At 64.6% G+C, this 115343-nt stretch carries 99 protein-coding genes (2 of these 99 cut by a window edge); 51 read left to right on the forward strand and 48 right to left on the reverse strand.

The window, feature by feature from the left end; translation table 11 throughout:
- From cysG to CAG33_RS07800, 6 genes are all read right to left on the reverse strand, one after another.
- Positions 1-516, reverse strand: partial view of a siroheme synthase CysG gene (gene cysG / locus CAG33_RS07775; RefSeq protein ID WP_085579844.1) — the 5' end (the start) only. The gene continues 879 nt to the left of window position 1, outside the view; the window shows 516 of its 1395 coding nt (coding positions 1-516); its start codon is at positions 514-516; its stop codon lies beyond the left edge, outside the window.
- Position 517: 1 nt separating this feature from the next.
- Positions 518-1798 carry a serine--tRNA ligase gene (serS, locus tag CAG33_RS07780; RefSeq protein ID WP_085579842.1) on the reverse strand — a complete coding sequence of 427 codons (1281 nt, stop codon included), beginning with the start codon at positions 1796-1798 and terminating at the stop codon, positions 518-520.
- A gap of 15 nt (positions 1799-1813) precedes the next feature.
- Positions 1814-2188 (reverse strand): fluoride efflux transporter CrcB, encoded by a 375-nt coding sequence (gene crcB / locus CAG33_RS07785; RefSeq protein WP_085637648.1) that lies wholly within the window; start codon positions 2186-2188, stop codon positions 1814-1816.
- Positions 2185-3510: a replication-associated recombination protein A gene (locus CAG33_RS07790; protein ID WP_085579837.1), complete on the reverse strand. Its 1326-nt coding sequence runs from the start codon at positions 3508-3510 to the stop codon at positions 2185-2187. Before CAG33_RS07790 ends, crcB begins: the two co-directional genes overlap by 4 nt.
- Before the next feature lie 61 nt (positions 3511-3571).
- Positions 3572-4192 (reverse strand): outer membrane lipoprotein chaperone LolA, encoded by a 621-nt coding sequence (gene lolA / locus CAG33_RS07795; RefSeq protein WP_085630532.1) that lies wholly within the window; start codon positions 4190-4192, stop codon positions 3572-3574.
- 79 nt (positions 4193-4271) lie between these two features.
- Positions 4272-6683, reverse strand: coding sequence for a DNA translocase FtsK (locus tag CAG33_RS07800; RefSeq protein WP_085579833.1), 2412 nt, complete (start codon positions 6681-6683; stop codon positions 4272-4274).
- Between the two features lie 496 nt (positions 6684-7179).
- On the opposite strand from CAG33_RS07800, the gene aat reads away from it, so the two are divergent.
- From aat to infA, 3 genes are all read left to right on the forward strand, one after another.
- Entirely contained in the window at positions 7180-7860 is a 681-nt protein-coding gene (gene aat / locus CAG33_RS07805) for a leucyl/phenylalanyl-tRNA--protein transferase (protein ID WP_085579831.1), read from the forward strand.
- 57 nt (positions 7861-7917) lie between these two features.
- The gene (locus CAG33_RS07810; RefSeq protein ID WP_085579829.1) at positions 7918-8625 is read left to right on the forward strand and encodes an arginyltransferase; all 708 of its coding nucleotides are present in this window, start codon (positions 7918-7920) and stop codon (positions 8623-8625) included.
- Positions 8626-8738: 113 nt separating this feature from the next.
- Complete coding sequence (gene infA, locus CAG33_RS07815; RefSeq protein WP_002553999.1) at positions 8739-8957, forward strand: translation initiation factor IF-1; 219 nt, start codon at positions 8739-8741, stop codon at positions 8955-8957.
- Positions 8958-9218: 261 nt separating this feature from the next.
- Here the strand turns inward: infA and clpA are convergent, their stop codons facing one another.
- Entirely contained in the window at positions 9219-11489 is a 2271-nt protein-coding gene (gene clpA / locus CAG33_RS07820; RefSeq protein WP_085579827.1) for an ATP-dependent Clp protease ATP-binding subunit ClpA, read from the reverse strand.
- Between the two features lie 30 nt (positions 11490-11519).
- On the reverse strand, positions 11520-11882 hold the full coding sequence (clpS, locus tag CAG33_RS07825; protein ID WP_015094394.1) for an ATP-dependent Clp protease adapter ClpS: 363 nt from the start codon (positions 11880-11882) through the stop codon (positions 11520-11522).
- 224 nt (positions 11883-12106) lie between these two features.
- Between clpS and CAG33_RS07830 the strand changes: the two genes are divergently transcribed.
- A complete protein-coding gene (locus CAG33_RS07830; RefSeq protein ID WP_085579826.1) occupies positions 12107-12388 on the forward strand; it encodes a cold shock domain-containing protein in 282 nt (93 codons plus the stop codon).
- Between the two features lie 80 nt (positions 12389-12468).
- Here the strand turns inward: CAG33_RS07830 and icd are convergent, their stop codons facing one another.
- Positions 12469-13725, reverse strand: a complete 1257-nt coding sequence (gene icd, locus CAG33_RS07835) for an NADP-dependent isocitrate dehydrogenase (RefSeq protein WP_085579824.1) — start codon at positions 13723-13725, stop codon at positions 12469-12471.
- A 483-nt stretch (positions 13726-14208) separates the two neighbouring features.
- On the opposite strand from icd, the gene CAG33_RS07845 reads away from it, so the two are divergent.
- The 24 genes from CAG33_RS07845 to CAG33_RS07960 all read left to right on the forward strand — a co-directional run bounded on the left by CAG33_RS07845 (position 14209) and on the right by CAG33_RS07960 (position 42454).
- Positions 14209-16434 carry an NADP-dependent isocitrate dehydrogenase gene (locus CAG33_RS07845; protein ID WP_085579822.1) on the forward strand — a complete coding sequence of 742 codons (2226 nt, stop codon included), beginning with the start codon at positions 14209-14211 and terminating at the stop codon, positions 16432-16434.
- A gap of 199 nt (positions 16435-16633) precedes the next feature.
- Positions 16634-17080, forward strand: coding sequence for an NUDIX hydrolase (locus CAG33_RS07850; protein WP_085630536.1), 447 nt, complete (start codon positions 16634-16636; stop codon positions 17078-17080).
- 59 nt (positions 17081-17139) lie between these two features.
- Entirely contained in the window at positions 17140-18264 is a 1125-nt protein-coding gene (gene mnmA / locus CAG33_RS07855; protein ID WP_085630538.1) for a tRNA 2-thiouridine(34) synthase MnmA, read from the forward strand.
- The gene (gene hflD, locus CAG33_RS07860; protein WP_085579815.1) at positions 18261-18884 is read left to right on the forward strand and encodes a high frequency lysogenization protein HflD; all 624 of its coding nucleotides are present in this window, start codon (positions 18261-18263) and stop codon (positions 18882-18884) included. The genes mnmA and hflD overlap by 4 nt, the downstream gene beginning before the upstream one ends.
- A gap of 127 nt (positions 18885-19011) precedes the next feature.
- On the forward strand, positions 19012-20382 hold the full coding sequence (gene purB / locus CAG33_RS07865) for an adenylosuccinate lyase (protein ID WP_085579813.1): 1371 nt from the start codon (positions 19012-19014) through the stop codon (positions 20380-20382).
- Between the two features lie 86 nt (positions 20383-20468).
- A complete protein-coding gene (locus CAG33_RS07870) occupies positions 20469-21641 on the forward strand; it encodes a cupin domain-containing protein (RefSeq protein ID WP_085579811.1) in 1173 nt (390 codons plus the stop codon).
- Positions 21634-22059: a GNAT family N-acetyltransferase gene (locus CAG33_RS07875; RefSeq protein WP_085579809.1), complete on the forward strand. Its 426-nt coding sequence runs from the start codon at positions 21634-21636 to the stop codon at positions 22057-22059. Before CAG33_RS07870 ends, CAG33_RS07875 begins: the two co-directional genes overlap by 8 nt.
- Positions 22060-22255: 196 nt before the next feature.
- Positions 22256-23017: a secretin N-terminal domain-containing protein gene (locus CAG33_RS07880; protein WP_085637651.1), complete on the forward strand. Its 762-nt coding sequence runs from the start codon at positions 22256-22258 to the stop codon at positions 23015-23017.
- A 475-nt stretch (positions 23018-23492) separates the two neighbouring features.
- Positions 23493-24818 (forward strand): isocitrate lyase, encoded by a 1326-nt coding sequence (gene aceA, locus CAG33_RS07885; RefSeq protein ID WP_085637654.1) that lies wholly within the window; start codon positions 23493-23495, stop codon positions 24816-24818.
- Between the two features lie 611 nt (positions 24819-25429).
- Entirely contained in the window at positions 25430-25843 is a 414-nt protein-coding gene (locus tag CAG33_RS07890; RefSeq protein ID WP_003223812.1) for an NADH-quinone oxidoreductase subunit A, read from the forward strand.
- A gap of 10 nt (positions 25844-25853) precedes the next feature.
- A complete protein-coding gene (locus CAG33_RS07895; protein WP_085579803.1) occupies positions 25854-26528 on the forward strand; it encodes an NADH-quinone oxidoreductase subunit B family protein in 675 nt (224 codons plus the stop codon).
- 73 nt (positions 26529-26601) lie between these two features.
- Entirely contained in the window at positions 26602-28386 is a 1785-nt protein-coding gene (gene nuoC / locus CAG33_RS07900) for an NADH-quinone oxidoreductase subunit C/D (RefSeq protein ID WP_085579801.1), read from the forward strand.
- A 2-nt stretch (positions 28387-28388) separates the two neighbouring features.
- Entirely contained in the window at positions 28389-28886 is a 498-nt protein-coding gene (nuoE, locus tag CAG33_RS07905; RefSeq protein WP_085579799.1) for an NADH-quinone oxidoreductase subunit NuoE, read from the forward strand.
- Complete coding sequence (nuoF, locus tag CAG33_RS07910) at positions 28883-30238, forward strand: NADH-quinone oxidoreductase subunit NuoF (protein WP_085579797.1); 1356 nt, start codon at positions 28883-28885, stop codon at positions 30236-30238. Before nuoE ends, nuoF begins: the two co-directional genes overlap by 4 nt.
- 138 nt (positions 30239-30376) lie before the next feature.
- Positions 30377-33091, forward strand: coding sequence for an NADH-quinone oxidoreductase subunit NuoG (gene nuoG, locus CAG33_RS07915; protein ID WP_085579795.1), 2715 nt, complete (start codon positions 30377-30379; stop codon positions 33089-33091).
- Positions 33088-34095, forward strand: a complete 1008-nt coding sequence (gene nuoH, locus CAG33_RS07920; protein WP_085579793.1) for an NADH-quinone oxidoreductase subunit NuoH — start codon at positions 33088-33090, stop codon at positions 34093-34095. The genes nuoG and nuoH overlap by 4 nt, the downstream gene beginning before the upstream one ends.
- An 11-nt stretch (positions 34096-34106) precedes the next feature.
- Entirely contained in the window at positions 34107-34655 is a 549-nt protein-coding gene (gene nuoI, locus CAG33_RS07925) for an NADH-quinone oxidoreductase subunit NuoI (RefSeq protein WP_085579791.1), read from the forward strand.
- A gap of 9 nt (positions 34656-34664) precedes the next feature.
- The gene (gene nuoJ, locus CAG33_RS07930) at positions 34665-35165 is read left to right on the forward strand and encodes an NADH-quinone oxidoreductase subunit J (protein ID WP_085579789.1); all 501 of its coding nucleotides are present in this window, start codon (positions 34665-34667) and stop codon (positions 35163-35165) included.
- A 3-nt stretch (positions 35166-35168) separates the two neighbouring features.
- Entirely contained in the window at positions 35169-35477 is a 309-nt protein-coding gene (nuoK, locus tag CAG33_RS07935) for an NADH-quinone oxidoreductase subunit NuoK (RefSeq protein ID WP_003180046.1), read from the forward strand.
- A complete protein-coding gene (nuoL, locus tag CAG33_RS07940) occupies positions 35474-37327 on the forward strand; it encodes an NADH-quinone oxidoreductase subunit L (RefSeq protein ID WP_085579787.1) in 1854 nt (617 codons plus the stop codon). Before nuoK ends, nuoL begins: the two co-directional genes overlap by 4 nt.
- A 39-nt stretch (positions 37328-37366) precedes the next feature.
- Positions 37367-38899: an NADH-quinone oxidoreductase subunit M gene (gene nuoM / locus CAG33_RS07945; RefSeq protein WP_085579785.1), complete on the forward strand. Its 1533-nt coding sequence runs from the start codon at positions 37367-37369 to the stop codon at positions 38897-38899.
- Positions 38900-38906: 7 nt separating this feature from the next.
- Complete coding sequence (gene nuoN / locus CAG33_RS07950; protein WP_085579783.1) at positions 38907-40370, forward strand: NADH-quinone oxidoreductase subunit NuoN; 1464 nt, start codon at positions 38907-38909, stop codon at positions 40368-40370.
- 269 nt (positions 40371-40639) lie between these two features.
- Positions 40640-40954 carry a DNA-binding transcriptional regulator gene (locus tag CAG33_RS07955; RefSeq protein ID WP_085579781.1) on the forward strand — a complete coding sequence of 105 codons (315 nt, stop codon included), beginning with the start codon at positions 40640-40642 and terminating at the stop codon, positions 40952-40954.
- A 174-nt stretch (positions 40955-41128) separates the two neighbouring features.
- Positions 41129-42454, forward strand: a complete 1326-nt coding sequence (locus CAG33_RS07960; protein WP_085637658.1) for an OprD family porin — start codon at positions 41129-41131, stop codon at positions 42452-42454.
- Between the two features lie 125 nt (positions 42455-42579).
- On the opposite strand, the gene CAG33_RS07965 is transcribed toward CAG33_RS07960, so the two are convergent.
- The 7 genes from CAG33_RS07965 to CAG33_RS07995 all read right to left on the reverse strand — a co-directional run bounded on the left by CAG33_RS07965 (position 42580) and on the right by CAG33_RS07995 (position 50298).
- Positions 42580-43065: an RES family NAD+ phosphorylase gene (locus CAG33_RS07965; RefSeq protein ID WP_085579777.1), complete on the reverse strand. Its 486-nt coding sequence runs from the start codon at positions 43063-43065 to the stop codon at positions 42580-42582.
- Positions 43062-43535 (reverse strand): antitoxin Xre/MbcA/ParS toxin-binding domain-containing protein, encoded by a 474-nt coding sequence (locus tag CAG33_RS07970; RefSeq protein WP_139831330.1) that lies wholly within the window; start codon positions 43533-43535, stop codon positions 43062-43064. Before CAG33_RS07970 ends, CAG33_RS07965 begins: the two co-directional genes overlap by 4 nt.
- Before the next feature lie 213 nt (positions 43536-43748).
- Positions 43749-44081, reverse strand: coding sequence for a DUF2790 domain-containing protein (locus CAG33_RS07975; RefSeq protein WP_085579773.1), 333 nt, complete (start codon positions 44079-44081; stop codon positions 43749-43751).
- Positions 44082-44161: 80 nt separating this feature from the next.
- A complete protein-coding gene (locus CAG33_RS07980; protein ID WP_085579771.1) occupies positions 44162-44362 on the reverse strand; it encodes a co-regulatory protein PtrA N-terminal domain-containing protein in 201 nt (66 codons plus the stop codon).
- A 223-nt stretch (positions 44363-44585) separates the two neighbouring features.
- Positions 44586-47735 carry a CusA/CzcA family heavy metal efflux RND transporter gene (locus tag CAG33_RS07985; RefSeq protein WP_085579769.1) on the reverse strand — a complete coding sequence of 1050 codons (3150 nt, stop codon included), beginning with the start codon at positions 47733-47735 and terminating at the stop codon, positions 44586-44588.
- Between the two features lie 24 nt (positions 47736-47759).
- Complete coding sequence (locus CAG33_RS07990) at positions 47760-48959, reverse strand: efflux RND transporter periplasmic adaptor subunit (protein WP_085637662.1); 1200 nt, start codon at positions 48957-48959, stop codon at positions 47760-47762.
- Positions 48960-49017: 58 nt separating this feature from the next.
- Entirely contained in the window at positions 49018-50298 is a 1281-nt protein-coding gene (locus CAG33_RS07995) for a TolC family protein (protein ID WP_085637665.1), read from the reverse strand.
- A gap of 467 nt (positions 50299-50765) precedes the next feature.
- Here CAG33_RS07995 and CAG33_RS08000 point away from each other — a divergent pair, with 467 nt between their 5' ends.
- The 4 genes from CAG33_RS08000 (at position 50766) to CAG33_RS08015 (ending at position 53820) form a co-directional block, all read left to right on the forward strand.
- The gene (locus CAG33_RS08000) at positions 50766-51440 is read left to right on the forward strand and encodes a heavy metal response regulator transcription factor (protein ID WP_085580099.1); all 675 of its coding nucleotides are present in this window, start codon (positions 50766-50768) and stop codon (positions 51438-51440) included.
- Positions 51437-52837, forward strand: a complete 1401-nt coding sequence (locus CAG33_RS08005) for a heavy metal sensor histidine kinase (protein WP_085579763.1) — start codon at positions 51437-51439, stop codon at positions 52835-52837. Before CAG33_RS08000 ends, CAG33_RS08005 begins: the two co-directional genes overlap by 4 nt.
- Before the next feature lie 177 nt (positions 52838-53014).
- On the forward strand, positions 53015-53446 hold the full coding sequence (locus tag CAG33_RS28730; protein ID WP_256575478.1) for a type II toxin-antitoxin system Phd/YefM family antitoxin: 432 nt from the start codon (positions 53015-53017) through the stop codon (positions 53444-53446).
- On the forward strand, positions 53443-53820 hold the full coding sequence (locus tag CAG33_RS08015; protein ID WP_085630556.1) for a type II toxin-antitoxin system VapC family toxin: 378 nt from the start codon (positions 53443-53445) through the stop codon (positions 53818-53820). Before CAG33_RS28730 ends, CAG33_RS08015 begins: the two co-directional genes overlap by 4 nt.
- 59 nt (positions 53821-53879) lie before the next feature.
- Here the strand turns inward: CAG33_RS08015 and CAG33_RS08020 are convergent, their stop codons facing one another.
- The 6 genes from CAG33_RS08020 to CAG33_RS08045 are packed head-to-tail and all read right to left on the reverse strand — an operon-like array spanning position 53880 to position 59835.
- Positions 53880-55622: an ABC transporter substrate-binding protein gene (locus CAG33_RS08020; protein ID WP_085579759.1), complete on the reverse strand. Its 1743-nt coding sequence runs from the start codon at positions 55620-55622 to the stop codon at positions 53880-53882.
- A 47-nt stretch (positions 55623-55669) separates the two neighbouring features.
- Positions 55670-55942: a DUF2160 domain-containing protein gene (locus CAG33_RS08025; protein ID WP_085580095.1), complete on the reverse strand. Its 273-nt coding sequence runs from the start codon at positions 55940-55942 to the stop codon at positions 55670-55672.
- A gap of 10 nt (positions 55943-55952) precedes the next feature.
- Positions 55953-56753: a carbohydrate ABC transporter permease gene (locus CAG33_RS08030; protein WP_085579757.1), complete on the reverse strand. Its 801-nt coding sequence runs from the start codon at positions 56751-56753 to the stop codon at positions 55953-55955.
- Positions 56754-56762: 9 nt separating this feature from the next.
- Entirely contained in the window at positions 56763-57629 is an 867-nt protein-coding gene (locus CAG33_RS08035) for a carbohydrate ABC transporter permease (protein WP_085579755.1), read from the reverse strand.
- A complete protein-coding gene (locus CAG33_RS08040) occupies positions 57626-58741 on the reverse strand; it encodes an ABC transporter ATP-binding protein (protein ID WP_085579753.1) in 1116 nt (371 codons plus the stop codon). Before CAG33_RS08040 ends, CAG33_RS08035 begins: the two co-directional genes overlap by 4 nt.
- Positions 58741-59835, reverse strand: coding sequence for an ABC transporter ATP-binding protein (locus CAG33_RS08045; RefSeq protein WP_085630558.1), 1095 nt, complete (start codon positions 59833-59835; stop codon positions 58741-58743). Before CAG33_RS08045 ends, CAG33_RS08040 begins: the two co-directional genes overlap by 1 nt.
- Before the next feature lie 250 nt (positions 59836-60085).
- Here CAG33_RS08045 and CAG33_RS08050 point away from each other — a divergent pair, with 250 nt between their 5' ends.
- Positions 60086-61918, forward strand: coding sequence for a sigma-54-dependent Fis family transcriptional regulator (locus CAG33_RS08050; protein ID WP_085637668.1), 1833 nt, complete (start codon positions 60086-60088; stop codon positions 61916-61918).
- A gap of 201 nt (positions 61919-62119) precedes the next feature.
- Here CAG33_RS08050 and cysS read toward each other — a convergent pair whose 3' ends face one another.
- On the reverse strand, positions 62120-63502 hold the full coding sequence (gene cysS, locus CAG33_RS08055; RefSeq protein WP_085579747.1) for a cysteine--tRNA ligase: 1383 nt from the start codon (positions 63500-63502) through the stop codon (positions 62120-62122).
- A gap of 18 nt (positions 63503-63520) precedes the next feature.
- Entirely contained in the window at positions 63521-65218 is a 1698-nt protein-coding gene (locus tag CAG33_RS08060; protein WP_085637670.1) for a glutamine--tRNA ligase/YqeY domain fusion protein, read from the reverse strand.
- A 253-nt stretch (positions 65219-65471) separates the two neighbouring features.
- Here CAG33_RS08060 and CAG33_RS08065 point away from each other — a divergent pair, with 253 nt between their 5' ends.
- Entirely contained in the window at positions 65472-65978 is a 507-nt protein-coding gene (locus CAG33_RS08065; protein ID WP_085579743.1) for a peptidylprolyl isomerase, read from the forward strand.
- Positions 65975-66727, forward strand: coding sequence for a UDP-2,3-diacylglucosamine diphosphatase (gene lpxH, locus CAG33_RS08070; protein WP_085637673.1), 753 nt, complete (start codon positions 65975-65977; stop codon positions 66725-66727). The genes CAG33_RS08065 and lpxH overlap by 4 nt, the downstream gene beginning before the upstream one ends.
- Before the next feature lie 52 nt (positions 66728-66779).
- Here lpxH and CAG33_RS08075 read toward each other — a convergent pair whose 3' ends face one another.
- The 7 genes from CAG33_RS08075 to CAG33_RS08105 form a co-directional block, all read right to left on the reverse strand.
- Positions 66780-68309, reverse strand: coding sequence for a DHA2 family efflux MFS transporter permease subunit (locus CAG33_RS08075; protein ID WP_085579739.1), 1530 nt, complete (start codon positions 68307-68309; stop codon positions 66780-66782).
- Between the two features lie 120 nt (positions 68310-68429).
- Positions 68430-69632, reverse strand: coding sequence for an HlyD family efflux transporter periplasmic adaptor subunit (locus CAG33_RS08080; RefSeq protein ID WP_085630565.1), 1203 nt, complete (start codon positions 69630-69632; stop codon positions 68430-68432).
- A 15-nt stretch (positions 69633-69647) separates the two neighbouring features.
- On the reverse strand, positions 69648-71117 hold the full coding sequence (locus CAG33_RS08085; protein ID WP_085630567.1) for an efflux transporter outer membrane subunit: 1470 nt from the start codon (positions 71115-71117) through the stop codon (positions 69648-69650).
- Positions 71107-71589 carry a MarR family winged helix-turn-helix transcriptional regulator gene (locus CAG33_RS08090; protein ID WP_085579733.1) on the reverse strand — a complete coding sequence of 161 codons (483 nt, stop codon included), beginning with the start codon at positions 71587-71589 and terminating at the stop codon, positions 71107-71109. Before CAG33_RS08090 ends, CAG33_RS08085 begins: the two co-directional genes overlap by 11 nt.
- A 261-nt stretch (positions 71590-71850) precedes the next feature.
- The gene (locus tag CAG33_RS08095) at positions 71851-75525 is read right to left on the reverse strand and encodes a translocation/assembly module TamB domain-containing protein (RefSeq protein ID WP_085637675.1); all 3675 of its coding nucleotides are present in this window, start codon (positions 75523-75525) and stop codon (positions 71851-71853) included.
- A complete protein-coding gene (locus CAG33_RS08100) occupies positions 75522-77249 on the reverse strand; it encodes an autotransporter assembly complex family protein (RefSeq protein WP_085579729.1) in 1728 nt (575 codons plus the stop codon). Before CAG33_RS08100 ends, CAG33_RS08095 begins: the two co-directional genes overlap by 4 nt.
- Before the next feature lie 66 nt (positions 77250-77315).
- Complete coding sequence (locus tag CAG33_RS08105; RefSeq protein WP_085630571.1) at positions 77316-77966, reverse strand: N-acetyltransferase; 651 nt, start codon at positions 77964-77966, stop codon at positions 77316-77318.
- Positions 77967-78164: 198 nt separating this feature from the next.
- Here CAG33_RS08105 and xthA point away from each other — a divergent pair, with 198 nt between their 5' ends.
- Positions 78165-78977 carry an exodeoxyribonuclease III gene (xthA, locus tag CAG33_RS08110; RefSeq protein ID WP_085579725.1) on the forward strand — a complete coding sequence of 271 codons (813 nt, stop codon included), beginning with the start codon at positions 78165-78167 and terminating at the stop codon, positions 78975-78977.
- A 205-nt stretch (positions 78978-79182) separates the two neighbouring features.
- Entirely contained in the window at positions 79183-80523 is a 1341-nt protein-coding gene (locus CAG33_RS08115) for a substrate-binding domain-containing protein (protein WP_085637678.1), read from the forward strand.
- Positions 80524-80569: 46 nt separating this feature from the next.
- Here the strand turns inward: CAG33_RS08115 and CAG33_RS08120 are convergent, their stop codons facing one another.
- Positions 80570-81799 (reverse strand): acyl-CoA dehydrogenase, encoded by a 1230-nt coding sequence (locus CAG33_RS08120; RefSeq protein ID WP_085630575.1) that lies wholly within the window; start codon positions 81797-81799, stop codon positions 80570-80572.
- A 159-nt stretch (positions 81800-81958) separates the two neighbouring features.
- Between CAG33_RS08120 and CAG33_RS08125 the strand changes: the two genes are divergently transcribed.
- The 3 genes from CAG33_RS08125 (at position 81959) to CAG33_RS08135 (ending at position 84520) form a co-directional block, all read left to right on the forward strand.
- A complete protein-coding gene (locus CAG33_RS08125; RefSeq protein ID WP_085579719.1) occupies positions 81959-82888 on the forward strand; it encodes a LysR family transcriptional regulator in 930 nt (309 codons plus the stop codon).
- A 186-nt stretch (positions 82889-83074) separates the two neighbouring features.
- Entirely contained in the window at positions 83075-83476 is a 402-nt protein-coding gene (locus tag CAG33_RS08130; RefSeq protein ID WP_085579717.1) for a MerR family DNA-binding transcriptional regulator, read from the forward strand.
- A 144-nt stretch (positions 83477-83620) separates the two neighbouring features.
- Positions 83621-84520: a hydroxymethylglutaryl-CoA lyase gene (locus CAG33_RS08135; RefSeq protein WP_085637681.1), complete on the forward strand. Its 900-nt coding sequence runs from the start codon at positions 83621-83623 to the stop codon at positions 84518-84520.
- Positions 84521-85159: 639 nt separating this feature from the next.
- Here the strand turns inward: CAG33_RS08135 and CAG33_RS08140 are convergent.
- Positions 85160-86857 carry an AMP-binding protein gene (locus CAG33_RS08140; protein WP_085637684.1) on the reverse strand — a complete coding sequence of 566 codons (1698 nt, stop codon included), beginning with the start codon at positions 86855-86857 and terminating at the stop codon, positions 85160-85162.
- A 315-nt stretch (positions 86858-87172) separates the two neighbouring features.
- Here CAG33_RS08140 and CAG33_RS08145 point away from each other — a divergent pair, with 315 nt between their 5' ends.
- From CAG33_RS08145 to CAG33_RS08160, 4 genes are read left to right on the forward strand one after another with little or no spacing between them, the layout of a single operon-like run.
- Positions 87173-88336: an isovaleryl-CoA dehydrogenase gene (locus CAG33_RS08145; protein ID WP_085579710.1), complete on the forward strand. Its 1164-nt coding sequence runs from the start codon at positions 87173-87175 to the stop codon at positions 88334-88336.
- Positions 88337-88348: 12 nt separating this feature from the next.
- Positions 88349-89956 carry a carboxyl transferase domain-containing protein gene (locus CAG33_RS08150; protein ID WP_085579708.1) on the forward strand — a complete coding sequence of 536 codons (1608 nt, stop codon included), beginning with the start codon at positions 88349-88351 and terminating at the stop codon, positions 89954-89956.
- Positions 89957-89969: 13 nt separating this feature from the next.
- Entirely contained in the window at positions 89970-90785 is an 816-nt protein-coding gene (locus CAG33_RS08155) for a gamma-carboxygeranoyl-CoA hydratase (protein ID WP_085579707.1), read from the forward strand.
- Positions 90785-92734 carry an acetyl/propionyl/methylcrotonyl-CoA carboxylase subunit alpha gene (locus CAG33_RS08160; RefSeq protein ID WP_085637687.1) on the forward strand — a complete coding sequence of 650 codons (1950 nt, stop codon included), beginning with the start codon at positions 90785-90787 and terminating at the stop codon, positions 92732-92734. The genes CAG33_RS08155 and CAG33_RS08160 overlap by 1 nt, the downstream gene beginning before the upstream one ends.
- Positions 92735-92772: 38 nt before the next feature.
- Here the strand turns inward: CAG33_RS08160 and CAG33_RS08165 are convergent, their stop codons facing one another.
- Positions 92773-93429 carry a LexA family transcriptional regulator gene (locus CAG33_RS08165; RefSeq protein ID WP_085580093.1) on the reverse strand — a complete coding sequence of 219 codons (657 nt, stop codon included), beginning with the start codon at positions 93427-93429 and terminating at the stop codon, positions 92773-92775.
- Between the two features lie 130 nt (positions 93430-93559).
- On the opposite strand from CAG33_RS08165, the gene CAG33_RS08170 reads away from it, so the two are divergent.
- Entirely contained in the window at positions 93560-93898 is a 339-nt protein-coding gene (locus CAG33_RS08170) for a DUF6124 family protein (protein ID WP_085579703.1), read from the forward strand.
- 475 nt (positions 93899-94373) lie between these two features.
- Entirely contained in the window at positions 94374-95525 is a 1152-nt protein-coding gene (locus CAG33_RS08175) for a M14-type cytosolic carboxypeptidase (protein ID WP_085579701.1), read from the forward strand.
- Between the two features lie 81 nt (positions 95526-95606).
- On the opposite strand, the gene CAG33_RS08180 is transcribed toward CAG33_RS08175, so the two are convergent.
- The 5 genes from CAG33_RS08180 to CAG33_RS08200 all read right to left on the reverse strand — a co-directional run bounded on the left by CAG33_RS08180 (position 95607) and on the right by CAG33_RS08200 (position 101124).
- Complete coding sequence (locus CAG33_RS08180; protein ID WP_085579699.1) at positions 95607-96152, reverse strand: cytochrome b; 546 nt, start codon at positions 96150-96152, stop codon at positions 95607-95609.
- On the reverse strand, positions 96149-97267 hold the full coding sequence (locus tag CAG33_RS08185; RefSeq protein WP_085637690.1) for a catalase family peroxidase: 1119 nt from the start codon (positions 97265-97267) through the stop codon (positions 96149-96151). The genes CAG33_RS08180 and CAG33_RS08185 overlap by 4 nt, the downstream gene beginning before the upstream one ends.
- Positions 97268-97387: 120 nt before the next feature.
- Positions 97388-98152, reverse strand: a complete 765-nt coding sequence (locus tag CAG33_RS08190) for an enoyl-CoA hydratase-related protein (protein ID WP_085580091.1) — start codon at positions 98150-98152, stop codon at positions 97388-97390.
- Between the two features lie 54 nt (positions 98153-98206).
- Positions 98207-99532 (reverse strand): hypothetical protein, encoded by a 1326-nt coding sequence (locus CAG33_RS08195; RefSeq protein WP_085637693.1) that lies wholly within the window; start codon positions 99530-99532, stop codon positions 98207-98209.
- Positions 99529-101124, reverse strand: a complete 1596-nt coding sequence (locus tag CAG33_RS08200; protein WP_085637822.1) for an amino acid adenylation domain-containing protein — start codon at positions 101122-101124, stop codon at positions 99529-99531. Before CAG33_RS08200 ends, CAG33_RS08195 begins: the two co-directional genes overlap by 4 nt.
- A 232-nt stretch (positions 101125-101356) precedes the next feature.
- On the opposite strand from CAG33_RS08200, the gene CAG33_RS08205 reads away from it, so the two are divergent.
- Together CAG33_RS08205 and CAG33_RS08210 are read left to right on the forward strand one after the other, a co-directional pair.
- The gene (locus tag CAG33_RS08205) at positions 101357-101863 is read left to right on the forward strand and encodes an RNA polymerase sigma factor (RefSeq protein ID WP_085579693.1); all 507 of its coding nucleotides are present in this window, start codon (positions 101357-101359) and stop codon (positions 101861-101863) included.
- Entirely contained in the window at positions 101860-102612 is a 753-nt protein-coding gene (locus CAG33_RS08210; protein ID WP_085637696.1) for an anti-sigma factor, read from the forward strand. The genes CAG33_RS08205 and CAG33_RS08210 overlap by 4 nt, the downstream gene beginning before the upstream one ends.
- 109 nt (positions 102613-102721) lie before the next feature.
- On the opposite strand, the gene CAG33_RS08215 is transcribed toward CAG33_RS08210, so the two are convergent.
- The 7 genes from CAG33_RS08215 to CAG33_RS08245 form a co-directional block, all read right to left on the reverse strand.
- Complete coding sequence (locus CAG33_RS08215; protein WP_085637700.1) at positions 102722-103693, reverse strand: spore coat U domain-containing protein; 972 nt, start codon at positions 103691-103693, stop codon at positions 102722-102724.
- On the reverse strand, positions 103690-106047 hold the full coding sequence (locus tag CAG33_RS08220; protein ID WP_085579687.1) for a fimbria/pilus outer membrane usher protein: 2358 nt from the start codon (positions 106045-106047) through the stop codon (positions 103690-103692). The genes CAG33_RS08215 and CAG33_RS08220 overlap by 4 nt, the downstream gene beginning before the upstream one ends.
- Positions 106048-106129: 82 nt before the next feature.
- The gene (locus tag CAG33_RS08225) at positions 106130-106912 is read right to left on the reverse strand and encodes a molecular chaperone (protein WP_085579685.1); all 783 of its coding nucleotides are present in this window, start codon (positions 106910-106912) and stop codon (positions 106130-106132) included.
- A gap of 34 nt (positions 106913-106946) precedes the next feature.
- The gene (locus tag CAG33_RS08230) at positions 106947-107447 is read right to left on the reverse strand and encodes a spore coat U domain-containing protein (RefSeq protein ID WP_085579683.1); all 501 of its coding nucleotides are present in this window, start codon (positions 107445-107447) and stop codon (positions 106947-106949) included.
- Between the two features lie 3 nt (positions 107448-107450).
- The gene (locus CAG33_RS08235; RefSeq protein WP_085579681.1) at positions 107451-107987 is read right to left on the reverse strand and encodes a spore coat protein U domain-containing protein; all 537 of its coding nucleotides are present in this window, start codon (positions 107985-107987) and stop codon (positions 107451-107453) included.
- Between the two features lie 19 nt (positions 107988-108006).
- The gene (locus CAG33_RS08240; protein WP_085630598.1) at positions 108007-108540 is read right to left on the reverse strand and encodes a spore coat U domain-containing protein; all 534 of its coding nucleotides are present in this window, start codon (positions 108538-108540) and stop codon (positions 108007-108009) included.
- A 116-nt stretch (positions 108541-108656) separates the two neighbouring features.
- Positions 108657-109190 carry a spore coat U domain-containing protein gene (locus CAG33_RS08245; protein WP_371857679.1) on the reverse strand — a complete coding sequence of 178 codons (534 nt, stop codon included), beginning with the start codon at positions 109188-109190 and terminating at the stop codon, positions 108657-108659.
- A gap of 279 nt (positions 109191-109469) precedes the next feature.
- Here CAG33_RS08245 and zapE point away from each other — a divergent pair, with 279 nt between their 5' ends.
- Together zapE and CAG33_RS08255 are read left to right on the forward strand one after the other, a co-directional pair.
- Positions 109470-110600 (forward strand): cell division protein ZapE, encoded by a 1131-nt coding sequence (gene zapE / locus CAG33_RS08250; RefSeq protein WP_085579677.1) that lies wholly within the window; start codon positions 109470-109472, stop codon positions 110598-110600.
- A gap of 209 nt (positions 110601-110809) precedes the next feature.
- A complete protein-coding gene (locus CAG33_RS08255) occupies positions 110810-112123 on the forward strand; it encodes a leucine-rich repeat-containing protein kinase family protein (RefSeq protein ID WP_085637703.1) in 1314 nt (437 codons plus the stop codon).
- A 111-nt stretch (positions 112124-112234) separates the two neighbouring features.
- On the opposite strand, the gene CAG33_RS08260 is transcribed toward CAG33_RS08255, so the two are convergent.
- On the reverse strand, positions 112235-112939 hold the full coding sequence (locus CAG33_RS08260) for a YebC/PmpR family DNA-binding transcriptional regulator (RefSeq protein WP_085630602.1): 705 nt from the start codon (positions 112937-112939) through the stop codon (positions 112235-112237).
- A 221-nt stretch (positions 112940-113160) separates the two neighbouring features.
- Here CAG33_RS08260 and CAG33_RS08265 point away from each other — a divergent pair, with 221 nt between their 5' ends.
- Positions 113161-114564, forward strand: coding sequence for a type VI secretion system Vgr family protein (locus tag CAG33_RS08265; protein ID WP_085637706.1), 1404 nt, complete (start codon positions 113161-113163; stop codon positions 114562-114564).
- A gap of 19 nt (positions 114565-114583) precedes the next feature.
- On the opposite strand, the gene CAG33_RS08270 is transcribed toward CAG33_RS08265, so the two are convergent.
- On the reverse strand, positions 114584-115343 hold the 3' portion of the coding sequence (locus CAG33_RS08270; protein WP_085579669.1) for a LysR substrate-binding domain-containing protein. It continues 101 nt past the right edge of the window; 760 of the gene's 861 nt are visible here — the last part of the coding sequence; its start codon lies beyond the right edge, outside the window — the gene reads right to left on this strand; the stop codon is at positions 114584-114586.

Raw genomic sequence — 115343 nt, forward strand, 5'->3', positions numbered from 1 at the left:
CACGTCGGGAAACAGGTTTTTGACCTGATGCCGGAAACGCGCGGCGAGACCGGCCAGATGGCCGTAGGTGGCAGGGATCCAGGTCTCGATCTTGGCGCGGATCAGCCGGGCCAGCACCGGCGCGTCGCCGCCGCTGGACACCGCGATGATCAGCGGCGAACGGTCGACGATGGCCGGGAAGATCACGCTGCACAGGGCCGGCGCGTCCACCACGTTGACCGGCACGCAACGCCGATGGGCATCGGCGGAGACCTGCGCGTTCAGCGCTTCATCGTCGGTGGCGGCGATGATCAGCCCGCAGCCGTCCAGATCCGTGTCGAGATAACCGCGCAACAGGCACTCACCGCCGCTGGCGGTCACCAGATCACGCAGTTGGGCTTCGATTTCAGGTGCGACCACCCGCAGCAGCGCACCGGCGTCGGCCAGCAGGCGGGACTTGCGCAAGGCAATCTCCCCCCCGCCGACGACCAACACACGACTGCCGCGCAGGTTGTGAAACAGCGGCAGATAGTCCATGTCAGCCGATGACCTCAAGGCCACCCATGTACGGCTTCAGCACGTCCGGCACGCGGATCGAACCGTCGGCCTGCTGGTAGTTCTCCAGCACCGCCACCAGGGTGCGGCCGACCGCCAGGCCGGAACCGTTGAGGGTGTGCACCAGCTCAGGCTTGCCGGTTTCCGGGTTGCGGAAGCGCGCCTGCATGCGGCGGGCCTGGAAGTCGCCGCAGTTGGAGCACGACGAGATCTCGCGGTACTTGTCCTGGCTCGGGATCCACACTTCCAGGTCGTAGGTCTTGACCGCGCTGAAGCCCATGTCACCGGTGCACAGCGCCAGGGTGCGGTACGGCAGCTGCAGCAGCTGCAGCACCTTCTCGGCGTTGGCGGTCAGGCTCTCCAGGGCTTCCATGGATTTGGACGGCTCGACGATCTGCACCATCTCGACCTTGTCGAACTGATGCTGGCGGATCATGCCGCGGGTGTCGCGGCCCGACGCGCCGGCTTCGCTGCGGAAGCACGGGGTGTGGGCGACGAACTTGATCGGCAGCTGCTTGGCGTCGACGATTTCGCCGGCCACGATGTTGGTCAGCGACACTTCGGCGGTCGGGATCAGGTACAGGTCGGCCTCACCGTCGCGGCCGATCTTGAACAGGTCTTCCTCGAACTTCGGTAACTGGCCGGTGCCTTGCAGCGCCGGCGCCTGCACCAGGTACGGGGTGTAGGCCTCTTCGTAGCCGTGCTCGGTGACGTGCAGGTTGATCATGAACTGCGCCAGGGCGCGGTGCAGACGGGCGATCGGGCCGCGCAGCAGGGCAAAACGCGCGCCGGACAGCTTGGCGGCGGTCTCGAAATCCAGCCAGCCGAACTTCTCGCCCAGAGCGACGTGGTCCTGCACCGGGAAGTCGAAGGCGGTCGGCGTGCCCCAGCGGCGCACTTCCACGTTGCCGTCTTCGTCTTCGCCGACCGGCACCGATTCGTGCGGCAGGTTGGGGATGCCCAACAGGATCGCGTCCAGCTCGGTCTGAATCTTGTCCAGCGCAGCCTTGCCTTCGTTCAGTTGGCTGCCCATGTTCTCGACATTGGCCATCAGCGGGGCGATGTCTTCGCCGCGTTGCTTGGCCTGACCGATGCTCTTGGAGATCGCGTTGCGTTCAGCCTGAAGCTTTTCGGTTTCGGTCTGGACTTCCTTGCGCTGCTCTTCCAGCGCTTCGATGCGCGCGACGTCCAGGGCAAAGCCACGGGAAGCCAGGCGGTCCGCTACGTCCTGAAGGTTGCTACGTAACAGTTTGGAATCGAGCATGTCGGTCTCTCGTTGTCAAAGTTTGGTCAGGGACAGGCCGGCCCAGGTGGCGAGCAGCCCGCCGAATACGCTGAGCGCCGCATAGCCCAAGGCCAGCGGCACCTGCCCGCTTTCCAGCAGGCGCACCGTATCCAGTGAAAAGGATGAAAAGGTCGTCAGCCCTCCGAGGAAGCCGACGATCAACCCGGCACGCACCTCGAAAGGCACCTCCGGGCGTATCAAAAACAGGCCGTACAGCACGCCGATCAAAAGACAGCCCACGATATTAACGGCCAGCGTCGCGGTATAGAAGTGCCGCGGCCAGTTGGCGTTGACCCAATTGCCGGCGGCGAAGCGCAGCAGCGTGCCGGCGACGCCACCGATGGAGACTGCAATGATCGCTGGAATCACGGTTTTCTCCGCTGGCGGGGGCTCAGCCGGTCGAGTTGGGCAAGGTGCTTGAGCTTTTCGCCGATCTTCAGCTCCAGGCCACGGGGCACCGGCTGGTACAACGGAATCGGCTCGAGCGCTTCCGGGAAATAGTCTTCGCCGGCGGCATAGGCGTCCGGCTCGTCGTGGGCGTAGCGGTATTCGTCGCCGTAGCCCAACTGCTTCATCAGCTTGGTCGGGGCGTTGCGCAGGTGCAGCGGCACTTCCAGCGAACCGTGCTCGGCGGCGGCGCGCATCGCAGCCTTGAAGCCCATGTACACCGCGTTGCTTTTCGGCGCGCAGGCCAGGTAGGTGATGGCCTGGGCCACCGCCAGTTCGCCTTCGGGGCTGCCGAGGCGCTCCTGCACGTCCCACGCCGCCAGGCACAGGCTGAGGGCCCGGGGGTCGGCATTGCCGATGTCCTCGCTGGCCATGCGCACCACACGCCGGGCCAGGTACAGCGGATCGCAACCGCCGTCGATCATCCGCGCGAACCAGTACAGCGCACCGTCCGGGTTGGAGCCGCGCACCGACTTGTGCAGCGCGGATATCTGGTCGTAGAACGCTTCGCCGCCCTTGTCGAAACGCCGGCGGGTGTCGCCGAGCAGGCTCTGCAGCAGGTCGGTGCCGATCTCACTGTCGTCGTCGGCCAGGTCCGAGGCGTTCTCCAGCAGGTTGAGCAGGCGCCGGCCGTCGCCGTCGGCGGCCGACAGCAGCATCTGGAAGCCTTCGTCGCTGAGGGTGAGGTGGCGTTTGCCCAGGCCCCGCTCTTCGGTCAGCGCCCGGTGCACCAGCTTGCGCAGCGCAGCTTCGTCCAGGCTCTTGAGCACATACACACGGGCCCGCGACAGCAGCGCGTTGTTCAGTTCAAATGACGGGTTTTCGGTGGTGGCGCCGATGAAGATCAGCGTGCCGTCCTCGACGTACGGCAGGAACGCGTCCTGCTGGGACTTGTTGAAGCGGTGCACCTCGTCGACGAACAGGATCGTGCGCCGGCCGTACTGCGCGGCCTGCTGCTTGGCGATCTCCACCGCCTGACGGATCTCCTTGACCCCGGCCAGCACCGCCGACACCGTTTCGAAGTGCGCATCCGACACTTCCGCCAGCAGCCGCGCCAGGGTGGTCTTGCCCACGCCCGGCGGGCCCCAGAAGATCATCGAATGCAGCGCGCCCTGCTCCAGCGCCTCGCGCAGCGGCTTGCCGCGGGCGAGCACGTGCTCCTGGCCGACGTATTCGTCCAGGTTGGTGGCGCGCAACCGGGCCGCCAAAGGCTGGGCCAGGGGCTCTCTGCGAAACAGATCCATCACGTACCGTTGAAACCTCTAGGCGTTGATCCTGCGGGCTCTCGCCCACAGGGTTCAGGGGTTATTCCTGGATCACGTCGGCACCCTTGGGGATGTCGAACTTGAACTTGGACGCCGGAATCGCTTCGTTGGCCTTCACCCCGGTGAACAGGATGTTGGTGCGCTGGCCGACGCTGTCGATCAGTTGCATGTCATTGACCAGGCCGTTGCGGAACGACAGGCGCAGGCTGTCGAACAGGGTGTCCTTGGTCTTCGGCTTGAGGGTGAAGTCGATCACGCCGCCGGCTTCCTTGGCGGTGATGTCGAAGCTCTGGCTGATCTTCGACACATCGCCCGACAGCAACAGGGCCGGGGTCTGGGTCAGGCGCTCGTCCAGCTTCTTGATCGTCGCCTGCTCAAGGTCCGGGTCCCACAGGGTGACCTTCTTGCCGTCGGAGACCATGGTCTGCTCGGCCGGCGCGTCGGTGTGCCAGTAGAACAGGCCCGGGCGCTGCAGCGACATCTCGCCGGCGGTTTCCTGCAATTGGGTGCCGCTGCCATCGAGGGTCAGCTGGGAAAAGCGTGCGGTGAGGGTCTTGGATGTTTCCAGCAGTTGGGTCAGGCGCGCCACGTCCTTTTCGTCGGCGTGGGCCGAAAGCGTGGTCAGGGCCAGTACCGGCAGCAGCATGCGGATCAGACGCATGGGAGTCCTCTTGAATACTCGTGGGAGAGCGGACGGCGCCTCATTGCGCCGTCCCGGCTGTTGAATCCAGGGGTTTGACTCAGTCGCGCACCGGCCCCGGGGCCAGCACCTCACGCGAACCGTTGGTGTTCATCGCCGTGACGACCCCGGCCATTTCCATGGCTTCGATCATCCGGGCGGCGCGGTTGTAGCCGATCTTCAGCTTGCGCTGCACCGCAGAGATGGAAGCCCGGCGGCTTTCGAGCACGAACTGCACGGCTTCGTCGTACAGCGCGTCGGCTTCCGGATCGTCGCCTTCGCCACCGCCGCTGCTGCCTTCGAAACCGCTGCCCGCCTCTTCGACACCGTTGAGGATGTCGTCGTTGTATTCCGGCGCGCCGCGCAGTTTCCACGCCTCCACCACCCGGTGCACTTCGTCGTCGGAGACGAACGCGCCGTGCACCCGGATCGGCAGGCTGGTGCCCGGCGGCATGTAGAGCATGTCACCGTGGCCGAGCAATTGTTCGGCGCCGCCCTGGTCGATGATGGTGCGCGAGTCGATCTTGCTCGACACCTGGAACGCCATCCGCGTCGGGATGTTGGCCTTGATCAGGCCGGTGATCACGTCCACCGACGGCCGCTGGGTCGCGAGGATCAGGTGGATGCCGGCGGCCCGCGCCTTCTGGGCGATGCGGGCGATCAGCTCTTCCACCTTCTTGCCGACGATCATCATCATGTCGGCGAATTCGTCCACGACCACGACGATGGTCGGCAACTTCTGCAGCAACGGCGCCTCGTCGTGGATGCTTTCGCGCTTGTACAAAGGATCGCTCAACGGCTCGCCGGCGTCCTGGGCCTCCTTGACCTTGGCGTTGAAGCCGGCCAGGTTGCGCACGCCCATCTTCGCCATCAGCTTGTAGCGCCGCTCCATCTCGGCGACGCTCCAGCGCAGGGCGTTGGCCGCGTCCTTCATGTCGGTGACCACCGGGCACAGCAGGTGCGGAATGCCTTCGTAGATCGACAGTTCGAGCATCTTCGGGTCGATCATGATCAGCTTGGCGTCTTCGGGGCCCGACTTGAACAGGATCGACAGGATCATCGCGTTCACGCCCACCGACTTACCGGAACCGGTCGTACCGGCCACCAGCAGGTGCGGCATCTTGGCGAGGTCGGTGATGACCGGCTTGCCGCCGATGTCGTGGCCGAGGGCCAGGGTGACCGGCGACTTGAAGTTGTCGTACTCAGGCGTCGACAGCACCTCGGAGAACCGCACGATCTGCCGGTCTTCGTTGGGGATCTCGATGCCGACGGTGGTCTTGCCCGGAATCACCTCGACCACCCGCACGCTGGTCACGGCCAGGGAACGCGCCAGGTCTTTGGCCAGGTTGGCGATGCGGCTGACCTTCACGCCGGCGGCCGGCTGGATTTCGTAGCGGGTGATGACCGGGCCCGGATGGATCGAGTCCACCGTGACCTCGACGCCGAATTCCTTGAGCTTGATCTCCAGCAGGTGACCGATCGCCGCCAGGGACTCGGGGGAATGGTTGAGCTGTTTCTTTTCCGCCACATCGAGGATCGAGATCGGCGGCAAGGTGCCTTCCACGGCGCTGTCGACGAACAGCGGCACCTGCTTTTCCTTCTGCACGCGCTTGCTCGGCTCCGGCGCCTTGACCGGGGCCGGCATGATGACCGGCGGCACCTGTTTCTCCCGCTCGGACATATGCTTGCTCAGGGCCTGTTCGCGTTCGATCAGGCGTTCCTTGACCTTGGCCTGCTCGCGCTTGTCCGGCACCGCCGGGGCGACGACCTCGTCCACACGGTCATCGACTTCGCGCAGCTGGGCAACCAGTTGCCGGCGCTCGGTGCGCGCCGCCCACCAGCGGTTGAGCGCGCCCTGGAACAGTTCGAACAGGTCGAGGGTAATCTTGCCGGTGACGTCCATCACCTTGAACCACGACAGGTCGGTGAATACCGTCAGGCCGAACAGGAACAAGGCGATGAACAGCAAGGTGCTGCCCTGGATGTTCAGAGCGTTCCTGGCCAGGTCGCCGAGGCTTTCGCCCAGCGCCCCGCCGGCGCCGGCCGGCAGGCTGGAGGCCGCGGCATGAAAATGGATGTGGGCCAGCGCGGCGCCCGACAGCACCAGGAACACCAGGCCGATCAGGCGCCAGGAGAACAGCCAGCCGCTCCACTGCCAGGGCTCGTGGCGCTGACGGAAGATCTGGTAGGCCTTGATCGCCAGCAGCAGCGGGAAGATGTACGCGAAGTAACCCAGCACCATGAACAGGATGTCGGCGCTGTAGGAGCCGGCCGGACCGCCGAAGTTCTGCACGTCGTCGATCTTGCTGTTGTGGCTCCAGCCCGGATCGTCCTTGCCGTAGGTCAGCAAGGCCATCATCAGGAACAGGCACAAGGCACCGATGGCGATCAGCGCACCTTCCTTGAGCCGGTAGTGCAACTGCTGACGCCAGAGCGGAACGACTGCTTTTGGTGCTTCCGTGGATTTCTTCAAAACGCTTCTTTTCCTGCGCCTGAGGCGCGTCCATCTATTGAATTGACGATAAAGAACTGCCCGATCCCAGGCAGGCAAAAAATTGACGGGCACAACCGAAACCCGTTTTAACACTGCATCGGTGCCTTAATAAACTCGGCACACGGAGAATATTCTGCAACAGCCCGGCATTGTACGGGTTTGCACGCGTGTTGCCATGCCCGCGCCCGTGCAACAAGCATAGCCAAGCGCACGGATCCTGCGGCTCAATTTGAGCATGCATTACCTTTTGTGACAAAGGCTTATGAGGTGTATTTGATGAACGTCACGAAGCGCCCGGCGCCGATCGCCGCACAATGCCCGACGCCTGCCGCGCCACCCGTCTGCGCGACGCCCGATTACGACCGCGCCTGCCCGGCCAAGTTGCAGCCGCGCAGGATCGGGAGGACATTCCCGTCATTTAGCGGCACACTCTAGCGCAGCCACCGCCCTCCCCTCTTCCGCAAGCCCGAATGCCATGCTGACCTGGTTACAACGCAACACCCTGACATTTCCGCCCCTGGAAAAGGCCATGCGCGATCCCAACGGATTGCTGGCGGCCGGCGGCGACCTGTCCGCCGACCGGCTCATCCAGGCCTACCGCCACGGCTGCTTTCCGTGGTTCTCCGAAGGCCAGCCGATCCTCTGGTGGTCGCCTGATCCGCGCACGGTGCTGTTTCCCGACGAACTGCACGTCTCCCGCAGCCTGGCCAAGCTGATGCGCAAACAGCGCTACCGGGTGACGTTCGACCAGGATTTCGCGGCGGTGATCAGCGCCTGCGCCGCGCCGAGGGACTATGCCGACGGCACCTGGATCACTCAAGCGATGCAGGACGCTTACCTCGAACTGCACCGGCGCGGCTTTGCCCATTCGGTGGAAGTCTGGGACGGGGGCGAACTGGTCGGCGGCCTGTACGGCCTGGCCATGGGCCAACTGTTTTTCGGCGAATCGATGTTCAGCCGCGCCGACAATGCCTCCAAGTACGGTTTTGCCACGCTGGTGCAGCACCTGAAGGACGCGGGGTTCGTCCTGATCGACTGCCAGATGCCCACCGACCATCTGCACAGCCTCGGCGCCCGGGCAATCTCGCGCCGCACCTTCGCCGACTACCTGGCGCGGCACCTGGATCGGCCGAACCAGGCCACCTGGGTTTGCTGAGCGACTTTTGCGCACCTGGCTTACACTTAATTCACAAGCTTACCCCGAGGGTTGATCATGACCGAGTTGGCGCGTTTGAAGTTCTATGCCACTCAGCCTCATTCCTGCAGCTACCTGCCGCAGGAGCAGGCCACGACCCTGTTTCTCGACCCCAGTCAGCCCATGGATGTGCATGTCTACGCAGACCTGTCGGAAATGGGTTTTCGTCGCAGCGGCGACCATCTGTACCGTCCGCACTGCCAGAACTGCAATGCCTGCGTGCCGGCGCGCATCCCGGCGCTGCAGTTCAGCCCCAACCGCCAGCAGAAGCGCATTTTCAAGCGCAATGCCGACCTGCAGGTGCGACCGGTGAAGCCGGGCTTCAGCGAAGAGTATTTCGACCTGTACCAGCGCTACATCGAGCAACGGCACGCCGACGGCGACATGTACCCGCCCAGCCGTGACCAGTTCGCCACGTTCCTGGTGCGCGACCTGCCCTTCTCGCGCTTCTACGAGTTCCGGCTCGACGGACGGTTGCTGGCCGTGGCCGTCACCGACCTGCTGCCCAACGGGCTGTCGGCGGTCTACACCTTCTATGAGCCGGAGGAAGAACGCCGCAGCCTGGGGCGCTACGCCATCCTTTGGCAGATCGCCGAAACCCGGCGCCTCGGGCTGGACGCGGTCTATCTGGGCTACTGGATCAAAAACTGCAAAAAGATGAACTACAAGACCCAGTACCGCCCCATCGAACTGTTGATCAATCAGCGCTGGGTCATCCTCAACTGAACGCAAACCCTTAAACCCCTTGGCGTAAACACCACTTTTCGGGCACAATGCACGCCGCTTTTGCCTGGCGCAGTTGCACCGGGCCATTCACTGGACACCGAGGGCTTTACTGCATGTCGAAAGAAGACAGCTTCGAAATGGAAGGCACTGTCGTCGACACCCTGCCAAACACCATGTTTCGCGTGGAATTGGAAAATGGGCACGTCGTTACCGCGCATATCTCCGGCAAGATGCGCAAGAACTACATTCGTATTCTTACCGGTGACAAAGTGCGCGTCGAGCTGACGCCCTATGACTTGAGCAAAGGGCGCATCACTTACCGCGCTCGCTAAGCAAGTCAATACAAGACGCCCGGCCCTGCCGGGCGTTTTTGTTTGCGCGGGATTTGACCTGCGGCGCCCGGACTGACGCCATCGCCAGCAGGCTGGCTCCCACAGGTTAATGCACCACGCAGGTCCAATGTGGGAGCGAACCTGCTCACGATAGCGTCCGCGCGGTCGGCCATGATGTCGACCGGCACAGGGACGACCAAGAATACCCGGACAGCAAAAAGGCGCCATAAGGCGCCTTTTTGCTGTGTCGCGGTTTTGGCCTCAGGCCATTTCCGCCGTGGTTTCGAACTCGAAGGTCAGCTCGCCATCCTTGATGTCGATGTGCACCACACCGCCATGCTCGGCCAGTTCGCCAAACAGGATTTCCTCCGCCAGCGGACGCTTGATCTTGTCCTGGATCAGGCGCGCCATCGGACGGGCACCCATCGCCGAGTCGTAGCCGCCGGCCGCGAGCCAGCTGCGGGCCGCGTCGGTGACTTCCAGCAGCACCCGCTTGTCTTCCAGCTGCGCCTGGAGCTCGGTGAGGAACTTGTCCACCACGCTCTTGATGACTTCGTGGCTGAGGCGACCGAACTGGATGATGGTGTCCAGGCGGTTGCGGAACTCCGGCGTGAAGCTCTTCTTGATCACTTCCATCGCATCGGACGAGTGGTCCTGATGGGTGAAACCGATCGAAGCGCGCGCCGCGGTCTCGGCACCGGCGTTGGTGGTCATGATGATGATCACATTGCGGAAATCCGCCTTGCGCCCGTTGTTGTCGGTCAGCGTCCCGTGGTCCATCACCTGCAGCAGCAGGTTGAAGACTTCCGGATGCGCCTTCTCGATTTCGTCGAGCAGCAGCACGCAATGCGGTTGCTTGGTGATCGCCTCGGTCAGCAGGCCGCCCTGGTCGAAGCCGACATAACCCGGAGGCGCACCGATCAGACGCGAAACGGTGTGGCGTTCCATGTACTCGGACATGTCGAAGCGAACCAGCTCGATGCCCAGCGCCTTGGCCAACTGCCGAGCGGCTTCGGTCTTGCCGACGCCGGTGGGACCTGCGAACAGGAACGAACCCACCGGTTTGTCAGGCGACTTCAGCCCGGCACGGGACAGCTTGATCGCAGTCGACAGGGAGTCGATCGCCGCGTCCTGGCCGAACACCGTCAGTTTCAGGTCGCGTTCGAGGTTGCGCAGCAGTTCCTTGTCGGAGCTGGTGACGTGTTTCGGCGGAATCCGCGCGATCTTCGCCACGATGTCCTCGACCTGAGCCACGTCGATGCGCTTCACGCGCTTGTCCGCCGGCTGCAGGCGCTGGTAGGCGCCCGCCTCGTCGATGACGTCGATAGCCTTGTCCGGCATATGCCGGTCATTGATGTAGCGCGAGGCCAGTTCGGCGGCGGCGCGCAGGGACTCGTCGCTGTACTCGATGTTGTGGTGCAGCTCGAAGCGCCCTTTCAGGCCCCGCAGGATGCCGATGGTGTCCTCCACCGACGGTTCGACGACATCGACCTTCTGAAAACGCCGCGCCAGGGCCCGGTCCTTCTCGAAGATGCCGCGAAATTCCTGGAACGTGGTCGAGCCGATGCAACGGATGTCACCGGACGACAGCAGCGGCTTGAGCAGGTTGGAGGCGTCCATGACGCCGCCGGACGCCGCGCCGGCACCGATGATGGTGTGGATCTCGTCGATGAACAGGATCGCCTGCGGACGTTTCTTCAGCTCGTTGAGCAGCGCCTTGAAGCGCTTCTCGAAATCGCCGCGGTACTTGGTGCCGGCCAGCAAGGCACCGAGGTCGAGGGAATAGACGACGCTGTTGATCAAGAGATCCGGCACCAAGCCGTCGACGATGCGCTTGGCCAGGCCTTCGGCGATCGCGGTCTTGCCCACGCCCGCCTCGCCCACCAGCAGCGGGTTGTTCTTGCGCCGGCGCGCGAGGATCTGCGCGACGCGCTCGACTTCCGTCTCGCGGCCGACCAGCGGGTCGATCCGGCCCTGACGCGCCAGTTCGTTGAGGTTGCTGGCATACGCGTCCAAAGGATTGCCTGAAGAAGAAGACTCACCGCCCTCGTCGTCCTGCATATCTTGCTCACCCTCAGAATGTTCGCCATGCCCCGGCACCTTGGAAATGCCATGGGCGATATAGTTGACGACATCGATGCGTGCGACGCTCTGCTGCTTCAGCAGGAAAACCGCCTGACTCTCTTGCTCACTGAAGATCGCGACCAGCACGTTGGCGCCGGTCACTTCGCGTTTGCCCGAGCTCTGAACATGAAAGACAGCACGTTGCAGCACACGCTGGAAGCCCAGGGTCGGCTGGGTTTCGCGGTCCTCGTCATGGACGGGGATCAGCGGCGTGGTGGAGTCGATGAACTCCTGCAGGTCGTGCTTGAGTTTGTCGAGGTTTGCGCCGCAGGCACGCAAAACGGTGGCGGCAGCCTCGTTATCCAATAAGGCCAGCAGCAGGTGTTCGACGGTCATGAACTCATGACGCTTCGAACGGGCCTCCTTGAAGGCAAGATTGAGGGTGACTTCGAGCTCGCGGTTTAACATAGCTTCACCTCATACCCAAGTGGTCGGCGATTAACCGTCCTTCTCGATTTCACAGAGTAGCGGATGCTGGCTTTCCCTGGCGTACTGGTTGACCTGCATGGCCTTTGTCTCGGCGATGTCGCGGGTAAACACTCCACATACTGCCCGCCCTTCTGTATGGACGGCCAGCATGACCTTGGTCGCCAGCTCGCGATTCAGGTTAAAAAACACCTCGAGCACTTCGACGACGAAATCCATCGGTGTGTAGTCATCATTGAACAAAACCACCTTGTACATCGGCGGCGCCTGCAATGCAGGCTTTGCTTCCTGAACAGCAATGCCCGCTGAATCGTCGTCGTGTAAATCAGGGCGATCCTGATTGAATGTTAGTCGAATCTGGCTGATTGCATGCATGGAAAGAAAGGTTCGTCAGTTGTGCAAATACAGTGGTGGGGGCGGCTGCACGCGTTTTCAACTCCGATTGCCCGGTCACCTTGACTATCGGGAAAACGGTGTTACAACCAATAGAACCCACGGTGGGTAAAAAAGATCCGCGGAGTCCTGTTCGCAAACGAATTCGACTGCGGATGAATCGGATGATACTCCAGCGTTGGAGTCTGTTGCAGAGGGATTTGAGCATGGCTGTCGGCAAGGTGAAATGGTTCAACAATGCCAAGGGATTCGGCTTCATCAACACCGACGCCCGCGAAGGCCGGGACGAGGACGGCAAGGAAATCGACTTTTTTGCCCACTACTCCGCCATCGAGATGGATGGCTACAAGACCCTCAAGGCCGGGCAGCTCGTCAACTTCGAGATCGTACAAGGGCCAAAAGGCCTGCATGCCGTCAAGATCACGACTACCGACGCCACCAAAGAACGCACAGCGGCCGCCGGCCAGGCGCAGACGGTCGCCCACTGATCCGAGCGCACCTGCCGCCCTAAACGAAACCGCCCGGTTCGAATCATCGAACCGGGCGGTTTGCATTGCGGCGGATTCGCTTACATGTGCGAGATCAGCGCCTCGCCGAAGCCCGAAGACGACACCAGCTTCGCGCCTTCCATCAGGCGTTCGAAGTCGTAGGTCACGGTCTTGGCCTTGATCGCGCCGTTGGTGCCCTTGATGATCAGGTCGGCTGCCTCGGTCCAGCCCAGGTGGCGCAGCATCATCTCGGCCGAGAGGATCACCGAGCCCGGGTTGACCTGATCCTTGCCGGCGTACTTGGGCGCCGTGCCGTGGGTGGCCTCGAACATGGCCACGGTGTCGGACAGGTTGGCGCCCGGCGCAATGCCGATGCCGCCCACTTCCGCCGCCAGGGCATCGGAGAGGTAGTCACCGTTGAGGTTCAGCGTGGCGATCACGTCGTACTCGGCCGGACGCAGCAGGATCTGCTGGAGCATGGCGTCGGCGATGGCGTCCTTGACGATGACTTCGCGGCCGGTCTTCGGGTTCTTGAACTTCATCCACGGGCCGCCGTCCAGCAGCTCGGCGCCGAACTCTTCCTTCGCCACCTCATAGCCCCAGTCCTTGAAGGCACCTTCGGTGAATTTCATGATGTTGCCCTTGTGCACGATGGTCAGCGACTTGCGGTCGTTGTCCACCACGTACTGCAGGGCCTTGCGCACCAGGCGCTTGGTGCCTTCCTTGGAGACGGGCTTGATGCCGATGCCGCAATCCTGGTCGAAGCGGATCTTGGTGACGCCCATTTCCTCTTTCAGGAACTTGATGACCTTGGTGGCCTCCGGGGAACCGGCCTTCCACTCGATGCCGGCGTAGATGTCCTCGGAGTTCTCGCGGAAGATGACCATGTCGACGTCGCCTGGCTTTTTCACCGGGCTCGGCACGCCGTCGAACCACACCACCGGCCGCAGGCAGACATACAGGTCGAGCTGCTGGCGCAGGGCGACGTTGAGGGAGCGGATACCGCCGCCGACCGGGGTGGTCAGCGGGCCCTTGATGGAGACGACGTAATCCTTCACGGCGTCCAGGGTTTCCTGAGGCAGCCAGGTGTCCTGGTCATAGACCTGGGTCGCTTTTTCGCCGGCGTAGACCTCCATCCAGGAAATCTTGCGCTTGCCTCCGTAGGCCTTGGCCACGGCAGCATCCACCACTTTGATCATCACCGGACTGACGTCGACGCCAATGCCGTCGCCTTCGATGAAGGGAATGATCGGGTTATCAGGGACATTGAGAGAATGGTCTGCATTGACGGTGATTTTGTCGCCGACGGCCGGAACCTGAATCTTCTTGTAACCCATGCTGAACTCCACTCATTGGATTGAACATCTGGCTTCGTCCGAGCGTAACCCACTTGAATCAACACGCAAACCCTCTGTTCCGGGCACGGGCCCATCCCGCTTCCTACAAGCCTGAAAGCAAAGGGAAAAGCGCCAATCTCAAGCATTGCCGGCAACTTGCCGCCCGCCGCTGCCCTGCGACCTTTAGACCAATGGACGAGAATCGTTGCATATGAACCATCGGCAGATTGCCAGCTACCTATGTATAATGCCGCCCGCTGACCACAGGGTCACGACGGCTGGCCTCTCTACGACGAGACTTTCCGCCTGATTTGGCCGGGCTGATACCGCAGCCTGACCGCATGACGCTCTACTGATGCACCCAACATCACCGCGAAGAAACCTCGACACTCGGTTCATGGATGACTTTGAACGAACGCGCTTACCCGGCGCCCCTCGAGTTTCTGCGCACGCTTTAGCAAAGAAGAGAGAGTTAATCCGAATATGCCCACCCGCTCGAAGATCATCTATACCTTCACCGACGAAGCTCCAGCCCTCGCCACCTACTCCCTGCTGCCGATCATCGAGGCCTACACCGCTTCGGCCGATATCGCCGTGGAAACCCGCGATATCTCTCTTGCAGCACGCATCCTGGCCAGCTTCCCCGAGCAACTGGGCGACAAAGCCGTAGCCGACCACCTTGCCGAACTGGGCGAACTGGCGGTCACGCCTGAAGCCAACATCATCAAGCTGCCGAACATCAGCGCTTCGGTACCGCAACTGCAGGCCGCCATCAAAGAGCTGCAGGCCCAGGGCTACAACCTGCCGGACTACTCGGAAACCCCGGCCACCGACGCCGAAAAAGACGCCAAGGCCCGTTACGACAAGGTCAAGGGCAGCGCCGTGAACCCGGTTCTGCGTGAAGGCAACTCCGACCGCCGCGCTCCGCTGTCGGTCAAGAACTACGCGCGCAAGCACCCGCACAAGATGGGCGCCTGGGCCAAGGACTCCAAGTCCCACGTCGCCCACATGAGCGCCGGTGACTTCTACGGCAGCGAGAAGGCTGCCCTGATCGAAGCCGCCGACGCGGTGAAGATCGAACTGATCGCCAAGGACGGCACCGCCACCGTCCTGAAAGAAAAAACCAGCGTTCAGGCCGGCGAGATCCTCGATTGCGCCGTGATGAGCAAAAACGCTCTGCGCGCCTTCATCGCCGCCGAAATCGAAAGCGCCAAGGCCCAAGGCGTACTGCTGTCGGTTCACCTGAAAGCCACCATGATGAAGGTCTCCGACCCGATCATGTTCGGCCAGATCGTTGCCGAGTTCTACAAAGATGCCCTGGCCAAGCACGCCGACGTGCTGGCGCAGATCGGCTTCAACCTGAACAACGGCATCGGCGACCTGTACGCCCGCATCAAGACCCTGCCGGCCGAGCAGCAAGCCGCCATCGAAGCCGACATCCAGGCGGTCTACGCCGTTCGTCCAGCGTTGGCGATGGTCAACTCCGACAAGGGCATCACCAACCTGCACGTGCCGAGCGACGTGATCGTCGACGCCTCGATGCCGGCCATGATCCGTGACTCCGGCAAGATGTGGGGCACCGACGGCCAACTGCACGACACCAAGGCCGTGATCCCGGACCGCTGCTACGCGACCATCTACCAGGCCGTGATCGAAGACTGCAAAGCCAACGGCGCCTTCGATCCAACCACCATGGGCAGCGTGCCGAACGTCGGCCTGATGGCCAAGAAGGCCGAAGAGTACGGCTCCCACGACAAGACCTTCCAGATCAAGGCCGACGGCGTCGTCCGCGTGACCGACAGCAAGGGCACCCTGCTGATGGAACAGGCTGTCGAAGCCGGCGACATCTTCCGCATGTGCCAGACCAAGGACGCGCCGATCCAGGATTGGGTCAAGCTGGCCGTCAACCGTGCCCGCGCAAGCAGCACCCCGGCCATTTTCTGGCTGGACCCGATGCGCGCCCACGACGGCGTGGTGATCGAGAAGGTCCAGGCCTACCTGAAAGACCACGACACCGCCGGCCTGGACATCCAGATCATGGCCCCGGTCGAGGCGATGAAGGCCACCCTGCAGCGCACCCGCGAAGGCAAGGACACCATTTCGGTGACCGGCAACGTACTGCGTGACTACCTGACCGACCTGTTCCCGATCATGGAACTGGGCACCAGCGCCAAGATGCTGTCGATCGTGCCGCTGATGAACGGCGGTGGCCTGTTCGAGACCGGCGCCGGCGGTTCGGCTCCGAAGCACGTGCAGCAACTGGTCGAAGAGAACTTCCTGCGCTGGGACTCGCTGGGTGAATTCCTGGCCCTGGCCGCGTCCCTGGAACACCTGGGCGTGAACTACGGCAACCCGAAAGCGCTGGTGCTGGCCAAGACCCTGGACCAGGCCACCGGCCAGTTCCTGGACAACAACAAGTCGCCATCGCGCAAGGTCGGCAACATCGACAACCGCGGCAGCCACTTCTACCTGGCGCTGTACTGGGCCCAGGCCCTGGCCGCCCAGACCGAAGACGCCGCGCTGCAAGCGCAGTTCGCGCCGCTGGCCAAGACCCTGACCGAGAACGAAGCGACCATCGTCGCCGAGCTCAACGCCGTTCAGGGCAAGCCAGTGGACATCGGCGGCTACTACCACGCCGACGCCGAGCTGATCAGCAAGGCCATGCGCCCGAGCGCCACGCTCAACGCGGCCATCGCTGCGCTGGTGTAAGGCAGTAAAGGCAACATCACAAACCCCGGCCAAGTGCCGGGGTTTGCGTTTCTGAAGACGACACAAACCCTTGTGGGAGCTGGCTTGCCAGCGATGACGGCCGATCAGCCAACAATCATGGTGACTGGCCCACCGCTATCGCTGGCAAGCCAGCTCCCACAGGGATAGTGTTTCAAGTTTTGGGAATTGAGGAAGGTTCATGGACTGGCAACCCCACATCACCGTCGCCACCATCGTCGAGGACAACGGCCGCTTCCTGATGGTCGAAGAGCACAAGGCCGGCCGCAACGTGCTCAACCAGCCCGCCGGCCATCTGGATCCGGACGAGACCCTGATCGAGGCCGCCGTGCGCGAAACCCTTGAGGAAACCGGCTGGGACGTCGAGCCCACCGGCGTCATCGGCATTTATCTGTACACCGCCCCCAGCAACGGCGTGACCTACCAGCGGGTGTGCTTCAGCGCCAAGGCCGTCAAACACCACCCGGACTATCAACTGGACGACGGCATCGTCGGCGCCAAGTGGCTGACCCGCGACGAATTATTGGAGCAGCGCGATCACTGGCGCAGCGAACTGATCATCCGCTGCATCGACGATTACCTGGCCGGCAATCGCTTCGGCCTCGAACTGATCCGCCCTTCCCTTTAGCCTTGAGGCCGTGAGCCTGTTAGAATCGCGTCCTTTTTCAAGACACTCATTGAATCCCTATGCGTGATCCAGCCCCTTCTGACACATCCAAGAAGCGCGTCATTGTCGGCATGTCCGGCGGCGTGGACTCTTCCGTTTCCGCTCTCCTGCTGATCGAGCAGGGCTTTGAGGTGGAAGGCCTGTTCATGAAGAACTGGGAAGAAGACGACGGAACCGAGTACTGCACCGCCATGGACGACCTGGCGGACGCCCAGGCCGTGTGCGACAAGATCGGCATCAAGCTGCACACCGCCAACTTCGCCGCCGAGTACTGGGACAACGTGTTCGAGCACTTCCTGGCCGAATACAAGGCCGGCCGCACGCCGAACCCGGACATCCTGTGCAACCGCGAAATCAAGTTCAAGGCGTTCCTGGACTACGCCATGAGCCTGGGCGCCGACCTGATCGCCACCGGTCACTACGTGCGCCGCCGCGACATCGACGGCCGCACCGAACTGCTCAAGGGCCTGGATCCGAACAAGGACCAAAGCTACTTCCTGCACGCCGTCGGCGGCGAACAGATCGCCAAGACCCTGTTCCCGGTCGGCGAACTGGAAAAGCCCGAAGTTCGCGCCATCGCAGAGAAGTACGAACTGGCCACCGCCAAGAAGAAGGACTCCACCGGGATCTGCTTCATCGGCGAGCGCCGCTTCAGCGACTTCCTCAAGCAGTACCTGCCGGCGCAGCCCGGCGAGATCAAGACCACCGAAGGCGAGGTCATCGGCCGTCACCACGGTCTGATGTACCACACCATCGGCCAGCGCCAGGGCCTGGGCATCGGCGGCCTGAAGGACGCCGGCGACGAGCCGTGGTACGTGCTGCGCAAGGACCTGGAGCACAACGAACTGATCGTCGGCCAGGGCAACAACCATCCGTGGCTGTTCTCCGGCGCCCTGCTCGCTTCCGAGATCTACTGGGTCAACCCTATCGACCTGAGCCAGCCGCGCCGCCTGACCGCCAAGGTGCGCTACCGCCAGAACGACCAGGCCTGCACCCTCGAGCAGACCGCCACCGGCTACCGCGCCGTGTTCGACGAGCCGCAGCGCGCCGTCACGCCGGGCCAGTCGGTGGTGTTCTACGACGGCGAGGTCTGCCTCGGCGGCGGCGTGATCGAAGTCGCCGAGCCGTGGAGCGGCCAGGCATGAGCCCGATCCAGGAACAACTGACGGCGTTGGGCGGCGTGTTTCTCGCCGCCGTGCTGGTCGACCGGATCGCCAAGACCGGCCAGACCAACGAGGCCGGCCTGACCTGCATGCTCGGCAGCCTGCTGGTGCGCGACCCCAAGGACACGCTGGACGTCTACGGCGGCGACGACATCAACCTGCGCGACGGCTACCGCGCGCTGGTCGGCGCCCTCGAACGCGACCCGAGCACCCTGCAGCGCGAGCCGTTGCGCTACGCCCTGTCGATGCTGGGCCTGGAGCGGCAACTGGCCAAGCGCGACGACATGCTCGACACCATCGGCAAGCGTCTGCCGCAGATCCAGTCCCAGGTCGAGCATTTCGGCCCGGCCCACGAAAACGTGATCGCCGCGTGCGGCGCGCTGTACCAGGACACCCTGAGCACCCTGCGCCAGCGGATCCAGGTGCACGGCGACATGCGCAACCTGCAGCAGCCGAGCAACGCCTCGAAGATCCGCGCCCTGCTGCTGGCCGGCATCCGCTCGGCGCGCCTTTGGCGCCAGCTCGGCGGCCACCGCTGGCAACTGGTGATCAGCCGCCGCAAGCTGCTCAAAGAGCTGTACACGCTGATGCGCAGCGAGTGAACCGACCCGCGACAATTGCTTTGTAGTCTGTAACGCGTAATACGCCGGTCAGTTGGTGACGGATCGGCGGACTTTTTCATGTATGATACGCGCCCCATTTCGTTGCCCGACTGTCCGAGAACACCCCATGCAGCTCTCTTCGCTCACTGCGGTTTCCCCTGTAGACGGCCGCTACGCCGGCAAAACCCAGGCCCTGCGCCCTATTTTCAGCGAGTACGGCCTGATCCGTGCCCGCGTCCTGGTCGAAGTGCGCTGGCTCCAGCGCCTGGCCGCCCACGCCGGCATCCCGGAAGTGCCGGCCTTCTCCGCCGAGGCCAACGCCGTTCTGAACGAACTGGCCGAAAACTTCTCGCTGGAGCACGCCGAGCGCGTCAAAGAGATCGAACGCACCACCAACCACGACGTCAAGGCGATCGAATACCTGCTCAAGGAGCAGGCGGCCAAGCTGCCGGAGCTGGCCAAGGTCAGCGAATTCATCCACTTCGCCTGCACCAGCGAAGACATCAACAACCTGTCCCACGCCCTGATGCTGCGCGAAGGCCGTGACGACGTGATGCTGCCGCTGATGCGCCAGACCGCCAACGCCATCCGCGAACTGGCCCAGCGTTTCGCCGACGTGCCGATGCTGTCGCGCACCCACGGCCAGCCGGCCTCGCCGACCACCCTGGGCAAAGAGCTGGCGAACGTGGTCTACCGCCTGGAGCGCCAGATCGCTCAGGTGGCCGCCGTTCCGCTGCTGGGCAAGATCAACGGCGCCGTGGGCAACTACAACGCCCACCTGTCGGCCTACCCACAGATCGACTGGGAAGCCAACGCCCGTGCCTTCATCGAAGAAGAGCTGGGCCTGGCCTTCAACCCGTACACCACGCAGATCGAGCCGCACGACTACATCGCCGAGCTGTTCGACGCCATTGCGCGCTTCAACACCATCCTGATCGACTTCGACCGTGACATCTGGGGCTACATCTCCCTGGGTTACTTCAAGCAGCGCACCATCGCCGGCGAAATCGGCTCGTCGACCATGCCGCACAAGGTCAACCCGATCGACTTCGAAAACTCCGAAGGCAACCTGGGCATCGCCAACGCGCTGTTCCAGCACCTGGCGAGCAAACTGCCGATCTCCCGCTGGCAGCGTGACTTGACCGACTCCACCGTGCTGCGCAACCTCGGCGTGGGCTTCGCCCACAGCGTGATCGCGTACGAAGCGAGCCTCAAAGGCATCAGCAAGCTGGAACTGAACGCGCAGAAGATCGCCGAAGACCTGGACGCCTGCTGGGAAGTGCTGGCCGAACCGGTCCAGACCGTGATGCGCCGCTACAACATCGAGAACCCGTACGAAAAACTGAAGGAACTGACCCGCGGCAAGGGCATCAGCCCTGAAGCGCTGCAGACCTTCATCGACGGTCTCGACATGCCGGCCGAAGCAAAGGCCGAGCTCAAGCGCCTGACGCCGGCCAGCTACATCGGCAACGCCGTGGCGCAAGCCAAGCGCATCTGATCGACCGCTTGAACCGTTTGAGACGCCCGGCCGCGCCGGGCGTTTTTATTCCCGTCTGAAAAGTGCTTTTTTTCAATAGGTTACATATGAATCCAGATACTCCTCTTCAACTTCTGGGCGGCCTCACGGCGCGCGAGTTCATGCGCGACTACTGGCAGAAAAAACCGCTGCTGATCCGTCAGGCGATGCCTGACTTCGAAAGCCCGATCGACCCTGACGAGCTGGCCGGCCTGGCCCTCGAAGAAGAAGTCGAATCGCGCCTGGTCATCGAACACGGCGAGCGTCCGTGGGAGCTGCGTCGCGGCCCGTTCGCCGAGGACGAGTTCACCAAGCTGCCTGAGCGCGAGTGGACCTTGCTGGTGCAGGCGGTCGACCAGTTCGTGCCGGAAGTCAGCGAACTGCTGGAGAACTTCCGCTTCCTGCCGAGCTGGCGCGTCGACGACGTGATGATCAGCTTCGCGGCCCCCGGCGGCAGCGTCGGCCCGCACTTCGACAACTACGACGTGTTCCTGCTGCAGGGCCACGGCAAGCGCAACTGGAAGATCGGCCAGATGTGCGACTCCGAGAGCCCGCTGCTGCAGCATGCGGATCTGCGCATCCTCGCCGAATTCGAACAGACCGACGAGTGGGTGCTGGAACCGGGCGACATGCTCTACCTGCCGCCGCGCCTGGCCCACTGCGGCGTCGCCGTGGACGACTGCATGACCTACTCGGTCGGCTTCCGCGCGCCGAGCGCCGCCGAAGTGCTGACCCACTTCACCGACTTCCTGAGCCAGTTCCTGCCGGACGAAGAGCGCTACACCGACGCCGACGCCAAGCCGGTCAGCGATCCGCACCAGATCCAGCACGACGCGCTCGACCGCCTCAAGTCCCTGCTGGCCGAGCACATGGGCGATGAACGCCTGCTGCTGACCTGGTTCGGCCAGTACATGACCGAGCCGCGCTACCCGGAACTGGTGGTGGGCCTTGAAGAAGTCGCGGAAGACGACTTCCTCGGCGCCCTGGAAGACGGCGCGGTGCTGATCCGCAACCCGAGCGCCCGCCTGGCCTGGTCCGAAGTCGACGACGACCTGCTGCTGTTCGCCAGCGGCCAGAGCCGTTACCTGCCGGGCAAGCTGCGCGAGCTGCTGAAGATGATCTGCGCCGCCGACGCGCTGCACATCGACAACCTCGGCGAGTGGATGGACGACGAGGACGGCCGCGGCCTGCTGTACGAACTGGTCAAGCAAGGCAGCCTGGGGTTCGCCGACGATGAATAAGATTCGCGTGCATGTCGCAGACTGGCAAAAGGACAACGCCGAGATCCGGCGCATCCGCGAAACCGTGTTCATTGCTGAGCAATCGGTGCCGCCGGAGCTGGAATGGGACGCCGATGACGCCACCGCCGTGCATTTCCTGGCGTTCGAAGGCGACTTCCCCATCGGCACCGCCCGCCTTTTGCCCGACGGGCACATTGGCCGGGTGTCGGTGCTCAAGGACTGGCGCGGCCTGAAGGTCGGCGATGCGCTGATGCAGGCGGTGATCGCCGAAGCCGAAGCGCGTGGGCTCAAGCAGCAGATGCTCAGCGCCCAGGTGCAGGCGACGCCGTTCTACGAGCGTCTGGGGTTCAACCTGGTCAGCGAGGAGTTCCTCGAGGCCGGGATTCCCCATGTCGACATGGTCCGCCATTCGGCTTGAGCCCATCACCACCAGGCCAGCTTCCGCAGAGCAAACCTTGCGGGAGCCAGCCTGCTGGCGACAAGGCCGGCAAGAACACCCAAAACGCCCCGCCATCTGCCGATGCCGGGGCGTTTTGCCGCCCGGGATTCAACTTGCCCCACCCCGGGCCGACAAAGTGGCAATATCAAGCCTTTCGAAAGCGGAGATAACGGACATGTCCCTACGCACCCTGCTCGCCACCCTGCTGCTCGGCTGCAGCCTGTCGGCGATGGCAGCCACAGAAATCGTGCCCCTCAAGTACCGCACCAGCGCCGACATGCTGCCCATGGCGCAGGACTTCATGGGCAAGGACGGCCAGGTCAGCGCCTACGGCAACCAACTGATCGTCAAGGCCGAACCCGGCAAGATCCAGGAACTCAAGGATCTGCTGACGCAACTCGACACCGCCCCCAAGCGCCTGCTGATCACCGTCGACACCAACGAGAACAACGGCCGCGGCGACGAAGGCTACTCGGTCAACGGCGCCCAACCGAACCAGACCCGCATCATCAGCCGCAGCACCGCCAGCCGCGACGGCGGCGTCCAGCAGGTGCAGGCCAGCGAAGGCATGCCGGCGCTGATCCAGGTCGGCCAGAGCGTGCCGATCACCAGCAGCCAGAGCGACTCCTGGGGCGGCTACAGCAGCCAGACCCAATACCGCAACGTCACCCAGGGTTTCTACGTCACCGCCAGCGTCACCGGCGACATCGTTCATCTGGCCATCAGTACCAACCGTGACCGTATGAGCCAGGAACGTCCCGATGTAGTGAACGTGCAAAGCACCGACACAACCGTCACCGGACGCCTCGGGGAGTGGATCACCCTGGCGGGCGTGAATCGCCAGACCCAGGCCGACAAACAGGGCCTGACCCGCAGCTACTCGACTCAGGGCCGGGATGACATGACCTTGCGGGTGAAAGTCGACAGCCTGGACTGAAGCCCCGAAAACTGACCGCACAGTCGTATTAGACGAAAGATGTAGTGCTTGAAAAAAAGCACTACAAAACGTTTGACGGGCCAAAAAAGCGAAGGCATGATGGCCTCGCTCCCGCTAATCAGAGGCCCTGGCAAGGGCCTTCGAAGCGATGTTCGCACCTACCCCGCGAACCGTTTCGTGTCTGTACCGCCCACAAGGTGTGTTTGACGAGGTTGCGACTGGAACGAAGTTGTCCCGAGGGACGGAAGCGTTTTTAGGTAACCCGGCATCACGCTGCAGCCCGCAGAAAAGGCCCACGACGCCCCGACTGCGCCCGCCAGTTCGCCTTTACCTGCTCACTTTCCCCTCGAGCCCGTCGTTCATCCCGTCGCCATCCCGCCGAACCCGACTTGACCACCCGGATCTCTGGTCAGCGAGCGCAGGAATTTTCCACCGCAGAACAACTTTTCATAAAGACGCGACGAGGTTTATCTCCATGGCACTGACACGCGAACAGCAAATTGCAGCCCTTGAAAAAGACTGGGCTGAAAACCCGCGCTGGAAAGGCGTGACTCGCACTTACTCCGCCGCTGACGTCGTCCGCCTGCGTGGCTCGATCCAACCTGAGCACACCTTCGCGAAAATGGGCGCCGAGAAGCTGTGGAACCTGGTGACCCAGGGTGCCAAGCCGGCCTTCCGTCCTGAGAAAGATTTCGTCAACTGCATGGGCGCCCTGACCGGCGGCCAGGCTGTGCAACAAGTCAAGGCCGGCATCCAGGCGATCTACCTGTCCGGCTGGCAAGTGGCTGCGGACAACAACTCCGCCGAATCGATGTACCCTGACCAGTCGCTGTACCCGGTGGACTCGGTGCCGACCGTGGTCAAGCGCATCAACAACGCCTTCCGCCGCGCCGACCAGATCCAGTGGAAAGCCGGCAAGAACCCGGGCGACGACGGCTACATCGACTACTTCGCACCGATCGTGGCTGACGCCGAAGCCGGTTTCGGCGGCGTTCTGAACGCCTACGAGCTGATGAAGAGCATGATCGAGGCAGGCGCCGCCGGCGTTCACTTCGAAGACCAACTGGCTTCCGTGAAGAAATGCGGCCACATGGGCGGCAAGGTACTGGTTCCGACCCAGGAAGCCGTGCAGAAGCTCGTCGCTGCCCGTCTGGCCGCCGACGTCGCCGGCACCCCGACCATCATCCTGGCCCGCACCGACGCCAACGCCGCTGACCTGCTGACTTCGGACTGCGACCCGTACGACCAGCCGTTCGTGACCGGCGAGCGCACCCAGGAAGGCTTCTACAAGGTTCGCGCCGGCCTGGATCAAGCCATCGCCCGCGGCCTGGCCTACGCGCCGTACGCCGACCTGATCTGGTGCGAAACCGCTAAACCGGACCTGGAAGAGGCCCGTCGCTTCGCCGAAGCGATCAAGAAGGAATACCCGGACCAACTGCTGTCGTACAACTGCTCGCCTTCCTTCAACTGGAAGAAAAACCTGGACGACGCGACCATCGCCAAGTTCCAGCGCGAACTGTCCGCCATGGGCTACAAGCACCAGTTCATCACCCTGGCCGGCATCCACAACATGTGGCACAGCATGTTCAACCTGGCGCACGACTACGCCCGCAACGACATGACCGCCTACGTGAAGCTGCAGGAGCAGGAATTCGCCGACGCCGCCAAGGGTTACACCTTCGTGGCTCACCAGCAGGAAGTGGGCACCGGCTACTTCGACGACATGACCACCGTGATCCAGGGCGGCACCTCGTCCGTGACCGCGCTGACCGGTTCGACCGAAGAAGAGCAGTTCCACTGATCGACTTCGCCTGAGCGAACGGCCCTGGCGGATCGTACAGAAAGCTAACCGCCCAGCCGCACCACTGACGCCCCGACTCGTTCGGGGCGTTTTTTTGCCCGTTATTCAACGAACGCCATCGGTTCCGGGGTCAACCGAGATCGCCGCGGGAGCCAGCCTGCTGGCGATGGCGCCTGCCGAGGCCAACCCCTCCCGCAAAGTCTTCGCGCAAACCTTGATCCAGCGCAGTGCCGGCAGCAGAAAAACCGGCTAAAACGGGCGCCGCCGCTACTTGCAGTAACGCAGATATAAGACAACTTCCCAACTGCCGCACCGCTAAAAAGTAACAAACCCACTCCAAACGATATTAATTATCATTTAGCAGCAACTATGTTCGTTACATCCCTCACAAAACATCATTGACGCAATCCCGGCTAATGCCCGAAACCCGCGGGCTGCGGGGCATTCGAGGCGCGCTATGTCCTTATTCCAATAAATAATTTCGCTATAGGAATTTTACTTGCAGGGTGTTTAGCCATAAAATCAGCGCGATTGATTGCTGCGACATATCGTCACTGCCTTATTTCTTTATCAAGCTCAGAGACCTTTGCTCTCTGTTAAGGATTACCAGCATGCCCGAAGCGACCGGACTCATGGCCCACAACTGGGGCTTTGCCATTTTCCTTCTGGGTGTCGTCGGCCTGTGCGCCTTCATGCTCGGCGTATCCAGCCTCCTCGGGTCAAAAGCCTGGGGTCGCAGCAAGAACGAACCGTTCGAGTCCGGCATGCTGCCCACCGGTGGCGCCCGCTTGCGGCTCTCAGCCAAATTCTATCTGGTCGCGATGCTGTTCGTGATCTTCGATATCGAAGCCCTCTTTCTCTTTGCATGGTCTGTGTCCGTCCGCGAAAGCGGCTGGACCGGATTCGTCGAAGCTCTCGTTTTCATAGCAATTCTGTTGGCAGGTCTTGTCTACCTATTTCGAGTGGGCGCCCTTGACTGGGCTCCGGAAGCTCGTCGTAAGCGGCAGGCGAAGCTGAAACAATGAGGCTTTGGCAATGCAATACAATCTCACCCGAATCGACCCCGATGCGCCTAACGAGCAGTACCCGATCGGCAAACGGGAAACCGTCGCCGATCCGTTAGAGGATCAGGTCCACAAAAACATTTTCATGGGCAAGCTGGAAGACGTGCTGAGCGGCGCGGTCAACTGGGGACGTAAGAACTCCCTGTGGCCGTACAACTTCGGCCTGTCGTGCTGCTACGTGGAAATGACCACCGCCTTCACGGCGCCCCACGACATCGCCCGCTTCGGCGCCGAAGTCATCCGGGCATCACCGCGTCAGGCGGACTTCATGGTTATCGCCGGTACCTGCTTCATCAAGATGGCGCCGATCATCCAGCGTCTCTACGAGCAAATGCTCGAGCCGAAGTGGGTTATCTCCATGGGTTCGTGCGCAAACTCCGGTGGCATGTACGACATCTACTCCGTGGTCCAAGGGGTGGACAAGTTCCTGCCGGTGGACGTTTACGTGCCTGGCTGCCCGCCCCGTCCAGAAGCGTTCCTGCAAGGCCTGATGCTGCTGCAGGAATCGATTGGCCAGGAGCGTCGCCCACTTTCCTGGGTCGTTGGCGATCAAGGCGTCTATCGCGCCGACATGCCTTCGCAAAAGGAACAGCGCCGCGAACAGCGCATTCAGGTAACCAACCTGCGCAGCCCTGACGAAGTCTGATCCAGATCTGTTCTGCCATAGAAACGAGAAGCTGGCTTCATTCTTTACGTTGACCGAAAGCGAAAAAATAACCATGACTACAGGCAGTGCTCTGTACATCCCGCCTTACAAGGCAGACGACCAGGATGTGGTCGTCGAACTGAACAACCGCTTTGGCGCCGAGGCCTTCACCGCCCAGCCGACCCGCACCGGCATGCCGGTGCTGTGGGTGGCCCGCGCCAAGCTCGTCGAAGTCCTGACCTTCCTGCGCAACCTGCCCAAGCCGTACGTCATGCTCTATGACCTGCACGGCGTGGACGAGCGTCTGCGCACCAAGCGTCAAGGGCTGCCGGACGGCGCCGAATTCACCGTGTTCTACCATCTCATGTCGCTGGAGCGTAATAGTGACGTGATGATCAAAGTCGCCTTGTCCGAGAGCGACCTCAGCCTGCCAAGCGTCACCGGCATCTGGCCGAACGCCAACTGGTACGAGCGCGAAGTCTGGGACATGTACGGCATCGACTTCAAAGGCCACCCTCACCTGTCGCGCATCATGATGCCGCCGACCTGGGAAGGTCACCCGCTGCGCAAGGACTTCCCTGCCCGCGCCACCGAGTTCGATCCGTTCAGCCTGAACCTGGCCAAGCAGCAGCTTGAGGAAGAGGCCGCGCGCTTCCGTCCCGAAGACTGGGGCATGAAGCGTTCCGGCCCGAACGAGGACTACATGTTCCTCAACCTCGGCCCGAACCACCCGTCGGCCCACGGTGCGTTCCGCATCATCCTGCAGCTGGACGGCGAAGAGATCGTCGACTGCGTGCCGGACATCGGCTACCACCACCGCGGCGCCGAGAAGATGGGCGAGCGCCAGTCCTGGCACAGCTACATCCCGTACACCGACCGCATCGACTACCTCGGCGGCGTGATGAACAACCTGCCGTACGTGCTCTCGGTCGAGAAGCTGGCCGGCATCAAGGTGCCGGAGAAGGTCGACGTCATCCGCATCATGATGGCCGAGTTCTTCCGGATCACCAGCCACCTGCTGTTCCTGGGCACCTACATCCAGGACGTCGGCGCGATGACCCCGGTGTTCTTTACCTTCACCGACCGCCAGCGCGCCTACACCGTGATCGAGGCCATCACCGGCTTCCGTCTGCACCCGGCCTGGTACCGCATCGGCGGCGTCGCCCACGACCTGCCGCGCGGCTGGGACAAACTGGTGCGCGACTTCGTCGAGTGGCTGCCCAAGCGCCTCGACGAATACACCAAGGCCGCCCTGCAGAACAGCATCCTCAAGGGCCGTACCATCGGCGTCGCCCAGTACAACACCAAAGAGGCCCTGGAATGGGGCGTCACCGGTGCCGGCCTGCGCTCCACCGGTTGCGACTTCGACCTGCGTAAAGCGCGCCCGTACTCCGGCTACGAGAACTTCGAGTTCGACGTACCGCTGGCCGCCAACGGCGACGCCTACGACCGCTGCATGGTGCGCGTGGAAGAGATGCGCCAGAGCGTGCGCATCATCGACCAGTGCCTGCGCAACATGCCGGAAGGCCCGTACAAGGCGGACCACCCGCTGACCACGCCGCCGCCCAAAGAGCGCACGCTGCAGCACATCGAAACCCTGATCACGCACTTCCTGCAGGTTTCGTGGGGCCCGGTCATGCCGGCCAACGAATCCTTCCAGATGATCGAAGCGACCAAGGGCATCAACAGTTATTACCTGACGAGCGACGGCGGCACCATGAGCTACCGTACCCGGATCCGCACTCCGAGCTTCGCCCACCTGCAGCAGATCCCTTCGGTGATCAAAGGCAGCATGGTCGCGGACCTGATCGCGTACCTGGGTAGTATCGACTTCGTTATGGCCGACGTGGACCGCTAAGCATGAACAGCACGCTTATCCAGACTGACCGCTTCACCTTGAGTGAAGCCGAGCGCTCGGCCATCGAGCACGAGATGCACCACTACGAAGACCCGCGCGCGGCGTCGATCGAAGCCCTGAAGATCGTGCAGAAGGCACGCGGCTGGGTGCCGGACGGCGCCGTGTACGCCATCGGCGAAGTCCTCGGCATCCCCGCCAGCGACGTCGAAGGCGTGGCCACGTTCTACAGCCAGATCTTCCGCCAGCCGGTGGGCCGCCACATCATCCGCGTCTGCGACAGCATGGTCTGCTACATCGGCGGCCACGAGTCCGTCGTCAGCCAGATCCAGAGCGAACTGGGCATCGGCCTCGGCCAGACCACCGCCGATGGCCGCTTCACCCTGCTGCCGGTCTGCTGCCTGGGCAACTGCGACAAGGCGCCGGCGCTGATGATCGACGACGACACCTTTGGCGACGTACAGCCTGCCGGCGTCGCCAAACTGCTCGAGGGCTACGTATGACCCTGACTTCTTTCGGTCCTGCCAACCGCATCCAGCGTTCGGCCGAGACCCACCCGCTGACCTGGCGCCTGCGCGACGACGGCGAGCCCGTCTGGCTCGACGAGTACCAGGCCAAGAACGGCTATGCCGCCGCCCGCAAGGCCTTCGCCGACATGAGCCAGGACGACATCGTCCAGACCGTGAAGGACTCCGGCCTCAAGGGCCGCGGCGGCGCAGGCTTCCCCACCGGCGTGAAGTGGGGCCTGATGCCGAAGGACGAATCCATCGACATCCGCTACCTGCTGTGCAACGCGGACGAAATGGAGCCCAACACCTGGAAGGACCGCATGCTGATGGAGCAACTGCCCCATCTGCTGATCGAAGGCATGCTCATCAGCGCCCGCGCGCTGAAGACCTACCGTGGCTACATCTTCCTGCGCGGCGAGTACACCACCGCCGCCAAGCACCTGAACCGTGCCGTGGAAGAAGCCAAGGCCGCCGGCCTGCTGGGCAAGAACATCCTGGGCAGCGGCTTCGATTTCGAGCTGTTCGTCCACACCGGCGCCGGGCGTTACATCTGCGGTGAAGAGACCGCGCTGATCAACTCCCTGGAAGGCCGCCGCGCCAACCCGCGCTCCAAGCCGCCCTTCCCTGCCGCCGTCGGCGTGTGGGGCAAGCCGACCTGCGTGAACAACGTCGAGACCCTGTGCAACGTGCCGGCGATCATCGCCGACGGCGTGGACTGGTACAAATCGTTGGCCCGCGACGGCAGCGAAGACATGGGCACCAAGCTCATGGGCTTCTCCGGCAAGGTCAAGAACCCAGGCCTGTGGGAACTGCCGTTCGGCGTGACCGCCCGCGAGCTGTTCGAGGACTACGCCGGCGGCATGCGCGACGGCTACAAGCTCAAGGCCTGGCAGCCGGGCGGCGCCGGCACCGGCTTCCTGCTGCCGGAGCACCTCGATGCGCAGATGTACGCCGGCGGCATCGCCAAGGTGGGCACCCGTATGGGCACCGGCCTGGCCATGGCCGTGGACGACAGCATCAACATGGTGTCCCTGCTGCGCAACATGGAGCAGTTCTTCGCCCGCGAGTCCTGCGGTTTCTGCACCCCTTGCCGCGACGGCCTGCCATGGAGCGTGAAGCTGCTGATGGCCCTCGAGAAGGGTCAGGGCCAGCCAGGCGACATCGAGACCCTGCTGGGTCTGGTGGGTTTCCTCGGCCCGGGCAAGACCTTCTGTGCTCACGCACCGGGTGCCGTGGAGCCGCTGGGCAGCGCGATCAAATATTTCCGCCCGGAGTTCGAGGCCGGCATCGCGCCTGCAAGCGCCGCCGTCCCGCCTCTGGCGAAGCCGATCACCGTCGGCGCGTAAACGCTTAAAGAGAGGCGAAGGGTCCGTGCCCTTCGCCTTGCGTCCGATGACGCCTTTCGGGGCTGGTTGGATTCGGACGGACAACAAGATTCCATTAGCCACGCCCGCTGACACCGGGCCAACGAAGACCTTTGAACCATGGCCACTATCCACGTAGACGGCAAAGCGCTCGAAGTCGACGGGGCAGACAACCTGTTACAGGCATGTCTGTCGCTGGGCCTCGACATCCCTTATTTCTGCTGGCACCCCGCGCTCGGTAGCGTCGGGGCCTGCCGCCAGTGCGCGGTCAAGCAGTACACCGACGAGAACGACACCCGCGGTCGCATCGTCATGTCCTGCATGACTCCTGCCACCGACAACACCTGGATCTCCATCGACGATGAAGAATCCAAGGCGTTCCGCGCCAGCGTCGTCGAATGGCTGATGACCAACCACCCGCACGACTGCCCTGTGTGCGAGGAAGGCGGTCACTGCCACCTGCAAGACATGACCGTGATGACCGGCCACAACGAGCGCCGTTATCGCTTCACCAAACGCACCCACCAGAACCAGGACCTGGGCCCGTTCATCTCCCACGAGATGAACCGCTGCATCGCCTGCTACCGCTGCGTGCGCTTCTACAAGGACTACGCCGGCGGCACTGACCTGGGCGTATACGGCGCCCACGACAACGTGTACTTCGGCCGCGTCGAAGACGGCACCCTGGAAAGCGAGTTCTCCGGCAACCTCACCGAGGTCTGCCCGACCGGTGTGTTCACCGACAAGACCCACTCCGAGCGCTACAACCGCAAATGGGACATGCAGTTCGCCCCGAGCATCTGCCATGGCTGCTCCAGCGGCTGCAACATCTCCCCGGGCGAGCGCTACGGCGAACTGCGTCGCATCGAGAACCGCTACAACGGTTCGGTGAACCAGTACTTCCTGTGCGACCGCGGCCGTTTCGGCTACGGCTACGTCAACCGCACCGACCGCCCGCGCCAGCCGCTGCTGGCCGACGGCACCAAGCTCAGCCTGGACGACGCGCTGGACAAGGCCGCCGACCTGCTGCGCGGCCGCAACATCGTCGGCATCGGCTCGCCGCGCGCCAGCCTGGAAAGCAACTACGCGCTGCGTGAGCTGGTCGGCGCCGAGCACTTCTACAGCGGCATCGAAGCCTCCGAGCTGGAGCGCATCCGCCTGGTGCTGCAAGTGCTCAAGGACAGCCCGCTGCCGGTTCCGACGATGCGCGACATCGAAGACCACGACGCCGTGTTCGTCCTCGGCGAAGACCTGACCCAGACCGCCGCCCGCATGGCCCTGGCCCTGCGCCAGTCGGTCAAGGGCAAGGCCGAAGACATGGCCGAAGCCATGCGCGTCCAGCCTTGGCTCGACGCCGCAGTGAAGAACATCGGTCAGCACGCGCTGAACCCGCTGTTCATCGCCAGCCTGGCCGAGACCAAGCTCGATGACGTCGCCGAAGAGTGCGTGCACGCCGCTCCCGACGACCTGGCCCGCATCGGCTTCGCCGTCGCCCACGCCCTGGACGCCAGCGCCCCGGCCGTCGAAGGCCTGGACGCCGAAGCGCTGCAACTGGCCAAGCGCATCGCCGACGCGCTGCTCGCAGCCAAGCGTCCGCTGATCATCGCCGGCACTTCGCTGGGCTCCAAGGCCCTGATCGAAGCGGCCGCGAACATCGCCAAGGCCCTGAAGCTGCGCGAGAAGAACGGTTCCATCAGCCTGGTCGTGCCTGAGGCCAACAGCCTCGGCCTGGCCATGCTCGGCGGCGAATCGGTCGATGCCGCGCTGCAAGCCGTGATCGACGGCCGTGCGGACGCCATCGTCGTGCTGGAAAACGACCTGTACACCCGCACCGCCCAGGCCAAGGTCGATGCCGCGCTGAACGCCGCGAAAGTGGTGATCGTCGCCGACCATCAGAAGACCGCCACCAGCGACCGCGCCCACCTGGTGCTGCCGGCGGCGAGCTTCGCCGAAGGCGACGGCACCCTGGTCAGCCAGGAAGGCCGCGCCCAGCGCTTCTTCCAGGTCTTCGACCCGCAATACATGGACGCAGGCATCCTGGTGCACGAAGGCTGGCGCTGGCTGCACGCCCTGCGCGCCACCCTGCTGAACCGGTCGATCGACTGGACCCAGCTCGACCAGGTCACCGCTGCCGTCGCTTCCAGCACCGCGCAACTGGCCGGCATCGTCGACGCCGCACCGTCCGCCGCGTTCCGCATCAAGGGCCTGAAGCTGGCCCGTGAGCCGCTGCGCTACTCCGGCCGCACCGCGATGCGCGCCAACATCAGCGTTCACGAACCGCGCACCCCGCAAGACAAGGACACCGCGTTCGCCTTCTCCATGGAAGGCTACTCGGGCTCCGCCGAACCGCGCTCGCAAGTGCCGTTCGCCTGGTCGCCGGGCTGGAACTCGCCGCAGGCCTGGAACAAGTTCCAGGACGAGGTCGGCGGCCATCTGCGCGCCGGCGATCCGGGCACCCGCCTGATCGAAAGCACCGGCGATGCGCTGAACTGGTTCGCCAGCGTTCCGCGCGCGTTCAACCCGGCCCAGGGCACCTGGCAAGCCGTGCCGTTCCATCACCTGTTCGGCAGCGAAGAGAACTCTTCCAAGGCCGCCCCGGTGCAGGAGCGCATTCCGGCCGCCTACGTCGCGCTGGCCAAGTCCGAGGCCGACCGTTTGGGCGTCAACGACGGCGCGATGCTGAGCCTGAACGTCGCCGGCGTCAGCCTGCGCCTGCCGCTGCGCATCAATGAAGAGCTGGGCGCAGGCCTGGTGGCGCTGCCTGCGGGCATCGCCGGCATTCCTCCGGCGTTCGCCGGCGTTTCCGTCGACGGTCTGCAGGAGGCAGCGCAATGACCTGGTTCACCCCTGAAGTGATCGATGTGATCCTGACGGTCATCAAAGCGGTCGTCGTCCTGCTGGCCGTGGTGGTCTGCGGGGCGCTGCTCAGCTTCGTCGAGCGTCGCCTGCTGGGCTGGTGGCAGGACCGTTACGGTCCGAACCGTGTCGGCCCGTTCGGCATGTTCCAGATCGCCGCCGACATGCTGAAGATGTTCTTCAAGGAAGACTGGACGCCGCCGTTCGCCGACAAGGTGATCTTCACCTTGGCGCCGGTGGTGGCCATGAGCGCCCTGCTGATCGCCTTCGCGATCATCCCGATCACCCCGACCTGGGGCGTGGCAGACCTGAACATCGGCCTGCTGTTCTTCTTCGCCATGGCCGGTCTGTCGGTGTACGCAGTGCTGTTCGCCGGCTGGTCGAGCAACAACAAGTTCGCCCTCCTGGGCAGCTTGCGCGCCTCGGCCCAGACCGTGTCCTACGAAGTGTTCATGGGCCTGGCCCTGATGGGCATCGTGGTGCAGGTCGGCTCGTTCAACATGCGCGACATCGTCGAGTACCAGGCGCAGAACCTGTGGTTCATCATTCCGCAGTTCTTCGGCTTCTGCACCTTCTTCATCGCTGGCGTGGCCGTGACTCACCGTCACCCGTTCGACCAGCCGGAAGCGGAACAGGAACTGGCCGACGGCTACCACATCGAATACGCCGGCATGAAATGGGGCATGTTCTTCGTCGGTGAGTACATCGGCATCATCCTGATCTCGGCGCTGCTGGTCACGCTGTTCTTCGGCGGCTGGCACGGCCCGTTCGGCATCCTGCCGCAACTGTCCTTCGTCTGGTTCGCACTCAAGACCGCGTTCTTCATCATGCTGTTCATTCTGCTGCGCGCCTCGATCCCGCGCCCGCGCTATGACCAGGTGATGGACTTCAGCTGGAAATTCTGCCTGCCACTGACCCTGATCAATTTGCTGGTGACCGCTGCGATCGTGTTGTGGAACACGCCTGCAGTCGCGGTTCAGTGAGGACTTGACCCATGTTCAAATATATTGGCGACATCATTAAGGGTACCGGTACCCAGTTGCGCAGCCTGGTCATGATCTTCGGTCATGGCTTCCGCAAGCGCGACACCCTGCAATACCCGGAAGAGCCGGTCTACCTGCCGCCGCGCTACCGTGGCCGCATCGTGCTGACCCGCGACCCCGACGGCCAGGAGCGCTGCGTGGCGTGCAACCTGTGCGCCGTGGCCTGCCCGGTCGGTTGCATCTCGCTGCAGAAAGCCGAAACGGAAGACGGTCGCTGGTACCCGGACTTCTTCCGCATCAACTTCTCGCGCTGCATCTTCTGCGGCCTCTGCGAGGAAGCCTGCCCGACCACCGCGATCCAGCTGACCCCGGATTTCGAGATGGCCGAGTTCAAACGTCAGGACCTGGTGTACGAGAAAGAAGACCTTCTGATCTCCGGCCCCGGCAAAAACCCTGATTACAACTTCTATCGTGTTGCAGGTATGGCCGTTGCGGGCAAGCCGAAAGGCGCCGCACAGAACGAAGCCGAGCCGATCAACGTGAAGAGCTTGCTGCCTTAAGGAAGAACGATGGAATTCGCTTTCTATTTCGCATCGGGTATCGCGGTTGTCTCCACGCTTCGCGTGGTCACCAACACCAACCCTGTGCACGCCCTGCTCTACCTGATCATTTCGCTGATCGCCGTGGCCATGACGTTCTTTGCCCTCGGCGCGCCGTTCGCCGGTGTGCTGGAAGTGATCGCCTACGCCGGCGCCATCATGGTGCTGTTCGTGTTCGTGGTGATGATGCTGAACCTGGGCCCGGCCTCGGTTCAGCAGGAACGCGCCTGGCTGCGGCCCGGCATCTGGGCGGGGCCGGTGATCCTCGCCGCGCTGCTGCTGGCCGAACTGCTGTATGTCCTGTTCGCTCACCAGAGCGGCCAGGCCATCGGCCAAACCACCGTGGACGCGAAAGCCGTGGGCATCAGCCTGTTCGGCCCGTACCTGCTGGTGGTCGAACTCGCCTCGATGCTGCTGCTCGCCGCAGCCGTCACGGCGTTCCACGTGGGCCGCAACGAGGCGAAGGAGTAACGTATGCCTGCTATCCCTCTCGAACACGGTCTGGCGGTCGCCGGCATCCTGTTCTGCCTCGGCCTCGTCGGCCTGATGGTCCGCCGCAACATTCTGTTCGTATTGATGAGCCTGGAAGTGATGATGAACGCCTCTGCCCTGGCGTTCATCGTGGCGGGCGCCCGTTGGGCGCAGCCGGATGGACAGATCATGTTCATCCTGGTGATCAGCCTTGCCGCCGCCGAGGCCAGCATCGGCCTGGCGATCCTGCTGCAGCTGTATCGCCGCTTCCACACGCTCGATATCGACGCTGCCAGTGAGATGCGCGGATGAACCTACTCTTTCTGACTTTCGTATTTCCCCTGATCGGGTTCCTGCTGCTGTCGTTCTCCCGCGGGCGCCTTTCGGAAAACCTGTCGGCGCTGATCGGCGTCGGCTCCATCGGCCTGTCCGCCATCGTCGCGGCCTACGTGATCTGGCAGTTCAACGTCGCACCGCCGGAAGGCGGCGTGTACACCCAGGTGCTGTGGCGCTGGATGTCGGTGGAAAGCTTCCAGCCGAACTTCACCCTGTACCTGGACGGCCTGTCCGTGACCATGCTGGGCGTGGTGGTCGGCGTGGGTTTCCTGATCCACCTGTTCGCCTCCTGGTACATGCGCGGTGAAGCGGGCTACTCGCGCTTCTTCTCCTACACCAACCTGTTCATCGCCAGCATGCTGTTCCTGGTGCTGGGCGACAACCTGCTGTTCATCTACTTCGGTTGGGAAGGCGTGGGCCTGTGCTCGTACCTGTTGATCGGTTTTTACTACAGCAACCGCAACAACGGCAACGCAGCCCTGAAAGCGTTCATCGTCACCCGCATCGGCGACGTGTTCATGGCCATCGGCCTGTTCATCCTGTTCCAGCAACTGGGCACGCTGAACGTCCAGGAACTGCTGGTGAAGGCGCCTGAGCACTTCAAGGCCGGCGACTTCTGGATCGTCCTGGCGACCCTGATGCTGCTGGGCGGCGCGGTCGGCAAGTCGGCCCAGCTGCCGCTGCAGACCTGGCTCGCGGACGCGATGGCCGGCCCGACCCCGGTCTCGGCACTGATCCACGCCGCGACCATGGTGACCGCGGGCGTCTACCTGATCGCCCGTACCCACGGCCTGTTCGCCCTGGCGCCGGACATCCTGCACCTGGTCGGCATCGTCGGCGGCGTTACCCTGGTGCTGGCCGGTTTCGCGGCCCTGGTGCAGACCGACATCAAACGCATCCTCGCCTACTCGACCATGAGCCAGATCGGCTACATGTTCCTGGCCCTGGGCGTGGGCGCGTGGGAAGGCGCGATCTTCCACCTGATGACCCACGCCTTCTTCAAGGCCCTGCTGTTCCTCGCCTCCGGTGCTGTGATCGTCGCCTGCCACCACGAGCAGAACATCTTCAAGATGGGCGGCCTGTGGAAGAAACTGCCGCTGGCCTACGCCAGCTTCATCGTCGGCGGCGCGGCCCTGGCCGCCCTGCCGCTGGTGACCGCAGGCTTCTACTCCAAGGACGAGATCCTCTGGGAAGCGTTCGCCAGCGGCCACGAAGGCCTGCTGTACGCCGGCCTGGTCGGTGCGTTCATGACCTCGCTGTACACCTTCCGCCTGATCTTCATCGCGTTCCACGGTGAAGCCAAGACCGAAGCCCATGCCGGCCACGGCATCTCCCACTGGCTGCCGCTGTCGGTGCTGATCGTGCTGTCGACCTTCGTCGGCGCCATGATCGTTCCGCCGCTGCACGGTGTGCTGCCGGAAAGCGTCGGCCACGCCGGCGGCGAAGCCAAGCACAGCCTGGAGATCGCCTCGGGCGCCATCGCCCTGGCCGGTATCCTGCTGGCCGCCCTGCTGTTCCTGGGCAAGCGCCGCTTCGTGACCGCCGTCGCCAACAGCGGCATCGGCCGTCTGCTGTCGGCCTGGTGGTTCGCCGCCTGGGGCTTCGACTGGATCTACGACAAACTGTTCGTCAAGCCGTACCTTGCGATCAGCCATGCACTGCGCAAAGACCCGCTCGACCAGACCATCGGTCTGATCCCGCGCATGGCCAAGGGCGGCCACACCGCCCTGAGCCGTACCGAGACCGGTCAACTGCGTTGGTACGCCGCCTCGATGGCAGCCGGTGCCGTGTTGGTCATCGGTGCTGTCGTGCTGGTAGCGGTCTGATATGAACCTTGCGAATTTGCGAAAGGAAACGAGCCCGTCATGATTCTGCCTTGGCTAATCCTGATCCCCTTCATCGGCGGCCTGCTGTGCTGGCTGGGTGAGCGCTTCGGCGCCACCCTCCCCCGCTGGATTGCGCTGATCACCATGTCCCTGCTGCTCGCCCTCGGCCTCTGGCTGTGGGCCCACGGCGACTATTCGTTTGCACCCAAACCCGGTGCCGACCCGACCTGGGCGCTTGAGTTCAAGCATGTCTGGATCCAGCGCTTCGGCATCAACGTGCACCTGGCCCTCGACGGCCTGTCGCTGCTGATGATCCTGCTGACCGGTCTGCTGGGCGTCCTCTCGGTGCTCTGCTCGTGGAAAGAGATCCAGCGTCACGTCGGTTTCTTCCACCTGAACCTGATGTGGATCCTGGGCGGTGTCGTCGGCGTGTTCCTGGCCCTCGACCTGTTCATGTTCTTCTTCTTCTGGGAAATGATGCTGGTGCCGATGTACTTCCTCATCGCGCTCTGGGGTCACAGCTCCTCGGACGGCAAGAAGACCCGGATCTACGCCGCGACCAAGTTCTTCATCTTCACTCAGGCTTCCGGCCTGATCATGCTGGTGGCGATCCTCGGTCTGGTGCTGGTGAACTACAACAGCACCGGCGTGATCAGCTTCAACTACGCGGACCTGCTGAAGACCAAGATGTCGGCCACCACCGAGTACGTGCTGATGCTCGGCTTCTTCATCGCCTTCGCGGTGAAGCTGCCGGTCGTGCCGTTCCACTCGTGGCTGCCTGACGCCCACGCCCAGGCGCCGACCGCCGGTTCCGTCGACCTCGCCGGCATCCTGCTGAAGACCGCTGCCTACGGCCTGCTGCGCTTCGCCCTGCCGCTGTTCCCGAACGCTTCGGCCGAGTTCGCGCCGATCGCCATGACCCTCGGTCTGATCGGGATCTTCTACGGTGCGTTCCTGGCGTTCGCGCAAACCGACATCAAGCGTCTGATCGCCTTCTCGTCCGTTTCCCACATGGGCTTTGTCCTGATCGGCATCTACTCGGGCAGCCAACTGGCCCTGCAGGGCGCCGTGATCCAGATGCTGGCCCACGGCCTGTCGGCGGCGGCGCTGTTTATCCTCAGCGGTCAGCTGTACGAGCGCCTGCACACCCGTGACATGCGCGAGATGGGCGGCCTGTGGTCGCGCATCGCGTACCTGCCGGCGATCAGCCTGTTCTTCGCGGCGGCCTCGCTGGGCCTGCCGGGCACCGGCAACTTCGTCGGCGAGTTCCTGATCCTGATCGGCACCTTCGCCAGCGCACCGTGGATCACCGCGATCGCCACGTCCGGCCTGGTGTTCGGTTCGGTCTACTCGCTGATCATGATCCACCGCGCCTACTTCGGCCCGTCCAAGTCGGACTCGATCCTGCACGGCATGGACGGTCGCGAACTGATCATGGTGCTGGGCCTTGCGGTGCTGCTGATCTACCTCGGCGTGTACCCGCAGCCGTTCCTCGACACCTCTGCCGCCACCATGCATGGCGTGCAGCAGTGGCTCGGCTCCGCCTTCACTCAACTCGCTTCGGCCCGGTAAGAGCGCTATGGAATTCACGATCCAACACTTTATTGCGCTAGCGCCACTGTTGATCACCAGCCTCACCATCATCGTGGTGATGCTGGCCATCGCCTGGCGCCGCAACCACTCGCAGACCTTCCTGATTTCGGTGGCGGGCCTGAACCTGGCGTTGCTGTCGATCCTGCCGGCACTGAAAGTCGCGCCCCTGGCCGTGACCCCGCTGCTGCAGATCGACACGTTCGCCTGCCTGTACATGGCGCTGATCCTGGTCGCCACCCTCGCCTGCGTCACCCTCGCCCACGCCTACCTGGGCGACGGCGGTTCGGGTTATCCGGGCAACCGTGAAGAACTGTACCTGCTGATCCTGATGGCCGCCGCCGGCGGCCTGGTCCTGGTCAGCGCGCAGCACCTGGCCGGCCTGTTCATCGGCCTGGAACTGCTGTCGGTGCCGGTCTACGGTCTGGTGGCCTACGCCTTCTTCAACAAGCGTTCGCTGGAAGCCGGCATCAAGTACATGGTGCTGTCGGCGGCCGGTTCCGCGTTCCTGCTGTTCGGCATGGCCCTGCTCTACGCCGACGCCGGCTCCCTGAGCTTCAACGGCATCGGCCAGGCGCTGGCCGCCACCGGCCTGCCGAGCTCGATGGCCCAGCTGGGCCTGGGCATGATGCTGATCGGCCTGGCGTTCAAGCTGTCGCTGGTGCCGTTCCACCTGTGGACCCCGGACGTGTACGAAGGTGCTCCGGCGCCGGTGGCCGCGTTCCTGGCCACCGCGTCGAAAGTGGCCGTGTTCGCCGTGATGGTGCGTCTGTTCCAGATCTCCCCTGCCGCCAGCAGCGGCGTGCTGAGCAACGTGCTGACCGTCATCGCCATCGCCTCGATCCTGTTCGGCAACCTGCTGGCCCTGACCCAGAGCAACCTCAAGCGTCTGCTCGGCTACTCGTCCATCGCACACTTCGGCTACCTGCTGATCGCACTGGTGGCGAGCAAGGGCCTGGCGGTGGAAGCCATCGGCGTGTACCTGGTCACCTACGTGATCACCAGCCTCGGCGCGTTCGGCGTGATCACCCTGATGTCCTCGCCGTACAACGGCCGTGACGCCGATGCCCTGTACGAATACCGCGGCCTGTTCTGGCGCCGTCCGTACCTGACCGCCGTGCTGACCGTGATGATGCTGTCCCTGGCCGGCATCCCGCTGACCGCCGGCTTCATCGGCAAGTTCTACATCATCGCCACCGGTGTCGAGTCGCACCAATGGTGGCTGGTCGGTTCGCTGGTGCTGGGCAGCGCCATCGGCGTGTTCTACTACCTGCGCGTGATGGTCACCCTGTACCTGATCGAGCCGAACCTGCGCCGCCACGACGCCCAGCTGCACTGGGAGCAGAAGGCAGGCGGCGTGATGCTGCTGGCCATCGCCGTCCTGGCGTTCTTCCTCGGCCTGTACCCTCAGCCGCTGCTGAACCTGGTTCAGCAATCGGGTCTGGCGGGCTGATCGCCCGGCGACCTTCGGCGGTAAACAGAAACGGCACCTTCGGGTGCCGTTTTTGCGTTTAGGGGATCGGTTGCGAGCGCCCTACCCCTTCCACCTTCAACCATTCCCGAAGTCTCTCGCGTGAGTGGTCGATTCTTCCTACAGGCGTTTTTACGATCCGTGACTACCGTTGAAAAGGGGGCGAAAAGGATGGCCTAGAGGCCTTGACCCATTCAGTTTTCGGGACAAAACTATACGCATGTAACGTACAGAAGATGAATGCTCCCACTATGAAACGTGACATTTTTTCCGAGCTGATGGATGGCGTCGAAGCCCTGGCCGACGAGCGCCAAGGCAAGATCACACTGCGAACCCACAAGGTTCAGTTGCCCAAACTGATGCCTGTCACCGCCGATGAATTGATCGCTATCCGCCAACAGCTCAATCTCTCGCGCTCGGTGTTCGCGATGTACCTGCGCACCAACACCCGAACGCTCGAAAACTGGGAACAGGGACGGGCAACCCCCAATGCCCAGGCCACCACCCTGATCCGCTTGGTCGAGCGTTTTCCGCAGACGATCGAACAACTTGCAGCCCTGACCTGACCGTTCAGGACCGTCCCCTCACCCACATGACGAAAATGTAATTCCCCCATCACCTTGGCGTTATCCGCAGCTTGCAACGATGTCACCCGGCGACCCCAACGGCGGCCCTTTCCGCCGAACAACAAGACCCACGCCGAAGCACGTTCCCGTTCTGCCGAACTCCAGGAGTGATTGATGGTTAACAATTCAAGAATGTCGATGGCCGCATTGGCCGTGGTTGTCGGCTCCGGACCGACCGCCGCGCTAGCGCAGGAAAAGGCCGAGGGTTTCATCGAGGGCAGCAGCCTGACGGTGCTCAACCGCAACTACTACTTCAACCGCGATCACCGCGACGGCCAATCCAGCCCCACCGGCAACGGCTACTCCGAAGCCTGGGCCCACGCCGTCATCAGCAAGTTCGAATCCGGTTTCACCCAGGGCACCGTCGGGGTCGGGGTGGATGCGTTCGCGATGATCGGCCTGAAGCTCGACACCGGCGACGGCCGCAACGGCGGCCGCAGCTCGTTCGATATGTTGCCGGTGGATCGTGACGGTCAAGCCCGGGACGAATACACCAAGGTCGGCGCCGCCGCCAAGGTGCGGGCCTTCGATACGGTGGTGAAGATCGGCGACGTGTTCCCGGCCAACCCGGTGGTGGCGGCGGGTGATTCGCGATTGCTGCCGGAAAGCTTTCGCGGCGTGACGGCGACCAACACCAGCATCGAAGGCCTGTCGATCCAGGGCGGCCGGTTGCATGCGATGAGCCAACCGGTGTCCAGCGACTTGCGCGACAACTTCGCGACCTTCTATGCCGGCCCCGTCAATTCGCCCTGGATCGCTTACGGCGGCGGCGATTATGCGCTGAACAAGAACCTGAGCTTCAGCCTGTACTCCAGTCGCCTGAAAGATGCCTGGAACCAGTACTACGCCGGCACCGCCTGGACGTATCCGCTGTCGGACGACCTGTCGCTGTTCGGCGGCCTGAACTATTACAAGGCGGTCGATGAGGGCAAACAGTTGCTCGGCAAGTTCGACAACGACATCTGGAGCGGCCGGGTCGGCGTGAAGCTCGGCGCGCACTCCGTGGCCCTGTCCCACCAGCGCAACAACGGCGACGACGACTTCGACTACCTGCGTCAGTCAGACTCGATCTTCCTCGACAACTCCATCCAGTACAGCGACTTCAACTCGCCCAAGGAACGTTCGTGGATGGTGCGCTATGACCTCGACATGAGCGCCTACGGCGTGCCCGGCCTGTCGTTCATGACCCGCTACGCCCGCGGCACGGACGCCGACTACTCCAACGCCAATGCCGTGTACATGCGCCGTGACGCCGAGGGCAATCCGCTGACCGACCAGAAGCGCTGGGAACGGGACATCGAAGTGAAATACGTGGTGCAGAGCGGTTCGCTCAAGGACATGTCGCTGCGCCTGCGTCAAGCCACGACCCGAGCCACGGCGTTCGAGTCGGATCTGGATGAGGTGCGGGTGATCGTCGAGTACCCGCTGGCGATTCTCTGACCGAGCGGATCAACCCCATTCACCTTTAGAAGCTCCTTGCTCCTTTGGTAAGAGGTGAATCTTTGGCGTCCTTCGGGGCGCCTTTTTTTTGCCCGGCAATGACGTCGCCCGACGGGACAGGCCTGCTAGACCAACCGCGTGTCCAGGCCGAACCGCTCCTGCGAGACCAAGGTGAATTGATCCGCCGCCAGGTCGCAGCTCACCAGCAGGTTCCACGAATGCCGTGTCACGGCCGACGGGATCAGCACAAAGGGATGTTGCGCCAGCAGCCTCTCGGCGAACTGTTGCTGATTGGGGGAAGGTTGGGCCGGGATGAGCCAGTTGGGGTTGGGGACGTCTTCGGGCTGGACGACCTTGATCGTCGAGGGATCCCGCACTTCGAAACAGGTGAGCACGTGCGGGACGGTGTCCAGCGCATCGAAGCCCAGGTGGGCCGCCACCTCCAGGATGGCGGTGGCCGGGTCGGCCGATGCGTAGATCACCCGGCGACCGGGCGGGTTCCAGCGACCGCCGGAGCGTTGCGCACCGATGCCGCTGTCCCAGGTCGTCTTGTAGACCTCACGGTCGAGGCGCCAGGCGTACCACTTGCCGTCCCAGGGCAAGGGATTCACTGATAGACCCCGTGCTCGATCCGGGTCAGGTAGTCCTCCACCACCTGGAAGCCCAGCGGATTGTCGATCAGTTCCAGCGGCACATTGCCGTCCAGGTACTTGCAGGGCTTCTTCAGCCAGTCCTCGGCCAGCAACTGATTGCCGAACACCTCGGTGGCATGCTCCAGCACTTGCGCGTACTGGAAAGCGACGGCGCTCTGCTGCGGGTTCAGGCGAACCGAACCGGTCTCCTTCGCCAGGCGCTGGACGGTGCGGATGGACTTCCCCGTGATGCGCTGGACAAGGTCGTGCTCCATGTACAGCGCCGACAGGGCCAGCATGTCCTTGACCGCGCTCAGGCTGAAACCCTCTTTGGTGTACTGGAGGATCGACAGGCGCGTGTCGCCCTTGCGGCCATGAAGCAGCACCTCGGTCGGCCTTCTGATGGTCTTGCGCACCCTCGGGACCGAGGCCGTTGTTACCGTGGACATATCGACGCCCTCCATACGACATTTGACGCAATCATAACGCCAAATGTCGCCACTCAGGCAAGTGAATGCTGCTTCCAAGATTGACCCGTCCTTTTGGTATCCAATGAAATCCATCCGCCCTGAGGGTAAGTGACGAGTCTTCTGAAGCCAACCTTAAAAAGCTGTCAGAGAATTCAGGGCTTTTCATGAAAACCGGGTCTTTGCTGTAGGAGCTCACCCTCCCCGTTTGCGGCAATCGCCCGCCACGGTGTAGGTGACCGTGTTGAGCCGTCCTTGCGAATCCTCATAGGTCATCGCCGTCGGCACCACCGCGCAGGCTGTCTGCGGGCGCACGACACTCACCACCTTGACCACATCCAGCTTCATCCCGTACTCATACGCCTGCACCACCGGCGCCGCCTTGCCTTGGCTGGCGGCGTACTGCTCCATGGCCTTGGCATTGGCGCCGAGGGCCTTTTCGAACGTACGGTCACCGCCGCCCTCGGCCAACGCATTCAGGGACATCGCCAGGGCACCGGCGAACACAATCGATCGGATGGCTTTCATATCCGTTTCCTTTCCGTAGCTGACTCATGAAAAAGCCCGGCATCGACGCGCGATGACGGGCTTGCGCAAGCGCGGCACGCTTACAGGTCTTGGGTGGCGTCGTCTTTCTTCTCGTTGACGACCACCGGCTCGCGGGCCTTTTCCTTGGCGACGAACAGTTCCACCGAACGGTCGTTGGCCGTCATCATCCGCTCGAACGTCCGGTCGCCGCCGCCTTCGGCCATGGCCAAGGAAGACACCGCCAACGCCGCCAGAAAGGCACCGATCTGTACAGGTTTCATGCTTGATTCCTCATTGGGTAACTGACGGATCCAAGGTAACAACCCGTACCTTTCGTGACGGTGGCGCGCACATTACATATCCGTCATGTGCTTGCCGCCGCAGGCACCACGCACCAAAACCACCTGTGGGAGCGAGCCTGCTCGCGATGGCGGCGTGTCAGTCGACTACGATGCCGGCTGACAAAACGCTATCGCGAGCAGGCTCGCTCCTACAGGGAAACCGCTATCGGCCTGGGGCCACGTCCTCGTCCCGGCGGTGGGCCAGGCGGTAGAGCAGCGGCAGGATCAGCAGCGTGAGCACGGTCGAGGACAGGATCCCGCCGATCACCACCGTGGCCAGCGGGCGCTGCACCTCCGCACCGGTGCCGGTGGCCAGGGCCATGGGAATGAAGCCCAGGGACGCCACCAGCGCCGTCATCAGCACCGGCCGCAACCGCGTCAGCGCGCCTTCGTCGATCGCCTCGGCCAGTGAACGTCCCTGCTCCCGCAGGTTGCGGATGAACGCGATCATCACCAGCCCGTTGAGCACCGCCACCCCGGACAACGCGATGAAACCCACGCCCGCCGAGATCGACAGCGGAATGTCCCGCAGCCACAGGGCCATGACGCCGCCGGTCAACGCAAACGGAATGCCGGTGAACACCAGCAGGCCGTCCTTGAGGTTGTTGAACATCATGAACAGCAGCCCGAACACCAGCAGCAGCGCCACCGGCACGACGATCTGCAGACGCTTGGCCGCCGACTGCAACTGCTCGAACTGACCGCCCCAGCTCGTCCAGTAACCGGCCGGAACCTGCACGTCGCGCCCGATCGCCTCGGCGGCCTCACTGACGAACGAGCCGATGTCGCGCCCGCGCACGTTGGCGCTGACGATCACCAGGCGCTTGCCGTTCTCGCGGCTCACCTGATTGGGCCCCAGCACCAGGTCGAGGCTGGCGACCTCCTTGAGCGCGATGAACCCGACCCGGTCGGCGGCGCCGTTGAGCGCCGGCACCGGGATCAGCAGCGCCGACAGGCCGTCGATGTCCTTGCGCATGGCGTCGGACAGGCGCACGACCATGTCGAACCGCCGGTCGCCCTCATACAGCGTGCCGGCCTGCCGCCCGCCGACCGCCACCGCGATGGTGTCCTGCACATCGCCCACGTTGAGCCCGTAGCGGGCGGCCTTGTCGCGGTCGATGTTGATGGTCAGCACCGGCAGCCCGGTGGTCTGCTCGACCTTGACCTCGGATGCGCCGCTGACCTTTTGCATCGACGCCGCAATCTTCGCCGCCGTGGCGTTGAGCACGTCCATGTCGTCGCCGAACACCTTGACCGCCACGTCGCTGCGCACGCCGGAGATCAGCTCGTTGAAGCGCAGCTGGATCGGCTGCGACAGCTCATAGTTGCTGCCCGGCAAGGTCGCCGCCGCCTGTTGCAGCTCGGCCATCAGGGTCTCGCGGGACTTGCCCGGATCCGGCCACCGGTCCTTGGGCTTGAGCATCACGTAACTGTCGGAGATGTTGGGCGGCATCGGGTCGGAGGCGATTTCGGCGGTGCCGGTGCGGGCGAACACCCGCTCGACTTCTGGCACCTTGCCCAGGATCAGGGTTTCCAGGCGCTGCTGCATGTCCACCGACTGGGTCAGGCTGGTGCCCGGCACGCGCAAGGCCTGCAGGGCGAAATCGCCTTCGCTGAGGCTGGGCACGAATTCGCTGCCCATGCGGGCGGCCACCGCGCCGCTGAGCACCACCGTGCCCAACGCCAGGCCCAGCGCCGCCTTGCGGTGGCCCATCACCCAGGCCAGCGCCGGTGCATACGCCCGGCGCGCGCCCCGCATGACCGCGCCCTCTTCTTCCTTGACCTTGCCGGTGACGAGCAGCGCAATGGCCGCCGGCACGAACGTCACCGACAGCAGCATCGCGCCGAGCAACGCGATGACCACGGTGAACGCCATCGGGTGGAACATTTTCCCTTCGACGCCGCTCAGGGCGAAGATCGGCAGGTACACGACCATGATGATCAGTTGGCCGAAGATCAGCGGGCGCCGCGCCTCCTTCGCCGCCGCGAACACCTCATGGAAGCGCTCGGAGCGGGTCAAAAGCCGCCCGTGATGCCGCTGCGCATGGGCCAGCCGGCGCAGGGTGTTTTCCACGATCACCACGGCGCCGTCGACGATGATGCCGAAGTCCAGCGCCCCCAGGCTCATGAGGTTGGCGCTGACCTTGTTGGTGAACATGCCGGTGAAGGTGAACAGCATCGACAGCGGAATCACCATGGCGGTGATCAGCGCAGCGCGGATGTTGCCCAGGAACAGGAACAGGATCGCGATCACCAGCACCGCGCCTTCCACCAGGTTCTTCTTCACCGTGGCGATGGCCTTGTCCACCAGGTGCGTGCGGTCGTACACCGGCACCGCGACCACCCCCTTGGGCAGCGAGCGGTTGATCTGCTCAAGCTTGCCGGCCACCGCCTGGGAGACCGTGCGGCTGTTCTCGCCGATCAGCATGAACACGGTGCCGAGCACCACTTCGCGGCCGTTCTCGGTGGCGGCGCCGCTGCGCAGTTCCCGGCCGATGTCGACGGTGGCCACGTTCCTCACCCGGATCGGCGTGCCGTCGACGTTGGCCATCACAATGTTGGCGATGTCTTCGGTGCCCGCCACCTGCCCCGGCGCGCGGATCAGCAGCTGTTCGCCGCTGCGCTCGATGTAGCCGGCGCCGACGTTGGCGTTGTTGCGTTCCAGCGCCGTCACCAGATCGGTCAACGTCAACTTGTAGGCCGCCAGCCGTTTCGGGTCAGGGGCGATCTGGTACTCCTTGGCGAACCCGCCGATGGTGTTGATCTCGGCCACACCGGGGACGTTGCGCAGCTGCGGCTTGATGATCCAGTCCTGGATCACCCGCAAGTCGGTCGGCGTGTACGCCGTGCCGTCGTCCTTGAGCGCACCTTCGCGGGCCTCCACCGTCCACAGGAAGATCTCGCCCAGGCCCGTGGAGATCGGCCCCATCACCGCCTCCACGCCTTCGGGCAACTGCTCCTTGGCCGCTTGCAGGCGTTCGTTGACCAGTTGCCGGGCGAAGAACAGGTCGGTGCCGTCCTTGAAGATCACCGTGACCTGGGACAGGCCCGAGCGCGACAGCGAACGGGTCTGCTCCAGCGCCGGCAAGCCGGCCATCGCCGTCTCGATGGGGAACGTGATGCGCTGCTCGGTCTCCAGCGGCGAGAACCCGGCGGCGCCGGTGTTGATCTGCACCTGGACGTTGGTGATGTCCGGCACCGCGTCGATCGGCAGCTTCTGATAGCTGGCGACGCCGAGGCCGGCCATGAGCAATACGGCGAGCAGCACGATGAAGCGCTGCTCGATGGCGAACTGAATCAGGCGTTCAAACATGAGGACCTTCTTGTCGAAGACGGATCAGTGAGCGTGCTCGGCCGAGGCCTTGCCCAATTCCGATTTGAGAATGAAGCTGCCGGCGGCGGCGACCTGGGTGCCGGCCTCCAGCCCTTCGGTGATTTCCACCAGTCCGGCGGCGCGGCTGCCCGGCACCACCGCTTGCGCCTTGAAGCCATCGCCGGTGCGCACGAACACCGTGGGCCGGTCCTCCACGGTCTGGATCGCGGCCTCCGGCACGGCCACCTTGACCTGCCGGCTGTCGGTGGCCACCAACGCCGTCACGAACAGCCCCGGACGCCAGGCGCCCTGCGGGTTGGCCAGGGTCACGCGGACCGTCGCGGTGCGCGTCTGCTCACCGAGCAGATTGCCGACGTAAGCCACGGTGCCGGCCACTTCGGCATTGAGTTCCGGCGCGCTGACGGTCACTGGCTTGCCCACCTGCACCCGGTTCAGATCCTTGGGCGAAACACCGAAGGTCACCCACACCCGCGACAGGTCCGACAGGGTGAAGGCGTTGGTGGTCTCGTCGACCACCTCGCCCGGCGTCAGGTGCTTCTCCACCACCACGCCGTCGAACGGCGCGCGCAGCTCATAGCGGTTGCCTCCGCCGGCGGCCACGCTGCCGCTGAGCACGCTGATCTTCTGCCGGGCGTTGGCCAGGGCGATCTCAGCCTCTTCCAGCGCCTGGCGGGCCTGAAGGAAATCCTGCTCGGCGGAAATCCTGTCCTGCCACAGCTGCTTCTCCCGTTCATAGGTCGTGCGCGCCAAGGCCAGGCGGCGTTGCGCCGCCGCCTGCTCGCTGCGCTGATCGGAGATCTGCTGGCTGGCGATCACCGCCAGCAACTGGCCCTTCTTCACCGGTTGGCCGAGCACCACCGGCACCGACTCCACGACGCCGGGCACCCGAGGCACGACGTGCGCGGTGCGGTCTTCGTCAAAGCGCACTTCGCCGGGGAACGGCAAACCGAAGCTCAGCCCCGCCGCCTGGGCCTGGGCCAGTTGAATGCCCGAGGCGGCGATCTGTTCGGCGCTCAGGGTCAGTTGCCCTTCTTCGCCTTCATCGTGCCCGCCTTCGGCCGCTGCGCTTTCGGCCGCATGCTCCGCGTGCTCGGCCGCCTCGTCGGCATGGGCGCCATCGGAAAGGTTGCCCACCCACAACGCGCCGATTCCGATGCCCAGGCTCAAGGTCGCCGCCGCGACCGCCATCAGTTTTTTATCCATGGAAACTCCTCTGCGCCGCGCCGCCGATGCCGCGCTGCGGTGATCGAAACAATGAAATTCAGCGACCGGCGGCGAACGCGTCGAGATCGCCGAAAATGCGCTCGACGCGCACCCGGGCGTCGGTCGCCTCGGCGACGGCCTGGACGTATTGGGTGCGGGCGCCGATCAAGGTGCGCTGGGCGTCGAGCACGTCGAGAAAGGCGAACTTGCCCATTTCGAAGCCACGGGTGGCGCTGTCCACGGCCCGTTGCGCGGCCGGCAGGATGTTCTGGTCGAACGCCTGCGCTTCGCCGTTGGCGGTCCGCCATTGCTCCAGCGCGGTCTGGATTTCGGTGCGCAGGCGCAGCTCCGTGGCGTTGCGCAGATCCCGGGCCTGATCGGCGCGGCGCGCGGCGGCCAACACGTTGCCCTGATTGCGGTTGAACAGCGGAATGGGCATCGACAGCCCGACGACGTTGACCCGCTCACGTTCCGTTTCGCTGTACTGGCTGCCGACGCTGACGGTCAGATCCGGAATCCGCTGGGCTTTCTCCAGCCCCAACGAGGCTTCGCGCTGGTCGATCTGCAACGCCGCCAGGCGCAGTTCGGCGGTCTCGTTCAGGCGCCCGAGCAACCGGGACGACGGCGGCACCGCCGGCAGACTCGCGGCAGCCGGCGGCACCTCGGCCGCGTCCGGCAACGGCGCGCCCATGACCTGCGCCAGTTGCTGCCAGGCGTTGGCCCGGTCGCGCTCGGCCCGGCTCAGCTCAAGGCGCACCTCCGACAATTGCACCTCGGCCCGCGTGCCTTCGACCGGCGACGACTTGCCCGCCCCGATCCGTCCCTGCGCCACCCGCAAGCCATGCTCGGCCAACGCCAGCGACTGACGGGACAGCTGCAGCCGTTGCTGGGCCGTCTGCACGGCGGTGTAGGCCTGGATCACGTCGGCGCGCAGGCCGAGGCGCTTGCGCTCAAGCTCAATGCCCGCCGCGTCCTGGGCCCGGCTCGCCACGTCGATCCGGGCCCCGCGCTTGCCGCCCAGCTCGATGGGCTGGCTGAGGGTCACCGTGGTGGTGCGCGACTCGCGGCGGGTGTCTTCGGCCTCCCAGGAAACCTCCGGGTTGGGGATCAGCCCCGCCTGCTGCCGTTCGCCCGCGGCGATGCCGATTTCCCAGCCGGCCACCGCCAACTCGGGGTTGCCGGCGAAGGCCGCCTGCAGGGCCTGGTCGAGGGTCAGCGCCGGGCCCGGCGAAACGACCGCCATGGCGCAGCCGCCCCACAGCAGGAGGCCGGCGGCATACAACACCCGCCGCGTGTTTTTCAGGCGCGGGCGCGCCGTCCGTTCATTTAAACCGGGCAATTGAATGTTTCCTTTTCGATTCGGGAATCTTCGATGCCGCCACGGTAGGGTTTTGAACTTATCGACAAGGTGACTGGAACATTACAAATACGTTATCCAGCGTTGGCCCGGTAACTTTTGCTCTAGCATGGAAGTGTGCACGGCCAATTAGAAATACAACGAAACACTTACTCTTCGAGTATCTGCCGAACAGCACTTGCCGCACTCCTGGATTCATGAAGTGCATGAAAAATCGCCCTCAGCGCTGCGACAGACCGTCGCAGAAGGCCGATTTAGGCGCATCCGATCAACGCCTTCGTTTGACCCTGAAGTGACTACAGACTTTATCCTGCACGCCCTCCTTCGGCCAAATGCCCGCAGGAAACACATTGGACCGCCGCAACTAAACAACTGAACCGGCCGATAAGAACAACAACTTCCACAGCCTGATCCATTAATTGACCCTTCAATGAAAGTGGTGATTGACCATGCGAATCCTTATTGTCGAGGACGAGCTTAAAACTGCCGAATACTTGCACCAGGGGCTGACGGAAAGCGGTTATGTCGTCGACCGTGCGGCCAACGGCGCCGACGGGCTGCACCTGGCGCAACAGCAGGCCTATGACCTGATGATCCTCGACGTCAACCTGCCGGAACTGGACGGCTGGAGCGTGCTTGAGCAACTGCGCCGCACCCGCTCCACCCGGGTGATGATGCTCACCGCCCGCGGCCGCCTGGCCGACAAGATCCGCGGCCTGGACCTGGGCGCCGACGACTATCTGGTCAAGCCGTTCGAGTTTCCCGAACTGCTGGCGCGGGTGCGCACGCTCATGCGCCGCAGCGAGAACATTCCGGTGCCGCAGGTGCTCAAGGTGGCCGACCTGGAGCTCGACCCGGGCCGTCACCGGGCCTTTCGCGACGGGCAGCGCATCGACCTCACCACCAAGGAATTCGCCCTGCTGCACCTGCTGATGCGCCAGTCCGGCGAGGTGCTGACCCGCACCCAGATCATCTCGCTGGTCTGGGACATGAACTTCGACTGCGACACCAATGTGGTGGAGGTCTCGATCCGTCGCCTGCGGGCCAAGATCGACGACCCGTTCGCCAGCAAGCTGATCCACACCCTGCGCGGCGTCGGCTATGTGCTGGAGGCGCGGGAATGAAGCCGGTCAGCCTGTCGATGCGCCTGGGGATCACGGTCAGCGCGCTGGGCGCGCTGCTGGTGGTGTTCTTGGCGGTGTTGGCCTACTTCGCCCTGACCCATGAACTGAACGCACTGTCCCGGGACAGCCTGGCCAGCAAGATGGAACAGGTCGAGCACAGCCTGTCGCTGTACACCGACCCCGGTGAGATCCGCTCCAAACCCCACATCCTGCTGGATCAGGTCATGGGCCATGACAACCTCACCCTGACCCTCTACGACCTCGACAACCCGCGCACGCCGCTGCTCAAGTCCGGCGCCGGCATGGCCGATCCGCGCCTGGAGCTCAAGGCCGCGCGGACGGCGACCGACGAACTGGCCTACACCGCCAGCACCGACTCCGCCGGGGCCAAGTTCCTCACGGCGACCAAGCTCGTGCGCCTCAAGGACGGCACCCGCGTGCCGCTGCTGCTGTCGGTGGACAACGCCCACGACCAGGCCTTGCTCAGCGCTTACCTGCGCTCGACGCTGATGGCGCTGCCGCTGCTGCTGATCTTCATCGGGCTCAGCGCCTGGGGCGCCGTGCAGCGGGGGCTGGCGCCGATGCGCGAGTTCCGCAAGGTGGCGGCGATGGTCTCGACCCAGGACCTGGATCATCGCTTGTCGGTGGTGAACATGCCCCAGGAACTGAGCGAGCTGGCCCAGGGCATCAACGTCATGCTCCATCGCCTGGACGCGGGGGTGCAGCAACTGTCGCAGTTTTCCGACGACCTGGCCCATGAACTGCGCACGCCGATCAACAACCTGATGGGCAAGGCCCAGGTGACGCTGTCCCGGGAACGCAGCGTGGAGGAGTACCAGGACGTGCTGGTGTCCTGCATCGAGGAACTGGAACGGGTGGCGCGGATCGTGTCCGACATGCTGTTCCTGGCGCAGGTCAGCCATCCTTCGGCGCTGGCGCCGTTCGAACCGGTCGAGCTGGCGGACGAAGCGCGCAAAGTGGCCGAGATGTTCGCCCTGACGGCCCAGGACAAGCGGATCCAGCTGAGCGTGATCGGCAGCGCCCGCGTGCTGGGCGACCGCCTGATGATCCAGCGGGCGATCTCCAACCTGCTCTCCAACGCCCTGCGTCACTGCCCGGACGGCAAGACGGTCACCCTGCTGATCGAACGGGGCGCCGCCCAGTCTTCGCTGTTGGTGAGCAACCCCGGCGCCGGCATCGAGGCGCAGCACCTGCCGCACCTGTTCGACCGCTTCTACCGGGTCGACAGCAGCCGCTCGCGCACCCAGGGCAGCACCGGCCTGGGCCTGGCCATCGTGCGCTCGATCATGAGCCTGCACCGGGGCGTGGCCGAGGTGAAGAGCCTGCCGGGGGCGATGACGGTGTTCAGGTTGGGGTTTCCCAATTCGGATACGTGAGTCGCTCCGGCTCGATGGGGTGCACCGCAGCTCTTGTAGGATTCGTTACCGCTGCGCCCCATCCCCCCACAAACGCCGAAAGCTCGCGCCGTAACGTCCGTTTCGTCCTACAGCCAGCCTCAGTGAAACTCTTTAGGGTAGTGCCTGACGGATGGACTATCGGAGCGAGGCCGGATGATGAAACGGGACACCTTTTGCGAATGGATTGAAGGCCTTGATACGTTGGCCGTTCGACAACAGGTTTGGGGCGCGGCAACGGCATACGGAGCGGGATCAGTCCGCCGGGCACTTGTCTGCGCTGAACAATCGCACCCTTTTGCGGCCCCACAACATTCTGGCTATATTTGTCCAGAACTCAGGGGAAACATGATGATCATCGTTCCGTTGGCCGAAGCCAAAAACAACCTGTCCAAACTCGTCGATGAAGCCGCAGCCGGAAAAATCATCACGATTGCCAAACATGGTCGTGCACTCGCACGCCTCGTTCCCGCCGGAAAACCCGATGCCCGGCGCATCGGAGCCATGAAGGGAAAACTGACGCTACCCGATGACTTCGACGCCCCATTGTCAGACGAGATGCTGGATGCCTTCGAAGGCACTCAAGCATGAGGTTGTTGCTCGATACCCATATCCTGCTCTGGACACTCGATGACAACCCGAGACTGTCGATCAAGGCCAGAAAGCTCATCGACAACGCTGCCGACATCTATGTCAGTGCAGCATCGTTTTGGGAGATGGCGATCAAAGTGGGGCTCGGCAAGCTGAGTGTCGATCTGGAGGAAATCCGCCAATACTGCCTCGAAAGCGGTTTCATCGAACTGCCCGTATCCACCGAACACGCCATCGCCGTGAAGGATCTTCAGCCTCATCACCGCGACCCCTTCGACCGTCTGATCATCGCCGCCGCACTGACAGAGCCCATGAAATTGCTGACCGCCGACCCTGTGGTGGCTCAATACACCGATCTGGCTGTTCTGGTTTAATCCGATGCAGAAACAAGAACGGCACCTTCCGGTGCCGTTCATTCGTTACGTCCCCGCCCTCACTTGCGCGCCGCCTCCCACGACTTGAGCAGTTCGTTGTAGCTCACGGTCTCGCCCTTGGGCTTTTCGTTGGCCAGTTTCGGCTTCGGTGCGCCGGGTTGGTCGAACCAGTATTGCGCATCGCGCTCGGGGTTCATTTTCGGCGCGCAGGTGGCCTGGGCCTTGGAGCGTTCCAGGCGGGTCATGATCGCGTCCTGATCCTTGGCCAGGCCGTCGAGGGCTTGCTGCGGGGTCTTGTCGCCGCTGGCGGCCTCGGCGATGTGGCTCCACCACAGCTGCGCCAGGCGCGGGTAGTCAGGCACGTTGGTGCCGGTCGGCGTCCACTGGATGCGGGCCGGGCTGCGGTAGAACTCCACCAGGCCGCCGAGCTTGGGCGCCAGGTCGGTCATGGCCTGGGAGTTGATGTCCGACTCGCGGATCGGCGTCAGGCCGACGATGGTTTTCTTCAGCGACACGGTTTTCGAGGTCACGAACTGCGCGTACAGCCAGGCCGCGAGCTTCTGCTTCTCGGGCGTGGATTTCATGAACGTCCAAGAACCCACGTCCTGATAGCCCAGCTTCATCCCCTCTTCCCAGTACGGCCCGCGCGGCGACGGCGCCATCCGCCATTTCGGCGTGCCGTCGGCGTTGACCACCGGCAGGCCCGGCTTGGTCATGTCGGCGGTGAACGCGGTGTACCAGAAGATCTGCTGGGCGATGTTGCCCTGGGACGGCACCGGCCCCGACTCGGAGAAGGTCATGCCTGCGGCTTCCGGCGGCGCGTACTTCTTCAGCCAGTCGACGTATTTGGTGGTGGCGAACACCGCCGCCGGGCCGTTGGTGTCGCCGCCGCGGGTCACGCTGGAGCCCACCGGATGGCAATCCTCGACGCGGATCCCCCACTCGTCCACCGGCAAGCCGTTGGGCAGGCCCTTGTCGCCGCCGCCGGCCATGGAGAACCAGGCGTCGGTGAAGCGCCAGCCCAGGGACGGATCCTTCTTGCCGTAGTCCATGTGCCCGTAGATGCGCTTGCCGTCGATTTCCTTGACGTCTTCGCTAAAGAACTTGGCGATGTCCTCGTAGGCCGACCAGTTCACCGGCACGCCCAGCTCATAGCCGTACTTTTCCTTGAACTTGGCCTTCAGGTCCGCGCGCTCGAACCAGTCGGCGCGGAACCAGTACAGGTTGGCGAACTGCTGGTCGGGCAATTGGTACAGCTTGCCGTCCGGCGCGGTGGTGAACGAGGTGCCGATGAAGTCCTTGAGATCCAGGGTCGGCGAAGTGAAGTCCTTGCCTTCGTTGGCCATCAGGTCGCTGATCGCTTCGGTCTTGCCGTAGCGAAAATGCGTGCCGATCAGGTCGGAGTCGTTGACCCAACCGTCATAGATGCTCTTGTCCGACTGCATCACGGTCTGCAGCTTCTCCACCACGTCGCCTTCCTGGAGCAGGTCGTGGGTGACCTTGATCCCGGTGATTTCGGTGAAGGCCTTGGCCAGCACCTTGGACTCATACTCGTGGGTGGTCAGGGTTTCCGAGACGACCTTGATGTCCATCCCGCGAAACGGCTCGGCGGCCTTGATGAACCACTTCAGTTCCGCCAGTTGCTGATCGGCCGTCAGGGTGGACGGCTTGAACTCGCTGCCGATCCACTTCTTCGCCGCCTCCTCGTAGGCATCGGCCCAGGCCGAAGCGCTCAGACCGCTCAAGGCCAGCAGGGCCGCCAATGAAATGCTATGTCGCAGCTTATTGTTTTTGTCGAACATAGAGACCTCCTGTTTAAGTTCCGGAGCCGCATCGCCGAGCGATTCGGTCACCCCCAACGCATCACAGCCAACAGCCACACCACAGACAACGCAAACGCTATCCAGATGCTCCAACCGGTGACGCCGATCACCAGCAAATGCAGGTAGGCGCTGCCCAGAAGACCGATGAACAAGCGGTCGCCACGGGTGGTGGCGATCGGCAGGAAACCTTTGCGCACAACGCTTGGCGAACGCAGCTCCCAGGTGGTCATGGCCACCAGGATCAGGGCGATGACGCCAAAGAACGCCGCCGTCGGGATCGTCCAGCTCATCCATTCCATCATCGGTTCCTCATACCCGGCCCAGGGCAAAGCCCTTGGCCACGTGGTTGCGGACAAACCAGATCACCAGCATGCCCGGCAAAATGGTCAACACCCCCGCCGCCGCCAGCACGCCCCAGTCGATGCCCGACGCGGACACCGTGCGGGTCATCACCGCCGCGATGGGCTTGGCGTTCACCGACGTCAGCGTGCGCGCCAACAGCAGCTCGACCCAGGAAAACATGAAGCAGAAGAACGCCGTGACGCCGATGCCGGAGCCGATCAGCGGGATGAAGATCTTCACGAAGAACTTGGGGAAACTGTAGCCGTCGATGTAGGCGGTCTCGTCGATTTCCTTGGGCACCCCGGACATGAAGCCCTCCAGGATCCACACCGCCAGCGGCACGTTGAACAGGCAGTGGGCCAGCGCCACCGCGATGTGGGTGTCGAACAGGCCGATCGACGAATACAGCTGGAAGAACGGCAGCAGGAACACCGCCGGCGGCGCCATGCGGTTGGTCAGCAGCCAGAAGAACAGGTGCTTGTCGCCCAGGAACCGGTAGCGCGAGAACGCATAGGCCGCCGGCAGCGCCACGCTCAGGGAAATCACCGTGTTCAGGCTCACGTAGTACAGCGAGTTGAGGTAGCCGGTGTACCAGCTCGGGTCGGTGAAGATCACCTTGTAGTTGTGCCAGGTGAAGTCCTGGGGAAACACCGTCAGCCCGCCGAGGATCTCGGTGTTGCTCTTGAACGACATGTTCAGCAGCCAGTAGATCGGCACCAGCAGGAACAGGATGTACACCAGCAGCGGAATCAGCTTTCTCTTGCTCATGGCCGGGCCTCAGCGGTTGGCGTCGTTGTGGGTCATGGCGGTGTAGAACAGCCAGGACACCAGCAGGATGATCAGGAAGTACACCAGCGAGAACGCCGCCGCCGGCCCCAGATCGAATTGGCCGACGGCCATCTGGGTCAGCGTCTGGCTCAGGAACGTGGTGGCGTTGCCCGGCCCGCCGCCGGTGAGCACGAACGGCTCGGTGTAGATCATGAAACTGTCCATGAAGCGCAGCATCACCGCGATCAGCAGCACGCTTTTCAGCTTGGGCAACTGAATGTGGCGGAACACCGCCCAGGCCGAGGCCCGGTCGATCCGCGCCGCCTGGTAGTACACGTCGGGGATCGCCCGCAGGCCGGAGAAGCAAAGCAGCGCCACCAGCGACGTCCAGTGCCACACGTCCATCACCAGCACCGTGACCCAGGCGTCCATGGTGTTGGCCGCGTAGTTGTAGCTGATGCCCACAGCATTGAGGCCCGCCCCGAGCAGGCCGATGTCGGCGCGGCCGAAGATCTGCCAGATGGTGCCCACCACGTTCCACGGGATCAGCAGCGGGATCGCCAGCACGATCAGCACCACCGACGACCAGCGGCCCTTGGTCGGCATGGTCAGGGCGATGGCGATGCCCAGCGGGATCTCGATCACCAGCACGCAGGCCGAATAGATGAACTGGCGCAGCAGCGAGTCGTGCAGGCGCGGGTCGAGCAGCACCTGCCGGTACCAGTCGGCGCCGACGAAGTAGCGGCTGGACTGGTCGAAGATGTCCTGCACCGAATAGTTGACCACCGTCATCATCGGGATCACGGCGCTGAACGCCACCAGCAGGAACACCGGCAGCACCAGCCACCAGGCCTTGTTGTTCTGCACCTTGTTCATGGCAGCACCTCGCTGTCGTCGGTGGTGTCGAGCAGGAACTCGTCGGCGTACACCATCAGCCACTGGGCCGGAAAACTGATGTGCGCAATGCCCTGGGGCACCGGCTTGTCTTCGGCCAGGCGCACCTTGAGCGGCACGCCGTCGAGGTTGAGGGTGAGGATCTTGTAGGTGCCGAGGTCTTCGACGTGCACGACCTTGGCCTGCAGGGCGTCCTCGAACGGCTCGTCCCAGACATGGACGAACTCGGGGCGGATGCCGACCTTGAGGTTCTTCCATTGGCCGTGCTCGATGTGGCGCTGCAGGGCCTCGGACAACGGCAGGTGGGTCGAGGCGAACCCCACCCCGCCGGGCTGCGGCTGCACCTCGATCAGGTTCATCCCCGGGCTGCCGATGAAGTAGCCGACGAAGGTGTGGCTCGGCCGCTCGAACAGTTCCCGCGGCGTGCCGAACTGGACGATCTGGCCGCCGTACATCACCGCGATCTTGTCGGCGAAGGTCGAGGCCTCCAGCTGATCGTGGGTGACGTAGACCATGGTGATGTTGAACTGCTCGTGGATCTGCTTGAGCTTGCGCCGCAGTTTCCATTTCAGGTGCGGGTCGATCACCGTCAGCGGCTCGTCGAACAGGATCGCCGAGACATCGTCGCGCACCAGCCCGCGGCCCATGGAGACTTTCTGCTTTTCGTCGGCGGTGAGGTTGCGGGCCTTCTTGTTCAGCAGGCTCTGCAGGTCGAGGACGTCGGCGATCTCCTGCACCTTGCTGTGCACCTTCGCCTCCGCCAGCCCCTGGTTGCGCAGCGGGAACGCCAGGTTGTCGAACACCGTCATGGTGTCGTAGACCACCGGGAACTGGAACACCTGGGCGATGTTGCGCTGCTCCGGCGACAGGTCGTTGACCGCTTTGCCGTCGAACAGCACATGACCCTGCGACGGGCTGAGCAGGCCGGAAATGATGTTGAGCAAGGTGGACTTGCCGCAGCCCGACGGGCCGAGCAAGGCATACGCGCCGCCCTGCTCCCAGACGTGATCCATCTCGCGGATCGCGTAGTCCTCAGGCCCCGCCGGGGTGCGGGTGTAGCTGTGGGCCAGGTGCTGCAAGCGGATCTCGGCCATCAGGCGACCCTCGCGACGCGCCGGCCCGGTGCCTGCACCAGACGGCCCTGCGCATCGAACACGAACAGTTTATGGGTGGGGATGTAGATGCGGATCGGCGCGTCGACGTCGTACTCGTGGACGCCCGGCAGGTGCAGCACCAGCAGGAAATGCTCGTTGCGCACGTGCAGGAAGGTTTCCGAGCCGCTGATCTCCGCCACTTCGACGGTGACCGCCAGCTCCAGGTCGTCATCGTTGCTCGGCACCAGCGAGATGTGGCTGGGACGCACGCCGAAGCGGAATTCGCCCTCGCCCACCGGGCGCAGGTCGACGTTCAGCGGGAAGTGCACGAAGTTGGCGAAGCTCACCTCGTTGCCGGCGATCCGGCCCGGCATCAGGTTGATCGGCGGCTCGGAGAACAGCTCGGCGGCCAGCACGGTCTTGGGCTGCTGGTAGACCTCGGTCGAGACGCCGCTCTGGATCACCCGGCCCTCGTGAAGGATGGTGGTGGTGCCGCCCAGGGCCAGCGCCTCGTTGGGCTCGGTGGTGGCGTAGACGGCGATGGTGTGGCGGGCCTTGAACAGCTCGCGCATTTCCTGGCGCAGTTCCTCGCGCAGCTTGTAGTCGAGGTTGACCAGCGGTTCGTCGAACAGGATCAGCTCGGCGTCCTTGACCAGCGCCCGGGCCATGGCCGTGCGCTGCTGCTGGCCGCCGGACAGTTCCAGCGGATGGCGCTTGAGGAACTTCTCGATGCGCAGCATCTTCGCCGTCTCCAGCACCTTGCCCTGGATCACGTCGTCGGCGATCCCGGCCTGGCGCAGGGGCGAGGCGATGTTCTCGAACACCGTCATGGTCGGGTAATTGATGAACTGCTGATAGACCATCGATACGTTGCGCAACCGCACCGGGCGCTGGGTGACATCGACGCCGTTCATCAGGATGCGGCCGCTGTCGGGCTTGTCCAGCCCGGCCATCAGGCGCATCAGGCTGGTCTTGCCGGACAGCGTGCGCCCCAGCAGAACGTTGAAGGATCCGGGTTCGAAGGTCAGGCAGGCATCGTCGATCCAGGTCTGGCCCTCGACGGTGCGGCTGACATGCTCCAGGGTGAGTGACATGGCTCGGCCTTTTTATTGTTGGAGTCCTGTGGCGTGTGCAGCAGAGCGACATTCGTGCCAGAAATCCCAAGCCGTTGATTTGTCGCGAAAATCGCCGAAAGCGCCGACAAACCCTGTTCATTGCTGAACACATTTGAACACCTCGGCGATTGACAATGAACACAGGTGAACAACACTCTACCGAGGCTTTCGCCCGGTTCCGTGGGCCCCATAACAACAATAAGAACGCTGCATCCGGAGGCTGACCGCCATGGCCGCACCCGCCCCGCCGCTGTCCCATGACGCCATCGTCCAGACCTCCTGGTCCCGCTGCCGCGCCTACGGCCTGAGCCATCAGAGCGTCCCGGCGTTCGACCAGTTGCCCGCCGCCGGCATCGCCCGCCTGCTCGACAGCCACCACTCGCTGGTGCAGACCACCCACCAGGAAGTGCTGCCCTACTACGAGAACATCCTGAGCAACTCCAACTGCCTGATCATGCTCGCCGACAACCAGGGCCAGGTGCTGACGTCCTGGGGCACCCAGCGCTTCATCGAGCCGAACCTGGCCCGGGGTTTCCAGGCCGGCGCCAGCTGGATGGAGCGCTCCAGCGGCACCAACGCCATCGGCACGGCCCTGGCCTGCGAGCAGGCGGTGCACATCGAGCATGACGAGCATTTCCTCAAGGCCAACCGCTTCATGACCGGTTCGGCCGCGCCGATCTTCGACGCCGAACGCAAGGTGATCGCGGTGCTGGACGTCTCCAGCGACAGCTACCTGCCGCCCTCCCACACCCTGGGCATGGTCAAGATGATGAGCCAGACCGTGGAGAACCGGCTGATCCTCAACCTGTTCCGCGGCCAGCACTTCGAGCTGACCTTCAACACCGGGTTGAACAACCTCGACAGCCAGTGGGCCGGGCTTTTGGTCTTCGACGAAAGCGGCCAGGTGCTGTCGGCCAACCGCCGGGCCGACAACCTGCTGGGCCTGCGCCTGTCGCGGGTGAGCGTCGAAAGCCTGTTCCAGGTGTCGCTGCTGGAATTGATCAACCAGCCCGACGGCCTGCCGTTCGCGTTGCAGACCGCAGGGCGCAACCGCTTCCAGTGCCTGCTGAGGCGGCCGAAACAGGCGCTCGTCCAGCCCCGGGTGTTCGCCGAACCGAAGACGGCTGCGCCCGCCGCCGTCAGCCTGGGCACCCTGCACTTCGGCGACAGCCGCGTGGAAAAGGCCGTGCGCCAGGCCGAACGCCTGCTGGAGAAAGACATTCCGCTGCTGATCCACGGCGAGACCGGCGTCGGCAAGGAAGTCTTCGTCAAGGCCTTGCACCAGGCCAGCTCCCGCAGCAAACAGGCGTTCATCGCCGTCAACTGCGCGGCGATCCCCGCCGAACTGGTGGAGTCCGAACTGTTCGGCTACGAAAAGGGTGCATTCACCGGCGCCAACCAGAAAGGCAGCATCGGCCTGATCCGCAAGGCCGACAAAGGCACGCTGTTCCTCGACGAGATCGGCGACATGCCCCTGCCGACCCAGGCCCGCCTGCTGCGGGTGCTGCAGGAGCGTTGCGTGCAGCCGGTGGGCAGCGGCGAGCTGTTCCCGGTGGACTTGCGGATCATCTCCGCCACCAACCGCTCGTTGCGCGAACAGGTGCAGCTGGGGCGCTTTCGCGAAGACCTGTATTACCGCATCGGCGGCCTGACGCTGGAACTGCCGCCCTTGCGAGAGCGCAGCGATAAGGAGGCGCTGTTCAAACGGTTATGGGAACAGCATCGCGAACCCACGCAATGGGCGGGGTTGAGCCAGGAGGTGCTGGAATTGTTTGGCCGTCATCCGTGGCCCGGCAACCTGCGCCAGGTCAGCAGCGTGATGCAGGTGGCGCTGGCCATGGCCGAAGATCAACCGGTGCGACCCGAACACTTGCCGGATGATTTTTTTGTCGATCTGGAGATGGAGCCGGTGGAGACGATGGCGCCGTTGGGGATCGACCTGAACGATGCCGAAGCGCTGAACCGGGAGTTGCGGGCGGCCGGAGGGAACATTTCCCACTTGGCGCGGCGATTGGGGGTCAGCCGCAACACCCTGTACAAGCGGTTGCGCCAGGCTGAATGACGCACTAGACGGGCGGGCCTGATCGCTGGCAAGCCAGCTCCCACAGGGAATTGAGTCGTCCGCAAAACTGATGAACACCTGTGAAATCTGTGGGAGCTGGCTTGCCAGCGATAGCGTCAGCCCGGACGCCTCAGGATCCTGAGGCAGCAAAAAAACAAAACCCGCACAAGGCGGGTTTTGTTTTGCGGCAAGCAACGGCAATCAGTCAGCCAGACGCCAGGTCGTGCCGCCCTTGCCGTCTTCCAGCACCACGCCCATGGCGGTGAGCTGGTCGCGGATGCGGTCGGATTCGGCCCAGTCCTTGCCGGCCCGCGCCGCCAGGCGTGCAGCGATCAGCGCTTCGACCTCGGCCGCATCGACACGCCCTTCGGCGCCGGCCTGCAGGAAGTCGTCGGCCTCCAGCTGCAGCACGCCCAGCACGCTGGCCAGTTCCTTCAGGCGCGCCGCCAGACCGGCCGCCGCGTCGATGTCGCTTTCGCGCAGGCGGTTGATCTCGCGCACCATCTCGAACAGCACCGCACAGGCTTCCGGCGTGCCGAAGTCGTCGTTCATCACCGTGGTGAAACGCTCGACGAACGCCTCGCCACCGGCCGGCGCCACGGCCGGCAGGCCTTTCAACGCATGGTAGAAACGCTCCAGGGCGCCCTTGGCGTCCTTGAGGTTGTCTTCCGAATAGTTGATCGCGCTGCGGTAGTGGCTCGACACCAGCAAGTAACGCACGACTTCCGGGTGGTACTTGTCGAGCACGTCGCGGATGGTGAAGAAGTTGTTCAAGGACTTGGACATCTTCTCGCCATTGATGCGGATCATGCCGCAGTGCATCCACGCGTTGGCGTAGGTCTTGCCGGTGGCCGCCTCGCTCTGGGCGATCTCGTTCTCGTGGTGCGGGAACTCCAGGTCGCTGCCGCCGCCGTGGATGTCGAAGGTCTCGCCCAGGCAGCAGGTGGACATCACCGAGCACTCGATGTGCCAGCCCGGACGCCCGGCGCCCCACGGCGATTCCCAGCTCGGCTCGCCCGGCTTGGCCGCTTTCCACAGCACGAAGTCCAGCGGATCCTGCTTGGCCTCGTCGACCTCGATCCGCGCGCCGATGCGCAGGTCTTCGATCTTCTTGCGCGACAGCTTGCCGTAGCCCATGAACTTGCCGACGCGGTAGTACACGTCGCCGTTGCCCGGCGCGTAGGCGTAGCCCTTGTCGATCAGGGTCTGGATCATCGCGTGCATGCCCGGGATGTGGTCGGTGGCACGCGGTTCCATGTCCGGCTTGAGGATGTTCAGGCGCGCTTCGTCCTCGTGCATCGCCGCGATCATGCGCTCGGTCAGCGCTTCGAACGACTCGCCGTTCTCGTTGGCCCGGTTGATGATCTTGTCGTCGATGTCGGTGATGTTGCGCACATAGGTCAGGTCGTAGCCGCTGAACCGCAGCCAGCGGGTCACCAGGTCGAACGCGACCATGCTGCGGCCGTGGCCCAGGTGGCAGAAGTCGTACACGGTCATGCCGCACACGTACATGCGCACCTTGTTGCCGTCCAGCGGCTTGAAGGCTTCTTTGCTCTTGGTGAGCGTGTTGTAGATCGTAAGCACGTTAATTCCTTGACTGAATCACTGACCCCAGGAGTCGCGCAGGGTCACGGTACGGTTGAATACCGGTGCGCCCGGTTTCGAGTCCTTGATGTCTGCGACGAAGTAGCCTTCGCGCTCGAACTGGAAACGGTCTTCCGGCTGTGCGTTGCCGAGCGAAGGTTCGGCACGACAACCGGTGAGGACCTGCAGGGAGTCAGGGTTGATGTTGTCCAGGAAGCTGGCGCCGTCCTCGGCCTTCTCCGGGTTCGGAGAACGGAACAGGCGATCGTACAGGCGCACTTCGCACTCGACGCTGGCGGCCGCCGGCACCCAGTGGATCACGCCCTTGACCTTGCGGCCTTCAGGGTTCTTGCCCAGGGTGTCCGGGTCGTACGAGCAGCGCAGCTCGACGATGTTGCCGTCGGCGTCCTTGATGGCCTCGTCCGCACGGATCACGTAGCTGCCGCGCAGGCGCACTTCGCCGGCCGGCTCCAGGCGCTTGTAGCCCTTGGGCGGCTCTTCCATGAAGTCGTCGCGGTCGATGTAGATTTCCCGGGCGAACGGCAGGACGCGTACGCCCATGTCCTCTTTCGGGTGGCACGGCAGTTCGAGGTTCTCGACCTGGCTTTCCGGGTAATTGGTGATGACCACCTTCAGCGGACGCAGCACGCACATGGCGCGCGGCGCGCTCTGGTCGAGGTCGTCGCGGATGCTGAACTCAAGCATGCCGAAGTCCACCACGCCGTCGGAACGGTTGGTGCCGATCATTTCGCAGAAGTTGCGGATCGATTTCGGCGTGTAGCCACGGCGGCGGAAGCCCGACAGCGTGGACATGCGCGGATCGTCCCAGCCGTTGACGTGCTTCTCGTCGACCAGTTGCTTGAGCTTGCGCTTGCTGGTGATGGTGTAGTTCAGGTTCAGGCGACTGAACTCGTACTGGCGCGGGTGCGCCGGCACCGACAGGTTGTCGAGGAACCAGTCGTACAGCGGACGGTGGCCTTCGAACTCCAGGGTGCAGATCGAGTGGGTGATGCCTTCGATGGCGTCCGACTGACCGTGGGTGAAGTCGTAGTTGGGGTAGATGCACCACTTGTCGCCCGTCTGGTGGTGATGGGCGTGGCGGATGCGGTACAGGATCGGGTCGCGCAGGTTCATGTTCGGCGAGGCCATGTCGATCTTGGCGCGCAGCACGCGGGCGCCGTCCGGGAACTCGCCGGCGCGCATGCGGGCGAACCAGTCCAGGTTCTCTTCCACCGAACGGTCGCGGAACGGGCTGTCCTTGCCCGCCTCGGTCAGGCTGCCGCGGTATTCCTTGGCCTGCTCGGGCGTCAGGTCGCAGACGTAGGCCTTGCCGGCCTTGATCAGCTCGACGGCCCAGTCGTGCAGCTGGTCGAAGTACTGCGAGGCGTAGCGCACTTCGCCGGCCCATTCGAAGCCCAGCCATTTGACGTCGCTTTCGATGGCGTCGATGTATTCCTGGTCTTCCTTGGCCGGGTTGGTGTCGTCGAAACGCAGGTGGGTGACGCCGCCGAACTCCTGGGCCAGGCCGAAGTTCACGCAGATCGACTTGGCGTGGCCGATGTGCAGGTAGCCGTTGGGCTCAGGCGGGAAACGGGTGACGATCTGCGTGTGCTTGCCCGAGTCCAGATCCGCCTGGATGATCGGGCGCAGGAAATTGACCGGCACGGCTGGGCCGGTCTTGGCGTTCGAGGTCGGGTCGACGGTGGGCTTGCTCATAGGATCCTTGACGTACATGTGCGCGGCCGCCGTGAGGGGGCCAGACAAAACAAAGCCGCTATCATAGCCGATGCCGTCAAGGGGCTGACAGAGCAGGCCCCACAAAAGGAACGCATTTAATCGCGGACCGGTGAAAAACAGCCTCGAAATTCGCGCCCGTCACGCTAAACTGCGCACCTTGGCCGAAACCGGCTGAACCGGTTGCGGGGCCTGAGGCTCCAAGACCACGAATTCCTTATAAAGAGTACTGACCATGACTCAAGTCAAACTGACCACCAACCACGGTGACATCGTCATCGAACTGAACGCTGAAAAGGCCCCGATCACCGTGGCCAACTTCATCGAATACGTTAAGAAAGGTCACTACGAGAACGTCGTGTTCCACCGCGTCATCAAGGGCTTCATGATCCAGGGCGGCGGTTTCGAGCCGGGCATGTCGGAAAAGAAAGACAAGAGCCCGAGCATCCAGAACGAAGCCGACAACGGCCTGAAGAACGACAAGTACACCATCGCCATGGCCCGCACCATGGAGCCGCATTCGGCTTCGGCGCAGTTCTTCATCAACGCCTCCGACAACAGCTTCCTGAACCACACCGGCAAGACCGTTCAGGGCTGGGGCTACGCCGTGTTCGGCAAAGTGGTTGAAGGCACCGACGTGGTCGACAAGATCGAAGGCGTGTCCACCACCTCCAAGGCCGGCCACCAGGACGTGCCGAAAGACGACGTGATCATCGAGAAAGCCGAGATCATCGAAGCGTGATATTGCTGATTTCAGACTTGCATCTGGAAGAGGAGCGCCCGGACATCACCCGGGCGTTTCTGGATTTGCTCGCCGGACGCGCCCGCTCGGCGAGTGCGCTGTACATCCTGGGCGACTTTTTCGAGGCGTGGATCGGCGACGATGCCATGACCCCGTTCCAGCGTTCCATCTGCCGGGCCCTGCGCGAACTGAGCGACAGCGGCACCGCAATCTTTCTGATGCACGGCAACCGCGACTTCCTGCTCGGCCAGGCCTTCTGCAAAGAGGCCGGCTGCACGCTGCTGAAGGACCCGAGTGTCGTGCAACTCAACAGCGAACCCGTCCTGCTGATGCACGGCGACAGCCTATGCACCCGCGACGAAGCCTACATGAAGCTGCGCCGCTACCTGCGCAACCCCGTCACCCTGTTCATCCTGCGCCACCTGCCCTTGGGCACGCGGCACAAGCTGGCGCGCAAGCTGCGCAGCGAAAGCCGTGCGCAGACGCGGATGAAGGCCAACGACATCGTCGACGTCACGCCCGAGGAAATCCCGCGGATCATGGAGGAACACGGGGTGAAGACCCTGATCCACGGCCACACCCACCGGCCGGCCATCCACAAGCTCCAATTGGGCGACCAGGCGGCCAAGCGGATCGTGCTGGGGGACTGGGACCGCCAGGGCTGGGCATTGCAGGTGGACGACAACGGCTTTGCGCTGGCGCCGTTCGATTTCGCTCCGCCGCCGGCGTTGCCTTCTCCCGCGCCTTAATCCTGCGGCGCCTGCTGGCGATAGCGTCCGCAAGGACGCCAAAGCGCACACCTCAGTGGCCGCTGGCCTCCGGCCCCGCCTTGGCGGAGAACGGCGGCTTGGCCAGCCACACGATCAGGATCAGCGCCATGAACCCCCACCCCAGCAGCGTGAAATAGTCCACGGTGGAAAGCATGTAGGCCTGGCCGGTCAGCACATGGTCCAGTTGCGCATACGCCGGGTTGCCCGCCCCGCCCAGGTTGTTCAGCGCCTCCCGGGTGGCCGGCTCGTAGGTGCTGATGCTTTCGCTCATGTAGGCATGGTGCTGGTCGGCGCGGCGGATCCAGATCCAGGTGGTCAGCGACGCCGCGAAGCTGCCGCCCAGGGTACGCAGGAACGTCGCCAGCCCGGCGCCGTCGGCGATCTGGTGCGGCGGCAGGTCGGACATCAGGATGCTCAGGGTCGGCATGAAGAACAGCGCCACGCCGATGCCCATGAACAGCTGCACGAGGGCGACGTGCTGGAAGTCCACCTCGTTGGTGAACTCGGCGCGCATGAAGCAGCTCAGGCCGATCGCCAGGAACGCCAGCCCCGCCAACAGGCGCAGGTCGAACTTGTGCGCGTACTTGCCGACGAACGGCGACAGCACCACCGGCAAGATGCCGATCGGCGCCACCGCCAGCCCGGCCCAGGTGGCGGTGTAGCCCATCTGGGTCTGCAGCCACTGCGGCAGGATCAGGTTGATGCCGAAGAACCCGGCATAGCCCAACACCAGCACCAGCGTACCGATGCGAAAGTTGCGGTGCGAGAACAGGCGCAGGTTGACCACCGGGTGCCGGTCGGTCATTTCCCAGATCACGAACACCGCCAGCGCCACCACCGAGATCGCCGCGCCGATGATGATGAAGCTCGACTCGAACCAGTCCAGGTCATTGCCCTTGTCGAGGATCACCTGCAACGCGCCGACGCCGATGATCAATGAGATCAGCCCCACGTAATCCATCGGCTGACGGCTGGTGACCACCGGCCGCTTGGCCAGTTGCTGGCGCACCACCATCACCGCGAAGATCCCGATGGGCACGTTGATGAAGAAGATCCACGGCCAGCTGTAGCTATCGGTGATCCAGCCGCCGAGGATGGGGCCGGCGATCGGCGCCACCACCGTGACCATCGCCAGCAACGCCAGGGCCATGCCGCGCCTGGCCGGCGGGTAGACCGCGATCAGCAGGGTCTGGGTCATCGGGTACAGGGGACCGGCCACCAGCCCTTGCAGGACGCGAAAGCCGATCAGTTCCGGCATCGACGTGGAAATGCCGCACAGGAACGAGGCCAGCACGAACAGCATGGTCGCCCACAGGAACAGCTTCACCTCGCCGAAGCGCCGGCTCAGCCAGCCGGTGAGCGGCAGCGCGATGGCGTTGCTCACGGCAAACGAGGTGATCACCCAGGTGCCCTGCTCCGAACTCACGCCGAGGTTGCCGGAGATGGTCGGCAGCGCCACGTTGGCGATGGTGGTGTCAAGCACTTGCATGAAGGTCGCCAGCGACAGGCCGATGGTGCTTAGCACCAGGCTGGGCGGCGCAAAAGAGGCGTTATTGCTCATTGCGGATCCTTGGAGCCTGTTTGTAGGAGCAAGCGGGCGCGCGAGGGCGACGCTCTTGCCGGCATCTGCGTTGCCGGGATGGTCGCCTTCGCGGGCAAGCCCGCTCCCACCGGGAGGGTGTCAGCGTTGCGCGGTCTTGCTGACGGCGGCGCTGTTGTCGTGGATCAACTGGGTGATCATCGCGTCGGCCTCGGACAGCTGACGGTCATACACGCTGGTGGTGAACGACGCCTTCTGCGGCGGCTGCTGGGCCAGCACCGGACCGCTCTGGTCGTGCAGGTTGACCTCGACGTTGGTCGACAGACCCACGCGCAGCGGATGCTTGGCCAGCTCTTCGGCGTTGATGTGGATGCGCACCGGCACGCGCTGGACGATCTTGATCCAGTTGCCGGTGGCGTTCTGCGCCGGCAGCAGGGCGAACGCGCTGCCGGTGCCGGCGCCGAGGCTGTCCACGGTGCCGCTGTATTTCACGTCGCTGCCGTAGATGTCCGACTCGATCTCCACCGGCTGGCCCATGCGCATGTCGCGCAACTGGGTTTCCTTGAAGTTGGCGTCGATCCACAGTTGGTTCAGCGGGATCACCGCCATCAGCGCGGTGCCCGGCTGCACGCGTTGGCCCAGCTGGACGGTGCGCTTGGCGACATAACCGGTGACCGGCGCGATCAGCGTGCTGCGCGCGTTGTTCAGGTAGGCCTGACGCAGTTCGGCGGCGGCGGCCATCACGTCCGGGTGCGACGACACCACGGTGTCATCCACCAGCGCACTGGTGGTCTTGAGTTGCTGCTTGGCGTTGGCCAGGGCGTTCTGCGCCGAGGTCAGGTCGTCACGGGCGTGGGACAGCTCTTCCTGGGAAATCGCCCCGCCGGCGGCGAGGTTCTTGCGGCGGTTGAAGTTGTCCTGGGCCTTCTGCACTTCGGCCTGCTGGGCGTTGACCTGGGCTTTCATGCCGTCGACGTTGCTGTACAGGCCGCGCACCTGGCGCACGGTGCGGGCCAGTTTGGCCTGGGCGCTCTGCAGGCCGACTTCGGCGTCGTTCGGGTCGAAGTTCACCAGCACCTGGCCTTCTTGCACCAGGTCGCCGTCGTCGGCTCCGATGCTGACCACGGTGCCGGTCACCAACGGCGTGATCTCGACCACGTTGCCGTTGACGTAGGCGTCGTCGGTGCTTTCGCTGAAGCGGCCGTAGAACTGGTGATAGCCCCAGACGCCGGCGCAGGCGACGGCGACCGCAACGGCCAGCCCCGCCAGCATCGCCTTGCGCTTGCGCGGGTTGCCGGTGTCTTGAGCGTTGTCTTGAGCTTGAGTGTTTTGCGCAGTGGCCATGGCAAGTACCTTGAATTAGTTGTGCGGCGTGGCTGGAACGGCGTTGGCTGCGCTCAGGGTGTCACCCTGGAAGCCGCCGCCCAGCGCTTGCATCAGTTGAATCGACAGGTCGATCTGCTCGGCATTGAGGCTGGCCAGCTGACGCTGGGCCTGCAGCAGTTGCTGCTCGATGCTGAGCACGTCCAGGTAGTTGCCGATGCCGGAACCGTAACGCTGGACGACGGTGTTGTAGGACTCCTGGGCGATCTCGGTCGCATGCTGCTGGGCGCCGATCTGCCGGCCGATGTCACGCAACTGGTTGAGGCTGTCGCTGACATCGCCCAATGCTTTCACCAGGCTTTTGTTGTACTGCGCCACCGCCAGGTCGTAGTCGGCGTCCTTGGCGTCGAGGTTGGCCCGCAGGCGTCCGCCGTCGAAGATCGGCACGGACAGGGTCGGCGCGATGTTGAAGAAGCGGCTGGCGGAACCGAACATCGCGTCGCCCAGCAAGGACTCGGCGCCGGCGGCGGCCGTCAGGTTCAGGTTGGGGTAGAAGCGCGTCTTGGCCGAGGCGATGTCCTTGCTCGCGGCCTCCACGCGCCAGCGTGCGGCCACCAGGTCCGGGCGACGGCCGAGCAGTTCGGCCGGCAGCACCGACGGCAGCGCCACGGCGCTGGCCTTGAGGACGTTCGGCCGGGCGATTTCGTTGCCGCGGTCCGGGCCTTTGCCGAGCAGCACGGCCAGGGCGATCTTGGCGCTGTTCAGGCGTTTTTCCGCGTCGACCAGGCTGGCTTCGGAGCTGGCCTCCAGGCTTTGGGTCTGTTGCAGCTGGTATTGGCTGTCGATGCCGGAACGCAGGCGCCGCTCGCTCAGGTCGAGCATCTGCCGGGTGCGCTTGAGGTCTTCGCTGGCCAGGTCATGGACGATGTGCGCCTGACCGAGGTCGCTGTAGGCCCGGGCCACGTCGGCGGCCAAGGTCAGTTGCGCGGCCTGGCGGTCGACTTCGGCGGCGCGGGCCTGGCCCAGGGCCGCTTCCCACGCATCGCGCTGGCCGCCCCACAGATCGAAGTTGTAGTTGAAGCCGGCGCTGAGGTTGCGCACGGTGGAGTACGCCCCGCCCTGCCCCCGCGGATCCTGGTCGCGGGCCAGGCGCGAACGGCTGATGCCGGCGCTGGCGTCGAGGGTCGGGTAGCGTTCGGCATCGGCGGCGGACGCGGCGGCGTTGGCCTGGTGGGCGCGGGCTTCGGCGATCTGCATGTCCGGGCTGTCGCGCAGGGCTTCGCGGATCAGGCCGTCGAGCTGGGGATCGCCGAGGCCGGTCCACCAGTCGCTTTTCGGCCAGGCGGCGGGCGACAGGGTCACGCCGTCGAGCGACTGTCCTGCCTTCAGGCTTTTGGCGTCGAGCCGCACGCCTTCGGTTTCGAGGCCGCTGTAGTTGGCGCAGCCGGCGAGGATCATCGCCGACAGCAGCAGCGTCACGCCGCTGCGCAAGGTCTTACCGCTCATTGTGCTCACCCAGGCGCAGCACGGTGATCGAGTCGCCGGCGGCCAGCAGAATTTTCTTGAGGATGTGTTGCAGGGTCACCAGCTCGTCGGGCGTGATCGCCCCGGCCAGTTCGTTCATGGCGTCGGCGCCGATCTGCGGCAGGCGGTCGGCCAGTTGCTGGCCCTGCTCCGTCAGCTTCAGCCGCACCTGACGGCGATCGTCTTCGCTGCGCTGGCGGATCAGGAAGCCTTTCTGCTCCAGACGGTCGAGCATGCGGGTCATCGAACCGCTGTCCAGCGACAGGTGCCGGCACAGCTCGGCCGGTGTATCGACGCCGTACTGGGCCACGATGATCAGCACCTTGAACTGCGCGGCGGTGATGCCGTGGGGCTCCATGTGGGTATCGATGATCCGGTCCTTGAGCAACGCGGCGCGGCCCAGCAGCAGGCCCAGATGGCAGTTCTTGAATTCGTCGGGGGTGAAATGCTTCATTTGCGCACCTAATGACTGCCTAGGCAGTGAATGTGTGACGAGATATTACTGCTTAGGCAGCGAATGTCAACGCAATCGTTAGGTTGCTTTGTTATTAGTTGACTGTTGGACTGGGTCTTTGGTTGCGCACAGGCGGACGCCATCGCGGGCAAGCCCGCTCCCACAGGGTTCGGCGTCGTGCACTAATTGTGTATACGACCCAGGAACCTGTGGGAGCGGGCTTGCCCGCGATGGGAACGACTCGGTTTCGGAGTGAGCGGCCTAGAAATCCCGCTTGTAGAAGATGTCCAGCGAACTGGCCACGCCGCTGGCGGCTTCGAGGTAAACCTTCTTGCTCAGTTTGTAGCGCAAGGCAATGGTGTTGGCCGGCTCGAACACCCCCACGCCGTAGCGCAGGCTGAGCTTCTCGGAAATGTTGCCGCTGGCCACCACGCTGGTGGTGTTGCCGCTGCCCTGGGTGTCGAGCTGGAAATCCTGGATCCCCAGGTTCTTGGCCAGCCCGCTGGTGACCCCGGAGCTGCCCATCAGCCCCAGCCCCAGCGCGGCCTGGGCGAGCATGTTGTTGTCCTCGCCGTTGCTGCTCAGCGGACGGCCCAGCACCAGGTAGGACAGCGCTTGCTCCTGGCTCATCGCCGGTTCCGAGAAGATCTGCGTGGTCGGCTGTTCGGCGCTGCCGCTCAAGCGGATGCCGGCGATGACGTCGTCGGTCTGGCGGATCGCTTCGATGTCCAGGTACGGCTGGTCGATGGGGCCTGCGAACAGCAGCCGCGCCCGGCGCACGTTGAGGCGCTGGCCGTAGGCGCGGTAGCGGCCGTCGTTGAGCCACAGTTCGCCGCGGGTGTCGAGGTTGTCGCCGATGTGCACCTGGCCTTGCAGGTTGGCGGTGAGGCCGAACCCGGCGAAGCTCAGCTTGTCCTGGCCGACGATCACGTCGATGTCCATCTTCATGGCCAGCGGCGTTTTGCCCTCTTCGGTCTGTTGGCCGACGATGACTGTGTCATCGGAGACTTTCACGGTCGATGGCGGTAATTCGCGCACGGTGATCTCGCCCTTGGGCACCATCACCTTGCCGGCGATGGCCAGTTCGTCGCCGGCCATGGAAATCTTCAGGTCCGGCGCCACTTCCAGTTTGGCGTAAGGTTCGACCGTGACCGGCAACTGCGTGCCCTTGAGCGCCAGGTCGACCGCCAGCGCCTGGCCCCAGGCGACATTGCCGTTCAGGCTGCCCTGCCCGGCCTTGCCGCTTTTCCAGCCGCCGTTCAGTTGCACGCTTTCCCCGGCGATCACCGCTTGCAGCTGCAGGGCCTGCAACTCCATCGGCAGCTCCGGCCCCGAGACTTCGCCGTCGCTCAACTGCACGGTGCCGTTGACCTGCGGCGCCAGCAGGCCGCCGGACACCGTGCCGCCGCCGTTCAGGCGCCCGGTGAGTTTCTCGACCATCGGCACGAACGGCCGCGCCACCGACAGGTCCAGCCCGGTCAAGCGGAACGAGCCGCTCAAGGGTTTGTTCTTCGGCAGCGGGTTGAGCTGGGCCTGCACCATCAGCTCGCCCAGTTTGCCGCCGACGAAGTTGAGGTCGGTGTCGATGCGCTTGGGCGTGAGTTTGCTGGACAGGCGCAAGGTCTGGTACGGGAAGTCCAGCCACTGGTCCTTTTCACGCACCCGCAAGGTGCCGCCGCTGGCGTCGACGCTGATCAGGCCGTTGGGGCCGCTGGCCGGCAGGTCCAGTTGCAGGTCGGCGTTGAGCCGGCCCTGCCAGGCGAAATCCTTGGGCAGCCAGGCGGCCAGGCTTTCGATCGGGAATTGCTTGAGGTGGTAGCGCAGTTTCGGGTCGGGCATCAGCCGCTGGTCTTCGCCGCACAGGCTGGCGTTGCCGGAGATCCAGCAATGGGCGCCGAAGTTGATTTTGCCGTCGGCCAGGCGTTCGAGCTTCGCCGGCCCTTGCAGCTTCCAGTCCTGGCCGCCGGCCTGGATGTCGCTGCTGGCCAGGCGCCCGCGCCAGTTGCCCTTGTCCAGATTGCCGTCCAGGCCCAGGGCCAGTTTGAGCTTCGGCCCGAGCAGGTCGAGGTTGAGCTTCTGCTGCCGGATGTCGCCCTGGCCGCTGACGGTCAGCGTGCCCAGCGAGGTGTCGCCGGCCTGAATGCCGCTGCCCTTGAGGTCGATCTTCGCGCGCTGCGCGCCGTCGAGGGTGGCGTCGAGGTTGAGGCTTTGCAGGCGGTTGTCCTGGAACGCCAGTTGCGAGCCTTGCAGATCCAGCTTGCCCTGCGGCGCCTTGAGCGTGCCGGCCACATCGACCCGGCCATTGACCTGCCCGCGCAGTTGCGGCCAGAGCTGGGCCAGGCGTTGCAGCTTGATGTCGATCTGCCCGGTGAACTTCTGCTGCAGGCTGCCCTTGCCGCTGATGCTGTTGTCGCCGAGGCGGATCTGCAGGGCGTTGAGGTTCCATTGCTCGCCGGCGCCGTCGGCCTTGGCTTGCAGCACCGCCGGCTGACCGCGCAGCTTGCCCTTGAGGTCGAGGTCGGCGTTGAGGCTCAGGCGTTCGCCTTTCATCTCGCCTTTGCTTTTCAGCGGCCCGGCCAGGGTGCCCGGCAGCTCCGCCAGCCAGTACGCCGGGTTGAGGGCCGACAGTTCCAGCGCGGTGTCCCAGGCAATGCCGTCGGCGAACTGCACGTTCACATAGCCCTCGGCCTTGCCCTGCCCGGCCTCCAGCTTGAGTTGCGGCAGAAAGACTTGCTTGAGGTTGCCGCTGAACGGGCTGCTCAGGCTGAACGCCCCCGCCGGGCCGTCCAGGGCGGCGGCGAAATTGCCGAGGTACTGGCCGTCGGTGTAGGAGACTTCGCCGGTGAAGGTGCGCAAGGCGACTTGCGGCTCGTCGATCTCCGGGTAGAGCCGATGCCACGGGAAGTCCCGCCAGTCGATGTTGGCCTGGGCGCTCAGGCCCTTGCTCCAGTCGACATGGCCGGTGAGTTTGAGGCTTTGCTTGTCGTTGGCGTTCAGGTCGAGGCCGGCGATCTGCGCGCCGCTGGCATCCACCTGGCCTTGCAGCACCAGCGCCACCGGGCCTTGCTCGGCGGGCAGCGTGGCGTTGCCTTGCAGGCGGTAGCCGTTTTTCAGGTCGCCTTCGCCGGTCAGCAGCAATTGGTTGAATTGCAGGGTGTCCGGCAGATCGGCGCTCGGCTTGAAGGCGTCGCTGGTGATGCGCACCTTGGCGGGCAGGTGTTCCGCCAGCGGCTGCAGTTCGCCGCTCAACTGGCCGTCGAGGTAGCCGTGGCTGTCGGCGTGCAGATTGAGGGTTTTCAGCAGGTCGCCGTCGACCTTCAGCGCCAGCGTCCACGGTTCGGTGCCCGGCGCCGGCAGCGTCAGCTGGCCTTCGACGGTCAGCGGCCAGTCGCCGGTCGGTTGCAGCAGGCCGGCCAGCTTCAGGCTCAGGTCGTCGCGCTGCAACTGCACGTTGTCGATCTGCATGCCCTTGGCCGTCCAGTGCGCGGCCAAGCGCAAGTCCTTGAGCTGTTCATTGCCGTCCAGCAACAGGCTGTCGACCTGCACGTCGCCCAGCTCGATGGCCACGGGCAGTTGCAGATCCGGCAGCTTGACCGGGCCGCTCTCGGTGGTTTCCGTGCCCGGCGCAAAGTGCAGGCGCACCTGTCCGGCCTTGAGCTGTTCGATGCACAGGGTCATGCGGGCCAGGCACAGCGGCGACCACTCGAACACCGGCCGGTCCAGCTCGACCCGGTTGCCGTCCTGTTGCCACAGCAGGTGATCGGCGCTCCACTGCCCGCCGAGCCGGCCCTGGAAATTGTCCACGCTCAGGCCCGGTACCAGGCCCAACGCCCAGCGGCTGCCCGCCTCAGTGCCGAGCACCAGCCCAGCGCCCGACACCAGCAAAAGCGCCAGCGCCCCGGGCGCCAGCAGCGAAATCTTCAAAGCACGCTTCACAGCTCAGGCCCCATCGAAAAGTGCAGCCGGATGCCGCCGTCGTCGTCCAGCGCGTGGGCCAGGTCGAGGCGGATCGGCCCCACCGGCGACACCCAGCGCACCCCGATGCCGACCCCGGTCTTGAGGTTCGGCAGTTCGAGCTTGTTGAAAGAGTTGCCTTGATCGACGAAGGTCGCCACCCGCCACTTTTCGGCGATCGAGTATTGGTACTCGACGCTGCCGGCCACCATGTAGCGGCCGCCGATGCGGTCGCCCTTGGCGTTTTCCGGGGACAGGCTCTGGTAGTCGTAGCCGCGCACGCTCTGGTCGCCGCCGGCGAAGAACCGCAGCGACGGCGGCACCGACTTGTAGCCGTTGGTGGCGCTGCCGCCGACCTGCACCCGTCCGAGGAAACGGTGCTTGTCGAACACCGTGGTCAGGCCCTTGACCAGCGCCGTGCCGTACAACAGGTTGTTGTCCGAGCCCAGCCCTTCCTTCGCCACCTTGCTTTCGAACGCCAGGCGATAGCCGTTGTGCGGGTCGATGCGGTTGTCGCTCTTGAGGTACGCATAGCTGATGCCGGGCATCAGCAGGTTGCTGAGGCCGGAGTCATCGCCGAGCTGGTATTCCTCGCGCTGCCATTTCAGCGAGATCACCCGCTGCCAGCCGCTGGGCAGCTTGCTGTGCCACTCCGGGCCGAAGGTGAGCAGCTTGCTCAGGGTGTCGGAGCCGTCGATGTCTTCGTATTGGTAACCGCCGGCCCAGCGCAGCTTGTCGGTCAAGGGCGGGTCGAGCGGGATGTCGTAGAACAGCCCGACGTTCTGCCGGGGCGCCGACAGTTCGGCCTCCCAGCCGTAGCTGTCGCCCTGGGGGTTGACCCAATGGCGCGTCCAGTTGGCCTTGACCCGCGGGCCGACGTCGGTGGAGTAGCCCAGGCCCAGCCCCATGGTGCGCGGCTTGCGGGTGTCGAGCTTGACGTCCACCGGGATCACGTCGTTCTTGGCCGCCGTCGGCGCGGCATCGACGCGCACGCCTTCGAAGTAGCCGCTCGATTGCAGGGCCCGGTTGAGTTCGGCGATCAGCTCCGAATCGTACGGTTCGCCGGCCTTGAACGGCACCATGCGTTGCAGCAGGTCTTCGTCGAATGGCGTGTCGCCTTCGAACTTGACCGGGCCCAGCGCATAGCGCGGGCCGCTGTCGTAGATCAGTTCGATGTCGGCGACGCCGGCGCGGGGATCGACCGACAGCTTCTGACGAGTGAAGCGGCCACTGAAGAAACCGTAGCGCGAGGCCTGGTTCTGGATCAGCCGCTTGGCGTCTTCGTAGCGGCCATGGTTGAGCACCGAACCGGGCTTGAGCGCGTCGCTTTTCGGTACGCGGAACACCTTGAGCGACGCGGCCGGGCCGTCGATGCGCACGGTGACGTTGCGCAGGCGCACCGGCTCGCCCGGATCGACCTTGAGCACCAGGCGCGGCTTGTCGCCGCCCTTCACTTCGCTGTCGATCTGCGGCTGGTAATAGCCCAAGGCCTGGGCAGCCTTGCGCGCCTGCTCTTCGGCGCCGCGGCTGAAGCGCAGCAAGGCTTCTTCGTCGCGGTCGCCGAGGCTGCCGATATAGCCTTCTATATTGGCCTTGAGTTCATCGTTGGACGGTTTGACCCGCACATCCAATTCACTTTGCGCCAGCGCCGCGCAGCTGGTTAACAGCAGGAGCACGCCACCGGTAAATCTTCCTGGAAACTTCATAGGCGCGGATGCTATCACGAGCTCGGGAGCGTGATAGAGCCTTGGGGTGCGCGGAAAGTTCGCCCCTCAAGCCGTTGCAGTATGTAACACCTGCGGATTGGCATGGAAAAACACATGCTCGCGCACCGGCCCGACCGCCACCTCACCGATTTCTTCATAGCCCTGGCGCTGGTAGAACGCCAGATAGCGCGGGTTGCCGCTGTCGAGCACCACGCCGCGGGAGTGCTCGTCCACCGCGCACCAGTTGTGCACCGCCTGCAGCAACTGCTCGCCGAAATGCTTGCCCTGGAACTGCGGGTGAATGCCCAGCAGCGGCAGCACATGCACCGCCTCGCCGGGTACGCAGGCCGCCACGGCGGCGTGGTATTCCAGGTAGCGCCGGGTGCAGCGCAGACCGGTGCTCAGCACCATGCGCAGGCGCCAGGCCCAGCTCTCGGTGACGCCCAGCCGCCGCTGCGGCGGCGCGATCAGGGCGATGCCGATCAGGCGGTCGTTGACCAGCAGGCCGATGGCCGGCAGCTCCTGGGCGAAATGCTGCTTGACCAGTTCGCGCACCGTGGCCCGCACCCGCTGCTCGTAGCCCGGGCGCTCGGCCTCGAACAGGTAGGCGAACGTCGGCTCATGACGGTAGGCCTGGTACAGCAGCGATCGCGCCTCGCGGGAATAGCCGCGGTCGAGCATGTGGATGTCGGCGATGGCGGTCGAGGTCTCAGGCATGGCGGTGATTCTCCCCGGTGGCGCGGCTGCGGCGGCGCTCTTGTTGGTACGAACCTGCCGGTGGCGGCGCAGTTCCCAAAAGGTATAGACCACGTCAGGACAACGCACATCTGACAGAACACCGCGAATCCCCCTACCCCACACTGGCCCCCATCCCACATGTCAGCTAGCATCGCCCTTTTGCCAGGACTGCCGACCATGAAGATTGTTTCCTTCAACATCAACGGACTGCGCGCCCGTCCGCATCAGTTGACGGCGCTGATCGAGAAACATCAGCCGGATGTCATCGGCCTGCAGGAAACCAAGGTGCACGACGACCAGTTCCCGCTGGAAGAGATCCGCGCCCTGGGCTACCACGTGCATTTCCACGGCCAGAAAGGCCACTACGGCGTCGCCCTGCTCTCGCGCCAGGCGCCCATCGCCGTGCATAAAGGCTTCGCCACCGACGAGGAAGACGCCCAGCGCCGCTTCATCTGGGGCACCTTCGCCGATGCCGACGGCACACAGGTCACCATCATGAACGGCTACTTCCCCCAGGGCGAAAGCCGCGACCACCCGACCAAGTTCCCGGCCAAGCAGCGCTTCTACAGCGACCTGCAACAGCTGCTGGAAAGCCAGTTCAAGAACGATCAGGCGCTGGTGGTGATGGGCGACGTGAACATTTCCCCGGAGGACTGCGACATCGGCATCGGCCCGGACAACATGAAGCGCTGGCTGAAGACCGGCAAATGCAGCTTCCTGCCCGAGGAGCGCGAGTGGATGGCGCGCCTGAAGAACTGGGGCCTGACCGACAGCTTCCGGCACCTGAACCCGGACGTGGCCGACACCTTCAGCTGGTTCGACTACCGCAGCCGCGGCTTCGAGGACGAGCCCAAGCGCGGGCTGCGCATCGACCTGATCCTCACCTCCCAGGCCTTGCTGCCGCGGGTGAAGGCGGCGGGCGTGGACTACGAGCTGCGCGGCATGGAAAAACCGTCGGACCATGCGCCGATCTGGCTTGAGCTGAGCTGATCCCCACCTGTGGGAGCGGGCCTGCTCCGGGCGGCGACAGCGTCCACCCCGTCGCCGCAACGGTGACTGAAACGGCCTCATCGCGAGCAGGCTCGCTCCCACAGGTTTTGCGGTGACCGCAGATCCTGTGGGGCCGCTGTCATTTTTCCGAAACCCTTCTGACTTAATCTCCCCGGCAATCCCCTTGGCCGCAAACGGTGCCGGCATGACCCTGCGTGTTCTGTTGATCCTTGTGCTGGGCGCCTGGCTGCCGGCGATGGCCTGCGCCGACGGCTTGCCGATCCCGGAACACGGCCCGGCGCTGCGCATCCAGGGTTCCAACACCATCGGCGCGGCGCTGGGGCCTGCGCTGGTCGAAGGGCTGCTGCAAGAGCAAGGCCTGCTCAAGATCCACCACGAAGACCCGGACACCGCCAACGAACAACGCATCGTCGGCCAGACCGCCCAAGGCCAGCGCGTGGTGGTGGAGATCGCCGCCCATGGCTCCAGCACCGGCTTCACCGCGCTCAAGAGCGCCGGCGCCGACCTCGCAGCGTCGTCGCGCCCGGTCAAGGACAGCGAACTGGCCGCCCTGCAAGCCCTCGGCGACCTGAAGAGCCCCGCCGCCGAACAGGTGATCGCCATCGACGGTCTGGCGATCATCCTTCACCCCGACAACCCCGTGCGGCAACTGGACACCGAACAGCTGGCCCGGATCTTCAGCGGCGAGGCGAAGACCTGGGAAGCCGTCGGCGCCAGCGGCGGGCCGATCCACCTGTATGCGCGGGATGATCAGTCCGGCACCTGGGACACCTTCAAGGAACTGGTGCTCAGCGGACGCGGCAAGACCTTGAGCAGCGCAGCCAAGCGTTTCGAGTCCAGCGAGCAGTTGTCCGACGCGGTGAGCGCCGACCCGCAGGCCATCGGCTTCATCGGCCTGCCTTACATCCGCCAAGCCAAAGCGGTGGCGATCATCGATGGCCAGTCCCAGGCCATGCCACCGTTGCCGGGGCTGATCGCCACCGAGGACTACCCGCTGTCCCGGCGCCTGTTCTTCTATTTGCCGCCCGCCAGCCAGAACCCTTGGGCCATGGCGTTGGCGGCGTTCGCGCAAAGCCCTCAAGGCCAGGCGATCGTGGCGGCCAACGGGTTCATCGCCCAGACCATCCATCCCATCGCCGTCTCCCCGAACGCGTTGATGCCCGAGGGTTATCAATCCCTCAGCCGCCACGCCCAGCGCCTGACGGTGAACTTCCGTTTCGAAGAAGGCAGCGCCAGCCTGGACAACAAGGCCCGCCAAGACCTGGCCCGGGTGCTCGATTACCTGCAACGCCACGGCAAGACCGACCGGGCGGTGACCCTGGTGGGCTTCGGCGACGCCAAGGACGATCCGGCAAGGGCCGACCTGCTGTCGAAGCTGCGGGCGATGGCGGTGCGGCGGGAGTTGGTGAAAAACGGAGTGACGCTGCGCGAGGTGCGGGGGTTCGGCGCGCTGATGCCGGTGGCGGCCAACAACGCCGACGAGGGGCGGATCAAGAATCGGCGGGTGGAGGTGTGGGTCTACTGAGCGTCGGGCGAGGGAGCGTGCTCCCTCGCCACAACAAAGCGCCGGCTCAGCGCTCGCTGCGCAGCATTTCCTTGGGCACGTACTTGCCGATCTCGAACTTGCCGATGGCCGCGCGGTGCACTTCGTCCGGGCCGTCGGCCAGGCGCAGGGTGCGTTGCATCGCGTACATGTAGGCCAGCGGGAAGTCGTTCGACACCCCGGCCCCGCCATGGATCTGGATCGCCCGGTCGATCACCCGCAACGCGACGTTCGGCGCCACGACCTTGATCTGCGCGATCTCGCTCTTGGCCACCTTGTTGCCGACGGTGTCCATCATGTACGCCGCCTTCAGCGTCAGCAGGCGCGCCATGTCGATCTCCATGCGCGAGTCGGCGATCTTGTCGACGTTGCCGCCCAGGCGCGCCAACGGCTTGCCGAACGCGGTGCGGCTCACCGAGCGCTTGCACATCAGTTCCAGTGCCCGTTCGGCCATGCCGATCGAACGCATGCAGTGGTGGATCCGGCCCGGGCCGAGGCGACCCTGGGCGATCTCGAAGCCGCGCCCCTCGCCCAGCAGCACGTTTTCGTAAGGCACCCGCACGTTGTCGAACAGCACTTCGGCGTGGCCGTGGGGCGCATCGTCGTAGCCGAACACCGGCAGCGGCCGGACGATCTTCACGCCGGGAGTGTCCACCGGCACCAGAATCATCGAGTGCTGGGCGTGACGCGGCGCGTCCGGGTTGCTCAGGCCCATGAAGATCAGGATCTTGCAGCGCGGATCGCAGGCGCCGGAGGTCCACCACTTCTTGCCGTTGATCACCCACTCGTCGCCGTCGCGCACGGCCCGGGCGGCCATGTTGGTGGCGTCGGAGGACGCGACGTCCGGTTCGGTCATGGCGAACGCCGAGCGGATCTCGCCGCGCAGCAGCGGTTCGAGCCAGCGCTGCTTCTGCTCTTCGTTGGCGTAGCGCACCAGCACTTCCATGTTGCCGGTGTCCGGCGCCGAGCAGTTGAACGGCTCGGGGCCCAGCAGCGAGCGGCCCATGATCTCCGCCAGCGGCGCGTATTCGAGGTTGGTCAGGCCGGCGCCCAGTTCCGATTCCGGCAGGAACAGGTTCCACAGGCCTTCGGCCCGGGCCTTGGCCTTGAGCTCTTCCATGATCGCCGTCGGCTGCCAGCGGTCGCCTTCGGCCACCTGGCGCTCGAACACGGCCTCGGCGGGGTAAACGTAAGTGTCCATGAACGCGGTCACGCGCTCACGCAGTTCCTGAACCTTGGGCGAATAAGCGAAATCCATGGGCACTACCTTTTGGTGAGAGGTTGTTCAGATCATGCAATCGATGCTAGAACAGCGCTGATAATTTACCTAGCCTATTCTCGGCATGTATAAACATTCATCACCGATATATGATCGGTTGATTTTCCGGGCCGCCTACAAAACAAGAGAAGCCGCGCAATGAATCTGAGCAAGGTCGACCTCAACCTTTTCATCGTCTTCGACGCGATCTACACCGAAGCGAACCTGACCCGCGCCGGGCAGATCGTCGGCATCACTCAGCCGGCGGTGTCCAACGCCCTGGCCCGCCTGCGCGAGACCTTCAACGACCCGCTCTTCGTGCGCACCGCCCAGGGCATGGTGCCCACGCCCATGGCGCAGAACATCATCGGCCCGGTGCGCAACGCGCTCTCGCTGCTGCGGGTGTCGGTGCAGGAAAGCCGGATCTTCAACCCGGCCCAGGCCGTCAAGACCTACCGCATCAGCATGACCGACCTCACGGAAGCCGTGATCCTGCCGCCGCTGTTCCAGCGCCTGCGGCGCCTGGCGCCGACGGTGGTCATCGAAAGCTTCCTGTCCAAACGCCGGGAAACCACCAAGGAACTGGCGGCCGGACGCCTGGACTTCGCCGTCGACGCCCCGCTCAACACCGACCCGCAGGTGCGCCACGTCAAGCTGATGGAAGACCGTTACGTGTGCGCCATGCGCAAGGGCCATCCGCTGGCGGGCAAGGAAAAGGTCACCCTCGACGACTACCTGGGGCTGACCCACATCCACATCTCCAGCCGGCGCAACGGGCTGGGCTATGTGGACCTGGCGCTGGGCAAGATGGGCATCCAGCGCAAGATCGCCCTGCGTTCCCAGCATTACCTGATGGCGTCCCAGGTGCTGCAGCAGACCGACATGGTCATGACCGTCCCGGAACGCTTCGCCCGCCGCCATGACCTGCTGACGTTCAACCTGCCGGTCAACGATGTGCCGCCGGTGGAGACCCACCTGTACTGGCACGAAAGCACCGACCAGGATCCGGCCAACCGCTGGATGCGCGAACAGATGATCGAGCTGTGCCAGCAGGTGACGGCGCAGGAGAAGAAGCTGGACAGCGTGTAGGGCTTTTCTGCGCGTCATCGTTCATCGCCAGCAGGCTGGCTCCCACATGTGCCTGTGTTGCGCGCATGGCTATAGGAGTCAGCCTGCTGGCGATGGGGCCGACACAGACACCGAATCCGCCGCCCCTTGACGTAAACGTCAACCTGCCATTAGCTTAGCGCCAAGTACCCCTTTTCGAGCGCTTCCATGAGCAGCCAGACCTACAGCATCTCCGACCTCGCCCGCGAGCTGGACATCACCACCCGGGCGATCCGCTTCTATGAAGAGCAAGGCCTGCTCAGCCCCGAGCGCCGAGGCCAGGAACGCATCTACTCACCGCGCGACAAGGTCAGCCTGAAGCTGATCCTGCGCGGCAAGCGCATCGGTTTCTCCTTGGCCGAATGCCGCGAACTGATCGAGCTCTACGACCCGTCCAGCGGCAACACCAAACAGCTCAACAGCATGCTGGCGAAAATCAGCGAACGCCGCGCGCAGCTCGAACAGCAACTGCTGGACATCGAACAGATGAAGCTGGAACTCGACACCGCCGAAGAACGCTGCGTGCAGGCGCTGGAGCAGACGCTCAAGAGTCAGCAGGCCGTGCAATAGCCCCACCCCATCCCCTGTGGGAGCCAGCCTGCCGGCGATGGCGGCGCGTCAGGCGACATTGACGTGGCTGAACCACCGCAATCGCCGGCAGGCTGGCTGCTACGGGCTCTCGTAGACGTCAGACACATACAACAGGTCAACGCCATGTCCCTCCCCTCCCAAGTACGCCTGATCGAAGTCGGCCCGCGCGATGGCCTGCAGAACGAAGCCCGGCCCCTCAGCGTCGCCGACAAGGTGCAACTGGTCGACGCGCTCAGCGCCGCCGGCCTTGGCTATATAGAAGTCGGCAGTTTCGTGTCGCCCAAGTGGGTGCCGCAGATGGCCGGCTCCGCCGAGGTGTTCGCCCAGATCCGGCGCACGCCGGGCGTGACCTACGGCGCGCTGGCGCCGAACCTGCGCGGTTTCGAGGACGCCGTGGCGGCCGGGGTCAAGGAAGTCGCGGTGTTCGCCGCCGCGTCCGAAGCCTTCTCCCAGCGCAACATCAATTGCTCGATCAGCGAAAGCCTGGCGCGGTTCGCACCGGTGATGGAAGCGGCGAAACAGCATGGCGTGACCGTGCGCGGTTACGTGTCCTGCGTGCTGGGCTGCCCGTACGAAGGTGCGGTGGCACCGGAGCAGGTCGCGGCGGTCGCCCGCGAGCTGTACGCGATGGGCTGCTATGAAGTCTCCCTCGGCGACACCATCGGCACCGGCACGGCGGGCGCGACCCGTCGGCTGTTCGAGGTGGTGTCGGCCCAGGTGCCGCGGGAGAAGCTCGCCGGCCACTTCCACGACACCTACGGCCAGGCCATGGCCAACATCTACGCCAGCCTGCTCGAAGGCATCAACGTGTTCGACAGCTCCATCGCCGGCCTCGGCGGCTGCCCGTACGCCAAGGGCGCCAGCGGTAACGTCGCCACCGAAGACGTGGTGTACCTGCTCAACGGCCTAGGCATCGAGACCGGCATCGACCTGGACGCCTTGATTGCCGCGGGCCTGCAGATCAGTGCCGTGCTGGGCCGCCCGACCGGTTCGCGCGTGGCCAAGGCCCGCAGCGCACAGTGAGGGGACACGGTGTTACCGCTGCGGCCCGGAATGCGGGCACGAACGAGTAACACGGAAACAAATTGTCTGGTTTTGCCTGAAGGAAAAATCCTTCAAAAAACTCAAACCATTGAATTTAAAGGATTTTTAAAAGTTGGCACGGCAACTGCTATCTCTCTGGCATAACAAGAATAAAAAAGTGGCAAACCAATAAAAACAAGACGAAACGACTCTGACATAACAAAAACAACACGGCAGAGACGCAGCTAACAGATTTTTTTGGAGAAGGTGTGCTTTTCAGGGTGCTCTTCGGAGTGACCCGCAACCGGGCAGAGAACAATAAAACTACCTTCAGGTAGCTCCCGTATCGGTTGGATCGCCTAGCGAGAAAGCAGATCAGCGCTCAAAAAAATACGTTTGCTCTTGATCCCGGATGGGGATCGCCAAAAAACGCAGCAAAGGGCCACGGTCAACAAAAACAACAACAGGCCGCCCCTCAATAATAAAAAGAGCACGCGACGACAAAATTAAAGGGGAGCCTCGGCTCCCCTTTGTGCTGTCTGCGATCCTGAAAACACCCCCGATGACCGCCCCCCCCCGCGCCCCCACACGGCGATGCGCGAAGCAACGCCTGTGGGAGCCAACCGGCCGGCGATGGCGTCAGCCCAGCCTGTCGCGCAACTCCTCGATGCTGATCTCGCGCATGCGGAATTTCTGAATCTTGCCGGTCACCGTCATCGGGAACTCCTCGACGAAACGGAAGTAACGCGGCGTCTTGAAGTGGGCGATGCGCTCCTTGCACCAGGCCTGCAACTCCTGCTCGGTGGCGCTGTGGCCGGGGTGGAACTTGATCCAGGCGACGATTTCCTCGCCGTAGCGCGAACACGGAATGCCGATGACCTGCACATCCGCCACCGCCGGGTGAGTGAAGAAGAACTCTTCGAGCTCGCGGGGGTAAATGTTCTCGCCGCCGCGGATGATCATGTCCTTGTTGCGCCCGGCGATGCACACGTAGCCTTCGTCGTTCATGCTGGCCAGGTCGCCGGTGTGCATCCAGCCGGCGGAATCGATGGCTTCTGCGGTCGCCTGCGGGTTGTTCCAGTAGCCGAGCATCACGCTGTAGCCACGGGTGCACAGCTCGCCGATGGTGCCGCGCGGCACCGGGTTGCCCGCCTCGTCGATGATCTTGCTTTCCAGCTGCGGCTGGGTGCGGCCGACGGTGGTGACGCGCAGTTCCAGTTCATCTGCGGGACCGGTCTGCAACGACACCGGGCTGGTCTCGGTCATGCCGTAGGCGATCTGCACCTCGCTCATGTGCATGTCGCTGATCACCCGGCGCATCACTTCGATCGGGCAGGTGGCGCCGGCCATGATCCCGGTGCGCAGGGCCGACAGGTCGAGCTCCGTGCGCTGCGGCTGATCGAGCATGGCGATGAACATGGTCGGCACGCCGTACAGCGCCGTGGCTTTCTCTTCGGCGGCGGTGCTGAGGGTCAGCAGCGGGTCGAACGCATCGTTGGGGTAGATCATGGTGCTGCCGTGGGTGACGCAACCGAGGTTGCCCATGACCATGCCGAAGCAGTGGTACAGCGGCACCGGGATCACCAGCCGGTCGGCGGCGGTCAGGCCCAGGCTTTCGCCGACCATGTAGCCGTTGTTGAGGATGTTGTAGTGACTGAGGGTCGCGCCCTTGGGGAAACCGGTGGTGCCGGAGGTGTACTGGATGTTCACCGGTTGGTCGAAGTGCAGGCTGTCGCTGCGTTCGCGCAGTTGCTGCGCCGTGACCCCGGCGGCCAGGTCCGCCAGTTGCGACCACGGCAGGAACCCCGACGGCGGCTGCGCATCCAGGCTGATCAGCCCGCGCAGGTCCGGCAGGCGCTCGCTGCGCAACTGGCCGATGGACTGCTCGGCCAGCTCCGGCAGCAGGCCTTGCAGCATGCCGTGGTAGTCGGAGCTCTTGAACGCGCCGGCGCACACCAGCCATTGGCAGCCGGACTGCTTGAGCACGTATTCCAGCTCGCTGCTGCGGTAAGCCGGGTTGATGTTGACCAGGATCACGCCGATCTTCGCCGTGGCGAACTGGGTGATGCACCACTGCGCGCAGTTCGGCGACCAGATGCCGAGCCGGTCGCCGGCCTCAAGCCCCAACGCCAGCAAGGCCCTGGCGTGCAGATCCACCTCTTCGGCCAGTTGCCGCCAGGTGTAGCGCCGCTGCTGATGGCGCACCACCAGCGCCTCGCCGTCCGGGTAACGCGCGACGGTCTCGTCGAACTTCTGACCGATGGTCATCGCCAGCAAGGCTTTGTCCTGGGAACCGCGGGTGTAGCTGCGCTGCGGGTTTGCACTGGGTTGATCCATGACGACCCCTATTGTCTTTTTTGTAGGAGCGTGGCGCTGGTGGCGAGAGGCTTGCGCAGCAGTCGTGAAACCGGCAGGCCGACGATGCCAGACGCACCGCAGACTGCGATTTTGCGACCGCTTCGCGCTCCAGCGGGAGCAAGCTCCCTCATCACAAAGAGCGACGCCGGTCTTTCAGAACTGGCTCTACTCTCGCTCAAGTTGACGTTAACGTAAAGGGTGATTGACAGCCATTCGTCACAGGCTTACGTTAACGTAAAGGTGAGAGCCGAACCGCCGCCCTCCCCACCCGACAAAAAAGCCAAAAGGTGACCCATGAGCTACCCAACCCTGAACTTTGCCCTCGGTGAAACCATCGACATGCTGCGCGATCAGGTTCAGTCCTTCGTCGCTGACCAGCTCGCCCCGCGTGCCGCCCAGATCGACAGCGACAACCTGTTCCCCGCCGACATGTGGCGCAAGTTCGGCGACATGGGCCTGCTCGGCATCACCGTGCCGGAAGAGTACGGCGGCGCCGGCCTGGGTTACCTGGCGCACGTGGTGGCCATGGAAGAGATCAGCCGCGGCTCGGCCTCCGTCGCGCTGTCCTACGGCGCCCACTCCAACCTCTGCGTCAACCAGATCAACCGCAACGGCAACCACGAACAGAAAAGCAAATACCTGCCCAAGCTGATCAGCGGCGAACACGTCGGCGCCCTCGCCATGAGCGAACCGAACGCCGGCTCCGACGTGGTCTCGATGAAACTGCGCGCCGACAAGCGCGGCGACCGCTTCGTCCTCAACGGCAGCAAGACCTGGATCACCAACGGCCCCGACGCCAACACCTACGTGATCTACGCCAAGACCGACCTGGAAAAGGGCCCTCACGGCATCACCGCCTTCATCGTCGAGCGCGACTGGAAAGGCTTCAGCCGCAGCAACAAGTTCGACAAGCTCGGCATGCGCGGCTCCAACACCTGCGAGCTGTTCTTCGATGACGTCGAAGTGCCGGAAGAGAACATCCTCGGCGTGCTCAACGGCGGCGTGAAAGTGCTGATGAGCGGCCTCGACTACGAGCGCGTCGTGCTGTCCGGCGGCCCGACCGGGATCATGCAGGCGTGCATGGACCTGATCGTGCCGTACATCCACGACCGCAAGCAGTTCGGCCAGAGCATCGGCGAGTTCCAGCTGATCCAGGGCAAGGTCGCCGACATGTACACCCAGCTCAACGCCAGCCGCGCCTACCTCTACGCCGTGGCCCAGGCCTGCGAGCGCAACGAGACCGCCCGCAAGGACGCCGCCGGGGTGATCCTCTACACCGCCGAACGCGCCACGCAGATGGCCCTGGACGCGATCCAGATCCTGGGCGGCAACGGCTACATCAACGAATTCCCGGCGGGCCGTCTGCTGCGTGACGCCAAGCTGTACGAAATCGGCGCTGGCACCAGTGAGATCCGCCGCATGCTGATCGGTCGCGAACTGTTCAACGAAACCCGCTAAACGGAGCTGTCCATGGCAATCCTGCACACCCAGCTCAATCCCCGTTCAGCGGAGTTCGCCGCCAACAGCGCGGCGATGCTCAAGCAAGTGGACGCCCTGCACACCCTGCTGGCCCAAGTGGCCCAGGGCGGCGGCGCGAAAGCCCAGGAACGCCACACCTCACGCGGCAAGCTGCTGCCGCGCGAGCGGATCAACCGTTTGCTCGATCCGGGCTCGCCGTTCCTTGAGATCAGCCAACTGGCCGCCCACGCGGTGTACGGCGAAGACGTGCCCGCCGCCGGCGTGATCGCCGGCATCGGCCGGGTCGAAGGCGTCGAATGCATGATCGTGGCCAACGACGCCACGGTGAAAGGCGGCTCGTACTACCCGCTGACCGTGAAGAAACACCTGCGCGCCCAGACCATCGCCCAGCAGAACCGCCTGCCGTGCATCTACCTGGTGGACTCCGGCGGCGCCAACCTGCCGCGTCAGGACGAGGTGTTCCCGGACCGCGAACACTTCGGGCGGATCTTCTTCAACCAGGCCAACATGAGCGCCATGGGCATCCCGCAGATCGCCGTGGTCATGGGCTCGTGCACCGCCGGCGGCGCGTATGTGCCGGCGATGGCCGACGAAGCGATCATGGTGCGCCAGCAGGCGACCATCTTCCTCGCCGGACCGCCGCTGGTGAAGGCCGCCACCGGCGAGGTGGTCAGCGCCGAAGACCTGGGCGGGGCCGATGTGCACTGCAAGGTCTCCGGGGTGGCCGACCACTACGCCGAAAGCGACGAACACGCCCTCGCCCTCGCCCGCCGCAGCGTGGCCAACCTCAACTGGCGCAAGCTCGGCGAAGTGCAGCAACGCGCGCCGATCGCCCCGCTCTACGGCAGCGACGAGCTGTACGGCGTGGTGTCCGCCGACGCCAAGCAGCCGTTCGATGTGCGCGAAGTCATCGCCCGGCTGGTGGACGGCTCGGTGTTCGATGAGTTCAAGGCCCTGTTCGGCACCACGCTGGTGTGCGGTTTCGCTCACCTGCACGGCTACCCGATCGCGATCCTGGCCAACAACGGCATCCTGTTCGCCGAGGCCGCGCAGAAAGGCGCGCACTTCATCGAACTGGCCTGCCAGCGCGGCATTCCGCTCTTGTTCCTGCAGAACATCACCGGGTTCATGGTCGGCCAGAAATACGAGGCCGGCGGCATCGCCAAGCACGGCGCGAAACTGGTGACCGCCGTGGCCTGCGCCAAAGTGCCGAAGTTCACCGTGATCATCGGCGGCAGCTTCGGCGCCGGCAACTACGGCATGTGCGGCCGGGCCTATGACCCGCGCTTCTTGTGGATGTGGCCGAACGCGCGGATCGGCGTGATGGGCGCCGAACAGGCCGCCGGCGTGCTGGTGCAGGTCAAGCGCGAGCAGGCCGAACGCAGCGGCCAGGGCTTCAGCGCCGAGCAGGAATCGGAGATCAAGCAGCCGATCCTGGACCAGTATGAAGAGCAAGGCCACCCCTACTACTCCAGCGCACGGCTGTGGGACGACGGCGTCATCGACCCGGCGCAGACCCGCGACGTGCTGGCCCTGGCCTTGTCCGCGTCGCTGAACGCGCCTATCGAACCGAGCCGCTTCGGCGTGTTCCGGATGTGATCGGGAGAACCTCATGAGCGACTTCAACACCCTCGAACTGCAGAGCGACCCACGGGGCTTCGCGACCCTGTGGCTCAGCCGCGAAGAGAAGAACAACGCGTTCAACGCCGAGATGATCCGCGAGCTGATCCTGGCCCTCGACAAGATCGCCAGCGACGCCAGCCTGCGTTTCCTGCTGGTGCGCGGCCGCGGCAAGCATTTCAGCGCCGGGGCTGACCTGGCCTGGATGCAGCAGTCGGCCGAACTGGATTACCACACCAACCTCGACGACGCCCGGGAACTGGCGGAACTGATGTACAACCTCGCCAAGCTGAAGATCCCGACGCTGGCCGTGGTGCAGGGCGCGGCGTTCGGCGGCGCGCTGGGCCTGATCAGTTGCTGCGACATGGCCATCGGCACCGACGATGCGCAGTTCTGCCTGTCGGAAGTGCGCATCGGCCTGGCGCCGGCGGTGATCAGCCCGTTCGTGGTGCAGGCCATCGGCGAGCGTGCGGCGCGGCGCTACGCCCTGACCGCCGAACGCTTCGGCGGCCAGCGGGCCCGGGAGATCGGCTTGCTGTCCGAGAGCTATCCGGCCGACGAGCTTGAGCACAAGGTCGCGCAGTGGGTCGACAACCTGCTGCTCAACAGCCCCGCCGCCCTGCGCGCCAGCAAGGAGCTGCTGCGTGAGGTGGGCAACGGCGCGCTGACTCCGGCCCTGCGCCGCTACACGGAAAACGCCATCGCCCGCATCCGTGTAAGCCCCGAAGGCCAGGAAGGCTTGCGCGCCTTCCTGCAGAAACGTCCACCTAGCTGGCAAGCCGCAACCACCACCAAGGAGCCGCGTTGATGAGCGCACCTGTTCTCACCACCCTGTTGGTGGCCAACCGCGGCGAGATCGCTTGCCGGGTGATGCGCACCGCCAAGGCCCTGGGCCTGACCACCGTCGCCGTGCACAGCGCCACCGACCGCAACGCCCGGCACAGCCGGGAAGCGGACATCCGCGTCGACCTGGGCGGCAGCAAGGCGGCCGACAGCTACCTGCAGATCGACAAACTGATCGCGGCGGCCAAGGCCAGCGGCGCCCAGGCGATCCATCCCGGCTACGGGTTCCTTTCGGAGAACGCCGGGTTCGCCCGCGCCATCGAAGACGCCGGCCTGCTCTTCTTGGGCCCGCCCGCCTCCGCCATCGATGCCATGGGCAGCAAGTCCGCCGCCAAGGCCTTGATGGAAACCGCCGGCGTGCCGCTGGTGCCGGGCTATCACGGCGAAGCGCAGGACCTGGACACCTTCCGCGAAGCCTGCGAACGCATCGGCTATCCGGTGCTGCTCAAGGCTACGGCCGGCGGCGGCGGCAAAGGCATGAAAGTGGTCGAGGACGTCAGCCAACTGGCCGAAGCCCTGGCCTCGGCCCAGCGTGAGGCGCAATCGTCCTTCGGCGACTCGCGGATGCTGGTGGAGAAATACCTGCTCAAGCCGCGGCACGTGGAGATCCAGGTGTTCGCCGACCGTCACGGCACCTGCCTGTACCTGAACGAGCGCGACTGCTCGATCCAGCGTCGGCACCAGAAGGTCGTCGAAGAGGCCCCCGCGCCCGGCCTGAGCCCCGAACTGCGCCGGGCCATGGGTGAGGCGGCGGTGCGTTCGGCCCAGGCCATCGGCTATGTCGGCGCGGGCACGGTGGAGTTCCTGCTGGATGCCCGCGGCGAATTCTTCTTCATGGAAATGAACACCCGGCTGCAAGTGGAACACCCGGTCACCGAAGCCATCACCGGGCTGGACCTGGTGGCCTGGCAGATCCGCGTCGCCCGGGGCGAAGCGCTGCCGATCACCCAGGATCAAGTGCCGCTGAACGGCCACGCCATTGAAGTACGGCTGTATGCGGAAGACCCAGCCAACGATTTCCTGCCGGCCACCGGCCGCCTGGCGCTGTACCGCGAATCGGCCGCCGGGCCGGGTCGGCGGGTGGACAGCGGCGTGGAGGAAGGTGACGGGGTTTCGCCGTACTACGACCCGATGCTGGGCAAACTGATCGCCTGGGGCGAAGACCGGGAACAGGCGCGCCTGCGTTTGCTGAGCATGCTCGATGAGTTCGCCATCGGCGGCCTGAAGACCAACATCGGCTTCCTGCGGCGGATCATCGCGCATCCGGCCTTTGCCGCTGCGGAACTGGATACCGGGTTCATTCCCCGTTATCAGGAACAATTGCTGCCGGCGCCTAGCGCATTGAGCGATGCGTTCTGGAACGCGGCGGCGCAGGCCTTCGCGCAAAGCCTGCCGGGTGCGGCACGGGCGGATGACCCGGCTTCACCGTGGTCCTTGCACAGCGGTCTGCGCGCGGGCTTGCCGCAAGAGATCACGTTGCATCTGAGCTGCGAGGGACAGGATCGGGCGTTGACCCTCGGCGCCGCCGGCGACGCCAGGCTGATCGGCGAACAATTGTCGATCGAACGCGACGGCCTGCGTCGTCAGCACCGGGCAATCCGCCACGGGGAGGCTCTGTACCTGCAATGGGACGGCGAATGGCGTCGCATCGAAACCTACGATCCGATCAGCGCGGTCGAAGCCAGCCACAGCCACCAGGGCGGCCTGACGGCGCCCATGAACGGCAGCATCGTGCGTGTGCTGGTCGAGGCCGGGCAAACGGTCGAGGCCGGCGCTCAATTGGTGGTGCTGGAGGCGATGAAGATGGAGCACAGCATCCGCGCGCCCCACGCCGGCGTGATCAAGGCGCTGTATTGCCAGGAAGGCGAAATGGTCGGCGAAGGCAGCGCGCTGGTCGAGTTGGAAGAGGCGTAAAGGAAGATCGATCCTACGCCTGGCGAGGATCGATCCGACTAGAACCTGGCCGTTGCCTGCACCACGACACCGATGATGCGGCACGCGTCGGTGAACAGGGCTTTCGGCCAGGTCGGATTGAGCGGCAACAGGTAACGCTGGCCGCCCTCTTCGATCAGCTTGCGGAAAATCGCTTCATCGCTGTCCGCCCATTGGGCGATCACCAGTTTGCCCGGCTCCGCCTCCAATGCCGGATCCACCAGGATCAGCATGCCTTCGGCGATGCTCGGGCCGCTGGGCGCCGTCATCGAGTCCCCCGTCACCAGCAGCCAGAACGCCGCGCCGCGGGCATGGTAGTCCGTCAGTTCGAAGCGGCGCTTGTCCTGGACGCCCGCATACGCAGGTTCGGCTTCACGCACCTGCAGGGGCTCGCGCCAGTCGTTGACGGGGTAGCGGAAGTACGGGTTGTACTTCTGCGCCAGCGGCATTCCCTCGTCGGCGTCCGGCTGCGGTTCGCGGATCACCAGCGCCACCTCGAGAAAGTCCATTCCCAGCGCCTTGAGCACCCGGTTCATCTCATCGACGCCCGGCTCCCGACGCTTGTTCAGCCAATGGCCGATGCCGCCCTGAGACATGCCGACGCGTTCGCCGAGCTCGACTTGAGTGACTTTGAGTTCACTCATTTTGGCCTTGACCAATTCAATCCATTTATCCATGTGCGGCACCATACGTGGACGCCTTCGGCCAGCAAAACACATATTGTAGTATTTAAATTCTGGTCACAAATACGACGAGTATTATGCTTGGGTCATGGATTCAAACACGAACAGGGAGTGACCTCACGCCATGAACATCACCAGCAAAGACTTGCCCGACCTGCAGATCGACACCACGCTCACTTCACCTCAAGGCAGCGCTGCCGCGCAACGCGCACTGGACTATTACTTGAAACCGACTGTGTCCGAGCCCGACACCGAGGACCGCTTCTTCGGCGTCAACCGCAACCTCAGCAGCGAAGAATCCCTGGTGCATGCCTCCGACCTGCTGCGCTGCGCGGCGGCAACGGCGATCAAGGCCACGGACGGGCTGCAGGGCGTCAGTCGGGATCTGGCGTTTTCGGTGGTGCACATGGTGGACATGGCACGGGCGATGGTCGATCACTCGCTCGATGGCGGCGGTCATTGAGGAACGGAATCGGATCGGAAAGATTTTTCCGATCGCGCAGATAAAATCATTTGACTTGCAAATGATAATGATTATTATTGGACGCAGCTGGTCGCGAGACCGGCCGATGGACCAGAGACCTTAGGTCGGTCTTCTGGACTATCTCCTCATCAGGCTAATCACGGTTTTTGACCCGGCTTTTTGCCGGGTCTTTTTTTTGCCAGTTTTCTGGCTTTTGGCTTCAGGCTAATGAAGTCTTCAGGTGCTGCAAATTCAGTGGCGCGGATAATATCAAAAGAATATCGCTTGGCAAGCCGAACCCCGCCTCACCGGCCCCAGACAATGACATTTAGCACTTGAGAATCAATCGCACAGCCACTAAGCTGCCTGCGCGTCATGGAGGACGCCCCCACCCGCACACCCCGCAAATTCCCTCGGTTTCACCCCTGTCTTGCGTGTAGAGTAGCCACCATAAAAATCCTGTTCAGGAACCGATATGACCGTGGCCAAATCTTCGTTCGACATCAGCGCCAACTTCGACAGCGGCAACATCCAGGTTGTCGACATCAGCAACCCGCTCAACCCGGTGCTGGCGATCCGCCCTGACACCCGCAGCAACCATTTCCAGTGGTTCCACTTCAAGGCCAGCGGCCTGCATGTCCACCAGGAGCATTGGTTCCGCCTGGTCAACGCCAGTCAATCGTCCTACAACAAAGCCTGGACCGGCTATCAGGCGGTCGCCTCCTATGACCACGTCAACTGGTTCCGCATTCCGACCCAATTCGAAGGCGACAGCCTGCGCTTCTGCCTCGAAGCCGAGCAGACCCACGCCTGGTTCGCCTACTTCGAGCCCTACAGCCGCGGCCGTCACGACTGGCTGATCGACCAGGCCCTGACCAAGGCCGGCACCGAACTGCTGGCCACCGGCAAGAGCGTCGAAGGCCGCGACATCCAGCTGCTGCGTAAGGGCAGCGGCGCCGAGGGCCGGCGCAAGGTCTGGATCATCGCCCAGCAGCATCCCGGCGAGCACATGGCCGAATGGTTCATGGAGGGGGTGATCGAACGCCTGGAGCGCCACGACGATCCGGTCTTGAACGCACTGCTGGCCAAGGCCGATCTGTACCTGGTGCCGAACATGAACCCCGACGGCGCGTTCCACGGGCACCTGCGCACCAACGCCATGGGCCAGGACCTGAACCGCGCCTGGCAGACCGCCAGCCAGGAAATCAGCCCCGAAGTCCTGTTCGTGCAGCAGCAGATGGAAACGTACGGCGTCGACCTGTTCCTGGATATCCACGGCGACGAGGAAATCCCGCACGTGTTCACCGCCGGCTGCGAAGGCAACCCCGGCTTCACGCCGCGCCTGGAGAAACTCGAAGAGGATTTCCGCAGCCACCTCAAGCGCATCACCAAGGACTTCCAGACCAAGCACGGCTACACCCGCGACGAACCGGGCCAAGCCAACATGAACCTGGCGTGCAACAGCGTCGGCCAGCGGTTCGACTGCCTGTCGCAGACCCTGGAGATGCCGTTCAAGGATCACGACGACAACCCGAACGCCCTCACCGGCTGGTCGGGCAAGCGCTCCAAGCAACTGGGCAAGGACGTGCTGACCGCCATCGCCGAGATCGTCGACGGCCTGCGCTGATCCCCTCCCCTCGCGCCCCCAAAAAAAGATCGCAGCCAGGCTGCGATCTTTTTTTTGCGACGGCGATTCGCGCTCAAGCGGTCAGCCGCGATCCCGCCCGCGCAACATGCTGTCGAGCACGCCGTCGCGGCGCACCCAGCCGTGGAACAGCGCGGCCGCCAGATGCACCAGCACCGTCACGAACAGCAGGTACGCCAGATAACCGTGGGCCTTGCGCAACAGCGCGAACACCTGCGCATCGGCCGGCAGGATCGACGGCAGCTGCAGCGAACGGCCCAGCATCACCGGGTCGCCCGCCGCGCTGATCATCGCCCACCCCAGCAGCGGCAGCACCAGCATCAGCCCGTACAGCAGGACATGGGACGCCTTGGCCGCCATCGCCTGCCAGCCCGGCAGGTCTTCGGGCAACGGCGGCTGGCGGGTGGAGAACCGCACCAGCAGCCGCACGACCGCCAGCGCCAGAATCGCGATGCCCAAGGGCTTGTGCAGGTTGATCAGCCATTCATGCCGCGCCGACACCGAAGCGACCATGCCCGCGCCGATGAACAGCATCGCGATGATCATCAACGCCATCAGCCAGTGCAGCAGCCGCGCCGGAAACGCAAAATGGGTCGGTTGCTTGCTCATGGGCGAGCCTCCTGTCGGGTGGCGGGCAATTGGCTGACTTCACTGGTGCGGCGCAGGTAGGAATCGGCGTAACCGGCCGAACGGGCGGCCAACAGCGGGTCGTCTGAACCTTCGATGCCGGCCGGCAGCACCAGCGGGTCGTAATTGATGTCACGGCACTCGCCGCTCAGTTGTGGTTGCGTCTTTTCCAGCACCAGCGTGCCGGCGTTCAGCACCTTGCGGCCGGCGGGCCAGGCCTTGCTCGCATCGTTCACCGGGTCGGCCGGGTCGGCCAACGTGATGTTCAACTGAAAGCGCAGCGGCCCTGCGGCCAGGCGCTGCACCAGATCCTTCTCCAGAAAGTCGGCGCCCTCCGGCGCAGAAGCGCCGGCGGCGTCCTGGGCCTGCGGCGCCATGCTCCAGCGCACCGCCTGCTTTTTCCCGCCGGCGTCGACCAGGTAGAACGCATTCACACTGTTGTAGGTTTCCGTGGCATAGCTGGCCGACGGCTTGGCCGTCTTCACCCAAGTCAGGAACGGCACCGTTTCCGGGTGGGCGGCGAAGAACGCCGGCACCTTCGACGGGTCAGGCTTGCCGGTGGCCGGATCCGGCGACTGCGCCTGCAACAGTTGATAGAACGCCTCGGGCGTGCCCACCGGGAACACCGGCATGCTGTTCATGCCGGTGCGCCATTGCTGCCCGTTGGCTTGCTTGAAGCGCAGGGCCAGGCTGCGGATCGGCACACTGCCGTCCGGCGCATAGGGACTGCCCGCCGGCAAGGCGAATCGGCCGACCACGGGCGTGACGGGCTCGTTGAACACTTGCGCGGCGGAAAACGCCCGCGCCTCGCCGCTGCTTTCGAAATGCCCGATCACGCACACACCCTTGGCGTGGTTGCGGCGAAAGCCTGGGTGGATGCCGTTGTTCTTCTCCAGCACATCGACCAACGCCTTGGGCGTCAGGCGTTGCGGGTCGAAGCTGCCGTGCACGTAGGCAAACGCCCCGGCCATTGCGGCAACCACCACGGCAATGCCGGTCAAGCGCACCAGCAGGCTTGCGGCCCCCAACGGCGGACGCTGCGGCTCGCCGGGTGGTGAAGTGTCGGGCGAGCGGTTCGGTGAACTGCGATCAACCATAAAAGACTCCAGGGCCATCGGCCATAGGAAAAGGTGCTATGAGACGAACGCCTCGTAGGATTATTCCCTTTGAACTGTAGTTTCTTTCAGTTAACCGCGAGCGAGCCGGTGCTCAGTTGTCTAGCTCCGGTTGAAGCAAGGCTCGCGTTTCTCCAGGAAGGCCTGCATGCCCTCCTTCTGCCCCGGCGTGGCGAACAAGGCATGAAACGCACGGCGCTCGGACAGCACGCCTTCGCGCATCCCCACCTCAAGCGCACGGTCCACCGCCTCCCGGGCAGCCAGCGTGGCCGGCCGGGAGAAACCGCTGATCCGCTGCGCAATCGCCAAGGCCTGCTCCAACACGTCCTCGTCGCCCGTCACCCGAGAGACCAGGCCGGCCCGCTCCGCCTCATCGGCGGACATCGAACGCCCGGTCAGAATCATGTCCATCGCTTTGGCGCGCCCGACCAGGCGGGTCAACCGTTGGGTGCCGCCCATGCCCGGCATCACGCCCAAGGTGATTTCAGGCAGGCCGAACCGGGCGGATCCGGCCGCGACGATCACGTCGCACATCATCGCCAGCTCGCAGCCCCCGCCATAGGCATAGCCGGCGACGGCGGCGACTTTCGGCGTACGCAGCCCGGCGAACGCATCCCAGCCGGAAAAATAGTCTTCCTGCACCATGTCCAGGCAAGACTTGCCGTGCATTTCCCTGATGTCGGCACCGGCGGCAAAGAAATCCTTTGTTCCGGTCACCACGAAACAGCCGACCGCAGGATCGCTGTCCAGACGTTGCAGGGTTTCAATCAACGCCTGCATCAAGGGGGTGTTCAGCGCATTGCGCGCCTGCGGACGATTGAGCCGGACCAACACGACACGCCCCAACCGCTCGACCAAAATATTCACATTCGTCATCCTGATTCTCCTCAATTGATGTGCGACAGCCGCGACGGCGGCGTGTCAGGAATCCCAGATCGCGCCGTAGGCCGGAATGCCCCGCGCTTCCATCTCCTCGACCACCAGCTCGGTCAAGTGCTGGTTGGAGATGCAGATCACCGCCTCCGCACCGAAGGAACGGACGGCCGCGTACGCCAAAGCCACCAGATCCGGTTTTCCCGACTCGCGGGTATCCCAGATCAGTGCCTCGGGCTGAGCTTCGAGAATCTCGTCCACCAGCGCATCGCCGTAGGTGGCCCTGGGGCTGCGCGCCGACCAGACCAGGCGCGCCGGCACCTGTCCGGCCAACAGGTGAGGCAGGACCGGGCCGATGCCGCTGCCGGTGGCGATGTACACCACCGACTTGAACAGTGTTTCGATGCGGGCCACGCCCGCCGTGGTGATGCCCTTGACCCAGACGTGGGACGGCGGCTGTTCGATGAAGGAACCGGTCCAGTCGCCCGCCCGGGAAATGATCAGGCGAAAGCCGTTTTCTCCCGGCGCGGGAATGTTGGCGAAGGCGTGCCATTCCCACAGCGGGTGACGGCTGATCGCAATGGAAGAGCCGGTGAACGGTGTGTGATGGGTGAACCGGGCAATCACCGCATGCGAGGAGGGCCTGACCCATGTCACCGGGACTCTGCGCAGGCGCAGCCACGGCAACGCGATGCTGCACGTGACCACCAGCAGCGCCCAGAACGGAGGCGACCCGACAAGCACCTGCGCCAGCGGATCGGCCGGATGCCGGTCGGCTGCGAACGCCAGCGTCATCGCCCAGAACAACCCGAGCGCCGTCCACCCGCCGAACCGGTGCATCCGTTCGAAGCCGTTGTGATAGCGCGAGCGAATCCGCGGCAACGCCAGCACCGCGATCAGCGCCAGCAGCCCGAGCAGCGTACCGCTGATCCCCAGCAACGTGAGCGAAACCCCGTCGCCCGCGCTACTGCGCCAGGCCAGCGTACCGAAGAACGCGGCGAACCAGCCGATTGCCGCCACCGCCGCGCCGCTGTGCAGCCCCCCGAAATGGTAGACCTTGGCCAGCGAGCGGCGCACCGCCAACGGCCACGTCGTCGGCACGCGCGTCGCCAGCCAGAACAACAGGTTGATGAGGTACTGCTGGCGGATCAGCACCGCCAACGACAGGTTGACCACCACCAGGTTCACCAGCGTCTGCAAGGCGATGCCCGTCGGCGACCACCACTGCCCACCCGTCAATCCGTACGCCAGCGCCATGCAATTGCCCGCGATCACCATCGCGAACAATCGGTTGTAGTGGGAGAACAGCGGCAGCGTTCCCAGGCGGCGCCAAAGCGGGCGCCGCGCCGGGAGGCCCGGATCCAGCCCCTTCATGCCGACACCTCCTGCCCGGTGCCTGCACCCTGCGCCAAATGCGCCTGCGCCCGTTCCAGCAACAGACGCTTGTCGGCCTTGCCCCTGGAGGTCAGCGGAATGTCGTCCAGCGCCAGGATCAGGGACGGGACGCAGTAATAGGCCAGCCGCTCCTCGCAGCGTCGCCGTGCGGCGTCGATGTCCGTGCCGGCCGGCAAGACGAAGGCCACCAGGCTCCGGTCGTCGAGCTTCAGCGTGACCGCGCGCTCACAGCCCGCCGACGACTCCAGGACCGCGGACACCGCATCGAGCTCCACCCGAAACCCGCGCACCTTGACCTGGTCATCGACGCGCCCGAGGTGTTCCAGTTCGCCATCCTCCGTCCAGCGGCCCAGGTCACGGGTGCGGAACATCAGCCGGCCCCCTCCGAGGAACGGATCGAGCCGATAGCGTTCGGCCGAAAGCTCAGGGTTGCCGAGGTAGCCGGCCGTCACGCAATCGCCGCCGGCCCACATTTCGCCCGCTTCGCCCGGCCCGCACAGTTCGCCCGACTCGTTCAGCACATACACTGTGTTGTTCGGCGTCGGCTTGCCGATCGTCAGTGCGCCTTCGCCCCGGTAATGCTGCAGGGTGTTGATGATCGTGGTCTCGGTAGGCCCGCACGCGTTGTAAAAGGTGCAGAACGAGGCCCAGCGGTCCGCCAGGGGACGCGGGCACGGCTCACCGGCCAGGGCCACCACCCGCATCCGCGTGCAGCGCGCCGGGTCGAGACGGGCCAGGATCGACGGCGTCGCGATCAGCACATCGCATTGTTCGGCCGTTTCGGCGATGTCCTTGCCGCGGATCAGCAAGGTGGCGCCGTGGGCCAGGCAACCCAGGGTCTCCCAGGCCGCCATGTCGAAGGCGATGTTCAGGATCTGCCCCACCTTGAGCCCCGGGCGCAGGCCGAGGTTGCCGGGAGCGGTCAACAGAATGTTGCAGACGTTGCGGTGGGTGACGCGCACGCCGTTGGGCACGCCGGTGGTGCCGGAGGTGAACAGCACGAAGCACAGCGCCTGCGCCGAGACGTCGTTGCCCGTCGGGTTGTCGTCATCGCCCGCCCCTCCCGGCGTCGCCATGAAGGTGTCCAGTTCGATGCAACGATGTTCGCCGGTCAGCGGGATCGCCTGGCTCAGCGACGACAGCGTCAGCACCACACGGATCGAAGCGACCGACAGGATGTGGCTCAGCTGCGCAGCCGGTGTGATGCCGACGTGCTGCGGGACGTAGGCGGCCCCCACTTTCAGCACCGCCAGCATCCCGACCAGCATGGGAATGGAACGCTCGACGAACAGGGCGACATGATCCCCGGCCGCCACACCCTGCGCCTTCAGGTGCGCCGCCAGACGATTGGCCTGGCGGTTCAGCTCGCCGTAGGTCACGGTCTGCCCGAGATGACGGGCGGCGATGCCTTCCGGCTGGTTCGCCGCCTGCGCTTCGATGGCGCGGTGGATCAGGAAAAAGTCGGGCGTGACGGTCGGGCCTTGGCCGAATCGCCGCCAACGGTCATGGTCGGCATTCGCCACAGGCCCGCACCGGGATTCCGACTGACCGCTCATCGCGAGAGTTTGCATGTATAACGTCCCCTTCTGACTCAACAGGTTGTCCGGGCGCATCAGGCATGACTGGCCTGAATGCGCGGTTCCAACGGGTTGAGCGGGAAAACGTTGGGCAATTACAGGGATGACAAAACGCGATGAACTGTCCTACAAAGCTGGTAAAAACATCCTTCACAGGAATGGAATAACGGGCCCCGGGCGGCGTCTTCCTGTCGATGCCGCTTCCGGCCTAGAGCTTGCACCCTCCATGAACACATTCGACGAACAGCTGCGCGAACTGCTCCCCCGATTGCGGCGCTTTGCCGTCTCGCTGACGCATGAAGCCGCCAGCGCCGACGACCTGGTGCAGGCCAGCCTGGAGCGGGCCCTGTCGGGCTGGCGGGACAAGCGCCCGGACGGCGACCTGCGCGCCTGGCTGTTCGCGATCCTCTACCGTCAGTTTCTCGATGCCCACCGGCGTTCGCGGCGCTATGCCCGCATGCTCGAATTCTTCACCGGCCGCGACGACGCCGAACCTTCGGTGGAGCGCACGGTGATCGCCCGCTCCACCCTGCAGGCCTTCGACCGCCTGCCCGCCGAGCAGCGCGCCCTGCTGCTGATGGTGTCGGTGGAGGGCTTGAGCTACAAGGAGGCCGCCGAAGTCCTCGACGTCCCCATCGGCACCGTGATGTCCCGCCTGTCCCGCGCCCGCCAGGCCTTGCGCCAGCTCAGCGACGGCGAAATCAGCAGCCCTTCCCTGCGGATACTCAAATGATCAGTCTGCCCCCCAGCGAGCGTGACCTTCACGCCTATGTCGACCGCCAGCTCAGCGACGCCGACCGGCAACAGCTGGAAACCTGGCTCGCCAGCCACCCGGACGAAGCCGCACAAGTGCGCGCCTGGCAAACGGATGCCCAGCACCTGCGGGCGGCCCTGAGCGGCGCGCTGCAGCAACCGGCCAATGCGCAGCTCGACCCGTTGGCCATCCGCCAGCGGCTCAAGCGCAACGCCCAGCGCCGCTGGGCCAGTGCCGCCGTCTTGATGCTCGCTGTGGGTGTAGGCGGCTTCGGCGGCTGGCAGGCCCGGCAAATGACCCTGGTGCACGTCCCCGCGCCCATGACCGACGCCTTGCAGGCCTATCGCCTCATCGCCCAGCAAGGCCTGCTGCCGGCGGACTACACCGTGGCCGACGACAGGAGCATGCAGGAGTGGCTCGACCGTTACTTCGCCCGCGCCAGCCGTTTGCCGGATCTGTCGGCGGCCGGTTTCCGGCCGGTCAGCGGCCGCTTGCTCAGTACCGACGAGGGTCCTGCGGCGATGGTGATGTACGAGGACGCCAGCGGTCACAAGGTCAGTTTCTACCTGCGCCCGCCGGGCCCGAAAAACACGTTCCTGCCCCGTGGCAGCCGCAGCGACGGCGAGCTGCGCGCGGACTATTGGTCCGGCGACGGCTACAACTACGCGATGGTCAGCCCGACCGACACACCAGGGGCGCCGTTGCTCAAGCAGTCGCTGCCCTTCTGAACGTATCCTGGCGGCGCCTTCACCGACGCCATCGCCAGCCTGCTGGCGATGAGCCCGACACCCCGGCACCTGCCCCATCGCCGGCCGACGCCCGCAAAATCCCCCCGATTCAGAACCCCACATCCAGCACCACATTGTCCAGGTACGTCCCGGCCGGCGGCGTGGTCTGGTCGGTGTAGACCTTGGCGTTGTAGTTGAAGACCTGGCTGCCGGTGCCCAGCCCGTTGCCGGGATTGACCTCGGCGTCGCTGCTGGCCCGGCGGGCGGCACCGACGCTGCCCCAGCGGGTGGTGCCGGCGCTCTTGAAGATGTCGTAGGCCAGGTAGTTGCCGCCTGAGACCATCCGCCGCCGCCCGCCGGCGCTGACCGGGTTCTGCCCGTCGCTCAGGCCCACGGTGTAGGCGCTGCCCTTGGTGCAGGCCAGGTTGATGGTCTGCCCGGTCACCGGGGCAAAGGCGCTGACCACCGGCGCGCTGCCGAAGGCGATGTTCGGCGCGGTGATGGTGCAGTCGTTGGCCACGGTCATGTTCACCGTCAGCGTGGTGGTGCCGCTGGCGATGTCGCGCCCCAGGCAGAGGCCGCCGATGCCGATGCCGGAGCAGTAGTTCCAGCTCCAGAAGATGCTCAGGGTCTCGCTGTACGTCCCCGCCGCGACGTTGCTGCCGATCGTCGTGCCGAAATACAGCGGCACGGTCTTGGGCGTCGTGCCGTTGAGCAGGCCGAGGGCATCGATGATGCCGTTGCGGGCGAAGTCGTAGGCAGTGCCGCGGGTCAACGGGTAACTGGTGCTGTTGTTGGCGTAGATTGTGTAGCCGATGACATCGCCGGTGGGTCCGAGCAGGCCGCTCTGGGTCGAGGTGACCGTTGCCCAGAAATGATCGTTGCTGGCCAGCAGCGACAGCAGCGAACCGGTGCAACTCAGGCCGGCGTTCAAGGTCGAGCCCGGCTGCGACGTAGTGCGCACGGAAATCGAACTGACCGTGCCGAACGCCACCGGGACGGTGCTGACCACCGAACACAACGCGTGGGCCACGCCCGGCAGCATCAGCGCCAGCCACAGGCAGATCCGCGCGCCGCTCATTGGCACACCAGCGGGCCGATCAGCGGCACCTGATCCTGGTTCACGTCCACGCCGAACTGCGCCTTGCAGGTCTTGCCGCCCGCCAGCGTTACGTGCAGCGAGTTCTCCGCCGACAGGTTCTCCAGGTACACCAGCCCGTCCCAGCCGACCACCGTGCGGGCGCCGCTCTGCTCATGCAGCACGCCGCTGCCCAGCGGCAGCTCGCGCTGCTGCGCGTCCACCAGCACGACGCTCGCGGCGACCACCCGGCTCAGCGGGAACTCCAGCAGATAGCCGCTGCCCCGGCGTACGGCGATGCGCTGCTCGACATTCGGGCTGCGCACGTTGGCCGGCAGGTTCAACGGGTCGATTTCGTACTTGCCGCGGTAGTAGGCGCTGCTCCACGGCACCAGCAGGTGGCCGTTGCGGTCGGTGCGGCCGACCTGCTGATTTTCGTAGCGCACCGGAATGTCGGCGAAACCGTCGGTGCTGACCACCACGAACGCATCGTCGATGCGGTTGGCGGCGAACACCTGGTGGTCCATCCACACCAGCGACCCGCTGGCATCGGCCCAGCGGGTCTCGGCCTCGGACGTGCCGTAGACCCCGGCCTGCAACTGCACCGACTGCAGGCGCCAGGTCAGGTCCGCCTGCCGGTAATCGGCGCCGTCGCCCCTGGCGTAGCCGAGGTTGAAGCCCACGCCGCCCTCGATCGGCACCGCGCGGCTGAAGTTGACCCGTTGCTGCGACTGCCCGGTCTTGCTGCGCTCGCTGCTGACCGCCAGGCTGCCGTACAGGTCGAACGGGATCACCAATTGCGCCTGCACCGCCCAGTTGCTGTCGCCGATCTCGCGGTTGGCCGACAGATAGAAACTGCTGTTGCGCCACAGCGGCTTGCTCCACGTCAGGTTGAGCAACCGGGTACGTGTGTCGTCCGCCGCGCGGATGTCGAAATACCCGGCGCCGAGGCTGCCCCAGCGCTCCAGGTTGACGCTCAGGGTCGCCTGTTCGCTGCGCCGGCTCAGGCTGGCGTAAGGGGTGTCGATCACGCTCAGGTCGGCGTACCGGTCGCGGCGTTGCAGCCGTTGCCAGGAAAAGCTGTAGCGCTGGCTGCTGTACTGGTAGCCCACGCTCAATTGCTGGCCGGTGTCGCCGTCGAACCGGCTTTGGCTGACCGCCGTGTTGAGCACCCCGAAGTTGCCCAGCCGAAGGTTGCCGCCGACGCCGCCCAGCGTCAGCGCCTCGGCGGCTTCGGCATGGCTTTCCAGGGTGAACGCGTCACTGACGCCATACCGCAGGCTGCCCGAGGTCACGCCCGGCCCGTAGCTGAAATCCTTCAGGCCGTAATCACGGCGCAAGGTGCCGGCGGACACCGAGAAATCACTGAGGCCCTTCTGCAGCAGGCTGCTGGTGACATAGAACGGCACGGTGGTCGAGACCTGCCGGCCCAGGGCATCGGTGGTCACCACCACCGCCTCGCCCGCACCGTTGATGAACGGAATGTTGGTCAGGGTGTACGGCCCCGGCTGCAGGTCGGCGCTGCTGGATTTGTAGCCGTTGATGAACAGGTCCACCGAGGACGGCACCGCCGCCTCGCCGGCGAACTGCGGCAGCGGGTAGGTCACCAGGTCCGGGCGCACGGCGAAATCCCTGGAGAACTGAACGCCGCCCAGGCGCACGGAACTGCTCCAGGGCAACGCGCCGCTGACCACGTCGCCGGCTTCGTAGGTCAGCATCCGGTCGTCGTCGGAATAGCGCCAGGCGGTGTCGTAGCGCAGGTAGCCGTTGTCCAGGGAACCCACCGCATCGCCCGACAGCGTGCGCCGGTACTGCCCGGTGTTGGACAACGTGCCCCAACTGTCGAACACCCGCACTTCGTTCCACGCCGCCAGGTAAGTGCCGGCGTCGTCAGTGTCGTTGAGGTACAGGTCGTAGTTGAACAGCGCCCCGAAACTGCTCAGCGCCGGGGTGCGCGGGTAGGCCTGGCGGTTGCCCACGAATTGCTCCGGCAGCCAGTCCGGCGGCACGTCGAGCAGCAACCGCTGGCCGGCGCTGTCGTATTCGCTGTGCAGCCCCGGCAAGCCGTCGAGGTCGACCTCGGTGCCCAGCCCTTGCGGCAGGTTCATGCCGGTCTCGCGCAGCGTCGCGACCGGCACGTACAAACGCCCGCCGCGCTGCTCGACCGCCACCACCCGTCCGGTGTTCATTCGGTTCACCACCAGGTCCAGAAACAGCTGCGCATCGCTCACGGCCTCCATGCCGCTGGGAGGCGGCGGCAGTTCGCCGGCCCCGGCCAGATCAACGAACACCAGGCAACACGCGCCGGTCATGAGCCACAACGGACGCAGGATACGTCGAGCCCATCCCGGACTCATTCGCGCTTCACGTCCATCAATGGACTGGTTCCTCCTGATACCGCCACATCCCGTAACGGATTTCACTCACCCCACCGGCCCGCTACCGCGTCGGGGCGATGCTCTGCACCTGCGTCGCACCATTGACGCGCACCTGCAACGCCGCCTCCCCTCCCGGCGGCACCGGTGCCGGCCAGCGCATCACGGCACCGGGCAACACATAGCCCAACAGCCCTTCGGCCAAGGGCCTGCTTTGCCCGCCCTGACGCAACGCCACATCGGTCAACCGCGCATGCACCGCTCCCTGGTTGCGCACCTCCACGAAAGGCCGGCCGTCCACCGCCACCGTGCGCCAGCTCAACTGCGGCACGCCGATGCCCTTGGGATCACGCTGGCGCGTGCTGTCCTCCTTGCTCCACAATCCGGCGCCGTAGGCGAACAGCGGCACCGAGTAACGCATCTGAAAGCGGATCGCCGCCGCGGTCTTGCCGTCTTCGGCAGCGGGCGGCAAGGCCGACGGGATTTCGTCGATGATGATCCGGTACGCCAGCTCCTGACCGGGCGGGACGTCCTGGGTGCGGGTCAGGCGCACCAGTTGCTTCTGCCCCGGTTCGATCTTCGCCACCGGCGGGCTGCCGATCACTTCGCGCTGGTTGCGGTACTGCTCCTCGAACCCGCTCTGGCTCCAGCCGAACACGCGGATCTGCAGGTTGGCGGTTTCATTGCCGCGGTTTTCCAGCCACAGCGCGCTGGCCTGCTGATCGGCCTCCAGCACCGGGTCGATGGGCCAGATCAGCACCGAACTGGCGGCCTGCGCCTTGAGCGCCGCGGCCAATGCCAGCAGCGGCATCACCCAAAACCGATGCCGTGACGTGAATGCCCCCATGTGACTGCTCCTTGTCGGCCGTCCGAACGCCGTGTCACCACGACAGCTGCACCTGCAGCACGTCGCTGTAAGTCCCCCCAGGCTGATTGCCCGGCAATTGCACCCGGCCGTAGATCGGCAGGCTGATGTTGTTCGCGTCGCTGTAGGTCACCGCCACGCTCTGACCGATGCCCAGGCTCTGGCTGTAGGCGGCATCGCGAAACAGCGAGTAGGCCACCCGCGCACTGCCGCTGTTGAGCTGCAGGTTGCGCCCGCCGCTGCTGTACAGCCCACCGTCGACGGTCATGTTCAGCGCCACCCCCGGCGTGCACTGCAACTGCACGCCCCCCGTCAGCGCCACCTGCACCGTGCCGGTGGCCAGGGCCGAACTCGAACCGAAATTCAAGGCGCCGTAGTTCGACACGCCGCCCACCACCAGGCAGCCCGGCGTCACCGTGGCGCTGACCTGGAAGCTCTGGCTGGTCACCGCCGCCAACGGCAACGGCACGCCGCACCCGCAGAGCAGGAGCAGTGCCGTCCAGCCCTGCCGGCCCATGGGCTAGAACGTCAGTTCGACGGAAATGGTGTCGGTGTAGGTGCCCGCCGGCAGTCCGGCCTTGCCCACCGCCTGACCGTAGATGTTCACGGTCTGGGCCACGCCAGTGCTGGCGGCGAGGTTGATGGTGCCGTCGATGGCCAGCAACTGCGAATGCCCCGCGTCGGTGTACAGGTCGTAGGGCACGTAGTTGGCGACGCCGTCGTACAGCGCCCGCGTTCCCCCGGCGGACTGCCCGTCGTGGGCGCCGGCCCGCACCTTGACCACCGGCGTGGTGCCGGCCGAACAGAGGATCGACAACGCACCGCCCCCGCCGCCCAGCACCTGCCCGGTGGCGGTGGTGAACAGGCTGTTGCTGGTGCCGAAGTTCAGGGCGCCGAAGTTCAGGCCGGACGAACCGCCCGAGCCGTTCACCTGGCAGCTGCTGATCAGGATCAGGCTGGAGGTGATCTGACCGGTGACCGTGGTGGCGGCGCCGGCGCTGGAGGCCAGCGTCAGGCCGAGCAGCGACAGGCCTATCCTTGATGCAAACGTACGCATGGTGTCCTTCCTCTACGGTTTACCAGTCGAGCGTCACCGTCAGGGTGTCGGTATAGACACCGGCAGGCAGCGCACGGGTGTTCGCCACCACCGAGCCAAACACCGGGATGGGTATCTGCGCACCGCTGGTGACAGCGAAATTGTGTTGTTGGCCGATGCTGTAGCTCTGGTGGCCCGAGGCATCGAGGAACAGTTGATAGGGAATGGTCTGACGGCCGTTGCTCAAGCGCCGGGTATTGCCGTCGCCGTGGGCACCGCCGTCGATGGTCACGGTGAAGCCGGTCACCGAGGGGTTGCAGGCGACATTGAGCCGACCGCTGCCCTGCTGGTCGATGCTGGCCTTGAGCGGGGCGTCCCAGGTCGGCCCCTGCCGGCCGAAGTCCAGCGAGCCGAAACCGTCGGCGGGGCTGCCGGGGCTCGCGGCGTTGGTCACCTCGCAGCCGGCGATCAGGGTCAGCCGCGCATGGATCTGCCCGCTGACCACCGCCTGCGCATCCTCGGCGAGCCACAGCAACCCGCCTGCGGCCACCATCAGCCAGTGCTTGCTTGTCATCGCGTGCGTCCCTACTCCTTCAGGTGGTTTCATCACCGCGCCCGACCTTGAGCGCCCTTCCCTTCGCACCCGAATCCGTCGGGCCCTTTACCGGTTGTCCTGCTGCGGACCGTCGCCTACCAGGTGACCGTCACCTTGATCAGATCCGAATAGCGACTGACCCGCGGCACCTCCGCAAGCCGTTCTATCCGCGCATACAGCGGAAGCTCCACCGTGCCGCTGTCCGGCACCCGCCCGCCGAGCGGCACGTTCACACCCAGCGGCACTTGCCGTGCGGCATCCCGGTACAGGCGATAAGGGATGGGTTTGCCGCCCGATGTCCCTGCCAGGTAGCGCACGTCGCCGACGCCGCCATGGAGCCCCCCGTCGATGCGGATCTGGTACGGCGTGTCCGGGTTGCATTCCAGCCGCGGCAATCGCCGGTCGGCGAGCGCAGCCCCCAGCGGCCCCGCCGGATCGTCCAGGCGTGCGGTGCTGCCGAAGTCCAGCACACCCGCTTGGCCGATGCCTGCCTCGCGTGGCTGGCCGATCAGGCGGCAACCGCGCTGCACGTCGACCCGCACCTCGACCTGCAGGTCGGCGGCTGGCAGCGGCGCCGCCAGTGCCCACAACGCGATCGTTTTCCATGCCGTCTTCAGTGCTGCCTTCACGGCCCTGATCCCTGTACGCGACCTGTGCGTCGCAACTGTGTTGAAGGTTAGCAATGGACGACGATTCCGCCAGTCGATTGGATCCAGCGTTCTGACGGGATTTGTTTCGAAAGATTGGCGAACGGTCGACAGTTGCCGCTATGAAAACCTGTACCCGCCGCAAGATGCTGTCCAACATCGGCGTTGCGCCGATGAACCGTGGTGGAAGGCAAACTACCCGTCTGGTTACACTACGCCGCCGAGCTCGGGGAGCCGGCCTGACCACGGAGAGCCCCCACAGTGTCCGCCCAACCGCCCGAACGCCCGCGCCTGACCCATCGCTGGTCGGCGCTGCGCCGCTTGTTCGGCAAGGGTGCCCCGGCCGGTGCCGGCCATTGCGCCGGTGCCCAGGCGATCCGCGACTACTTCCGGCACAAGGCCCACGGCCAGGGCTATACCCTCAGCCACAGCCAGCAGCGGGTCATCGACTGCATGGCGCGGCAAGCGGGCCTGTTGCTCGGCGCGACCGCGCAGACCCCGCCCAGCCTGTACCTCCACGGCGCCGTGGGGCGCGGCAAGAGCTGGCTGCTCGACGGTTTCTTCCAGGCGCTGCCGACCGAACGCAAGCGGCGCCTGCACTTCCATGAATTCTTCGCGCAACTGCATCAAGGCATGTTCAGCCACCGCGCGCAGGACGACGCCCTGGCCGCCACCCTGGACGACCTGCTGCACGGTTGCCGGGTGGTGTGCTTCGACGAATTCCATGTGCACGACATCGGCGATGCGATGCTCATCGCCCGTTTGTTCAAGGCCCTGTTCGAACGCGGCACCGTGCTGCTGGTGACGTCCAACTACCCGCCCGAAGGCTTGCTGCCCAACCCGCTGTACCACGCCCGGTTCAAGCCGGTGATCGATCTGATCAACGCGCGCATGCAGGTCATGGAAGTCGGCGGCCCCCATGATTACCGCAGCCAGGCCCGTCAGCACGCGCATCAGATATTCACCCAAGGCCATTACGTCTGGCCGGCGACCCCGGCGCAGCGCGAACGCCTGGGCCTGCCGCCGCGCGACGCCAAGCCGCAGCCATTGGCGGTGGGCAGCCGGCACGTCCGGGCCTGGCTGCTGGACCGGCGCCGCGTCGGCTTCACCTTCAGCGACCTGTGCGAACAGCCCACGGCGGTCATGGACTACCTGGAGCTGTGCCGGCGCTTCGACCACTGGATCATCGACGACCTGCCGGAGCTGGGCGAATGCTCCATCGCAGCCCAGCAGCGCTTCATCAACCTGATCGACGTGCTCTACGACCAAGACAAGCACCTGACGCTGCTGGGAAGCCTGCCCCTGCGCGAAAGCCTCGGCGGCCACGCCACCGACCTGGCCCGCACCCGCAGCCGGCTGGGGCAGCTGTCGGAAGTGCACGATCCCGCCTGAGCGGAGCAGGTTCCCTTGCATGAGCGGACTTGCCCGCGAAAACGGCGACAAGTTCGGCATCGATGCGCCAGACAGGTCGCCATCGCCAGCAGGCTGGCTCCCACAGGGAAGCTTCATGAGCCACAACACTGCGCCGGTTCCGATCTGCCGTTATCATGTCGCCCATTTCCGGTGCCCCGCGCGCCTTCCCTCTCAAAGCGGAACTGTTCATGCACACCCTTGCTCAATTGCGCGCCGGCGAGTTGTCGGGCATCACCCAGCTGGACCTTTGCGAAGGCCTGACCGAATTTCCCCGCGAGATCTTCGAGCTGGCGGACAGCCTGGAGGTGCTCAACCTCAGCGGCAATGCCTTGAGCAGCCTGCCGGACGACCTGCACCGCCTGCACCGCCTGCGGATCCTGTTCTGCTCCGACAACCGCTTCACCGAGCTGCCGGCCTGCGTCGGCCGCTGCGACACCCTGTCGATGGTCGGCTTCAAGGCCAACCGCATCACCCATGTGCCGGGCGCGGCGCTGCCGCCGAACCTGCGCTGGCTGATCCTCACCGACAACCGCATCGAGACCCTGCCGGACGAGCTGGGCGAGCGGCCCGCGCTGCAGAAACTGTTGCTGGCCGGCAACCGCCTCACCCGACTGCCGTCGAGCATGCAGGCCTGCCATCGGCTGGAGCTGATTCGCATCGCCGCCAACCGCTTCACCGAACTGCCGCAATGGCTGCTGACCCTGCCGGCCCTGACCTGGCTGGCCTACGCCGGCAATCCGCTGGAGACCGAGGCGGACTCGGCCGCGCTCGACGCAACGCCGGTGATCGACTGGTCGGCGCTGCGCCTTGAGCACAAGCTCGGCGAAGGCGCTTCAGGGGTCATCTCACGGGCGCTCTGGCAACGTGACGGTCAGTCGGACACGCCGGTGGCGGTCAAGCTCTACAAAGGGGAAATGACCAGCGACGGCTCGCCGCTGCATGAGATGAACGCCTGCATCACCGCCGGCCGACACCCGAACCTGATCCGCGTCGAAGGGCGTATCGGCCACCATCCGGAAGGTGCGCAAGGGCTGGTGATGCAACTGATCGATCCGCACTACCGCAACCTGGCCGCCTTGCCGAGCCTGGCGTCCTGCTCGCGGGACGTGTATGCCGACGACTGCCGATTCCATGCCGATGCCGCCCTGCGGGTCGCCCGCGGCATCGCATCGGTGGCCGAGCATCTGCACGGGCACGGCATCACCCATGGCGACCTCTACGGGCACAACATTCTGTTGAACGGTCAGGGCGATTGCCTGCTGGGGGACTTCGGTGCGGCGTCGTTCCATGCCACCGAGGACAACCTGGAGACCCGCGCGCTGCAACGCATCGAAGTGCGTGCGTTCGGGATCTTGCTGGGTGAATTGCTGGAGCGGATCGACTCGGGGTTGAACGATGAACGGCGTGCGGCGCTTCAGGCGCTGGAGCAGCGCTGCTGCCAGCCGGACGTGCTGTCGCGGCCAGGCTTCAGCGAAGTGACGGCGCTGCTCGACAAGCTGTGAACACTCGATCGTGTGGCGAGGGCGCTTGCTCCCGTCGGACGGCGAGGCCGTCCCGGAAAGAGGCGACCGCTGCGCAGTCGAGCGGGAGCAAGCTCCCGCGCCACAGGCTGATCAGCCGGCCAGGCCGACGAACATGTCCTGCACGTCGTCGTGGTTGTCGAGGCCTTCCAGGAACGCTTCGACTTCGGCCATCTGCTCGGCGCTCAGGCCGCTGACCGGGTTCTTCGGCTGGTAGCCCAGCTTGGCCGACAGCACGGTGAAGCCTTGCTCCGGCAGGGCTTTCTGCACGGCGTCGAGGTCGGTCGGATCGGTCAGGAACAGGGTCGCGCCCTCTTCACCCGGCTCGAAATCCTGGGCACCGGCCTCGATGGCGGCCATTTCCGGATCGGCGTCCGGGGTGTCCGGCGACGCTTCGATCATGCCGACATGGTTGAAGTCCCACGACACCGAACCGGAAGCGCCCAGTTGACCCTTGCGGAAGGCCACGCGGATTTCCGCGACGGTGCGGTTGACGTTGTCGGTGACGCACTCGACGATCAGCGGCACCTGGTGCGGGGCGAAACCTTCGTAGGTCACGCGGTGGTACTGCACGGTCTCGCCCAGCAGGCCTGCGCCTTTCTTGATGGCGCGGTCCAGGGTTTCCTTGGGCATCGAGGCTTTCTTGGCCTGTTCGACCACCAGACGCAGGTGTGCGTTGGTGGCGGTATCGGCACCGTTGCGGGCAGCGATGGTGATTTCCTTCACCAGTTTGCCGAAGATCTTGCCCTTGGCGTTGGCTGCCGCTTCTTTGTGTTTAACCTTCCACTGTGCGCCCATTACTCACTCTCTTGATCTGTGGCGCCGAGACATCTATTGGCCGACGCAGGGGGCCAAGTTTATACGGCCTAAAGTCGGCAATCGACCAAAAAATCCATCGGCGGAATCGACATCTTCACCACTGCTTGTAGGGCAATTCGGAAAAGCCGGTTTGCCATGTCCATTCAGCACCACGGTTTCGTACCCTTTCACGCCCGTACCGTTCGACAGAATCGCCGCCCATGCACAACGACAAGGAAAGTCCCTTCACCCTGACATTGGCCGATGGCGCCCTGACGCTGCCGGTCTTGCGGTTCAGCGGCCGGGAAGCGCTGAACCAACCCTACCGCTTCGAGGTGGAAGCCATCGGCGTGACATCGGCCCTGGCGCCCGACGCCTTGCTGCACCAGCCGGCCTTTCTGAGGCTCAATGACCACCAAGGCATCCACGGCACGATACACAGCGTCGGCTGCGAACACCGGGCCGTCCACCAGACCGGTTATCGGCTGGTGCTGGTGCCGCACCTGCAACGGCTCGACCAGGCGGCCCGCCGTCGGGTCTTCGTGAACCACAGCGTGCCGGCGATCATCGAGCGGCTGTTGGCCGAGCATCGCCTGCCGGCCGCCGGTTACCGCCTGGAAATGACGGTGGGGCAGTACCCGCCTCGCCCGTTCTGCATCCAGTACGAGGAAACCGACCTGGCGCTGTTGCAGCGCCTGTGCGAGGAAGAAGGCATTCACTTTCACTTCGAACACCGGTGCGACGGCCATGTCGCCGTGTTCGCCGACGACAGCCTGAGCCTGCCGCCGGCGCCGGCGACCGTTGCGTTCGGCGCACAGGCCGGTGCGCCCCCTTCTGCCATCCGTGTTCTGTTCCAACGCCATGACGCGGTCTGCCCGCCCATGCCGCCCACTGTTCTCGAACGGGGGCACGGCAATTCAGACGGTGCAGCCGCCAACCATACGGTGCCGCCCCTGCCGACAGCGCCGGGCACTCGGTCTGCCGAGGCCCTCCATGCCGATCAACGCAGCCGTCGCCATCTGCAGCGCCAACGTTGCGCAAACCGCTGCATCCAGGGCCAAAGCGATGCGACCGAACTGCGCAGCGGCCATCTGCTGCTGGTGGCGGATCACCCGATGAGCACCTTCAACGAACAGTGGCTCATCACGGAACTGCGCCACCAGGGCCGGCAGCCGTCGATCCTGCAACCGGCGTCGCTCCCCCGTCATTACCGCAACGATTTCACCGCGCAACCCTGGTCGACCGAATACCGCCCGCCCCAGACCCGGCCCCGCCCCCGTATCCCGGGGTTTCAGCCGGCGCAAGTCGTCGGTGCGCCCGGAGCGCCTGCGCAGCTGGACGAACAGGGGTGCATGGCCGTGCACCTGTGGCCTGAGCAATGCCACGGCGCCGAACCCGGCGTCCTGTGGCTGGCGATCGCTTCGGCCACGGCCGCGGGCCAGATTGCCTGCGAACATTTGCCCTGCGCCGGCAGCCGGGTTTGGGTGAGTTTCCTGGACAGCGACCCGGACCGGCCGATTGTGTTTCTGGACGCCTGCCACACCCGGCCTGCGCCTTGCGTGACGCCTGCGCCGGCCGACGGATTGCTGCTGGATTGGCTGCTCAACCGCGCGGCGCCTTCTTGAACGGTGCCGACGCTTTCTCTCAGGCCGGCGCGAGCGCCAGAAACGCCTGGATCAGACGCAGTTCCCGCCGCCGCTCCAGGCAGCCGATCATGTGCCGGTTCTCCAGCCCGTCCCCGGCCAGCGGCAGCGCCACCACCCGCGGGTCATGGCTGACCTCCACCGACGAGACCACGCCGACGCCCAGGTTCGCCGCCACCGCCTCGGTCACCGCTTCGCGGCTGTCCAGTTCCAGCAGCACCCGCGGCTGAACCGAGGCCTGCGCGCACGCGCCGTCGAAAGTGCGCCGGGTGATCGAGCCCGGCTCCCGCAGCACCATGATGACCTGATCCAACTCCTTGAGCGTCACGGCGCCCGAACGCACCGACCAAGGGTGCCCCGCCGGCACCAGCGCACAGATCCGCGACTCGCTCAACGCCTGCAAATGCAGGCCCTTGCGCGGTTCGACCTCGGTCAGCACCGCCACGTCGGCATGCTCGGACAGCAACGCGGCCAGGGTTTCCTGCGCGTTGCCCAAGCGCAGGTTCACCGTGATCCCCGGATACCGCTCCCGCAGCCTGGCCAGCATCGGCATGACCAGGTGCGGGCCGTCCGCCGCCACTTCCAGCCGGCCGGTGAGCAACTGGCGGTTGGCTTCGAGCATCACCTGGGCCTCCTCGGCGAGGCTGAACATGGCCCGGGTGATCGCCGCCAGCCGGGTGCCCTCTTCGGTCAGTTCGACCCGCCGCGCAGTGCGCCGCACCAGGGTGATCTGGTAGTGCTCCTCCAGCGCCTTGATGTGC

The sequence above is a fragment of the Pseudomonas sp. B3(2017) genome, from assembly GCF_002113595.1.
In the GTDB taxonomy this organism is placed as follows: Bacteria; Pseudomonadota; Gammaproteobacteria; order Pseudomonadales; family Pseudomonadaceae; genus Aquipseudomonas; species Aquipseudomonas ekonensis.

Coding starts and splice junctions, on each gene's coding strand:
- serS (WP_085579842.1), bottom strand. CDS start 1,798: ATGCTCGATTCCAAACTGTTACGTAGCAACCTTCAGGACGTAGCGGAC.
- CAG33_RS07790 (WP_085579837.1), bottom strand. CDS start 3,510: ATGGATCTGTTTCGCAGAGAGCCCCTGGCCCAGCCTTTGGCGGCCCGG.
- lolA (WP_085630532.1), bottom strand. CDS start 4,192: ATGCGTCTGATCCGCATGCTGCTGCCGGTACTGGCCCTGACCACGCTT.
- aat (WP_085579831.1), top strand. CDS start 7,180: ATGCTGACCTGGTTACAACGCAACACCCTGACATTTCCGCCCCTGGAA.
- CAG33_RS07810 (WP_085579829.1), top strand. CDS start 7,918: ATGACCGAGTTGGCGCGTTTGAAGTTCTATGCCACTCAGCCTCATTCC.
- infA (WP_002553999.1), top strand. CDS start 8,739: ATGTCGAAAGAAGACAGCTTCGAAATGGAAGGCACTGTCGTCGACACC.
- clpA (WP_085579827.1), bottom strand. CDS start 11,489: ATGTTAAACCGCGAGCTCGAAGTCACCCTCAATCTTGCCTTCAAGGAG.
- clpS (WP_015094394.1), bottom strand. CDS start 11,882: ATGCATGCAATCAGCCAGATTCGACTAACATTCAATCAGGATCGCCCT.
- CAG33_RS07830 (WP_085579826.1), top strand. CDS start 12,107: ATGGCTGTCGGCAAGGTGAAATGGTTCAACAATGCCAAGGGATTCGGC.
- icd (WP_085579824.1), bottom strand. CDS start 13,725: ATGGGTTACAAGAAGATTCAGGTTCCGGCCGTCGGCGACAAAATCACC.
- CAG33_RS07845 (WP_085579822.1), top strand. CDS start 14,209: ATGCCCACCCGCTCGAAGATCATCTATACCTTCACCGACGAAGCTCCA.
- CAG33_RS07850 (WP_085630536.1), top strand. CDS start 16,634: ATGGACTGGCAACCCCACATCACCGTCGCCACCATCGTCGAGGACAAC.
- mnmA (WP_085630538.1), top strand. CDS start 17,140: ATGCGTGATCCAGCCCCTTCTGACACATCCAAGAAGCGCGTCATTGTC.
- hflD (WP_085579815.1), top strand. CDS start 18,261: ATGAGCCCGATCCAGGAACAACTGACGGCGTTGGGCGGCGTGTTTCTC.
- purB (WP_085579813.1), top strand. CDS start 19,012: ATGCAGCTCTCTTCGCTCACTGCGGTTTCCCCTGTAGACGGCCGCTAC.
- CAG33_RS07870 (WP_085579811.1), top strand. CDS start 20,469: ATGAATCCAGATACTCCTCTTCAACTTCTGGGCGGCCTCACGGCGCGC.
- CAG33_RS07875 (WP_085579809.1), top strand. CDS start 21,634: ATGAATAAGATTCGCGTGCATGTCGCAGACTGGCAAAAGGACAACGCC.
- CAG33_RS07880 (WP_085637651.1), top strand. CDS start 22,256: ATGTCCCTACGCACCCTGCTCGCCACCCTGCTGCTCGGCTGCAGCCTG.
- aceA (WP_085637654.1), top strand. CDS start 23,493: ATGGCACTGACACGCGAACAGCAAATTGCAGCCCTTGAAAAAGACTGG.
- CAG33_RS07890 (WP_003223812.1), top strand. CDS start 25,430: ATGCCCGAAGCGACCGGACTCATGGCCCACAACTGGGGCTTTGCCATT.
- CAG33_RS07895 (WP_085579803.1), top strand. CDS start 25,854: ATGCAATACAATCTCACCCGAATCGACCCCGATGCGCCTAACGAGCAG.
- nuoC (WP_085579801.1), top strand. CDS start 26,602: ATGACTACAGGCAGTGCTCTGTACATCCCGCCTTACAAGGCAGACGAC.
- nuoE (WP_085579799.1), top strand. CDS start 28,389: ATGAACAGCACGCTTATCCAGACTGACCGCTTCACCTTGAGTGAAGCC.
- nuoF (WP_085579797.1), top strand. CDS start 28,883: ATGACCCTGACTTCTTTCGGTCCTGCCAACCGCATCCAGCGTTCGGCC.
- nuoG (WP_085579795.1), top strand. CDS start 30,377: ATGGCCACTATCCACGTAGACGGCAAAGCGCTCGAAGTCGACGGGGCA.
- nuoH (WP_085579793.1), top strand. CDS start 33,088: ATGACCTGGTTCACCCCTGAAGTGATCGATGTGATCCTGACGGTCATC.
- nuoI (WP_085579791.1), top strand. CDS start 34,107: ATGTTCAAATATATTGGCGACATCATTAAGGGTACCGGTACCCAGTTG.
- nuoJ (WP_085579789.1), top strand. CDS start 34,665: ATGGAATTCGCTTTCTATTTCGCATCGGGTATCGCGGTTGTCTCCACG.
- nuoK (WP_003180046.1), top strand. CDS start 35,169: ATGCCTGCTATCCCTCTCGAACACGGTCTGGCGGTCGCCGGCATCCTG.
- nuoL (WP_085579787.1), top strand. CDS start 35,474: ATGAACCTACTCTTTCTGACTTTCGTATTTCCCCTGATCGGGTTCCTG.
- nuoM (WP_085579785.1), top strand. CDS start 37,367: ATGATTCTGCCTTGGCTAATCCTGATCCCCTTCATCGGCGGCCTGCTG.
- nuoN (WP_085579783.1), top strand. CDS start 38,907: ATGGAATTCACGATCCAACACTTTATTGCGCTAGCGCCACTGTTGATC.
- CAG33_RS07955 (WP_085579781.1), top strand. CDS start 40,640: ATGAAACGTGACATTTTTTCCGAGCTGATGGATGGCGTCGAAGCCCTG.
- CAG33_RS07960 (WP_085637658.1), top strand. CDS start 41,129: ATGGTTAACAATTCAAGAATGTCGATGGCCGCATTGGCCGTGGTTGTC.
- CAG33_RS07970 (WP_139831330.1), bottom strand. CDS start 43,535: ATGTCCACGGTAACAACGGCCTCGGTCCCGAGGGTGCGCAAGACCATC.
- CAG33_RS07975 (WP_085579773.1), bottom strand. CDS start 44,081: ATGAAAGCCATCCGATCGATTGTGTTCGCCGGTGCCCTGGCGATGTCC.
- CAG33_RS07980 (WP_085579771.1), bottom strand. CDS start 44,362: ATGAAACCTGTACAGATCGGTGCCTTTCTGGCGGCGTTGGCGGTGTCT.
- CAG33_RS07985 (WP_085579769.1), bottom strand. CDS start 47,735: ATGTTTGAACGCCTGATTCAGTTCGCCATCGAGCAGCGCTTCATCGTG.
- CAG33_RS07990 (WP_085637662.1), bottom strand. CDS start 48,959: ATGGATAAAAAACTGATGGCGGTCGCGGCGGCGACCTTGAGCCTGGGC.
- CAG33_RS08000 (WP_085580099.1), top strand. CDS start 50,766: ATGCGAATCCTTATTGTCGAGGACGAGCTTAAAACTGCCGAATACTTG.
- CAG33_RS08005 (WP_085579763.1), top strand. CDS start 51,437: ATGAAGCCGGTCAGCCTGTCGATGCGCCTGGGGATCACGGTCAGCGCG.
- CAG33_RS28730 (WP_256575478.1), top strand. CDS start 53,015: ATGAAACGGGACACCTTTTGCGAATGGATTGAAGGCCTTGATACGTTG.
- CAG33_RS08015 (WP_085630556.1), top strand. CDS start 53,443: ATGAGGTTGTTGCTCGATACCCATATCCTGCTCTGGACACTCGATGAC.
- CAG33_RS08020 (WP_085579759.1), bottom strand. CDS start 55,622: ATGTTCGACAAAAACAATAAGCTGCGACATAGCATTTCATTGGCGGCC.
- CAG33_RS08025 (WP_085580095.1), bottom strand. CDS start 55,942: ATGGAATGGATGAGCTGGACGATCCCGACGGCGGCGTTCTTTGGCGTC.
- CAG33_RS08030 (WP_085579757.1), bottom strand. CDS start 56,753: ATGAGCAAGAGAAAGCTGATTCCGCTGCTGGTGTACATCCTGTTCCTG.
- CAG33_RS08035 (WP_085579755.1), bottom strand. CDS start 57,629: ATGAACAAGGTGCAGAACAACAAGGCCTGGTGGCTGGTGCTGCCGGTG.
- CAG33_RS08040 (WP_085579753.1), bottom strand. CDS start 58,741: ATGGCCGAGATCCGCTTGCAGCACCTGGCCCACAGCTACACCCGCACC.
- CAG33_RS08045 (WP_085630558.1), bottom strand. CDS start 59,835: ATGTCACTCACCCTGGAGCATGTCAGCCGCACCGTCGAGGGCCAGACC.
- CAG33_RS08050 (WP_085637668.1), top strand. CDS start 60,086: ATGGCCGCACCCGCCCCGCCGCTGTCCCATGACGCCATCGTCCAGACC.
- CAG33_RS08060 (WP_085637670.1), bottom strand. CDS start 65,218: ATGAGCAAGCCCACCGTCGACCCGACCTCGAACGCCAAGACCGGCCCA.
- CAG33_RS08065 (WP_085579743.1), top strand. CDS start 65,472: ATGACTCAAGTCAAACTGACCACCAACCACGGTGACATCGTCATCGAA.
- CAG33_RS08075 (WP_085579739.1), bottom strand. CDS start 68,309: ATGAGCAATAACGCCTCTTTTGCGCCGCCCAGCCTGGTGCTAAGCACC.
- CAG33_RS08080 (WP_085630565.1), bottom strand. CDS start 69,632: ATGGCCACTGCGCAAAACACTCAAGCTCAAGACAACGCTCAAGACACC.
- CAG33_RS08085 (WP_085630567.1), bottom strand. CDS start 71,117: ATGAGCGGTAAGACCTTGCGCAGCGGCGTGACGCTGCTGCTGTCGGCG.
- CAG33_RS08090 (WP_085579733.1), bottom strand. CDS start 71,589: ATGAAGCATTTCACCCCCGACGAATTCAAGAACTGCCATCTGGGCCTG.
- CAG33_RS08100 (WP_085579729.1), bottom strand. CDS start 77,249: ATGAAGTTTCCAGGAAGATTTACCGGTGGCGTGCTCCTGCTGTTAACC.
- CAG33_RS08105 (WP_085630571.1), bottom strand. CDS start 77,966: ATGCCTGAGACCTCGACCGCCATCGCCGACATCCACATGCTCGACCGC.
- xthA (WP_085579725.1), top strand. CDS start 78,165: ATGAAGATTGTTTCCTTCAACATCAACGGACTGCGCGCCCGTCCGCAT.
- CAG33_RS08115 (WP_085637678.1), top strand. CDS start 79,183: ATGACCCTGCGTGTTCTGTTGATCCTTGTGCTGGGCGCCTGGCTGCCG.
- CAG33_RS08120 (WP_085630575.1), bottom strand. CDS start 81,799: ATGGATTTCGCTTATTCGCCCAAGGTTCAGGAACTGCGTGAGCGCGTG.
- CAG33_RS08125 (WP_085579719.1), top strand. CDS start 81,959: ATGAATCTGAGCAAGGTCGACCTCAACCTTTTCATCGTCTTCGACGCG.
- CAG33_RS08130 (WP_085579717.1), top strand. CDS start 83,075: ATGAGCAGCCAGACCTACAGCATCTCCGACCTCGCCCGCGAGCTGGAC.
- CAG33_RS08135 (WP_085637681.1), top strand. CDS start 83,621: ATGTCCCTCCCCTCCCAAGTACGCCTGATCGAAGTCGGCCCGCGCGAT.
- CAG33_RS08140 (WP_085637684.1), bottom strand. CDS start 86,857: ATGGATCAACCCAGTGCAAACCCGCAGCGCAGCTACACCCGCGGTTCC.
- CAG33_RS08145 (WP_085579710.1), top strand. CDS start 87,173: ATGAGCTACCCAACCCTGAACTTTGCCCTCGGTGAAACCATCGACATG.
- CAG33_RS08150 (WP_085579708.1), top strand. CDS start 88,349: ATGGCAATCCTGCACACCCAGCTCAATCCCCGTTCAGCGGAGTTCGCC.
- CAG33_RS08155 (WP_085579707.1), top strand. CDS start 89,970: ATGAGCGACTTCAACACCCTCGAACTGCAGAGCGACCCACGGGGCTTC.
- CAG33_RS08160 (WP_085637687.1), top strand. CDS start 90,785: ATGAGCGCACCTGTTCTCACCACCCTGTTGGTGGCCAACCGCGGCGAG.
- CAG33_RS08165 (WP_085580093.1), bottom strand. CDS start 93,429: ATGGATAAATGGATTGAATTGGTCAAGGCCAAAATGAGTGAACTCAAA.
- CAG33_RS08170 (WP_085579703.1), top strand. CDS start 93,560: ATGAACATCACCAGCAAAGACTTGCCCGACCTGCAGATCGACACCACG.
- CAG33_RS08175 (WP_085579701.1), top strand. CDS start 94,374: ATGACCGTGGCCAAATCTTCGTTCGACATCAGCGCCAACTTCGACAGC.
- CAG33_RS08180 (WP_085579699.1), bottom strand. CDS start 96,152: ATGAGCAAGCAACCGACCCATTTTGCGTTTCCGGCGCGGCTGCTGCAC.
- CAG33_RS08185 (WP_085637690.1), bottom strand. CDS start 97,267: ATGGTTGATCGCAGTTCACCGAACCGCTCGCCCGACACTTCACCACCC.
- CAG33_RS08195 (WP_085637693.1), bottom strand. CDS start 99,532: ATGAAGGGGCTGGATCCGGGCCTCCCGGCGCGGCGCCCGCTTTGGCGC.
- CAG33_RS08200 (WP_085637822.1), bottom strand. CDS start 101,124: ATGCAAACTCTCGCGATGAGCGGTCAGTCGGAATCCCGGTGCGGGCCT.
- CAG33_RS08205 (WP_085579693.1), top strand. CDS start 101,357: ATGAACACATTCGACGAACAGCTGCGCGAACTGCTCCCCCGATTGCGG.
- CAG33_RS08210 (WP_085637696.1), top strand. CDS start 101,860: ATGATCAGTCTGCCCCCCAGCGAGCGTGACCTTCACGCCTATGTCGAC.
- CAG33_RS08215 (WP_085637700.1), bottom strand. CDS start 103,693: ATGAGCGGCGCGCGGATCTGCCTGTGGCTGGCGCTGATGCTGCCGGGC.
- CAG33_RS08220 (WP_085579687.1), bottom strand. CDS start 106,047: ATGAGTCCGGGATGGGCTCGACGTATCCTGCGTCCGTTGTGGCTCATG.
- CAG33_RS08225 (WP_085579685.1), bottom strand. CDS start 106,912: ATGGGGGCATTCACGTCACGGCATCGGTTTTGGGTGATGCCGCTGCTG.
- CAG33_RS08230 (WP_085579683.1), bottom strand. CDS start 107,447: ATGGGCCGGCAGGGCTGGACGGCACTGCTCCTGCTCTGCGGGTGCGGC.
- CAG33_RS08235 (WP_085579681.1), bottom strand. CDS start 107,987: ATGCGTACGTTTGCATCAAGGATAGGCCTGTCGCTGCTCGGCCTGACG.
- CAG33_RS08240 (WP_085630598.1), bottom strand. CDS start 108,540: ATGACAAGCAAGCACTGGCTGATGGTGGCCGCAGGCGGGTTGCTGTGG.
- CAG33_RS08255 (WP_085637703.1), top strand. CDS start 110,810: ATGCACACCCTTGCTCAATTGCGCGCCGGCGAGTTGTCGGGCATCACC.
- CAG33_RS08260 (WP_085630602.1), bottom strand. CDS start 112,939: ATGGGCGCACAGTGGAAGGTTAAACACAAAGAAGCGGCAGCCAACGCC.
- CAG33_RS08265 (WP_085637706.1), top strand. CDS start 113,161: ATGCACAACGACAAGGAAAGTCCCTTCACCCTGACATTGGCCGATGGC.